Here is a 112,803-nt window from a genome sequence, read left to right as displayed (position 1 = left end):
CCGATCGCGATCGACCGCCGCTGCGTCGCGCACGACGACGCGCAGGCGCGTGGTCGCGATCGCGTCGAGCGATGCGACGTTGGTCGCGCCGCCGAACACCGCAAGCCAACGCAGCGGATCGGGATCGAGCGGACCGGCCGCAGCGCCCGTGACCGGCTGCGCGGGCGCGACCGCGGCCGCCGCCGCGGCACCGGCCGCACCGCTGCCGATCGCCGAACGCATCTCGTCGGCGATGATGTCCGCCTCCGGCCCGATGATCACCTGCACGCTGTTGCCGCCGCGCTTGAGCACGCCGCGCGCGCCGATCGACTTCAGTTCCGGCTCCGACACCTTCTCCGGATCGACGACGCTCAGGCGCAGGCGCGTCGTGCAGGCGTCGACGACCGTCAGGTTGCCCGCGCCGCCGAGCGCGGCGATGTAGCGCTGCGCACGCGGCGCTGCCGCCGCGGCACCGGCCGCCGGTGCGACGAAACCGCCCGACGCGAACGACTCGGTTGCCGAGTCGGCCGAGGCCGGCTCGCGACCGGGCGTCGCCATGTTGAACTTGCGGATGAAGAAACGGAACAGCCCGTAGTACGCGACGCCGTACGCAATGCCGAGCGGCACCGCGATCCAGCCCTTCGTCGACAGCCCGTAGTTCAGCACGTAGTCGATCGCGCCGGCCGAGAACGTGAAGCCGAGCTTCACGCCGAGGATCTGGCAGATCGCGAGCGACAGCCCGGTGAGTACCGCGTGGATCACGTACAGCACCGGCGCGAGGAACATGAAGCTGAATTCGATCGGCTCGGTCACGCCGGTCAGGAACGACGTGAGCGCCATCGAGAACAGCAAGCCGCCGACCATCGCGCGGCGCTCCTTCGGCGCTTCGTGCAGCATCGCGAGACACGCGGCCGGCAGGCCGAACATCATGATCGGGAAGAAGCCGGCCATGAAGGTGCCCGCGGTCGGATCGCCCGCGAAGAAGCGGTGCAGGTCGCCGTGCACGAGCTCGCCGCCGGCCGGCGGCGTGAAGTTGCCGAACACGAACCATGCGAGCGAGTTGATGATGTGGTGCAGGCCCGTGACGAGCAGCAGGCGGTTCAGGAAGCCGAACACGAACGCACCGATCGCGCCCGCCGTCGTCAGCCACTGGCCGGCCGCGTCGATCAGATGCTGGACCGGCTGCCACACGTATCCGAACACGATGCCGAGTACCACGCACACGAGCCCGGTGATGATCGGCACGAACCGCTTGCCGCCGAAGAACGCGAGGTAGTCGGGCAGCTTGATGTCCTTGTAGCGGTTGTACAGCAGGCCCGCAACGACACCCGCGATGATCCCGGACAGCACGCCCATGTTCAGCTTGGGATCGATGTCCTTCATGATCGCGGTTTCGATCAGGTAGCCGATCGCGCCCGCGAGTGCCGCCACGCCGTTGTTGTCCTTCGCGAAACCGACCGCCACGCCGATCGCGAACAGGAGCGGCAGGTTGTCGAAGATCGCGCCGCCGGCGTCGGCGATCATCTTGATGTTGAACACGTCCGGCTGCCCGAGCCGCAGCAGGATGCCGGCGACCGGCAACACCGCGATCGGCAGCATCAGCGCCCGGCCCAGGCCCTGTATCTTCAGAAACGGATTCCCGTCCATTCAATCCTCCAATCCATGTCTCGTCATTAAGCGTCGTTGACCTAATTGCTTGCGTAGTGAAACGGGTCGCGCGCCCGCCGTCGACGTTCAGTCGAGCGGCCAGACCTCGCGGCTTGCTGCCCTTACCGCCTGTGCCGAGTCGAGTGCGAGCAGATCCTGCGCACGCTGGCGACACAGCTGGTAATCGAGACGGCGCACGCGCGCCTTGATGCCCGGCACCGACACCGGGTCGACCGACAGTTCGGTCACGCCGAGGCCGACGAGGATCGGCACCGCGAGCGGATCGCCGCCCAGCGCGCCGCACACGCCGACCCACTTGCCGTGCTTCGCGGCGCCGCGCACCGCGATGTCGATCAGGCGCAGCACGGCCGGATGCAGGCCGTCGGACTGCGCGGCCAGATCGGCCTGGCAGCGGTCCATCGCGAGCGTGTACTGCGTCAGGTCGTTGGTGCCGATCGACAGGAAATCCGCGTGCTGCGCGAGCTGGTCGGCGAGCAGCGCCGCCGACGGCACCTCGATCATCACGCCGACCTCGATCGGCTCGGTGCGGCCCTGCGCCCGCGCGAATTCGTCGATGCGCTGGCGCAGCCGCACGAGTTCCCCGGCATCCGTCACCATCGGCAGCAGGATGCGCACCGCGCCGAACGGCTTCACCGCGAGCAGGCCCTGCAGCTGATCGTCGAGCAGATCGGGGCGCACCTGCGCGAGGCGGATGCCGCGCAGGCCGAGCGCCGGGTTCGGCTCGGGCGGCAGCGTCAGGTAGTCGACTTCCTTGTCGGCGCCGACGTCGAGCGTACGGATGATCGCCGTGCGGCCCTGCAGCGCATCGACGATCGACTGGTAGCTCTGCTGGTGCTCGACGACGCTCGGCGCGGCCTGGCGATGGATGAACATCAGCTCGGTGCGCAGCAGGCCGACCGCGTCCGCACCGTTGTCGACCGCGGTGTTCGCGTCGTCGAGCGTCGCGATGTTCGCGGCGACCTCGATTGCGCGGCCGTCGACCGTCGCGGCGGCGGCGCCGGCCAGCTGCCGGTTCGCCTCGCGCACGCCGTCCAGGCGCTGGCGCTCGTGGCGCGCGCGTTCGACGTCGAGTGCGGTCGGTGCATGTTCGAGACGGCCCGCGCTCGCATCGACGACGACCTGCGTGCCGTCCGGAATCGCATACAGCGCGTCGCCGACCGCGACGAGCGCCGGAATGCCGAGCTGGCGCGCGATGATCGCCGCATGCGACGTCGCGCCGCCGCGCGCCATCACGAGCGCGGTCACGCGCTGGCGATCGAGCGACGACAGGTCCGACGGCGTGAATTCCTCGGCGGCGAGCACGGCCTCGGCGGGCAGCGTGCGGGTCGCGCCGCTCGTGTGGCCGAGCGCGCGCAGCACGCGCTTCTCGATGTCGCGCAGGTCGGCCGCGCGCTCGGCGAGCAGCGCATCGTCGAGCTTCGACAGCGTGTCGATCTGCGCGCGGATCGTCGCGCGCCACGCGAAGCCCGCGCTCTTGCCGAGGCTGATCTGGTCGCGCGCCGCGTCGACCAGCGTCGGGTCTTCGAGCAGCACGCGATGCACCGCGAAGATCCCCGCCTCGCCGACCGCGCCGCGCGCCGATGCGTTGCGCACCGTTTCGTCGAGTTCGGCGTCGACCGCCGTCAGCGCCTGGTCGAGCCGGCGGCTTTCCGACGCGGGCGTGCCGCTCGCCTGTTCGGGCGGCACGATCTCCGCATCGTCGAGACGCACCAGCGTGCCGACCGCGATGCCGGGCGCCGCGCACACGCCCGCGAGCGTGTTCGGATCGAGTGTCGCGCCGGTGTCGTGCACGATCGGCTGCGGTGCGGGCGAACGCAGCCGCGCCGGCTTCTCCTCGACTTCGCCGTGCGCTTCGCGCAGCAGCTCGCGCTCGACCGCGTCGACGGCCTGCTGCGCGTGCGCGCCGCGGCCGATCAGCTCGATCGTCGCACCTTCGCCGGCACCAAGGGCGAGCAGGCCCACGACGCTCGCGATCGACGCCTTGCGGCCGTCGAACTGCACGTCGACCGTCGCGTCGAAGCCGCGCACGGATTCGCGTGCGCGTGCGGCCGGGCGGGCATGCAGGCCGCCCGGCTGCGTCAGCACGAGTTCGCGACGCACTTCGTTCATCGCCGCGGCGCCGGCCTGCGCCGCCTGCGCGGCCGCTTCGCCCTTGCCGCGCAGCGTCAGGATCGGCGTCTCGCCGGCCGTCGCGAAACCGCTCGCGCGCTCGACGACGTCGAACGCGTCGGAGTTCGCGATCGCGATCACCGAAACCAGCGAATGCGCGCTGCGCGCGACCGCGTCCTGGTCGAACTCGATCAGCAGGTCGCCCGCCGCGACACGCGCGCCGGCCTCGACGTGCGCGGTGAAGCCCTGCCCGTTCAGCTCGACGGTGTCGATGCCGATATGCAGCAGCACTTCCGCGCCTTGCGGCGTCGTGATCGTCACCGCATGCCCGGTGCGCGCGAGATGCGACACGACGCCGGCGCACGGCGCGACGAGCTGGCCCGCGAGCGGGTCGATGCCGATGCCGTCGCCGAACATCCCGCCGGAGAACACCGGATCGGGCACATCGGCCAGCGCGACGATCGGCCCGGTCAGGGGGCTGAGCAGGACGATCTGATCATGGGTGGAACTCTTCAACTGGGACTCCTCGGCGCGTCTCATCGGCTGTCTCGGCTATCAGTGCGTTTCGGTGACTTTGTTCAGGTGGCGCGGCGTGTCGGGATTGCGGCCGCGCGCGACGGCGAGATCCGCCGCCATCACGTAGAACGAAAGAATGGCGGCGATCGGGTCGAGCGCCGAATGGGCGGACTGCGCGAGCGGCAAGGTCGCGCCGGGCGTGCCGGCGGGCGCCGCGAGCAGCACGGCCGCGCCGCGTGCGCGCATGTCCTGCGCGAGCTGCAGCAGCCCGGCCTGCTCGGGCCCCGGCGGCGCGAACACGAGCAGCGGATAGTCGCGGTCGATCAGCTCCATCGGGCCGTGACGGACTTCGGCGCTCGAGAATGCCTCGGCCTGGATGCCGGAGGTTTCCTTCAGCTTCAGCGCGGCTTCCTGCGCGATCGCAAGCCCGAGGCCGCGGCCGATCACGATCATCCGCTCGACGCCCGCGAGCGCGGCGACGGCCGGCGACCAGTCGAGGCGGCCGGCCTGCGCGAGCACGTCGGGCAGGCCGCGCAATGCCGTCATCAGCGCGGCGTCGCGCTGCCAGTACGCGACGATCTGCGCGGACAGCGACAGCATCGCGATGTAGCTCTTGGTCGCGGCGACCGACAGCTCGGGGCCGGCCAGGAGCGGCAGCTGGTGCTCGCACGCGTCGGCGAGCGGCGACGGCAGCACGTTGACGGCGGCGACGGTGCGCGCGCCGGCTTCGCGCAGCGCGGCCATCGTGTTGACGAGATCGGGGCTCTTGCCCGACTGGGAGAATGCGAGCGCGAGCTGGTCCTGCACCTTCAGCGGCGCCTGCTGCAGCGTCGCGACCGACATCGGCAGCGACGCGACGGGCACGCCGAGGCGGCTCATCGTCAGGCTCGCGAAATAGCTGGCGGCGTGATCCGAGCTGCCGCGCGCGACCGTCAGCGCGACGGCCGGCGGGTGATCGAGCAGTTGCGCGGCGAGCGTTTCGACGCGCGTCGTGTCGGCGAGTTGCGCGGCGACGACCTGGGCGGACTCGCGCGCTTCCTTAAGCATATTCGACAATCGATTCTCCTTCGACGTAGGTCGCGGTGAGGTTCAGGTCGCGATCGAACACGACGAGGTCGGCCCATGCGCCGCGCTCGAGGCGGCCGCGATCGGTGACGCCGAGGTAGTCGGCCGCATAGCGCGACATCCGGTTCGACACGTCGGCGATCGGCAGGCCGAGCGACACGAGGTTGCGCAGCGCCTGGTCCATCGTCAGTGTGGAGCCGGCGAGCGTGCCGTCGGCGAGCCGCACGCCGCCGAGGCACTTCGTCACGTGCTGGCTGCCGAGCCGGTATTCGCCGTCGGGCATGCCGGTGGCGGACGTGCTGTCGGTCACGACGTACAGGCGCGGAATCGCGCGCAGCGCGGCACGAATCGCGCCCGGATGCACGTGCAGCAGGTCGGGGATGATTTCCGCGTACTCGGCATGCGCGAGCGCGGCGCCGACGAGGCCCGGGTTGCGGTGATGCAGCGGCGACATCGCGTTGAACAGGTGCGTGAAACCACACGCGCCGTGCTTGAGCGCGGCGACGGCGTCGTCGTAGGTCGCGAGCGAGTGGCCGAGCTGCACGCGCACGCCGCGCGCGGCCATCTCGCCGATGATCTCGATGTGGCCGGCGATTTCCGGCGCGAGCGTGACGACGCGGATCGGCGCGATCGACAGGTACGTCAGCACTTCGTCGAGCACGGCCGACACGGCCGCGTCCGGCTGCGCGCCGAGCTTGCCGGGGTTGATGTACGGCCCTTCGAGGTGCACGCCGAGCACGCGCGCGCCACCCTGCGTGCGGGTGCGGGCGACGGTGCCGAGGTTCGCGACGACCTGCATCAGTTCGTCGCGCGGCGCGGTCATCGTCGTCGCGAGCAGGCTCGTCGTGCCGAACTGCGCGTGCGTGCGCGCGATCGTCTCGATCGCGTCGCCGCCTTCCATCACGTCGGCGCCGCCGCCGCCGTGCACGTGCAGGTCGATGAAGCCGGGCAGGATGTACGGCGCGTCGTTCTTCGCGGGATCGGCGGGCGTGCCGTCGAGCGTGGTGATGCGGCCGTTCTCGCTGTCGAGCGAGCCGTGAATCCAGCCGTCGGGGGTGAGGATGTTTCCAGTCAGCATGACGTTTCTCTTGATGATCTGGTGACGCGGACATCCGCGTCGCGATTTGCAAATGCGTTGTGCTTCGTTGCACGTGGCGCGCGGGCAGTCTCGCGCGTCAGCGTTTCAGTTCGGCGACGAAGTCGTAATAGTCGTCGCGGCAATACGTTTCGGTCACTTCGATCGCGCGCTGGTCGACGCCGTAGCCGATGCGCGTGATCACGAGCAGGGCCGAGCCCGGCTTCACCGCCATCCACTTCGCGATGTCGTGCGTCGCGTTCGACGCGCGAAAGTGCTGCAGCGCGCGCACGACGGTCATCCCGCGGGCGTCGAGGTATTCGTACAGCGACGCGCCGAGCGCCTGCGGATCCGGCACCGCCGCGGCCGGCAGCGTCGAATGCTCGACGGCCATCACGATGCCGTCCGCGCGGCGCAACCGCTCCAGCCGCGCGACCGTCGCGCCCGGCGCGAGGCCGAGACGCGTGATCTCGTCGCGGCGCGCGGCGCGCAGCGTGCGCGACAGCCACACCGAATCGGGCACGAAACCGCGCTGCTGCATCTTCGCGGTGAAGCCGACGAGACGCGACAGCGGATCGGCGACGCGCGGCGTGATGAAGCTGCCCGCCCCGCGCACCCGCTTGATCAGCCCCTGCTCCACCAGCAGCGCGAGCGCACGGCGGGCCGTGATCCGCGACACGCCGACCGACCCCGACAGCAGCCGCTCCGACGGCAGCGCCTCGCCGGCGCGCCACGCGCCGGCGTGAATCGCGCGCGCCAGGTTGCGGGCGAGCTGCAGATACAGCGGCGTGTCGTCGAGGGGATCGGGCGCCAGTTCGGACCAGCCGGTTTCCATGTGCCTCCGGGTGTCGGACGACGATCTCGGACCGTCGAAAGTGAACGCATTATATAACCACCATAATACCAGTCAACGAACTGGTATTAGAGAGGTGAAAATCGCCGGAAGCCTTGCCAGGCAAGCGGTTTAGTAGTGGGAAATCCTTTGTTTACAACATGATGCAGAATAGGGATTTACCCGGATTGGTATGCAAGGGGACAGTTCCGGTGCCGGATTTGACGGGTTTTGGGCGCTGAAATCGATACCTGAATAGAACCAGTTAGGTCGACTGGTATGCATCCGGCGGCGTGCCGGCGGCCGCGTCAGTGGAACTCGCGGCTCGACGTGCGCAGGCCGCCGAGCAGCGGCGTCAGGTCCTCGAAATGCTGCGCGACGAGGTGCCGCACGTCGCTGACGACCTGCCACACGCCCGACGCCGCGAGCAGCCGCGAATCGAGCGTTTCGCGGCGCTGCCGCGCGAGCAGTTCGGGCCGCACGATCACGTTCACGCAGCCCGTCTCGTCCTCGAGCGTCATGAACATCACGCCCTTCGCGGTGCCCGGCATCTGCCGCGCGATCACGAGCCCGCACGCGCGCGCGAGCCGGCCGTCGGGACGGTCGCGCAACTCGGCCGCGGACGACAGCCGCTGCGCGCGCAACGCGGGCCGCAGCAGCGCGACCGGGTGGCGGTTCAGCGTGAGGCCGGTGGTGTGATAGTCGGCGAGGATGTCGTCGGCTTCCGACGGCGCGCCGAGCACGGGCTGCTCCGTTTCGTCGATCGGCGCGGCGGCGAGCAGGTCGCGTTCGGGGGCTGCGGCGACGGCTTGCCATAATGCATCGCGGCGATGGCCGGCGAGCGTCGCGAGCGCGTTCGCGGCGGCGAGCGCTTCGAGATCGCGCCGTTCGAGCTGCGCGCGGCCCGCGAGCGCGTCGACGTTCTCGAACGGGCCGGCCGCGCGCGCGGCCTCGATGCGCCGCGCGGCGGCCTCGCCGAGACCGCGCACCAGCGACAGGCCGAGCCGCACCGCGGGCTGGCCGTGCGGCGGCGGCTGGCCGGGCAGCGCTTCGAGCGACGCTTCCCAGCCGCTTCGCGTGACGTCGGCCGGAAACACCTTCACGCCGTGGCGCTTCGCGTCCTGCACGAGCTGCGCGGGCGCGTAGAACCCCATCGGCTGGCTGTTCAGCAGCGACGCGACGAAGATCGCGGGTTCGTGGCATTTGAGCCAGCTGCTCGCGTACGCGAGTTTCGCGAAGCTGGCCGCGTGGCTCTCGGGGAAGCCGTATTCGCCGAAGCCCTTGATCTGCTCGAAGATCTGCTCGGCGAATTCGCGCGTGTAGCCGCGTTCGAGCATTCCGTCGACGATCTTGTCGTGATACGGGCCGAGATCGCCCCTGCGCTTCCACGCCGCCATCGCGCGACGCAACTGGTCGGCCTCGCCTGGCGTGAATCCGGCCGCGACCATCGCGATCTGCATCACCTGCTCCTGGAAGATCGGCACGCCGAGCGTGCGAACGAGCACTTCCTTGAGCGCCTCGCTCGGATACGTGACTTCCCCCTCCTCTTCGCCGGCCACGATCCTGCGCCGCTTCAGATACGGATGCACGGCGCCGCCCTGGATCGGCCCCGGCCGCACGATCGACACCTGCACGACGAGGTCGTAGTAGTTGCGCGGCTTCAGCCGCGGCAGCATCGACATCTGCGCACGCGATTCGATCTGGAACACGCCGACCGTATCGGCACGGCAGATCATGTCGTAGGTTGCTTCGTCATCCTGCGGAATATGCTTCAGCGTGAATGGCTCACCGTCCTGCTCTGGCCCGCGCCATGCGGTGCGCATGTCGAACGCGCGATGCAGCGCCGACAGCATGCCGAGCGCGAGCACGTCGACCTTCATCAGCTTGAGCGATTCGAGATCATCCTTGTCCCACTGAATGACGCGCCGCCCGTCCATCGCCGCGTTTTCTACCGGCACGAGCCGCGTGAGCTTGCCGCGGCTGATCACGAAGCCGCCCGAATGCTGCGACAGGTGGCGCGGAAAGTTGAGCAAGCGCCCCGCGAGTTCGGCCCATGCGCGAATGATCGGCGTGGCCGGATCGAGCCCGGTCGACGCGAATTGCTGCAGTAGGTCGCGGCTGCCGTCGAACCAGCGATGCCCCTTCGCGACGCGATCGACCAGCATCGGATCGACGCCGAGCGCCTTGCCGATTTCCCGCAGCACGCCGCGCGGGCGATACGTCGAAACGGCCGCCGCGAGTGCGGCGCGATGCTTGCCGTATTTTTCGTAGATATGCTGAATGACTTCTTCCCGGCGCTGATGCTCGAAGTCGACGTCGATATCGGGCGGCTCGCCACGTTTCTCGCTGATGAAGCGCTCGAACAGCATCGTGCTCTGGTCGGGATCGACTTCGGTGATGCCGAGGCAATAGCAGACGACCGAGTTCGCCGCAGAGCCGCGCCCCTGGCACAGGATGTTCTGGCTACGTGCGAACTTGACGATGTCGTACACCGTCAGGAAGAACGGTTCGTAGCTCAGCTTCGCGATCAGCGTCAACTCGTAGCCGATCCGCTCCATGACATGAGCCGGCGGCTCCCCGGCATAGCGACGGCGCGCGCCCGCCAGGGTTTCCTGTTCCAGATAGCTCGTCGGCGTATGACCTTCAGGCACGATCTCGTCCGGATACTCGTAGCGCAGCGAGTCGAGTTCGAAATCGCACGCATCGAGAATCGCGCAGGTCTCCGCGATCTCGTCCGGCGCAAACAGTTTCGCAATCCGCCCGCGCGCACGCAGATGCTGCTCCGCATTCGGCGCGAGCGCATAGCCGCATTCCGACACCGGCATCCCGACGCGGATCGCCGTCATCACGTCCTGCAGCGGCTTGCATGAGCGCCGATGCATCGTCACGTCGCCGAGCGCGACGACAGGTACGCCGCGCCGCTCGCCTGCGTCCCGAATCTCGTCGCGCTGCGGGCCGTCCAGCGCGCGCTGCAACTGCACGAGCCCGAGCCGCGCACGCTCGCCGAAGGTCGCGCGAAACCATGCGACCTGCGCATCGAGTACCTCCGCACGCACCGGATACGCGGGCACGAGAATCGCGAAACAGTCGGGCATGCCGCGCAGATGAGCGAAAGCCTCCGGCGGCCTCGACAACATCCTCGACGTCAGCCGGTAGGTTCCCTTCGGCGCCTCCATCCGCCGCCATGAAATCAGCTCGGACAGGTTGCCGTAGCCCTCGCGGTTCTGCGCCAGCAACACGAGTCCGAACGCACCGGGGCCCGGATCGTGACCCGGGGCGACTTCATCCGGCGTGACGTCGAAATACGAACCGATGACGAGCGGCAGCCCTTGCGCTTTTGCCGCGACATGCATGCGCGGCGCGCCGGCGAGCGAGCATTCGTCGGTGATCGCGATCCCTCGATAGCCGAGTTCCACCGCGCGCTCGACCAGTTCCTCCGCATGCGACGCGCCATGCAGAAACGAGAAGTTCGAGCGGCAGAACAACTCCGCGTAATCGGGCAACAAACCGAATTCCGCAACCATCGCCGCTCACCCGAACAGGCCGTGCAGGAACCAGTGCGGTTCGGCCTCGCTCCCCGTCCGCTCCCTGAACACCCAATAGCACGCGCCCTCTTCGTCCTGCGCGACGCAATAATCGCGCGCCACGTGCTGACCGTCGAACCACCCTGCCTCGATCCGTTCGGGTGACGACATCATTCTCAGTGGCGTATGAAATACCGGCCGTTCCCCGCGCATCAGCAGCGGCAGCGGCTCGGCCAGCAGCCACGCGGGACGCGGCGGCGCAGCCGGCAGTCCGTCAGCCGGCTTGCCCGCCGGTGCATCGAGCGGCAGCCAGCGGTTCGCGGCCTCGGGCCGATAGTCGGCCACCGGCGCCGCGCGCAGCACGTTATCCGCGCCGAGCCGCGCGACCAGCAGTTCGAACAGCCGCGCGCGCGTCTCGCGCGTGCCGCCCGGCTCGGGGAAGAGATCGTCGGCCGGCGGTGCGACCGATTCGACGCGCGTGGCCTTCAGCCGCACCGCGATCACCGCGGCCGGCAACTCGACGCGTGCGAGCCGCTCGCCGAGCAGCCGCATGAAGTGCGTCTCGTCGCGCACGGGCGCGGCGAACGCGAGTTCGAGCGGCGTCGGCGGCACCGCCTGGCGGCCGCGCTCGTGCTCGAGATCGAGCGTCATCGCGGCCAGCGACAGCTGCCGCGCGGCCAGCCACCCGCAGAGCTGCACGACGAGCCGCCGCGCGGCGAACAGCACGGCTTCCGCGTATTCGACGCGCTCCGGCAATTCGAGCCGCACGTCGAACACGGGCGGCACCGCCATCCACGCGAGCGGCTCGACCGCATCGCCGTACGCACGATCGAGCGCGGCCAGCAGCGCGGGACCGCAGCGCCGCTGCAGCCCCGCGCGCGGCAGGCGGCGCAGATCGGCGAGCGTGCGGCAGCCGAGGCCGTCGAACCAGCCCGCATACGGGCGCGCGTCGGGCAGCAGCACGCACGGCAAGCGATCGAGCGTACGAACGAGCGAAGCCGGCCCGGCCACGCGGCGCCGGCTGCGCGCACGCGCCGACGTGCGCGCGAGCAGCCACGCGCCGCGCCCGGTCGGCGCGGCGGACAGGCGCGCCGCATAGCCGAGCGCCGCGAGCGTCGCGCGCACCTGGCGGCACAGCGACGGCAGGCCGCCGAACAGGCGCAGGCTCGGGCCGACGTCGACGATCAGCGTCGCTTCGTCGTCGAGCGCGACGCACGGCGAGAAGCGCAGCAACGCGAGCGCGACCGCGCGCAGCGCATCGGCCTCGCGGGCGGGATCGCGTTCGACGAGCCGCGTGTCGGGCGAAAGCGTCAGCACGCCGCCGCGCTTCATGCCCGCGCGCACGCCCTGCCGGCGCGCGGGCGGGTCGGCAATCAGCACGACACCCTGCTCGAGCACCGCGCAGCCTGCGTCGTCTGCGCCGTCCGCCGCGCCGTCAGACGGCGGCGGGGCGCACACGTCGAGCGGCAGGCGCGGCAGATGGATGCCGAGCAAGACGCGCATAGCGGCTCTCCACGATGGGCGACGGCAAATCGAGCGCGAGCGGCTCGCCGCGCGCGGGCCCGCGACGCTTGACGATGTCGAGCGACACGCCGCCCGGCACCGGATGCAGCGCGACGCGCAGCACGGCCGGCGACGGCTGTTTGGCCGCCGACAGCGGGCGCAGCATCACGAACAGCGTGTCGCCGGTGCGCGCGGCCGCGAGATGCAGGCGGCGCAGCGCATCGGGCCGCGCGTCCTGCCAGAGCAGCAGCGCACCGCAGCAGCCGGTCCTGAGCGCCTGCTCGGCGGCCCACAACGCATCGGTACGGCTGCCGGCGCGCAGCCACAGCAGCGCGTCGGCCGGCACGCCGAGCGCGGCCAGCGCGGTCGCATGCGGCGACTGCGGCGGCGCGACGAGCGCGAGCGGCCGCCGCGCGCTGACGGTGCGCGCGAGCGCCGGCGCGAGCAGCCGCATCTCGCCGCAGCCCGGCTGGGCGGCCAGCAGTTCGACGAGCCCGCCGACCGGCCAGCCGCCGCCCGGCAGCTCGGCGGACAGCGACGCGAAACCCGTGTCGATCGTGCGCGCACCGCCGCGCGCGAGCTGCGAGCCGCGCCAGAGCGATGGATGAAGGGATTCGGGAGAAATGGAGGATGCGAGCATGACGCCACCCACAACTGTATGGATATACAGTATATGGCAATGCGCTCGCGTCGCACAGTACTGGTACGAAACCGGCCTTTTCGTCCGAGAAAAGCGCGGGAAAAGCCGGCGCCCCCGTCATGTGACGGCGCGCCGTCCCGGGCGCGGCTGGCTCGTGTCGGCGGAACGACCGCCGCCGCAATCCTCCGGCTCCGAAGCGACGCCGGCGCACCGCCCCGGCGCAACGCGTCAGCCGCTCTTGCCGCTTTACGTTATGCTGTCCGCCGACCCGATCCACACCATCGGAGGGCCTATGAAACGGGGGATCCGTGCGATCGCATGCGCGGCCGTCGCGCTGGCGCTGCCGGGTGCGGCATTCGCGCTGACCGACGGCTACGCGCAATACGACGACTGCATGCTGGGCGCGCTGCGCGAGAGTCGCAACGGCGTGGCCGCGCAGCTGATCCAGCGCTCGTGCGACGCGCTGTACCGCAACAACGCGATGCTGCTGCCGCGCGAGCGGCGCTTCCACGAGTGCGTCGTGCAGTCGCTGCCGGGCGTGCGCGACAACTACGCGATCCAGCAGATCATGGCGATCTGCTCGCGGCGCGGCGAGATGTGAGGGGGTAGCGCGTGTCAGCCGACGCTGGACCTGCCGCGCCTCTAAAGGAGTCGGCACGATGCCGCCGCCCGGACACAGACAAATGCAAAGCGGTGAGCAGTCAGCTGTAGAGCCAGTGCCCAGCCTTGGCCGATGCAATCAACATTCGGACGTTCAGGTCCGGAACATGATGAACGACTCTTTTCTTGAACGGATTGATCAAGCCAAGAAATGAAGAGTCCTCTTCGGGGTAATATTTTTTAATGTCGAATCCACTCATATCGACACCAAACTCCTCCGAATACTCCTTCATCATTTCTCCGACTTCAGCAGCATCAAAGCCCAGGTCAACATCCAGATCGGTATTTTCGGTTATATCCACATTCCTCGACAACATGGAGAAGCCAATCCTCTTCTTCACGAAGTCAACTACTTCATCCTCAATGTCTACCATAACCTGTCACCCTCCCTCGCGACCCTATTGTAATGATTAGCTGCCTTATGAGCGATAATACAAATGTCACTCGCGAGAATTCCCCAGCCTGCGACGGGTATCGTTCTCCCCACAAAAGTGCCGATGTTCCTCACCATCCTGACTTTCAGATCCTTCACCGGCCCGCCCACCAGGGTGGGCAACTTAAGACCAAACGGAAACTACACCTTCTGAAAAACCCTTCTCGAAAACTGGCTTGCACGCGAGGTCCCTTTTATTGCTCCGCCGGGTTTCACACGGGTCGATAAATTGTTTTTACCAAGCAGAATCATGCCAACCGACACCGCATCGTCGACACCCAACTGATTCATGGATTCGTCGACCATTATCCAGAAGAACAATTCCCCGGCAGTCAGATTATCCATTCCATAATAATAGTAAACGCCGCCCAACTTTTCGGCCGCCCCCATTCAATATCCTCGCGTGTAATTTCCAGAACTGTTTTTCAGTTCTAACGAAGACATATGGCTACCGCGCGGACAAATTCCTGCCGATCTTCCGGCCGCTCTCTATGCAACGACGGTGGAATATCCCGCGAAACTTTTGTCATGCGGCTCGACGTGAGCAATGACGGGGCACAGCGGGATACCGGCTCGAGAAAAGGCATACCGGTTCCGCACTCGAGCAACGACGCACCGGCTCGATGGCAACGTAACAGGCCGTTACCAGACGGCGCTTACCAGCGAGTACGCAGCAATTGCGTTGTGTGATCTTCCCTGCGCTGGCGAATCTCGGGCATGTTAAAGCCAGCGAGGCGGCGCCTGCGCAGCGTCAATAGAACATCCCTCACCGCACAAACAAAAAAGGCCTGCGCACATGCAGGCCTTCGTTCGGTCAATCGATCGCGTTCAGAACGACGCGACCATCGAGCCCTTGAACTGCTTCTTGATGAACTCCCGCACTTCCGCCGACTGGTACGCCTTGACCAGCTTCTTCACCCACGGCTGATCCTTGTCCTTCGCGCGCACGGCGATCAGGTTCGCATACGGGCTCGTCAGCGATTCGAGCGCGATCGCGTCCTTGGTCGGCTGCAGGTTCGCGGCGAGCGCGTAGTTCGTGTTGATCACGGCGGCGTCGACGTCCGACAGCACGCGCGGCAGTTGCGCGGCGTCGAGCTCGGAAATCTTCAGCTTCTTCGGGTTCTCGGCGATGTCGAGCACCGTTGCGTTGTTGCCGCCCGTGCCGGCGCCCGTCTTCAGCTTGATCACGCCTTGCGTCTGCAGCAGCAGCAGCGCGCGGTTCTCGTTCGACGGATCGTTCGGCACCGCGAGCTTCGCGCCTTGCGGCAGGTCCTTCAGCGCCTTGAACTTCTTCGAGTACACGCCGATCGGCGAGATGTAGGTCAGGCCCGCGCTGACGATCTTGTAGCCGCGCTGCTTCACCTGGCTGTCGAGGTAGGGCTGGTGCTGGAAGCTGTTCGCGTCGAGGTCGCCCGAGTCGAGCGCCGCGTTCGGCTGCACGTAGTCGTTGAACTCGATGACCTTCACGTTCAGGCCTTCCTTCTCCTTCGCGACCTTCTGCACGACCTGCCACACTTCCGCATCCGGGCCGGCCACCGTGCCGACCTTGATGACCTTGTCCTCGGCGTGCGCGCCCGCCGACAGCGTCAGCGCGGCACCGGTGGCCAGCACGGAAAATACCTTCAGGAGACTGCGACGCTTCATCTGTTTCTCGCTTTCTTGCTAACTGAAATGGGGCGCGATACGGGTATCCCCGGACTCGCAGGAAGGGGCAAATGGTGTCACAGGATCGGCCGGAAGTGAAATACATCCCGCTCATATGGGTATGCACCGCGGCGGTGCTGGTGGACGATGCGCGACGACGGCCGGCACGACAGGGAACGGCCGCTGTGCTAAAAAGACCGGCCGACCGGCACACCACGCGCCGGCGACAATTCCAGGGCCATCCATGTACGTCATCGACATCCATTACAACGCATCGCTCGAGCGCATCGACGATGCACTCGAACGCCACCGCGCGTATCTTCAGCCGCTGTTCGAGCGCGGCATCTTCATCGCGGCGGGGCCGAAGGTACCGCGCGAAGGCGGCGTGATCCTCGCTGCCCGCATCGACCGCGACGAACTGGACGCGATCCTCGAGACCGATCCGTTCGTGACCGAAGGGCTCGCGACGTATCGCGTGACGGAATTCCGGATCACGCGTGCCGCGCAAGGCTTCAACGTGCCGGCGCTGCCGTAACGCGCGCAAGCGCATCAGCGCCCGAATGTTCATACGCAGCCGCCCCGCGAGGCGGCGCATGCAGATCGAGGGGGAGAAGGAGGAATGCGTGACGGCGCGTCGCGGCCGTCACGCGTAGCGCCAGGCGAGCGCCCGGGCGAACCTGCGGCGTACGCCGTTCAGTCGACCAGCAGCTTCAGGTCGTGGACCCACGGGCCGGGGCCCTGGCCGTCGCGCACGAACAGGCGCAGCTTGCCGTCGCGATCGAACACGTAGCTCGCGGCGGTGTGATCCATCGTGTAGCTGCCGGGCGTCTTGCCGGGCACCTTCGCGTAGTACACGCGGAAATCCTTTGTAACCTTCTTGAGCTGCGCCTCGTCGGCCGGCCGCAGGCCGATGAACGACGGATCGAACGCAGGCACGTACTGGCCGAGCAGCGCGGGCGTGTCACGCTCCGGATCGATGGTGACGAACAGCACCTGCACACGCTTCGCGGCATCGGGGCCGAGCTGCTTCAGCGCTTCGGACAGTTCGGCCATCGTCGTCGGACATACGTCCGGGCAGTGCGTATAGCCGAAGAACACCACGACCGCCCGGCCCTTGAAGTCGCCGAGCGTGCGCACCTTGCCCGCCGTATCCGGCAGCGAGAAATCGCTGCCGAACTGCGTGTTGCCGGTGATGTCGAGATTCTGGAATTTCGGCGCGTTGTCGCAGCCGGCGAGCAGCGTGGCTGCCGCGAATGCGCACGCGAGCATCCAGCCTTGGCGCGCGCGGCGCCCGAACCATGAATGGAGCATTGCGTTCAAACCGTGCGGTTACACGCCGAGCAGCGGGCGCGCATAGTGATCGACGAGCAGCGCGGCGAACAGCAGCGACAGGTAGACGATCGAGTAACGGAAAGCCTTGCGGGCGAGTTCGTCCGAATAGTCGCGATGGATCTTCCACGCATACGCGAGGAACACCGCGCCGAGCAGCACCGCGCTCGTCAGGTAGACGGCGCCGCTCATCCCGGAGATGAACGGCATCAGCGTGACCGCGAACAGGATCACCGTGTACAGCAGGATGTGCAGCCGCGTGAACTTCTCGCCGTGCGTGACGGGCAGCATCGGCAGGCCCGCGTTTTCGTAGTCCTTGCGGCGATAGAGCGCCAGCACCCAGAAATGCGGCGGCGTCCACACGAAGATGATCAGCACGAGGATCCACGCGTCGCCGGGCACCGCGCCGGTGACCGCGGCCCAGCCGAGCGCCGGCGGCATCGCGCCCGATGCGCCGCCGATCACGATGTTCTGCGGCGTCATCGGCTTGAGCAGCAGCGTGTAGATCACCGCGTAGCCGACGAACGTCGCGATCGTCAGCCACATCGTCAGCGGGTTCGTGAAGGTATAGAGCGTCCATGCGCCGACGCTGCCCAGCACGGCCGAGAACAGCAGGATCTGCGGAGTCGTGATCTCGCCGCGCGCGGACGGACGCCACGCGGTACGGCGCATCATCGCGTCGATCTTCTGCTCGACGAGGCAGTTGATCGCGAACGCGGCGCCGGCCAGCAGCCAGATGCCGACCGTGCCGCCGATCAGCACATGCCACGGCACCATGCCCGGCGTCGCGAGAAACATGCCGATCACCGCGCAGAACACCGCGAGCTGCGTGACACGCGGCTTCGTCAGCGCCATGTACTGCGAGAACCGGCTACCGGGCGATTGGGAAAGGGTGCTTTGCATGGGGACGGTCACGCCGGGGCGGCGTCGCGCGCGGGCTGCACGACACGGCCGGGGCGGCTTGAAAGGATGCGAAAGTTTAACATGACGACGAGCAGCAGCAGGATCGCGGCACCGCCGTTGTGCGCGACGGCGACCGGCAGCGGCCACTGCAGCACGATGTTGGTCAGGCCCGTCAGGAACTGCAGCAGAACCACCAGCAGCACGCCGTTCGCGGGCCGGCGCAGCGACTCGAAGCGGCGCATCCTCAGCGCGAACGCGACCAGGTATGCGACGACGACGAACGCGAACGTGCGGTGGGTCCAGTGGATCGCGACCAGCGCGTCCTGCGTGATCGCGTCGCCGTCCTTCGTCATGCCGAGCGCGCGCCACAGATGGAAGCCCTGGCCGAAGTTCATCGGCGGAATCCACTGGCCGTTGCAGGTCGGGAAGTCGGTACACGCGAGCACCGCGTAGTTGGTGCTCACCCAGCCGCCGAGCGCGATCTGCACGACCAGCAGCACCAGCGCCGCGAGCGCGGCCGCGCGGTAGCGGCCGGCCTCCGGGTCATGCGACGGCAGCGGCGTCTGCCGCGCCGCGAGCCAGCCGAGCGTGCCGAGCAGCATGAGGCCGAGCAGCAGGTGGGTCGTGACGATCACCGGCTGCAGCTTCATCGTGACCGTCCACGCGCCGAACACGCCCTGCACGACGATCAGCAGCAAGAGGCTCGTCGGCCACCACGGCGACACGTGCAGCGGGCGGCGGCGCAGCCGCGCGGACCAGGCGATCACGACCTGCGCGATGATCAGCACGCCGATCGCCATCGCGAAATAGCGGTGGATCATCTCGATCCATGCCTTCGTCATGCTGACGGGGCCGGTCGGCATCGCCTGGTGCGCGGCCGTGATCGCGGCGTGCGCGATGAACGGCGACGACGTGCCGTAGCAGCCGGGCCAGTCGGGGCAGCCGAGGCCCGAATCGGTCAGCCGCGTGAAGCCGCCGAACATCACCAGGTCGAGGGTCAGGAACGTGGTGATCCACACCAGCTTGCGGAACTTGTCGTCGTCGGCCTTCACCCACACGTACGACAGCGGCAGCAGCGCGATGCAGAGGCCGATCAGGCCGAGTTGCAGTAGATACGACATCGAATGGTTGCCTCGTCGTCTCGCCTTAGCCGATGCTCGACCACTTCAGCAGCTTGGTCACGTCCGACTTGATCTTGCTGGGATTCGGGTCCTTCGGGAAACGCATCATCAGGTTGCCGTTCGGATCGACCATGTAGAGGTGGTCGCTGTCCTTCGTGCCGGCGTCGGCCGGCAGCCATGCAGCCACCGCGGCCGGATCGGCGACCAGCCGGCGCGTGTCCGGATAGGCTTCCAGAACCTTCTGCGGAATCGCGCCCGCATCGCTGCGCAGCCACACCATCGTGATCCGGTGCCGCTCGCCCGCCTGCGTGACGCGGATCTGGCGCATGAAGTAGAGCTTTTGCGCGCATGCATCGTCGCACGCGCTGCGGTCGGTCATCACGAACAGCCACACGCCGCGCAGCGACGACAGCGGCACCGTCTTGCCGGTTTCGTCGGTGACCTGCAGGTCGGCCGGGATCGGCCGCTGCGGCTCGATCAGCGTGCCGTAGTTGGTCGAGCCGCCCTTCGGCTTGATCACGTAATAGGTGAAGTACGACGCGATGATCGGCGCCGCGCACACGAGACCCAGCAGCACGAGCATCCAGCGGCCGCGCTTGCGGGCGGCGGGCGAGATCGGCGCGGCGGCCGGACCCTGACGGGAAGATTGCATGGACAAATCAGACCTCTCGAAACGAACCCGCGGCGCGTGCGCCGCGTCCTGCCATGGCGCTCACGCGCCGGCCGACTTCTTCGCCGCACGCCGCGCGGCGTACAGGCCGAAGCCGAGCGCGACCGCCGCCATGGCCCACCACTGAAACATGTAACCGTAATTGCGCTCGACGCCGGTCGTCGCCGCCGGCCAGTCGCGCACGAGCTTGTCGCCGTCGTCGCTCGTCTGCTGGATCACGAACGGCTGCAGCGGCAGCCCCGTTTCCTTCGCATACGCGGCGACGTCCAGGTTCTGCCGGATCTTCTGGTGCGCGGCCGAGCCGCCTTCGCCGAGCTCGAACGCGCGCGACGCGTCGGCGCGCGCGATGCCTTCGATCTCGATCTCTCCGTCGGGCGTCGGGAACGGCTCGATCGCCGTGCGATCGGCGATGTTGCGCGGCAGCCAGCCGCGGTTCACCAGCACGACGCCGCCGCCCGTGAGTTTAAACGGCATCACGACGTAAAAACCCGGCTGGTCGTTATACGGCCGATTGTCGAGGAACACCGCCTGCTCCGGCAGGAAGCGGCCCTTCGCCCGCACGCGGTGGAACTCGATCGACGCGAGCGGAATCGGCTGCGCACCGACGTCGACGGGCACCGCGTGCTCGTAACGCACGACGTTCGCCTGCAGCGCTTCCTTCTGGTGCGCGCGGTCGCGCTGCCAGAACCCGAGGCGAATCGTGACCGCGACGACGACGAGAATCAGCAGCGCAGGCAGCCAGCGGATCTTCATCGGGCCACCCGCGAGGCGCATTCGCGAAAGCGAAGTGCGATAATTATCCTCTTCCTTTCGAATTGCCGTCGTCCGGTTCGTGTCATGCACATCCTCGTTCCCATCGCCTTCGTCCTCATCGTCGCCAGCATGGGCTCGGCGCTCTACTTCATGATGCAAGACCGCGGCCATACGAAACGCATGGTGTGGTCGCTTGCCACCCGTGTCGGGCTGTCGATCTCGCTGTTCCTGTTCATCCTGTTCGCGAACTGGATGGGCTGGATCCATTCGACCGGCCTGCCGATCGGGCGTTGATGCCTTCACCGCGCCGGCCTCTGTAATCGCTGTGACATTTCGCCGCACAGCGGAGCTACCAAGCAAAAGCGCCGCCTGACTGAGTCGCGGCGGCGCCGGATTGGCGTTGAGCGCAAGCAGCCGGCCGCTGCCCCGTCCCCGCCAATGAAAACGGCCCGCGCATCGCTGCGCGGGCCGTTGTTGCATTTACAGCCAGTAGACGACGACGTACAGGCCGAGCCAGACGACGTCGACGAAGTGCCAGTACCACGCGGCGCCTTCGAATGCGAAGTGGTGATCAGGCTTGAAGTGGCCGCGGATCATCCGCACCAGCACCACCGCGAGCATCGTGCCGCCGAGGAACACGTGGAAGCCGTGGAAGCCCGTCAGCAGGAAGAACGTCGAGCCGTACACGCCCGAGTTCAGCGTCAGGTTCAGTTCGTTGTACGCGTGGTAGTACTCGAAGCCCTGCGTGAACAGGAAGCAGACGCCGAGCACGAGCGTCGCGGCCAGCCACGCGATCGCCTTGTTGCGATGATTGTCGCGCAGCGCGTGGTGCGACACCGTCAGCGTCGCGCCCGACGACAGCAGCAGCGCCGTGTTCAGCGTCGGGATCGGCCACGGGCCCATCGTCTTGAAGTGACCGGCGAGCGCGGCCGGGCCTTCGTTCGGCCACACGGCGGAGAAATCCGGCCAGATCAGCTTGTAGTCGAGGCTGCCGAGCTGGTGCAGCGCGATTTCACGCGCGTAGAACAGCGCGCCGAAGAATGCGCCGAAGAACATGACTTCGGAGAAGATGAACCAGCTCATGCTCCAGCGGTACGACTTGTCGACGTTCTTGCCGTAATGACCGCCTTCCGACTCGGCGATCGAATCGCCGAACCAGTGGTACAGCGTGAAGAGCAACCACAGCAGGCCAAGCAGCGCCGTGTACGGAGCCCAGTCGTGACCGTTGATCCACAGCGCCACCGACGCGAGCATGACCAGCAGGCCGCAGGCCGCGCTGATCGGATGCTGCGACGGATGCGGCACGAAATAGTACGGGGTCTGGTTTTGACCGCTCATGCTTGATTCTCCACTTCAGTCCAATTTGTGTACCGGAAACCGCTCCGGCTTTATTTCTTGCACGGCACGACCGCCGCCGCTCTTTCCCGCACGCAGCGCCCGGGCGCTACGCACTGCATTCTTTCGTGGCCGCGAGCCTCAGCCCACGACCGCACGCACGATCAGGATCAGCACGCCGATGAACACACCGGCCGCGATCAACGCGACGATCAGCACGTGCAGCGGATTGAGCTGCGTCGCGTCGGCCTCCAGGTCGCGCCGCTTGCGCACCCCGAAGAACGACCACAACACCGCTCGCAACGCCTGGCCGAACGACCCGCTCCGCTTGGTCTCTGTCACTGCCCCGTCTCCGTCGTCATGCGTCCGGCTTCGCGTCGCCCTGCGCCGCCGTCTTGCGCGGTGCCGGCGCCGGCGCGGCCGGCGTGTTCAGCTCGAAGAACGTGTACGACAGCGTGATCGTCTTCACGTCCTTCGGCAGCTTCGGATCGATCACGAACACCACCTGCATCTTGCGCGACTCGTTCGCAGCCAGCGTCTGCTGCGTGAAGCAAAAACACTCGATCTTCTTGAAGAACTCCGTCGCCTGCTTCGGCGCGTAGCTCGGAATCGCCTGCGCCACCACCGGCCGGCCCTGCCCGTTGGTCACGTCGTATACGATCGTCGTCAGCTCGCCCGGATGCACGTCGAGGCTGTTGCGCTCCGGCTTGAAACCGAGCGGGCCGCGCGCATTCGCATCGAACTCGACCGACACCGTGCGGCTCATGTCGACCTGCGAGTTCTTCACCTCGCGTTCGCTGACATCGCGCTGCACCAGGTTGTTGATGCCGGTGATCTGGCAGATCGCGCGATACATCGGAATCAGCGCGAAGCCGAAGCCGAACATCAGTCCGGCCACGACGAAGAGCTTCACCAGCATCGAACGATTGAATGCGCGATCGACGGCGCCCTCTTCCGGCTTCGACATACGACGACTTCCTCGCTACTGCGTCAGTTACTGCATATCAGTGAGTGGACAGCCACCACTGCTTGATCACGACACCCACAAAAAAAACGGCGGCGATGACGAGCAGGATGAGGCCGAGCCGCTTGTTGCCCGCGCGAATCTGCTCGGGCGTTCGTCTTTGTTGTGGATTCCGGTTCATCTGAAACTTCGCTGAAACTTCGCTGAAACATCGATTCGGCGCCCGCCGCGCCTGCCTGCGCGGCAGGCAGCGGCGGAACGCCGGGTGAAACTTATTCGACGTGCGGCGGTTGCTCGAACGTGTGGAAGGGAGCCGGGCTCGGCACCGTCCACTCGAGGCCCGTCGCGCCATCCCACGGCTTGTCCGACGCCTTTTCCAGGTCGCCGCCGCCACGGTAGGCCGGCAGCGCGACCGCGAACAGGAAGTACACCTGCGCGAGGCCGAAGCCGAATGCGCCGATCGTCGCCACCTGGTTGAAGTCCGTGAACTGCGCCGGGTAGTCCGCATAACGACGCGGCATGCCCGCGAGACCGACGAAGTGCATCGGGAAGAACGTCAGGTTGAAGAAGATCATCGACGACCAGAAGTGGATCTTGCCGCGCGTCTCGTTGTACATCCAGCCCGTCCACTTCGGCGCCCAGTAGTACCAGCCCGAGAACAGCGCGAACAGGGAGCCTGCCACCAGCACGTAGTGGAAGTGCGCCACCACGAAGTAGGTGCCGTGGTACTGGATGTCGAGCGGCGCCATCGCCAGCATCAGGCCCGTCAGGCCGCCGAACGTGAACACGAACAGGAAGCCGATCGCGAACAGCATCGGGGTCTCGAACGTCATCGAGCCGCGCCACATCGTCGCGAGCCAGTTGAACACCTTCACGCCCGTCGGCACCGCGATCAGCATCGTCGCGTACATGAAGAACAGCTGACCGGTGACCGGCATGCCCGTCGCGAACATGTGGTGCGCCCAGACCATGAACGACAGGATCGCGATCGACGCCGTCGCGTACACCATCGAGCTATAGCCGAACAGCGTCTTGCGTGCGAACGCCGGGATCACCTGCGACACGATCCCGAACGCCGGCAGAATCATGATGTACACCTCGGGGTGGCCGAAGAACCAGAAGATGTGCTGGTACATCACCGGGTCGCCGCCGCCTGCCGCGTTGAAGAACGACGTGCCGAAGTGGCGGTCGAACAGCACCATCGTGATCGCGCCTGCCAGAACCGGCATCACGGCGATCAGCAGGTACGCGGTGATCAGCCAGGTCCATGCGAACATCGGCATCTTCATCAGCGTCATGCCCGGTGCGCGCATGTTCAGGATCGTCACGACGATGTTGATCCCGCCCATGATCGACGACGCGCCCATGATGTGGACCGCGAAGATCGCGAAGTCCATGCCCGGGCCCATCTGCGTCGACAGCGGTGCGTACAGCGTCCAGCCGGCGGCCGTCGCGCCGCCCGGCGCGAAGAACGAACCGACCAGCAGCACGGCCGCGACCGGCAGCAGCCAGAAGCTGAAGTTGTTCATCCGCGCGAACGCCATGTCGGACGCGCCGATCTGCAGCGGAATCATCCAGTTCGCGAAGCCGACGAACGCCGGCATGATCGCGCCGAACACCATGATCAGGCCGTGCATCGTCGTGAGTTCGTTGAAGAACTCCGGACGCATGATCTGCAGGCCCGGCTCGAACAGCTCGGCACGGATGCCGAGTGCCATCACGCCGCCCGACAGGAACATGATGAACGAGAACAGCAGGTACAGCGTACCGATGTCCTTGTGGTTGGTGGCGAACAGCCAGCGCCGCCAGCCGTGCGGCATTTCGTGCGCGTGGTCGTCGTGCGCGTGGTCCGCGGCTACGTCGTGCCCGATGCTAGACATGAGAATCTCCTAATGCGAATACGTCGACTAACTCAGCGACACGTCAAGCCGCCGGCCCGATCTCGACCCGCCGGGCTTCCTTCGCGTCAGCCCCGCCCGTGATCGTTTCCGGCTTTTTGAGAATAATGTGGTCTTCCGCCACGCCTGCTGCCTTCAGCGCGTCGCGCACGGCCTGTGCACGATGCTTGGCCAGTTCGGCGTTCGCGTCGGCCGAGCCCGTCTTGTCGGTGAAACCCGACAGCGCGAGCTTCGCGTCCGGATGTGCCTTCGCATAGTCGGCCGCTGCGGCGATCGCCGCCTTCGCGTCGGCCGGCAGCACGCTCTTGCCCGTTTCGAAGTAGATCGTCGACACAGCCGCCGATGCCGACGCTGCCGCCGGTTGCTCGGCCGCACCCGACGCGGCTTGCGCCGGTGCCGAGGCCGCTTCGGCCGGCGCCGCGGCGCCCGCCACGTCTTCCGGCATCTTGCCGTTGCGCGCGTCGGTCACTTGCTTCGGCTGCAGCAGGTCGTTCTTGTGGTTGCCCCACGAGTTGCGCTCGTACGTGATGACCGATGCGATGTCGAGGTCCGACAGCGACGCCCACGACGGCATCGCACCCTTGCCGTGCAGCACGCGCTCGACGTGGCCGGCGATCGGGCCGTTCACGATCGGGCTGCCGTCCATCGCCGGGAAGGCGCCGAGGCCCTTGCCGTTCACCTGGTGGCAGGCCGCGCAGTTCGCCTTGTAGACTTCCTCGCCGTGCGCGACGAGTTCGGCCATCGTGTAAACCTTGTTCGGATCGACCGACGCGCTGGCCAGCTTGGCCTTCTGCGCGCTCACCCACTTCGCGTAGTCGTCGTCCGACAGCACCACGACCACGACCGGCATGAACGCGTGTTCCTTGCCGCACAGTTCGGTACAGAAGCCGCGGAACGTGCCGACCTTGTCGGCCTTGAACCACGTATCGCGCACGAAGCCGGGGATCGCATCCTGCTTCACGCCGAACGCCGGCACGTACCACGAGTGAACGACGTCGTTCGCGGTCGTGATGATGCGGATCTTCTTGTTGACCGGCACGACGAGCGGGTTGTCGACTTCCTGCAGGTAGGTCTCGGTGATCGGCTTCTTGCCCATCACTTCGTCACGCGGGGTGCTGAGCGTCGACAGGAAGCTGATGCCCTCGCCCGGACCCTTCACGTAGTCGTAGCCCCACTTCCACTGGTAGCCGGTGACCTTGATCGTGAGATCGGCGTTGGTCGTGTCCTTCATCGCGACGACGGCCTTCGTGGCCGGCAGCGCCATCAGCACGACGATGATGAACGGCACGATCGTCCAGATGATTTCGACGGTCGTGCTTTCATGGAAATTGGCGGCCTTGTGGCCTTTGGATTTGCGGTGCGCGAAGATCGAATAGAACATCACGCCGAACACGCCGACGAAGATCACCGTACACAGGATCAGCATCATCGTGTGGAGATCGTAGAGCTCCTCGGCGATCTTCGTGACAGGCGGCTGAAAGTTGATCTCGTTGACGCGGGGGCCGCCCGGGCTATCACCGACCGCCAGAGCCGCGCCGGCAAAGAGCAATCCGCTGCATGCCAGCACGCCCGTGAGGGCTCGCTTGATTGTTTTCATAGCATCCTTACCCAAAATTTCCATTCAAACCCTCCCCCGTCGCAAGGCGCCGGCCTGTTCCGGCCGGTGCCCGCGCCTCGTCAGCCGCAGCGCCTGAGCGACACGCGCAGTTCGTCGGCGAACTGCGCACGCTTGTGCTGCGCGAGATGCTGCCCGATTACGACGGTCTGCCCGCGCGATACCAGTCGAATCGGATCGCGTGGCGTCGCACCCGGCTCGACCCGCACCCAGCGCGGATTGAATTCGATCTGCGTGAGCCGCTCCGCATCCATCCGCTCGATCACGAGCCGGTGCGGAAACAGCCTGATGCGCTCGTAATCGACCGCATGACGGGCATGGATCGCAAACGCGACGCCGACCGCCAGCAATTCGATTCCCGTGAAGGGCATGACGAGCCAGGCCCCCCGCCACATCAGCACTGCCGCGATCACCAGCGAGAAGCCCGCGAGCGACGCGTAAAACAGCACGAACTGGCGCGGCGACACCGAACAGTTGCGTTTCATGAGCCAGTCTTCGAGGACCGGTTCATCGTTCGTCTCCGCCGACACCCTTGCTGCTTCCATCGCCGCCTCACGCGAATGGCATGCGATGCATGCCTGCATCGGACTCGTCGGCCCGTATTGCGGGGACCCCGGGACGACAAGCTGACGCATTATAGGCGGGTTCAATGGCATCCACAAGCAAGCGGCTATCGGCCCGCGAGCCAAGCGCCACAAGCTTCCCGGCCGTTTTTGGCGTCTATTCGACCCCGCTTTGCGCCGCTAATTTCAGACATAACAAAACCCCTCTTTACCGCTTTACCGATTCTTCGGACGCCCCTTGCCGATATCTTCGATGCGCACGATGCCGTGCCCCTCGGGGGTCGTGCGCGGCACGGCCTTCCATGCGTGGCCGTAGATCACCTCGAACGTCAGGGCAATCGTGCCGTCCGCGCGCCGGCGCGCTTCCAGCGCGTCGCCGAGCGCCGCGCGAAAGCGCCGCGCCGCATGCTGCGGCACCGCGCGGTCGAACGGATAGGCGCCCCAGCGGCGCACGTCGGCCAGCAGGGAATCGGGGGTCTTGTACGTGACGGTCAGCACTTCCTGGTCCATCACCGGAATCTCGAAGCCGCTCTCGACGAGCATGTCGCCGAGGTCGTGCATGTCGACGAAATCGACGACGCGCGCGGCCGGCGGCGCGATGGCGAGCGCCGCTTCGGCGTCCGCGCAGGCCGCGCGCAGCTCGCGCAGCGTGTCGGGGCCGAGCGTGCTGAACATCAGCAGGCCGTTCACGCGCAGCACGCGCTGCCATTCAGGGAACACCGTATCGGGACGCGAATGCCAGTGCAGCGCGAGATTCGACCAGATCAGGTCGAACGCGCCGGCCGCGAACGGCAGCACCGAGAAGTCGGCCTGCGCGACGCGCGGGCCGCGCTGGCCCAGCGCCCGGCCGAGCGACGCAGGCAGCCAGCGGCGCCAGCTCGCCTGCTCGACCTCGCGCTGGCCCGCCCGTGCGAGCATCGCGCCGGACAGGTCGACGCCGAACACCGGGGCTTCGGGAAAGCGCGCGCGCAGCGCCGGCAGGTCGTCGCCCGGGCCGCAGCCTGCGTCGAGCACGGCCGCGGGGCTCACCTTGATGTATTCGAGGCGCTCGTTCATCCGCTGCGCGATCTCGCGCGGCAGGAACGCGACCGCGTCGAACGTGGCGGCGCGGCGATCGAAGATCCGCCGCAGACGCCGGGCGTCATTGGCCGGACGGCCGGTTGAAGTCGAAGCTGGGGACATGTCGGGCACACTGGCGAAGAGCCCGAAGTATACTCGCTCGCCTCGCAGCCTTCATCGAGGCGGGGCCGCCAGGAGTGTTCGCGATGGATCGCAGTTCCGCCCCGCGCCCGATGCGCGTCGTTTTGTCGCAGGTTCGCGCGCTGGCCGTGCGCGTCGTCGCACTCGCCTTGCCGAATCGGTGCGCGCTGTGCGGCAATTTGTCACATCCGGTGATTTGCAGCGCCTGCGACGCCGCGTACTGGAACGAAGCGCGGCTGCGCTGCGACGTCTGCGCGGTGCCGCTGGGCGTCGGGCGGCCGCGGCCGCGCGCAGCCCGCGGCGGGCACGGCGGCGCCGGTTCCGCGTCCGCGTACCGGTGCGAAGCATGCCGCGCGACGCCGCCGCCGTTCGATGCGACGCTCGCGCTCGCCGATTACCGCGCCCCGCTCGACGGGCTCGCGCGCGGCCTGAAGTTTCATGCGCGGCTCGCGCTCGGCGCGGAATTCGCGGCCCGGCTCGCACAGCGGATCGACGACACGGACGCGCTGCGCGCCACCGGCGGCTTCGACGTGATCGCACCGGTGCCGTTGTCGCACGGTCGGCTCGTCGCGCGCGGCTACAACCAGGCGTGGGCGATCGCGCGGCCGCTCGCGCGCCGGCTCGGCGTGCGCGCCGACGCGGCGCTGCTGGCACGCGTGGCCGAAACCGCGCCGCAGTCGCGGCTCGACCGGCGCGCGCGGCGCGACAACGTGCGCGCGGCGTTCGCGGTGGCGGGCGACCTCACCGGCCGCCACGTGGCACTCGTCGACGACGTGATGACGTCCGGCGCGACGCTCGCGGCGGCCGCGCAGGCATTGAAGGCGGCGGGCGCCGCACGCGTGACGAATCTGGTTGCGCTGCGCACCGCCAGGGATTAATTAGATAGAGAGGCCGGCCGCCCGCGCGCGGCGCCTGCCGTCACGAACCGGCCGGCCGGGACGAGTGCACGTCGCTCCGTCCCGGCCGGCCCAGCCAGACCCAACCATGTTCAACGTCGTCCTCGTCGCCCCCGAAATTCCGCCGAACACCGGCAACGTGATCCGCCTGTGTGCCAATACCGGCGCGCGCCTGCATTTGATCGAGCCGCTCGGCTTTCCGCTCGACGACGCGAAGATGCGCCGCGCGGGCCTCGACTATCACGAGTACGCGGAAATGCGCGTGCATCGCGACTGGGACGCGTTCGTCGCGACCGAAGCACCCGATCCCGCGCGGATGTTCGCGTTCACGACCCGTGGCTCGGGCCGCTTCCATGACCATGCATTCGTGCCGGGCGACTGGTTCGTGTTCGGCTCGGAAACACGCGGCCTGCCGACCGAGGTGCTCGAACGCTTCGCGAACGAACAGCGCGTACGCCTGCCGATGCGGCCGGGCAACCGCAGCCTGAACCTGTCGAACACGGTGGCGGTGGTCGTGTTCGAGGCGTGGCGCCAGGCCGGCTTCGAAGGCGGCGCCTGACGCGCCCGCGGGCCACGCCGCGCGGCCGGATCCGCTCACGCGCTAGATACGCGCGAGCCGCGCGCGATACAGGTCGTAGATGTCGGATGAAAAGCACGCGAACACCACGCGTGCGAGGTTCGGCGCCTGCGGCAGCATTTCGGCGACCGTGCCGACCGCGATGTCGACGGCCTCCTCGGCCGGATAGCGGTACACGCCGCAGCTGATCGCCGGGAATGCGATCGAGGTCGCCGCAACCTCCTCGGCCAGCTCGATCGCACGCCGGTAGCATGCCGCGAGCAGCTCGGGCTCGCCGCGCCCGCCGCCGTGCCACACCGGGCCGACCGCGTGAATCACGTACCGGGCCGGCAGCCCGTGGCCGCGCGTGAGCTTCGCGTCGCCGGTCTCGCAGCCGCCGAGCGTGCGGCACTCGGCGAGCAGGCCCGGGCCGGCCGCGCGATGGATCGCGCCGTCGACCCCGCCGCCGCCGAGCAGTGAACCGTTCGCAGCATTGACGATCACGTCGACGTCGAGCGTCGTGATGTCGACGCGTTGCGCGTCGAGCGTGGTGGAACCGATCTGCAGCATGACACCCTCCCGAAACGCCGGAGACGGTTCAAGCGTAGTGCGCTTTGGCGCCGCCCGCTTTGCGCGAGCGCGCCCGACCGCAAAAAATCGGTGTGATTCGTCGGCGTTATTCGGCGCGCGCGTCGCGCCGCAGCAGGCCGCTGACCGCATCGCGCGGTGCGACGCCGTCGAACAGCACACCGCACACGGCTTCGGTGATCGGCATTTCGATCGCCTGTGCGCGCGCGAGCGCGAGCACGGCCTGTGCGCAGCGCACGCCTTCGGCCACATGGCCGAGCGCGCCGAGGATGTCGTTCAGCGAGCGGCCGGCCGCCAGTTGCAGGCCGACCGTGCGATTGCGCGACAGGTCGCCCGTCGCGGTGAGGATCAGGTCGCCGAGGCCCGTGAGGCCCGTGAAGGTCTCCGCGCGGCCGCCGAGCGCGACGCCGAGCCGCGACATTTCGGCGAGACCGCGCGTGACCAGCGCGGCGCGCGCGTTCAGCCCGAGCCCGAGGCCGTCGGCGATGCCGGTCGCGATCGCCAGCACGTTCTTCACCGCGCCGCCGACCTCGACGCCGACCACGTCGTCACCCGTATAGATCCGCATCGCGCCGTGATGGAACGCGGCGAGCGTGCGCTCGCGGCATTCGGCGGACGTGCTCGCGACCGTCAGCGCGACGGGCAGCGCGAGCCCGACCTCGCGGGCGAAGCTCGGCCCCGACAGCACGCCGTTGCTGTGCTGCCCCGGCAGCTCGGCCGCGATCACCTGGTGCGGCAGCAGATGCGTGTCGGCCTCGAAGCCCTTGCAGACCCACACGACATGCGCGGGCACGCAGCCCGCGTCGCGCATCGCGCCGAACAGCGTGCGCAGCCCGGCCACGGGTGCTGCGATCACGCACAGTGCGTCGTCCGCGGCGCCGTGCGCGAGCGCCGCGCCGAGATCGGCGTCGTAGCGCAGCGCATCGGGCAGCGCGATGCCGTCCAGATAGCGGGAATTTTCGTGCCGGGCCTGCAGCCCGGCGATCAGCGCGGCGTCGCGCGCCCAGAGAAGCGTATCGTGCCGCGCGGCCAGATGGCCCGCGAGCGCGGTGCCCCAGGCACCGGCGCCGAGAACGGCTACTTTCATACCCAGCACCGGTCCGGAGTGAAACGTCAGTTCAGCGTCGTGCCGTTCGGCGCGCCTGCCGCACCGGCCTGCTGCTGCTGAAGCTGCGCGAGACGCTGCTCGTACAGCGCCTGGAAGTTGATTTCCGCCAGGTGGATCGGCGGGAAGCCCGCACGCGTGATCGCGTCGGCGATGTTCGAGCGCAGGTACGGGAACAGGATCGTCGGGCAGGCGATGCCGACGAGCGGGTCGAGCTGTTCGTCGGGAATGTTGCGAATGTCGAAAATGCCGGCCTGCTTCGCTTCGATCAGGAACGCGACCTTGTCCTTCACCTTCGCGGTGACGGTGCCCGACACGACGACTTCGAAGACGCTTTCCGCGAGACGTTCGGCCTTGACGTCGACTTCGACTTCAACCGACGGCATGTCCTGCTCGAGGAAGATCGCCGGCGAATTCGGCTGCTCGAGCGACATATCCTTCAGGTAGACGCGCTGGATGTTGAAGAACGGTTGGTTTTCGACGTCGGACATGGTGTTTCCCTAAAAGTGGTGACGCGGCGGCCCGGCTTCACGCCGGCCGCCTCGGTTGAATCCTGCGCGCTCATGCCGCGGCGCGGCCGGCGGCCATTCTGCCCTAATCAGGCCGCTTGCAGAAGCGGCACGAGCCCGCCTTCGCGGTCGAGCTTCGACAGATCGTCGTAGCCGCCGACGTGCGTGTCGCCTATGTAGATTTGCGGGACCGTGCGACGGCCGGTGCGCGTCATCATTTCCTCACGGCGGGCCGGATCGCGGTCGATCAGCACCTTTTCGATCTGCTCCACGCCGCGCAGCTTCAGCAGGCGCTCGGCCTGAATGCAATACGGACACACCTGCGTGCTGTACATCAAAACCTTGCTCACTTCGCCACTCCTTGTTTGACGACCGGCATCCCGGCCTGCTGCCAGGCGGCAACGCCGCCCTCGAGCACGTGTACCTCGGCATAGCCTGCCGCCTCGACCTCGCGCGCCGCCTTCTGCGACTGCTGGCCGTTCTGGCAGACGAGCAGCACGGGGGTGCTCTTGTTTTTCGCGACCTGCGCAATTTTCGCGCCGATCTCGCCGGCGGCGACCTGGCGCGCCGACGGCAGGTGGCCGGCGGCGAAGTCGGACGCGGTACGCAGGTCGATCACGACCGCGTTGCGGCGATTGATGAGCTGCGTCGCCTCCGCGGCCGACAGGCCGCCGCGGCCGCGGCGCAGGGCCGGCCATGCGAGCAGGCCGCCGGAAACCAGAAGGATCGCGATAAGGGCCAGGTTCGTGTAATTGGTAAAGAACGTCACGGAATGCCGCCGGAAAAAGAGAAATCGGATGAGGACAATCGCGCCATTATAAAATAACCGCCTTGCGCGATGGCGGACCCGGGCCGGGTACCGCGCGACGCGCCCCGCTTCCCTATCACTACCGACCGCAAGATCCATGTACAAACTCGTTCTCATCCGCCACGGCGAATCGACGTGGAACAAGGAAAACCGCTTCACCGGCTGGGTCGACGTCGACCTGACCGAACAGGGTCGCAACGAGGCCTACCAGGCCGGCGAATTGCTCAAGGAGGCCGGCTACACGTTCGACATCGCCTACACGTCGGTGCTCAAGCGCGCGATCCGCACGCTGTGGCACGTGCAGGACAAGATGGACCTGATGTACCTGCCGGTCGTCCACTCGTGGCGCCTGAACGAGCGCCACTACGGCGCGCTGTCGGGCCTGAACAAGGCGGAAACGGCCGCCAAGTTCGGCGACGAGCAGGTGCTCATGTGGCGCCGCAGCTACGACACGCCGCCGCCGGCGCTCGAGCCGACCGACGCGCGCGCGCCGTTCGACGACCCGCGCTACGCGAAGGTGCCGCGCGAGCAGCTGCCGCTCACCGAATGCCTGAAGGACACGGTCGCGCGCGTGCTGCCGCTGTGGAACGAGTCGATCGCGCCGGCCGTCCGTGCGGGCAAGCAGGTGCTGATCGCCGCGCACGGCAACTCGCTGCGCGCGCTGATCAAGTACCTCGACGGCATCTCGGACAGCGACATCGTCGGCCTGAACATCCCGAACGGCGTGCCGCTCGTGTATGAGCTCGACGAGAACCTGAAGCCGATCACGCACTACTACCTGGGCGACCAGGACGCGATCGCGAAGGCGCAGGCCGCCGTCGCGAAGCAGGGCAAGGCGGGCTGATACCCGTCGTGCCGGGCGGGCCGCCTCGCGCGCGGCCTGCCCGGCCGCTCCGGCGCGCGGGCGCGAACCTTCGCGGCCCCGGTGCTGTCGAACCCGCTTTCGAATCCGCTGCGCATCCGGCGCCCCCGCCGGGACCGGGCTCCCGGACCATTTCGCACCGGTCCACTGAGCAATCGGGCGAACAGTTATACTTGTCCGCTACATCCCCGCTACCGCCACGCGCTTCCCGACCGCACCAGACTCTCTATGCGAATGAAATTGAAGAACATCGGCCTGATTGCCGCGGGCCTCGCCACGGGCGTATTCGCCACGCTGCAGGTTTCGGCATCGGCCGAGCAGACCGCCACGGCACCGCTTCCCCTCGACCAGCTCCGCCTGTTCGCGGAAGTGTTCGGCCAGATCAAGCGCGAGTACGTCGAGCCGGTCGACGACAAGAAGCTGCTGACGGCGGCGATCAAGGGCATGGTGTCGAGCCTCGACCCGCACTCGTCGTTCCTCGACAAGACCGACTACGACGAGCTGCAGGAGCAGACCAAGGGCCGCTTCGCGGGTCTCGGCATCGAGATCTCGCAGGAAGACGGCCTCGTCAAGGTGATCTCGCCGATCGAAGATACGCCCGCGTTCCGCGCCGGCATCCGTCCGGGCGACCTGATCACGCGCATCAACGACAAGCCGGTGCGCGGCATGACGCTCGACAAGGCCGTCAAGCAGATGCGCGGCGAGCCGGGCACCAAGGTCACGCTGACGATCTTCCGCAAGAGCGACGACCGCACGTTCCCGATCACGGTCACGCGCGCGATCATCAGGGTTCAGAGCGTGAAGATGAAGCTGCTCGACCCGGGCTACGCGTATATCCGGATCACGAGCTTCCAGGAGCGCACGACGCCCGATCTCGCCGCGAAGCTGCAGGACATCGCGCGCCAGCAGCCGAACCTGAAGGGCCTGATCGTCGACCTGCGCAACAACGGCGGCGGCCTGCTGCAGAGCGCGGTCGGCGTCGCCGGCGCGTTCCTGCCGCCCGACTCCGTCGTCGTGTCGACCAACGGCCAGATCCCGGATTCGAAGCAGGTCTACCGCGACACCTACGACAACTACCGCCTGCCGTCCTTCGACGGCGATCCGCTGAAGAGCCTGCCGCCGATCTTCAAGACCGTGCCGATGGTCGTGCTGACGAACGCTTACTCGGCGTCCGCGTCGGAGATCGTCGCCGGCGCGCTGCAGGATTCGAAGCGCGCGCAGATCATGGGCAAGACGACGTTCGGCAAGGGCTCGGTGCAGACGGTCCGTCCGATGACGGCCGACACCGCGCTGCGCCTGACGACCGCCTACTACTACACGCCGAGCGGCCGTTCGATCCAGAACAAGGGCATCACGCCCGACGTGCCGGTCGATCAGTATGCGGACGGCGATCCGGACGACGTGCTCGTGACGCGCGAGGTCGACTACACGAACCACCTCGCGAACACGCAGGATCCGAATGAGAAGAAGGAACAGGAAGAGCGCGAGCAGCGCCGGATGGATCAGCTGCGCGTCCTCGAGGAGCAGAACGACAAGAAGACGCCGGAGCAACGCCAGAAGGACCGCGATCGCAAGCCGATCGAGTTCGGCAGCGCCGACGACTTCATGATGCAGCAGGCGCTCAACAAGCTCGAGGGCAAGGCGGTGCAGGAATCGAAGTCGCTGCTCGCCGAGAGCACGACGAAGAGCCCTGCGACCAAGGCCGCGTCCCCCGCGAAGGCGTCGGGCACGAAGGCCGCCGCACCGAAGCCCGCGTCGGCGCCGCAGTAAGCGCCGGCCGGCATCCGACGGGCCATCGCGGGAAGACCGCGATGGCCCGTTTTTCATGTGCGCCTAGAATACGCAGATGGACGCAGAGGCGTCCGCGCCGCCGCCGGCGGCATGCCTCACCCGACCTCTCCCATGAACGACGATCAACTCCTCCGCTACTCCCGCCACATCCTCGTCGACGAAATCGGCATCGAGGCGCAGCAGCGCTTCCTCGACGCGCATGCGATCGTCGTCGGTGCCGGCGGTCTCGGCTCGCCGGCCGCGATGTATCTCGCGGCGTCCGGGGTCGGCACGATCACGCTCGTCGACGCCGACACGGTCGACCTCACGAACCTGCAGCGACAGATCCTGCACGTGACGGCCTCGGTCGGCCGCAGCAAGGTCGAATCGGGGCGCGACACGCTCGGGCAGCTGAACCCGGAAGTGACCGTGCATGCGGTCGCGGCGCGCGTCGACGATGCATGGCTCGACGCGCACGTGCCGCAGGCGACCGTCGTGCTCGACTGCACCGACAACTTCGCGACGCGGCATGCGATCAACCGCGCGTGCGTCGCGCACGGCGTGCCGCTCGTGTCGGGCGCCGCGCTGCGCTTCGACGGCCAGATCAGCACCTTCGACTTCCGCGACCCGGCCGCGCCCTGTTACGCGTGCGTGTTTCCGGAGGACCAGCCGTTCGAGGAAGTCGCGTGCGCGACGATGGGCGTGTTCGCGCCGACGGTCGGGATCATCGGCGCGATGCAGGCCGCCGAAGCGCTGCGCGTGATCGGCGCGATCGGCACGACGCTCAACGGGCGGCTGATGATGCTCGATTCGCTGCGGATGGAATGGACGACGATGAAGATCGCGCGCCAGGCCGACTGCCCCGTGTGCCAGGGCCGGCACTGACGCGCGCGGGATGCATAAACGCATGCGCCGGGCGGCGCATGCGCGACGTTTCGCTACCTTCGCGACGCGCGCGACGGTTTCGCCGCGCAGTCCGCGCCGCCTAGGCGGCCGCGTCCGCGCGCGGTTCCGCGACCGACAGGCGCTTGAGCGCCGCCTGCACTTCCTCCGGCTCGAACGCGGCCAGCACGTCGGCCGTCGGCTTCTCGAGCGCCTTCAGGTGCGCGCGCAGGATCTCCTGCTTCACGACCAGCAACTGGCTCGGGTGCATCGAGAACTCGGTGAGCCCCATCCCGAGCAGCAGGCGCGTGAGCGCCGGATCGCCCGCCATCTCCCCGCACACCGACACCGACACGCCTGCACGCTTCGCTTCGCGCAGCGTATAGGCGATCAGGTGCAGCACCGCCGGATGCAGCGGGTCGTACAGGTGGGCGACCGCGTTGTCCGCGCGGTCGATCGCGAGCGTGTACTGGATCAGGTCGTTCGTGCCGATCGACAGGAAATCGAAGCGCTTCAGGAACAGCGGCAGCGCGATCGCCGCGGCCGGGATCTCGATCATCGCGCCGACGCGCACGTTCGGATCGTATGCGAGCCCCGCGTCGTCGAGCTGGCGCTTCGCCTCGCGGATCAGGTCGAGCGTCTGGTCGATCTCCTGCGCGTGCGCGAGCATCGGGATCAGTATCTTCACCTGCCCGAACGCGGACGCGCGCAGGATCGCGCGCAGCTGCGTGAGGAACATCTGCGGCTCGGACAGGCTCCAGCGGATCGCACGCAGGCCGAGCGCCGGGTTCGGCGCCGTCTCGTAGCCTTCGTCGAGCGCCTCGAGCGGCTTGTCCGCGCCGACGTCGATCGTGCGGATCGTCACCGGCATGCCCTTCATCCACTCGACCGCGCGCTTGTACGCGGCGAACTGCTCCTCCTCCTCGGGCATCTCCTTCTGATGCATGAACAGGAACTCGGAGCGGAACAGCCCGACGCCGACCGCGCCGGCCTCGACCGCCGCCTTCGCGTCGTCGGGCAGCTCGATGTTCGCGTAGAGGTCGATCTTCGTGCCGCACAGGGTTTGCGTCGGCGAGAACTTCAGGCGCTGCAGCTTGCGCTGTTCGAGCAGCTTCTCGGACTGGCGGTACGAATATTCCTCGAGGACGATCGGCGCGGGATCGACGATCACGATCCCCTGGTCGCCGTCGACGATGATCAGGTCGTCCTGGCGGATCAGCGAACTCGCATGCTGGACGCCGACCGCGGCCGGAATGCCGAGGCTGCGCGCGACGATCGCCGTGTGCGACGTGCGGCCGCCGAGGTCGGTGACGAACGCCTGGAACGACTGCGTCTTGAACTGCATCATGTCGGCCGGCGCGATGTCGTGCGCGACGACGATCATCTCGTTCGTACCGTTCTTGGCCGCGCGATCGAGCGCCTGCGACGCCGACGGCGCACCGGCGAGCGCCTTCAGCACGCGCTCGACCACCTGCTCGATGTCGGCCTTGCGCTCGCGCAGGTATTCATCCTCGATATCGTCGAAGTGGCGCGTGAGCAGCTCGAGCTGCTCCGTCAGCGCCCATTCGACGTTGTAGCGTCGCGTGCGGACCAGGTCGATGGTTTCCTGCACGAGCATCGCGTCGCTCAGGATCATCGCGTGGACGTCGATGAACGCACCCACTTCGGTCGGGGTGTCGTCGGTCAGGTCGGCGCGCAGCGCCTCGAGTTCGCGATGCACGACCTCGCGCGCCGTGCTGAAACGCTCGACCTCGGCGTCGATCTGGTTCGCCTCGACCAGGTAATGGGCGACGTCGAGCGCCGCCGGCGCGATCAGATACGCTCGCCCGATCGCGATACCACGTGAGACGGGAATGCCATGCAGCGTGAAGGACACGCGCACCTCCTCTGTACATGTAAAGCCGCGGCACACTGCTGCGATGCGCTTATGACCCCGGTTAGCGATTATAAATTCCGCACCTCCGTGCTGGCTGCATGCAGCGCAGCATTGCGATTTCCGCATCAATGCTACGGACGAAAAAAATGCCGCGACATACGCGGCATTCTGCTTCGAAACGGCAACGATCGCGGGGCAGGCCCCGGATCACTGACCTTCGCCGAACTTGTCCGCGATCAGCTTGAGCAATGCGTCCATCGCCTCGCGCTCGTCCGGACCTTCGGTCTCGATCGTCACGCTGCTGCCGATGCCCGCCGCGAGCATCATCACGCCCATGATGCTTTTCGCGTTGATCTTGCGTCCGTTGCGCGTCATCCAGACTTCCGACTGGAAGTTGCCGGCCAGTTGCGTAAGCTTGGCCGATGCGCGCGCATGGAGCCCCAATTTGTTGACGATGGTGGTTTCTTGTTGAAGCATGATTCTCGGTCGGGTCGGTCGAGGCCGCCGGCGACGTGCGTCGGCGGGTCGGTCTAAAACGGAAAACGGGACGGTCAGTGCGATTCGGTGCGCGGTTGCGGCTCGGGCGGAATCGGCGCGCACTGGCCGCAGCCGGTTTCCGAAGGCGGCGGCGGCGTGCCGGCAGACACCTCGTGGACACCCTTCGCGCCGCCGGACAGCGCCTTGTCGACGAGCTTGTCGAGCGGCACGGTACGGTAGCAGACGGCGCGCACCAGCATCGGCAGGTTCACGCCCGCCAGCACGCGCACGTTGTCGAGCTTCGCGAGCTGGCCCGCGATGTTCGCGGGCGTCGCGCCGTACATGTCGGTCAGCACGACGACGCCGTTCTCTTCCCTGAGCCGCGCGAGCTCCGCGTGCGCGAACGCCATCACCTGGGTCGGGTCGCTGTCCGCCAGCACGTCGATACAGCCGATGCGCGCGGGCACGCCGCCGTAGATGTGCGCGATGCAGTCCCGCAGCGCGGTGGCGAGCGGCGCGTGCGCGATGATCAGAATCCCGGCCATGTCAGACTGCCCCCGGCCGCCCTTGGCGGGCCGACGCCCCGCAGCGGGGCAACGAGCATAGCGAGTATGGGAAACGTTTCATGTTCAGCCTTGCAACGGTTTCGGCCCGACCGCCGGGCCTTCGGCGCGCTGGTCGCGGCACCGGGCAAGCGGGCATTGTAGCAGGCCGGTCGAACCGCTCCGGCGACGGGGGGCCTGCGCGGCCGCCGCCGGGCTTGCGCGGAAAGCGGGCTACGCGGCCGCCCGCTCCAGCGCGTCGATGAACATCGCGGCGACGTCGAAACCCGTCTGCTCCATGATTTCGCGGAAGCACGTCGGGCTCGTCACGTTCACCTCGGTCAGCCAGTCGCCGATCGCGTCGAGCCCGACCAGCAGCAGCCCGCGCGCGGCGAGCACCGGCCCGAGCGTCGCGGCGATCTCGCGGTCGCGCGGCGTCAGCGGCTGCGCGACGCCGAGCCCGCCCGCGGCGAGATTGCCGCGCACCTCGCTGCCCTGCGGAATCCGCGCGAGCGAATACGGCACCGGCTCGCCGGCGATCAGCAGAATGCGCTTGTCGCCCGCCGTGATCTCGGGAATGAACTTCTGGATCATCAGCGAGCGCGTGCCGTCCTGGCCGAGCATCTCGATGATCGCGCCGAGATTCATCCCGTCGGCCTTCACGCGGAACACGCCCATCCCGCCCATGCCGTCGAGCGGCTTCACGATCACGTCGCCATGCTCGGCATGGAACGCACGCAAGCGCGCGGCGTCGCGCGTGACGAGCGTCGGCGCGACGAACTGCGGAAACTCGCCGATCGCGAGCTTCTCCGAGTGATCGCGGATCGACTGGGGCTTGTTGAACACGCGCGCGCCCGCCCGTTCGGCAAGCTCGAGCATCCAGGTGGCCGTCACGTATTCCATGTCGAACGGCGGATCCTTGCGCATCAGCACCGCGCCGAACGACGTCAGCTGACGCGATTCGTGCGCGGCCGCCTCGAACCACGGATGGCGATGCAGGTCGGCCGTGTCGCCGACGATCGTCACGCGCTGCACGTCAGCCTCGACGCCCGAGCCCGTCCATGCGAGCTGGTGCGGCTGGCACGCGTACACCGCATGCCCGCGCCGCGCGGCCTCCGCCATCATCGCGTAGGTCGAATCCTTGTAGATCTTGAAGCGCTCGAGCGGGTCGGCGATAAAGAGAATGTCCATGCGGGTCCTGTACGTAGCGAAGCCGTTACACCTGGATGGCTTCGGGATCGGTCTTTTCCAGTTCGATCGACGACGCGATCAGCGACAGGCGCGCGACGACGCCGTACATGTAGAAACGGTTCGGCGGCGCGGCGCCCGGCTTCGCGCCGGCATCCGGCAGCGCGGTGTGCTCGAAGCCGAGCGGCACGTAGTGCATGCCGGGCGCGTTCAGGTTCTGGTCGCGCTCGCGGCCGCCGTGCGTGCGGTAGAAACCGCCGACCACGTAGCGGTCGATCATGTACACGACCGGCTCGGCCACTTCGTCGCCGACGCGCTCGAACGTGTACACGCCTTCCTGGACGATCACGTCGCGCACCGCGAGCCCGGCCTTCGACTCGGCCATCTGCGCGCGCTCGGCCTTCGACATGCGGCCGATCTCGGCCGCGTCGTGCACGGTCATCACGCCGCGCCCGGCGGTGCCCGCGTCGGCCTTCACGACGACGTACGGCTTTTCGCTGATGCCGTATTCGCGATACTTGCGCGCGATCTTCTTCAGCACGCCGTCGATCGCGTCGGCGAGCGCCTGCTCGCCTTCATGCGCCTGCCAGTCGACGCCTTCGACGTGCGCGAAATACGGATTCACCATCCACGGATCGACGCCGACCATCTTCGCGAACTTCTTCGCGACGTCGTCGTAGCACGAGAAGTGCGTCGACTTGCGGCGCACGGCCCAGCCCGCGTGCAGCGGCGGCAGCAGGTACTGCTCGTGCAGGTTCTCCAGCACGGCGGGAATCCCGGCCGACAGGTCGTTGTTCAGCAGGATCGAGCACGGATCGAAATTCTTCAGGCCGAGGCGGCGCTGCGAACGCTCGAGCGGTTCGAGCACGATCTTCTGGCCGTCGGCCAGCGTGATCGGCGTCATGTCGGTGATGCTCGGGTCGAGCGAGCCGAAGCGCACGTTCAGGCCGGCCTGGCGCATGATCGTCGCGAGCCGCGCGACGTTTTCCAGGTAGAACGCGTTGCGGGTCGGCAGCTCGGGAATCACGAGCAGGTTCTTCGCGTCCGGGCAGATCTTCTCGATCGCGGCCATCGCGGCCTGGACGGCGAGCGGCAGCACTTCGGACGGCAGATTATTGAACGCGCCGGGGAACAGGTTCGCGTCGACGGGCGCCAGCTTGAAACCGGCGTTGCGCAGGTCCACCGAACAATAGAACGGCGGGGTGTGTTCCTGCCATTCGAGCCTGAACCAGCGTTCGATCGCAGGCGTCGCGTCGAGGATCTTCTGCTCGAGCTCGAGCAGCGGACCGTTCAACGCGGTAACGAGGTGGGGAACCATGAATCACTCGCGAGCGGGAGAATGAAGATTGTAGAGCAATTGCCTTGCCCATTTGGGGATTGTTCCCGGCTTCACAAGGATATGGAGGAAGTTTTCGGCTATTGACCCGATAGCCTGAAGGGTTATGCGCTACGGCAGCACGCGGCAGGAGAAAAAAAGCCCGCCGGGTGGCGGGCCGAAGTCGCTGCGCTCATTCGTGGCGGGCGCCGTCTGCGCGGCGGCCCGCCGTCATCCTTGTGACTTATTCGACATGTTCGCCGTGCAGGATCACGTCGAGGCCCTCGCGCTCTTCCTCTTCGGACACGCGCAGGCCAATCGTCAGGTCGATCAGCTTCAGCAGCACGAAGCTCAGCACGCCGCTGTAGACCAGCGTGATCAGCACGCCCTTCGCCTGCAGCAGCAGGCTGCCGTCGGCGCCGCCGATGTCCTTGACCGCGAACACGCCCGTCAGCAGCGCGCCGAGAATCCCGCCAATGCCGTGCACGCCGAACGCGTCGAGCGAATCGTCGTAGCCGAGCTTCGACTTGAGCCACGTGGCCGACCAGAAGCAGATCACGCCCGCCGCGATGCCGATCACGAGCGCACCGGCGACGCCGACGAAGCCGGCAGCCGGCGTGATCGCCACGAGACCCGCGACCGCGCCCGACACGATGCCGAGCACCGACGGCTTGCCCTTCGCGACCCATTCCGCAAACATCCAGCCGAGCGCCGCGCAGGCGGTCGCCACTTGCGTGGTCAGCATCGCGAAGCCGGCACGGCCGTCGGCCGCGACCGCGGAGCCCGCGTTGAAGCCGAACCAGCCGACCCACAGCATCGAGCCGCCGATCATCGTCAGCACCAGGTTGTGCGGCGCCATCGATTCGCGGCCGTAGCCGACGCGCTTGCCGAGCACGAGGCACGACACGAGGCCCGCGATACCGGCGTTGATGTGCACCACCGTGCCGCCCGCGAAGTCGAGCACGCCGTCGGCCGACAGCCAGCCGGTCGGCTCCCACACCATGTGCGCGATCGGCACATAGACGATCAGCGACCAGAGCGTCATGAACACGAGCATCGCCGAGAACTTCATGCGATCGGCGAACGCGCCGCAGATCAGCGCCGGCGTGATGATCGCGAACGTCATCTGGTAGACGAAGTAGACCGATTCCGGAATCGTCGTCGCGAGATGGCTGACGGTCAGCGTGGTCGCCTTGTCGCCCTTGATGTAGTTCATGCCGTGCAGGAACACGCGCGACAGGCCGCCGATGAAGCCGTTGCCCGGCGTGAACGCGAGGCTGTAGCCCACCACCGTCCACAGCACCGTGATCGCGGCGGTGATCGCGAAGCTCTGCATCACGGTCGCGAGCACGTTCTTCTTGCGGACCATGCCCGCGTAGAACAGTGCGAGGCCGGGGATCGTCATGAACAGCACGAGCGCGGTGGACGTCAGCATCCACGCGGTGTCGCCGGCACTGATCTTCGACGAATCGACGGAGAAAGGCTCGGTCGGCGCGGCAGGTGCGGCCGGCGCGGACGCGGCGGCGGCGGCCGATGCGTCGGAGGCGGCGCCCGAAGCGGGTGCGGCGGCAGCGGCAGGTGCCGATGCGTCGGTGGCGGCCGGCGCCGAAGCGGCGGGAGCCGCGGCTGCCGATGCATCGGACGCCGTGGCGGCGGGCGCGGACGCTGCCGCGGCGGAGGCCGCGTCGTCGGCGAGCGCGGGACCGACGCCAGCCGCGATCAGCGAGCCAGCCATCAGCAGGGACATCAGAAGTTTGCGCATCTCGGGTTTCCTCTTGTCGCTTGTCTTGGTCTGTTACAGCGCGTCTGCGCCGGTCTCCCCGGTCCGGATCCGGATCACTTGCTCGATCGGCGTGACGAAGATCTTTCCGTCGCCGATCTTGCCGGTGCGGGCTGCACGCTCGATCGCCTCGACCGCCTGGTCGACGAGATCGTCGGACACGGCCGCCTCGATCTTCATCTTCGGCAGGAAATCGACCACGTATTCGGCGCCCCGGTACAGCTCGGTGTGCCCCTTCTGGCGCCCGAACCCTTTCACCTCAGTGACCGTGATGCCCGAGACGCCGAGCGCGGAGAGCGCTTCGCGCGTCTCATCGAGCTTGAACGGCTTGATGATTGCGGTAATCAGTTTCATGGAGTCCTCTCGCAGGTTGATCCCGTCGAATTGGTTGGAATGGTGTGACCGTCTCTCCTCAGCAACTCGCATGCCATGTTCGCGCGAGCACCGCCTCGAATGGCTCCGAAACGGGGTTGCATCGGGTGCTGAAAGGTACGGAAAGATGCGGAAGCCCGGCCGAATGGCCAACGTGGCCCAGGTTTGCTGGCGCGCCGAAAGGATCATTGCTAGAGTGCACGCACGTCCCGGATCTCCGGGCCATTCACCCATGCGGGCGCCATGCCCGGAATTCGCGCCACGCGCGCACCATTTCCGGTCATGCGTGCATCATGGGCACGTACGCAACTGAAGATGCACACTTTTTGTGCAAGGAAGGAAATCTCATGAAGCAACCCAGCGATGTTTTCAACGACCTGCAGTCGCGCGTCAGCGACCTGCTGAAAAACTCGCCGGCCAAGGATGTCGAGCGCAACGTGAAGGCCATGCTGTCGCAAGGCTTCTCGAAGCTCGATCTCGTCACGCGCGAGGAGTTCGACACGCAGGCACAGGTGCTCGCCCGCACCCGCGTGCGTCTCGAGGAACTCGAGAAGCGCGTCGCGGAACTCGAGCAGAAGCTCGCAGCGTCCCAGGCCTGACGCCCAACCCGACCGACAGGTCCGGGCGCGGGCCGCCTCGTGCGGCCCGTGCCTGACATCCGAAGTCGGCCGGTCAGCCGTTCCGTCGTTCCTCGCAATTCCCCGCTCTTCGCTGTTCCTCGCTCTTCGCTGTTCCTCGCTCTTCGCTCTTCGCTCTTCGCTCTTCGCTCTTCGCTCTTCGCTCTTCGCTGTTTGTAGCGCTTCGCTGTTCGTCGTTCCTCGTTCTTTTCCGCGCCACGCCGGCAAGCGCGCACCGATTCCTCCGATTCCCGCGGCATGCGGCCCGAATGGCCGTTGCCCGTCCGATTCATTTAAAGGAGCCTCGCCATGTCGCTCGCCGTGGTGCGCAGTCGCGCGCCGGCGGCCGGCCGCGCGCCGGACGTCACCGTCGAAGTCCATCTTGCCAACGGATTGCCGTCGTTCTCGATCGTCGGCCTGCCCGATCTCGAAGTCCGCGAAAGCCGCGAGCGCGTGCGCGCCGCGCTGCAGAACTGCGGATTCGACTTCCCCGTCAGGCGCATCACCGTCAATCTCGCGCCGGCCGACCTGCCGAAGGAGTCCGGCCGCTTCGACCTGCCGATCGCGCTCGGCATCCTCGCCGCGAACGGCCAGCTCCCGGCCGACGCGCTGGCCGGCCGCGAATTCGCGGGCGAACTGTCGCTGACCGGCGCGCTGCGGCCGATGCGGGGCGCGTTCGCGATGGCGTGCGGCGCGGCACGGGACTGGCGCGCCGCGGCGACTGGAGCGGGCTTCGGGTCCTGCGCCACGGAGACCGGATCCGGCTTCGGGCCCGCCGCCGCTGGGACCGGCGCGGGCTTCGGGTCTCGCGCCGCGGCCGTCGCGCCGTGCGGGCCGGCGGCCGCAGCCCGTCCGCCCGAGCTGTACCTGCCGCTCGACAGCGCGGCCGAGGCCGCGCTGGTGCCGGGTGTCACCGTGTTCGGCGCGCCCGACCTGCCCGCGCTGTGCGCGCATCTGGCCGGTGCGCCGGATGCCCGTCTCGCGCCGGTCGAGGCGCCCGGCCTCGAAGGCGTGCCGGCGCCGGCCGCCCCCGATCTCGCGGACGTCGTCGGCCAGCGCGGCGCCCGGCGCGCGCTCGAAGTCGCCGCCGCGGGCGGGCACCACATGCTGATGATCGGGCCGCCCGGCGCCGGCAAGTCGATGCTCGCCGCGCGCCTGCCCGGCCTCCTGCCGCCGCTGACCGACGACGAGGCGCTGGCGTCGGCCGCGCTCCTTTCCGCGAGCCGCATCGGCTTCTCGCCCGCGCACTGGCGGCGGCGCCCGTTCCGCGCGCCGCACCACTCGTCGAGCGCCGCCGCGCTGGTCGGCGGCCGCAACCCGCCGCAGCCGGGCGAGATCACGCTCGCGCACCTCGGCGTACTGTTTCTCGACGAGCTGCCCGAATTCGACCGGCACGTGCTGGAGATGCTGCGCGAGCCGCTGGAAGTCGGCCGCATCACGATCTCGCGCGCGGCGCAGCAGGCCGACTTCCCCGCCGCGTGCCAGCTGATCGCCGCGATGAATCCGTGCCCGTGCGGCTGGCATGGCGATCCGTCCGGGCGCTGCCGCTGCACCCCGGAGCTCGCCACGCGCTATCTGCGCAAGCTGTCGGGGCCGTTGCTCGACCGCATCGACATCCAGATCGACCTGCCCGCGCTATCGCCGGCCGAACTCGCGTCGCGCGCGACGGCGCCCGGCGAGCCGAGCACCGCAGTCGCCGCGCGGGTCGCCCGGGCGCGTGCGCTGCAGCTCGACCGGCAGGGCAAGACCAATCACATGCTGAGCGGGCGCGAGACCGACGACCTGTGCCGGCCGACCGACGACGGTGAGCGGCTGCTGCGCGAGGCCGGCGAGCGCTTCGGCTGGTCGGCACGCGCGTATTTCCGCGTGTTGAAGGTCGCACGGACGATCGCCGACCTGGCCGGTGACCCGTTGCCGACGGCCGCGCAGATCGCCGAGGCGATCCGCTACCGGCGTGCGCTCACGGCGCTGTGAATGCTCGCGGAGGACAAAATATGACTGTCAAGACTTGACTTATGCACAATTTCACGAATCCGGCCCCTGATCACCCGGCGCGGGCACCTCTTCGTCATGAGATTCGTATCCCTTTGTTTTTATTGATTTTTCCGAAATGGATGGCCAACCGTCAAATGCGCCGGAAGGCCGTCCGGCGCGGCTTTGCGGGCGATTCGGTCAACTTTTCAACAAAGTTATCCACATGCGCTGTGGATAGCCGAAAAATCCCCGCAAAATCCGGCGATTAGCGTCGAAAGCTGCGAATGAACTTTCAATTGTCATGAAGTGTCTGAGCGCCCTCGCCGGCCGCTGTTCAGTCGAGCTTGAACGAGCCGAAAAACTGGTCCAGCTGCTCCTGCGCGAGCGGCCCGTCGGCGATCGCGACGGCCTGGTACGCGTGCCGGCCGCGCGCCACGAGCCGCGCGACGATCGTCTTGCGCGAGCGGTCGCCGCCGCTCGCCGCGCCCGCGATGCGCAGCTCGAGCCCGTTCACCGCGCCGCCGGCCGCGAGCGGCACCGGCACCGAGGCCGTCTGCGGCACGCCTTCGAGATTGCGCGACAGCCCGGAACGCAGGAACTCGAGCGCCGCGCGGCGCGTGTCGTCGCGATCGTCGGGCAGCGTCAGCGTGCCGACCGCGAACACCGCGCCGTCGACGTGCGCGGCCTGCATCCGCATCGGCATCGACGCGCCGCCGACCGCCACCGGCTGGTTCTCGACGGTCGGCTTCGCCGGCAGGTCGATCGTGTAGCCGGCGTCGTTGTGCAGCGTACGCCAGTCATATGACGGCGAGCACGCGGCCAGCGCCGCGCTCACGCACGCGAGCGCGGCGAAGTGTCGCAGCGGACGAAAAAGGGGGCGCAACGAATCGATGACTTCCTTCGGCATGGCAGTGATGGGGACAGGCAAAAGGCCCATTATCCGCCGAAGCCGACACCCGGGATGTGTGGCGGCCGCCGGTGCGTGCGCCGCATTCGCGCTAAAATAACCGCCGAATTTCGACGTCCTTTGCATCGATCCGCGTCATCGACCGACTCCGAGAGCACCGCAGATGAACACCACGCCTCCCGCCCAGCGCCGCACCGGCCCCGCCCGCTATATCGTCGCGGCCGTCGTCGTCGCGGCCATCGCCGTTGCCGGCTTCTTCGCGTTCAACGGCAAGTCCACCGTGCCGGACGCCACGTTCACGCTGCTGTCCGGTCAGAAGGTGTCGACGGCCGGCGACCTGAAGGGCAAGGTCTACCTCGTGAACTTCTGGGCGACGAGCTGCGCGACCTGCATGCAGGAAATGCCGCAGATGGTCGATACCTACAATCGCTTCAAGGGTCAGGGGCTGGAGTTCGTCGCGGTCGCGATGAACTACGATCCGCCGATGTACGTCGCGAACTATGCGCAGACGCGCCAGCTGCCGTTCAAGGTCGCGCTCGACGACGGCAGCGTCGCGAAGCAGTTCGGCAACGTGCAGCTTACGCCGACAACCTTCGTCGTCGACAAGGACGGCAAGATCCTGAAGCGCTACGTCGGCGCCCCGCAATTCGCGGAACTCGACGCGCTGCTCAAGAAGGCGCTCGACGGCAACGCGGCCTGAGCGCCGCCTCCGCACGACACGACGCGCAGGGCCGCCCGCCGCGCCCTGCTCCACATGACGGACCGCACGACCGGCCAGCCCGGTTCCGCGGTCCGTCTCTTTTTCAGCGCTCGGTTTCGCCTTTCGCCGACAGCCCGTAGCGCTTCATCTTCTCGTACAGCGTCGCCTTGCCGACATGCAGCCGGTCGGCCGTCGCGGCGACCGCGCCGCCCGTCTGGTTCAGCGCCTCGGCGATCACCGCGCGCTCGAACTGCTCGATGCGCTCCTTCAGCGTCTGGTCGCTCTCGGCATCGTCGCCGCTCGCACCGGCTTCCTGCGGCATGTCGGCGACGCCGAGCACGAAGCGGTCGGCCGCGTTGCGCAGCTCGCGCACGTTGCCGGGCCAGTCGCGCTGCATCAGGCTCGCGCGCTGCCGGTCGGTCAGCACGGGGGCCGGCCGCCCGTAGCGCACGGCCGCGTCGAGCATGAAGTGCTCGAACAGCGGCACGATGTCCTCGCGGCGCTCGGCGAGCGGCGGCAGCGCGATCGTCACGACGTTGAGCCGGTACAGCAGGTCGCGCCGGAACGTGCCGGCCGCGACGAGTTCGCTCATGTCGCCTTTCGCGGCCGCGACGACGCGGCAGTTCACGCGGATCGGCTGGTTCGAGCCGAGCCGCTCGAGCACGCCGTCCTGCAGCACGCGCAGGAGCTTCACCTGCAGCGCGAGCGGCATGCTTTCGATTTCGTCGAGGAACAGCGTGCCGCCGGACGCATATTCGAGCTTGCCGACGCGGCGCTTCGCGGCGCCGGTGAACGCGCCTGGCTCGTAGCCGAACATCTCCGACTCGAACATCGGCTCGGGCAGCGCGCCGCAGTTCACCGCGATGAACGGCTTGTCGCGGCGCGGCGACAGCTCGTGCAGGCTGCGCGCGATCAGTTCCTTGCCGGCGCCCGTGTCGCCGTTGATCAGCACCGATGCGTCGGTGGGCGCGACGTTCGCGATCAGCTTGCGCACCTGTTCGATCGCCGGACTGCGGCCGATGATGCGCGGCGCGACGATGTTCTGGCCGGCCAGCTCGCGCCGCAGCGCATGGTTCTCGAGCACGAGCTCGCGCCGCTCGAGCGCGCGGCGGACCGTCTCGATCAGCCGCTCGGCCGCGAACGGCTTTTCGATGAAGTCGTACGCGCCGTCGCGCATCGCCTGCACGGCCATCGAGATGTCGCCGTGGCCGGTGACGAGGATCACGGGCACGTCGGGCACGCGCTCGCGGCACTGCGCGAGCAGGTCGAGCCCGCTTGCGCCGGGCAGCCGGATGTCGCTGACGATCGCGCCCGCGGTTTCCGCGACGATCGCCTTGTCGGCCGCCTCGGCCGATTCGAACCCGACGACGTCGAACCCGGCGAGCTGGAGGCTCTGCACGCTCGCCCGGCGAACGAGCGCATCGTCTTCGATATAGATCACTTGCAGCCGGTTGGCCATCGTAGTCACTTGCTCCTGACAGACCGCGCGGCGGTGGTGCGCGCGGCTCTCGTTGATGCGGTCGTGCGGTGCCTAGCGCGAGCCCGCCGGCTCGGACACGGCGTCCGGATGATGCGTGCGCGCGCGCCGCAGCGTCAAGACGAACAGCGCGCCGCCGGACGGCGCATTGCGCGCGGTCAGCGCGCCGCCCGCGTCGCTCGCGATCGACGACGAGATCGCGAGCCCGAGCCCGAGCCCGCGCCCCATTTCCTTGGTCGTGAAGAACGGTTCGAACAGTCGCGGCAGCAGCTCGGGCGCGATGCCGGAGCCGTTGTCGCGCACCTCGACCGCGAGCGTCGCGACCGACACCGCGATCGTCACTTCGATCGCCGGCGCGGCGACGCCCGCGACCGCGTCGAGCGCGTTGCCGAGCAGGTTGATCAGCACCTGCTCGAGACGCAGGTCCTCGCAGCGGGCGACGAGTTCCGGATAGTCGCGCGCCAGGTCGAGCGGCGCATCCTGCGCGGGCGACACCGTCGCATCCTGCAGCGTCAGCGTGAGCGCGACGCCGCGCAGCCGGTCGCCGAGCAGCGACAGCACGCTGCGCAGCGCGCGCACGACGAGCGCCTGTTCGTTGCGCGGCTTCGCGCGGCCGACGAACAGCTTCAGCTGGTTGGTGATCTTGCCCATCCGCTCGGTCAGCGCGGCGATCGCCTCGAGGTTCTCGCGCGCGGCCGCCTGCTCGCCGCGATCGAGCAGCACGCGCGTGTTGTCCGAGAAGCTGCGCAACGCCGCGAGCGGCTGGTTCAGTTCATGCGTGATGCCGGCCGCCATCTGGCCGAGTGCGGCGAGCTTGCTCGCCTGGATCAGTTCGTCGTGCGCGGCGCGCAATTCCTGCTCCGCGCGGATCCGGTCGCCGACTTCCTTCTGCAATTGCTCGTTCGCTTCCGACAGGTCGGCCGTGCGTTCCTCGACGCGCCGGTTCAGCTCCGCATACGCCTGCTGCAGCAGCGCGCGGCCGCGGATCATCTCGCGCACGCGCGCGCGGCGCATGCGCCAGTAGAACGCGAGCAACGCGACCGACACGAAGCCGAAGCCCGTGACGATCGTCGCGTTGCGCGCGTCGGCGTCGATGGGCGCGATCGGCGCGAGCGTGACGAGCAGCCAGTCGGGCTCGCCGATCCGCCGCTTGCTGGCGAGGAAACGCGGCGCGCGCAGGCCAGGGCCTACGCCGGCCGCACCGAGGCGCACGATCTCCGCATCGGCGCCGAGCACCTGCTCGACGCGCAGCGGCAGCGGCGTGACGGGCTGCTGCGCGTACTGGCGCGTCTCGTAGATCGACGCGGCGACGGGCCCCGTCAGCGGATGCAGCGTGTGGTACTTCCAGGCGGGCACGGACGACAGGAACACGACGCCGTGATCGTCCGCGACGACGAGCGGCTCGGACGCGTCGGCGCCCTGGAACCATTCGAGATTGAGCTTCACGACGACGACGCCCGCGATCCTGCCGTCGCGCCACACCGGCTGCGAGATGTAGTAGCCGGGGTCGCGGGAGATCGTGCCGATCGCGAAGAAGCGGCCGACCCGGCCGTTCATCGCGTCGATGAAATATGGACGAAACTGGTATCCGGTCCCGACGAAGCTGTCCGGCGCGCGCCAGTTGCTGGCGGCGACGCACAGGCCGTCCGCGCCGATCACGTAGGTGACGGTCGCGTGCGCGTGTTCGTTGAGGTCTTCGAGATAGCGGTTCGCGCGCGCGGTGAAATCGGCGCGCTTCGGCTCGGCGAGCAGGTCCAGCACGTACGGATGGCTGCCGAGCAGATAAGGCAGCGATTCGTAGCGGTCGAGCGTGCTCTTGAGCGCGTTGGTGGTGCGGTCGACCCGCACCGCGGCGTTGCGCTGCAGCTCGGCGACGCCGCGCTGCCACGTGATGGTCCACGTCAGCGCGCACGCCGCCGCGAGCGCGGCGGCAAGCACGACGAGGATGAGCAGGCGGCGCTTCACGGACGTGACTTCCTGGCGATGCGGATCGCCTATTGTGTCATAGGGCGCCTCGTCGCTGCCCCGGCCGCCGCGCGGCGCACCGCCCGCGGGCGGTGCCGCCGCCTGCTCCTTCATGACGTCAGACGCCGGCCGTCTCGGTCGGCGTGACCTCGCCGCCGCCCTTCAGCGCCTGGCGCAGCTTGTTGCGGTCGAGTTCCTTCTCCCAGGCCGACACGACGACCGTCGCGACGCCGTTGCCGACGATGTTGGTCAGCGCGCGGCATTCGCTCATGAAGCGGTCGATGCCGAGGATCAGCACCATGCCCGACAGCGGGATCGTCGGCACGACCGCGAGCGTCGCGGCGAGCGTGATGAAGCCCGCGCCCGTGACGCCGCTCGCGCCCTTCGACGTCAGCATCGCGACCGCGAGCAGCGTGAGCTGCTGCATCCACGTGAGCTCGATGTTGGTCGCCTGCGCGATGAACAGCACGGCCATCGTCATGTAGATGTTGGTGCCGTCGAGGTTGAACGAATAGCCGGTCGGCACGACGAGGCCGACGACCGAACGCGAGCAGCCGGCCTTCTCGAGCTTTTCCATCAGTTGCGGCAGCGCGGCTTCCGACGAGCTCGTGCCGAGCACGATCAGCAGCTCTTCCTTGATGTACGACACGAAGCGGATGATCGAGAAGCCCGTGAAGCGCGCGATCGCGCCGAGCACGACCAGCACGAACACGACCGACGTCAGGTAGAACGTGCCGATCAGCTTGAGCAGCGGCACCAGCGAGCCGACGCCGTACTTGCCGATCGTGAACGCCATCGCGCCGAACGCGCCGATCGGCGCCAGCTTCGTGACGATGTGCACGATGCCGAACAGCACGCGCGTGAGGCCGTCGATGAAGTCGGTCACGACCTTGCCTCGTTCGCCGAGGTGCGCGAGCACGCTGCCGAACAGCAGCGCGATCAGCAGGATCTGCAGGATTTCACCCTGCGCGAACGCATCGACCATCGTGTTCGGGATGATGTGCATCAGGAAGTCGACCGTCGACTGTCCGTGCGCCTTCGCCGCGTACGATGCGACTTCCTTGCCGTTCAGCGTCGCCGGATCGATGTTGAAGCCGACGCCCGGACGCAGGATGTGCGTGGCCGCGAGGCCGAGCAGCAGCGCGAAGGTCGACACGATCTCGAAGTACAGCAGCGCCTTGCCGCCGACGCGGCCGACCTTCTTCATGTCCTCCATGCCGGCGATGCCGGTGACGACCGTACAGAAGATGATCGGTCCGATCACCATCTTGATCAGCTTGATGAAGCCGTCGCCGAGCGGTTTCATCTCGGTGGCGAGCGACGGATAGAAGTGGCCGAGGATCACGCCGACGATGATGGCGAAGATCACCTGCACATAGAGCACTTTGTAGAAGGGTTTCTTCTTCACGATGGTTCCTGCTGAAGTAGATGATGAGCCGGTGGAAACGGCGTCACGCGCGCAGGCGAATGTCTCAGGGGAGAAGGCATTCGCCCGCGCGGCTGCCGTGCCGCAACAAGCGATGCCTCAGGACATCCGGAGGGGGAGGAAGGCATTGGTCATCGGTTGTCTCCTTGCTTGCTGTAGTAGTTCGGCCGGGGGATGGCCGTGCGGTTTATATCGCAAGGTCGATGCCAGGTTTCCGGAGCCCCTCAAGCCGTTGTTTTCATTGTATTTCTCATAATGCGGCAGGCAAGGAAATCCGGGATTCCGGATTTCCGGAAAATATCCGTCCGGCGATCCGGACGGAGCGATCGTTTCATCAGACGAATCAATGCTGCACGGCTTCACCGGCCAGCACGCCCGTCTGCGCATAGAACTCCTGCTGCGCGAACGCGTCGCGCTCGCGACGCGCGCGCTCGCCGCGGTCCGCGAACGAGCCGACGACGATCCCGACGAACGCGAGCGGCACCGACACGAGCGCCGGGTTGTCGAGAAACACCGGCGCGTGCGCGTGGTGCAGCACGTCGACCCACACCGACTTCGACAGCACCGTCAGCGCCACCGCCGACGCGAGGCCGAGGCCGCCGCCGAGCACCGCGCCGCGCGTCGTCATCCCGCGCCAGAAGATCGACATCGCGAGCACCGGGAAATTGGCGCTGGCAGCCACCGCCGCGACGAGGCCGACCATGAACGCGACGTTGACGTGCTCGAACAGGATCGACAGCGCGATCGCGACCGCGGACAAGCCGATCGTCGCCGCGCGCGAGATGCGCATTTCCAGCCGCTCGTCGGGCTTGCCGCGCGCCCACATCTGCGCATACAGGTCGTGCGAGATCGTGGTCGCGCCGGCGAGCGTCAGCCCGGCGACCACCGCGAGGATCGTCGCGAACGTGACGGCCGCAATGAAGCCGTAGAACCAGTTGCCGCCGACCGCCTGCGCGAGCTTCACGGCGACCATGTTCGAGCCGCCGAGCAGGTCGTGCGTCAGGTTGAACGTGCCGTTCGCGCCGAGCCGGAAGAATTCCGGATGCTGCGCGAGCAGCACGATCGCCGAGAAGCCGATCACGAACGTCAGCAGATAGAAATAGCCGATGAAGCCGGTCGCGTAGAGCACCGACTTGCGCGCCTCCTTCGCGTTCGGCACCGTGAAGAAGCGCATCAGGATGTGCGGGAAGCCGGCCGTGCCGAACATCAGCGCGATGCCGAGCGACAGCGCGTTGGCCGGATCGCGGATCAGCTTGCCGGGCCCCATGATCGACAGCGCGCCCGGATGCACGGCCACCGCGCGACGGAACATCTCATCGACGCTGAAGCCGAATTCGGCGAGCGCGAGCAGGACGAGCAGCGTCGCGCCGCACAGCAGCAGCACGGCCTTGATCACCTGCACCCAGGTGGTCGCGGTCATCCCGCCGAAGAACACGTAGACGACCATCAGCACGCCGACGATCAGCTCGGCCGTGCCGTACGACAGCCCGAACAGCAGCTGGATCAGCTTGCCCGCGCCGACCATCTGCACGACCAGGTACAGCACGACGATCGTCAGCGCGTTCGCGGACGTCAGGAGCCGGATCGGCCGCTGCGCGAAGCGGTACGCGACCACGTCGACGAACGTGAACTTGCCGAGGTTGCGCAGCGGCTCGGCGATCAGGAACATCACGAACGGCCAGCCGACCAGGAAGCCGATCGAGTAGATCAGCCCGTCGAAGCCGAACATGAACACCATCCCGGAGAGCCCGAGGAACGACGCGGCCGACATGTAGTCGCCCGCGATCGCGAGCCCGTTCTGCAGCCCGGTGATACCGCCGCCGGCCGTGTAGAAGTCGCGCGTCGAACGCGTGCGGCGCGCGGCCCAGCGCGTGAGCGCGAGCGTCGCGAACACGAACGCGAAGAACATCGCGATCGCCACCGGGTTCAGCTCGACCTTGTCGGGCATCGGGCCCGCGATGCCGGTCGCGTGCGCGGTGGAGGAAACGAGAACGGCCAGCGCGCCGAGCGCGCTCGAAGTGCGTCGCATGTCGGCCTCCGTCACGAACGCTGCAGGATCGCGTCGACGCGGCGGTCGAACGCACGGTTCGCGCGCAGCACGTAGCACGCGGTCAGCCCGATCGCGACCAGGATGATCGCGACGCCCGCGGCGATCCCGACCGTGGTCGTCGCACCGCGGTACAGCGGCGCCGCAAGCACGTGCGGCGCGAGCGCGACGAGCAGGATGAAGCCGTAGTACGTGGCGATCATCAGTGCCGTGAGCGTGAAGCTGAAGCGGCGCCGTGCGCGCACGAGCTGCTGGTAGTCACGGCGCGCCGTGACCGATTCGATGACGGAAAGCTCCATGGTGTCTCCAATGTCTCCTCGTCGTTTCGCGAGAAGTGTCTTGTGGATGGCCGGCGCGCCCATCGATCCGCGCGCGCCGTGGCGGCACGTCAATGCGTTACACGACGCGATCCGCGCGCAGTCGCGCGACCTCGTCCGCCGACATCCCGAGCCAGCCGCCGAGCACGTCGTCCGTATCCGCGCCGAGCACCGGCGGCGCGCCGCGCACCGGCAGCCGCGCACCGTCGAAGCGATACGGCGGCGCCAGCACGTCGACGCCGCCCGCGACCGGGTGCGGCTGCCGCGTGACGAGCCCCGCCCGGGTCGCGCGCTCGGAGGTCAGCGCCTCGTGCAGCCCGAGCACTTCGCCGCACGGAATGCCGCCGGCGGCGAGCGCCGCGAGCAGCTTCGGCGCGGCCGCCGCGCAAGTTCGCCGCGAATCTCCGGCAGCAGCGCGGCGCGGTTCTCCGAGCGGCCGAGATTGGTCTTGTAGCGTTCGTCCGCGGCGAGGTCGGGCCGCTCGATCGCATCGCAGAAACGCGCGAACTGCGTGTTGTTGCCGACCGTGATCACGAGCGGGCCGTCGGCCGCGTCGAACACGCCATACGGCACGATCGACGGATGCGCATTGCCGTAGCGCGGCGGATCCTCGCCCATCAGCAGCGCATCGAGCCCGTAGTACGCGGTGATCATCAGCCCGCAGTCGAACAGCGCCATCTCGATGCGCCGCCCGCGCCCCGTCGCATGACGCTCGTACAGCGCGGCGAGGACCGCCTGCGCCGAATACATGCCGGTGAACAGGTCGACCGCCGCGACACCGAATTTCAGCGGCGGCTGGCCGGCCTCGCCGTTCAGCGCCATCAGCCCGGCCTCGCCCTGCACGACGAGGTCGTAGCCGGGCCGCGCGGCTTCCGGGCCCGAGCGGTCGTAGCCGGAAATCGCGCAATGCACGAGCCGCGGATTGAGCGCGGCCAGCGCGTCGTAGCCGAGCCCGAGTTTTTCCGCGCCGCCGAACTTGAAGTTGTGCAGCACCACGTCGGCCTGCGCGGCCAGCTCGCGCGCGAGCCGCCGCCCTTCGTCGGTCTGCAGGTCGAGACAGATCGAGCGCTTGCTTCGGTTCACGCTGTTGAAGTAGGTCGTTTCGGTGTCGCCGATCCGCAAGCCCCAGTCGCGCGTGTCGTCGCCGCGCGCCGGATGCTCGACCTTGATCACTTCCGCGCCGAAATCGGCAAGCACCATCGCGCACCACGGGCCTGCCAGCACGCGCGAGAAATCGAGCACCTTCACGCCGGCCAGCGGCAACGCGCGCGATTCGTTCGTCATCCTTGTCTCCTCCATTCGCGTCGTTCGTCTTTATTGTTTCGACAGCGCGATGTAGCGCGCGAGATGGTGATCCTCGTCGCCGAGCTGGTGATCGATCATCACGAGCCGCTTCGCGTAATGCGACAGCGGCAGCTCCCACGTCATCCCGATCCCGCCGTGCAACTGGATGCTCTCCTCGGCGACCAGCGTGCCGATCCGGCCGATGGTGTATTTCGCCGCCGCGAGCGCGCGTTCGCGCACCGCGCGCGGCGCATCGAGCTGCGCGGCCGCGTTGATCACCGCCGAGCGCGCCTGCTCGACTTCGAGCAGCAGGTCGGCCATCCGGTGCTGCAGCGCCTGGAAGCTGCCGATCGGCATGCCGAACTGCTTGCGCGTGCGCAGGTAGTCGAGCGTCGCTTCCTTCGCGACGTCCATCGCGCCGAGCGCCTCCGCCGACAGCGCGAGCAGCCCGTAGCCGAGCACGCGTTCGAGCAATGCGGCGCCTGCTTCGTCGTCTTGCGTTTCCGGCACGCCGAGCGCCGCATCGCCCGGCAGCACGACGCGCTCGAAGCGCACCTCGGCCGCGCGGCCGCCGTCGATCTTCTTGTAGTCCCGCAGCGACACGCCCGGCGCGTCGGCCGGCACGACGAACAGGCCGATGCCGGCCGCGTCGTCGTCCTGACCGGACACGCGCGCGCTGACGACGAAGAACGCCGCCTGCGCGGCCTGGTCGACGACGCCCTTCGCGCCCGTCAGCACCCAGCCGTCGCCGGCACGCTCGGCGCGCGTGCGCACGGTCGTCAGTTCGTAGTGCGAGCCTGGTTCGTCGTGCGCGAACGCGGCGCTTGCGCTGCCGTCGATCAGCGCGGCCAGCCGCGCGCGATGCGCGTCGCCGCCGGCCAGCGCCAGCGCGCGGCCCGCGAGCAGCGTGCCGAGGAACGGCTCGACCACGAGCCCGCGGCCGAGGCATTCGAACACCACGGCGATGTCGAAACCCGCGCCGCCGAAGCCGCCGTCGGCTTCGGAAAACAGCGCGCCGACCGCGCCGAGCTCGGCGAAGCGCCGCCACATCGCGCGATCGAAGCCTTCGGCCGACTGCGCGATGCGGTCGCGCACCGGGAACGCATACCGTTCGGCGATGAAGCGGTTCAACGTGTCCGCCAGCATCCGGCGGTCTTCTGTGTGCTGGAAATCCATCGTCGCGTCCCTCGTTACAGCCCGAGCATCATCTTCGCGATGATGTTCTTCTGGATCTCGTTCGAGCCGCCGAAGATCGACAGCTTGCGGTTGTTGAAGTACTGCTGCGCGGCGCTCGCGGCCTCGTCCGGGCCGACCGGCTCGCCGTCGTAATCGGCATCGAGTGCTGCGTCGACGAACGGCTGCGCGTACGGCCCCATCGCGCGGCGCATCAGCGCGGTGATCTCCTGGCGGATCTGCGTGCCGCGGATCTTCAGCATCGAGCTTTCCGCGCCCGGCACGCCGCCGCCCGCGACCGCGGCGAGCACGCGCAGGTTGGTCGTGCGCATGTTCTCGAGTTCGATCTCGACGCGCGCGATGCGCGCCGCGAAGAACGGATCGTCGGCGAGCGGCCGGCCGTTCTTCGTGACCTTCGCGGCCACCGCGCGCAGCCGCTCGAGCGCGGCCGTCGAGAAGCCGATCCCGGCGATGTTGGTGCGCTCGTACGTGAGCAGGTATTTCGCGCAGGTCCAGCCGCGGTTTTCTTCGCCGACGAGGTTCGCCACGGGCACGCGCACGTCGGTGAAGAACACTTCGTTCACTTCGTGCTCGCCGTCGAGCGTGATGATCGGGCGCACCTCGACGCCCGGCGTGTTCATGTCGATCAGCAGGAAGCTGATGCCCTCCTGCTTGCGCACGTCGGTCGCGGTGCGCACGAGGCAGAAGATCATGTTCGCGTAGTGGCCGAGCGTGGTCCAAGTCTTCTGGCCGTTCACGACGTAGTGATCGCCATCGCGCACCGCGCTCGTCTTCACCGATGCGAGGTCGGAACCGGCGCCCGGCTCCGAATAGCCCTGGCACCACCAGTCGGTGCCGTCGAGAATGCGCGGCAGCCAGTGGCGCTGCTGCGCTTCGCTGCCGTACTTGATCAGCACGGGCCCAAGCATGTTGACGCCAAACGGCACGATGCGCGGCGCACCGGCGAGCGCGCATTCGTTGTCGAACAGGAACTTCTGCGCGACGCTCCAGCCGGGGCCGCCGTATTCGCGCGGCCAGTGGCTCGCGAGCCAGCCGCGGGCGTTCAGGATTGCGTGCCATTCGCGCATGTCGTCGCGCGTCAGGTGCAGGCCGCCCTTCACCTTGCGCGCGGTGCGCGCGGGCAGTTCGGCGGCGAGGAAGCGCTGCACTTCGGTGCGGAACGCTTCCTCTTCGGGAGTGAAATTGAGGTCCATCGTGGGTCCGTTGCGAATGCGGTGGGCGTTCAGTCGATACGGTTCAGGCTCGCGAAATCCGCGCCGCGCCCGACCAGCTCGACGAGCAGCGGCGACGGTTTCCAGAACAGCGGATCCTCCTGCGCGAACGCGCGGATGTCGGCGAGCACGTTCGCGAGGCCGACCGTGTCCGCGTAGTGCATCGGGCCGCCGCGATGGCGCGGGAAGCCGTAGCCGTACAGGAACACCGCGTCGACGTCGAGCGGGCGCAGCGCGATCTTCTCGTGCACGACGTTCGCGCCTTCGTTGATCATCGCGGCAAGGTAGCGGCGCAGGATCTCGTCGCCGGTGAACGTGCGCGGTGCGATGCCCTTCTTCGCGCGTTCGTCGGCGACGATTGCCTCGACTTCCGGGTCCGGCGTGCCGACGCGCGCGCCGTCCGGATACAGGTAGTAGCCGCGCCCCGTCTTCTGGCCGAACCAGCCGCGCTCGCACAGCCGGTCGGAAATCTCCACGTAGCGCGCGCGCGGGTCGCGCGTGGCCGCGCGGCGCTTGCGGGTCGCCCAGCCGATGTCGCCGCCCGCGAGGTCGACGACCTGGAACGGCCCCATCGGGAAGCCGAATTCGCGCACTACGCGATCGATCTGGTACGGCGATGCGCCGTCCTCCATCAGGTAGTCGGCCGCGGTGCGATAGACGACGAGGATCCGGTTGCCGATGAAGCCGTCGCACACGCCGGCGCGCACCGGCGTCTTTTTCAGCTGTTTGGCCAGCGCGAACGCGGTCGCGACGACGTCATCGGCGACGCGCGCCGGCACGACGATCTCGAGCAGCTTCATCACGTTCGCCGGCGAGAAGAAATGCAGGCCGATCACGTCGGCCGGCCGGTCGATGCCGGCGGCGAGCTCGTCGATGTCGAGATACGACGTGTTGGTCGCGAGCACCGCGCCCGGCTTGCACGCGCGCGCGAGCTCGGCGAACACCGCCTTTTTCACGGCCATGTCCTCGAACACCGCCTCGATCACGACGTCGGCCTGCGCGAGCGCGTCGTACGACGTGCTGCCCTTGAAGCGCGCGAGCCGCGCCGCGTGCGCGGCCGGCGTCATCCGCCCCTTCGCGACGAGCCCGTCGTACACCTTCTCGACATGCGCGCGGCCGCGCGCGAGCGACGCTTCGTCGCGTTCGATCATCGTCACCGGCAACCCGGCGTCGAGTGCCGCGACCGCGATGCCCGCGCCCATCGTGCCGCCGCCGACCACGCCGATCCGCTCGACCGGGCGCGCGCTCGCGCGGCGCGCCTCGGGCGCCTTCGCGGCCTCGCGTTCCGCGAAGAACGCGTGCACGAGGCCCGCGCGCTGCGGGCTGTCGACGCACTGCAGGAACAGGCTGCGTTCGAGCTTCATCCCCGCGTCGAACGACAGCGTGAGCGCGGCCTCGACCGCGTCGACGATCTTCGCCGGCGAGAACAGGCCGCGCGACTTCTTCGGTAACTCGGCGCGCGCCGCGTCGATCGCGGCCTGCGCGGCCGCGCGGTCGGCGAGCCCCTGCGCGTCGCGCGTGCGCCGAGCCGGCGCGCCGAGCGACACGAGTTCCTGCGCATAGGCGAGGCCTTCGGCGAGCGTGTCGTCGCTGTGCGCGACGCGATCGACGAGGCCGAGCGCGAGCGCTTCGTCGGCGCTCGCGTGACGCCCCGTCATCATCAGGTCGAGCGCGGCCTGCGCGCCGATCAGGCGCGGCGCGCGCTGCGTGCCGCCCGCGCCGGGCAGCAGGCCGAGCGTGACTTCGGGCAACCCGAGCTTCGCGCCGGGCACCGCGAGCCGGTAATGCGCGGCGAGCGCGACTTCGAGGCCGCCGCCGAGCGTCGCGCCGTGCAGCGCCACCACGACCGGCTTCGCACTCGACTCGATCCGCTCGCAGACGTCGGGCAGCGACGGCGGCACGGGCGGCTTGCCGAATTCGCGGATGTCGGCGCCCGCGATGAAGTTGCGGCCGGCGCCGACGATCAGCACCGCGCGGATCGCGGCGTCGGCCTGCGCGGCGTCGAGCGCGTCGGCGAGGCCGCGCCGCACATCGGCGGACAGCGCGTTGACGGGCGGATGGTCGATCGTGACGACGAGCACCTTGTCGCGCCGTTCGCGCGCGACGGTGCCGGTCTGGGCGGGTTCGGGGGAAGCGGTTGAATTCATCGTGTCTCCATTGCGGTGCGCCATGCGGGCGGGACCGGTCGCCAGGCCGGCGAGCGGCGCCGCTTCCCGATCCCGCGCGGCGGGAAACGATCCGGCGCATGTGCCGGGCATGACTCGATTCTCGATTGATCGAGATTCATTGACAATTCCCGCCCGGCTTTACAAGCTGTCAAGTCTGGCTTGACATTGAATGCTTTCGGACCGCTTCGGGTCCTTAAGCGGGACGGATCAGGAGACACCGGGCATGGACCTGAACGCGCTGACGCTGCTCGTCGAGATCCTCGACGCGGGCAACCTGAGCAAGGCCGCGCAGCGGCTCAAGATGAGCCGCGCGAACGTCAGCTATCGGCTGAACCAGCTCGAGCGCTCGATCGGCCAGCAGCTCGTGCGCCGCACGACGCGCCGCATCGAGCCGACCGAAATCGGGCTGAAGCTGTACGAGCACGGCCGGCGCATCCGCAACGAGCTGCTCGCCGCGCAGGAATCGGTGACGACGCTCGGCCAGGACCTGCAGGGCCGCGTGCGGCTGTCGGTGCCGAGCGGCTATGGGCAGATGGTGATGTCCGACTGGCTGCTCGCGTTCAAGCGGCTGCATCCGGGCATCGTGCTCGACGTGGTGTTCGAGAATCGCGTGGAGGACCTGATGCGCGACGAAGTCGACATCGCGATCCGCGTGATGTCCGAGCCGCCGCAGAACCTCGTCGCGCGCGACATGGGCGCGGTGCGCTACGTCGCGTGCGCGTCGCCCGCGTTCGCGGCCGCGCACGGCATGCCCGCGAGCCTCGGCGCGCTGGCCGCCGCGCCGGTCGTCACCGCGACGGTGCTGGGGCGGCAGCTGCGGATCGCCGCGTACCTCGGCGACGAGCGCCACGAGGTGCTGCTCGAGCCCACGCTGATTTCGGAGAACTTCCTGTTCCTGCGCCAGGCGATCCTCGCCGGAATCGGCGTCGGCATCGTGCCCGACTACGTGATGCAGGACGACATGCGGCGCGGCACGGTCGTCACGTCGCTCGACGCGTATCGTCTCAGCATCTTCGGCACGCACATGTACATGCTCTACATGCCGAACCGGCACCACACGCGTGCGACCGCGACGTTCATAGAGTTCATCCTCGAACAGGCCGGAAAGGCCGGCCGGGGCGGGCCCGGCGGGATGCGTCAGGGTTTCCTGTCGGATGACAATCCGCCGGCCGCACGGCGACAATAGCGCGCCGTCCGTGCGGAGCGCGTGCCGCGCACACGCCGCCTCCTTCGAATTCACTGTTGCCGAGGGTTTCAATGTTCGACCGGATCCGTCCGCATTTGCGTCCCCGGACGCTCGTCGCCACGCTCGCGCTCGTCGCGCTCGTCACGTTCGTCACGTTCGGCGCCGGCTGCACATCGCCGTCCGCGCCGTCGGGCGCCGTCGTCCCGGTCGCTGCCGCATCGGGCGCCGCGGTGCCGCTGCCCGGCGTTCACGCGCCCGAACTGGCGTCCGGCTGGACCGACAAGCCGGGCTGGACCTCGCAGCGCTTCATGATCGCGGCCGCGAACCCGCTCGCCACGCAGGCCGGCTACGAGATGCTGAAGGCCGGCGGCACCGCGATCGACGCGGCGATCGCCACGCAGATGGTGCTCGCGCTCGTCGAGCCGCAATCGTCGGGGCTCGGTGGCGGCGCGTTCATGCTGTACTTCGACGGCCGTGCGACGCAGGCGTACGACGGCCGCGAGACCGCGCCGGCCGCCGCGACCGACCGGCTGTTCTACGGCCCGACCGGCCAGCCGATGGGCTTCTACGAAGGTGTCGTGGGCGGCCGTTCGGTCGGCACGCCGGGCGTGCTGCGGATGCTCGACGCCGCGCACCGCGCGCACGGCAAGCTGCCGTGGCGCCGGCTGTTCCAGCCCGCGATCCGGCTCGCCGAGCACGGCTTCACGATCAGCCCGCGCCTCGCGATGCTGATCGCGAACGACAAGTACCTGATGAACGACCCGGCCGCGCGTGCGTACTTCTACAACAAGGACGGCACGCCGAAGGCGGCCGGCACGGTGCTGAAAAACCCCGCGCTCGCGACCGTGCTGCGCCAGGTTGCCGATCGCGGCGCGAATGCGTTCTACACCGGTGCGATCGCGCGCGACATCGTCACGAAGGTGCGCAAGCACCCGACCAATCCGGGCCTGCTGTCGCTGCAGGATCTCGCGCGCTACAAGGCGAAGGTGCGGGCGCCGCTGTGCACCGACTACCGGCGCTCGGTGGTGTGCGGGATGCCGCCGCCGTCGTCGGGCGGCCTCGCGATCGCGCAGATGCTCGGCATCCTCGAGGCGATGCCCGACTGGCAGCAGATCGGCGCGCAGAAGCCGGTGCGCAACGAAGTCGGCTACGAGCCGACGCCGTTCGCCGCGCACCTGTTCAGCGAAGCGGGACGCCTCGCGTATGCGGACCGGGCGCGCTACGTCGCCGATCCGGATTTCGCGCCGCTGCCGGGCGGCAGCTGGGCGAGCCTCGTCGACCGGACCTATCTCGCGCAGCGCGCGCGCCTGATCGGCGACACCAGCATGGGCGTCGCGCAGGCCGGCACGCCGCAGGGCGCGACGCTCGCGCTGGCCGACGACCGCAGCCCCGAATTGCCGTCGACGTCCGACATCGCGATCGTCGACCGCTACGGCCAGGCGCTGTCGATGACGACCAGCGTCGAGGACGCGTTCGGTTCGCGGCTGATGGTGCGCGGGTTCATGTTGAACAACCAGTTGACCGATTTCTCGTTCGTGTCGAACGAGAACGGGCGGCCGGTCGCGAACCGCGTGCAGCCAGGCAAGCGGCCGCGCTCGTCGATGTCGCCCGAGCTCGTGTTCGACCAGAAGACGAAGCAGGTGACGATGATCGTCGGCTCGGCCGGCGGCCCCGCGATCATCAACCACGTCGCGAAGACGATGATCGGCGTGATGGACTGGGGGATGACGATGCAGCAGGCGATCGCGCTGCCGAACGTCGGGTCGATGAACGGGCCGACGCAGCTCGAACGCGGCCGCGTGTCGGACGCGCTCGTCGACGGGTTGAAAGGGCGCGGGCACGACGTGCGGGTCGTCGAGATGAATTCGGGACTGCAGGGGATCCAGCGGCTGAACGTGCAGGGGCAGACGGTGTGGTTCGGCGGGGCCGACCCGCGGCGGGAAGGCGTCGCGATGGGCGAATGACGCGACTGGCACGACCGGCACGGGCGGTGCGCATGCGCCGCCCGCAGGTCTCATCCGGGCATCACCCGCGTCCCTTCCACGGCACCACCCGCCGCTCGACCCACCGCATCGCGAGATCGAACAGCCATGCGATCGCGCCGATGATCAGGATCCCCATCACGACGAGATCGGTACGCAGGAAGCTCGACGCGTTGAGTACCATCTGCCCGAGCCCGGCCGTCGCGGCGACCATTTCGGCCGCGACCAGCGTCGTCCAGCCGAACCCGATCGCGATCCGCAAGCCGGTGAGGATTTCCGGCAGCGCGGCCGGCAGCACGACATGGCGCACGATCTGCGGGAAGCTGCCGCCGAGCGAATACGCGGCGTTGATCTGCTCGACGGTTGCCGCGCGCACGCCGGCACGGGCGGCCATCGCGATCGGCGCGAAGCATGCGAGGAAGATCACGACGAGCTTCGCCGTCTCGTCGATGCCGAACCAGATCACGACGAGCGGCAGATACGCAAGCGGCGGCAGCGGCCGGTAGAACTCCAGCAGCGGATCGAGCACGCCGCGCGCGATGCGGCTCACGCCCATCAGGATGCCGGCCGGCACGCCGATCGCAGTGGCGAACACGAAGGCGCCGAACACGCGCGCGGCGCTCCACAACAAATGCTCCGACAACGGCAGGCCGCCCTGGATGCGGCCATGCCACGCGTCGACGAACGCGGCCCACACCGCTTCCGGTGCGGGCAGGAACAACGGCGGCAGCCACTGCCGGTGCGTCGCGACCCACCACAGCACGGCCAGCGCCGCGACCGTCGCCGCGCTGAGCGCGGCCGTCCGCCCCTGCCCCGGCAACCGGTAGCGATGCGATGCGCGAGCCGGACGCACCGCGTGACGCTGTTGCGTCGCGCGTTGATCCTGCCCGAACTCCGAGGCTGCTCGATCGGCTGCCGACGATTCCTGCGTGCTCATGTCGACCTGCCTGTGCAAAGTACTGATCCGGCCGCGCCCGACGGACGCGCCCCGTCGCGCGAACTCATGCATCACGCGCGCTCCGCCACCGCCTCGTCGCGATGCAGATACGCGATCAGCCGCTCGCGCCACGCGATGAATTCCGGCGACGACTTCACCGCGCGCGCATCGCGCGATTCGACGTAGCGCCGCGCGAACGGCAGCTCGAACGTCTCCGCGATCCGGCCGGGGCCGGGCGTCATTACGACGAGACGCGTCGCGAGGAACAGCGCCTCCTCGACGTCGTGCGTGATGAAGAACACCGTCTTGCCGGTGCGTGCCCACACGTCGAGCACGAGCGCCTGCATCGTGCCGCGCGTCATCGCGTCGAGCGCGCCCATAGGCTCGTCCATCAGCAGCACGCGCGGATCGCTCGCAAGCGCACGCGCGATGCCGACGCGCTGCTGCATCCCGCCCGACAGCTCGTACACGCGCGCGTGCGCATGCTTGTCGAGCCCGACCAGCGCGAGCATCTCCCGCGCCCGCGCTTCGCGTTCGGCCTTCGACACGCGTGCGAAGCGCAGCCCGAGCGCGACGTTCTCGAGCACGTCGAGCCACGGCAGCAACGCGTATTTCTGGAACACGACGCCGCGATCGGCGCCGGGGCCCGTGACCGGCACGCCGTCGACGCGCACGTCGCCGGTCGTCGGCGCGACGAAGCCGGCCATGCAGTTCAGCAGCGTCGTCTTTCCGCACCCGGACGCGCCGAGCGCGACGACGAATTCACCGGCTTCGATGCGCAGGTCGACGCGCGCGAGCGCCTGCGTCGTCGGCCGGCCGCGTTCGCCGGGATAGTCGACCGATACCTGACGGACTTCCAGCGTGCTCATGATCGAAGGGCTCCGCGACGAGAGGGCTGAACGGCCGCGCTCAGCGCGCGGCCTTCTGCACGAACTGCGGATCGACGCCGGCCGAATAGTCGGACAGCACCGTCTGGATCGTGCCTTGCGATTTGAGGAACGTGGCCGTGGCCGCGAGCGACTTCGCGGCGCCCGATTGCGCGCCGCCGCCGAGCCACGTCGGCGAAGCCTGCTCGGCCGCCGTCGGGAACGCGTAGAGCGCGAGGCTGGCCGGCACGTCCTGCGCGTTCGCGCCGGACACCTTCGCGACCGCCGCGACCTGCGGCGAACCGACCTTCCACGCGGCAGCGTGCGCGCGGTAGTCGGCGTCTGCCGCCGCGAGCACCTTCACGAAGCGCGTGACGAACTCGGGGTTCTCGCGCGCGAACTTGCGGCTCACGACGAAGCCGTCGAAGGTCGACTTGCCGCTTTCCTTCGCAACCTGGCCCGACGTCGTGAGCACGGTGCCCGACTGCTTGACCTTCGCGAGCACCGGATCCCAGATGTAGGTCGCGTCGATGTCGCCGCGCGCCCACGCAGCCGCGACTTCGGGCGGACGCAGGTTGACGATCTTCACGTCGTTCGGATTGACGCCCGCGGCCTGCAGCGCGACGAGCGTATGGAAGTGCGACGTCGACACGAACGGCACGCCGATCTTCTTGCCCTTCAGCCCGGCGACGTTCGTGACGCCCGAGCCGTTGCGCGCGACGAGCGCCTCGGCGTCGTTGATGTTGTCGAGCACCCAGAACAGCGAGATGTCGAGCCCCTGCGACAGGCCGGCCGCGATCGGGCTGGAACCGGCCTCGCCGAGCTGCACGGAGCCCGACGCGAGCGCGCGGATCACGTCGGCGCCGCTGTCGAGCTTGCGGAACGTGACCTTGTAGCCGGTCGCCTTTTCGACTTCACCGCTCGCCTGCGCATAGCGCCACGGCACGACCATGTCCTGGTACGCGATCACGACCTCGCGCGATTCGGCGTGCGCCGCGCCCAGCGCGGCAAAGGCGGTCAGCGCGACGACGGCGCGGCGGACGAAGCTGAAACGGGACATGCGACTCTCCTTCGGAATGCGGGCATTGCTGCGGGAGAGCCGACTTTACGAGCTTTGCGCGCGGCGGGAGCGAACTTATCCTGCGAAGCTATCGATGCCGTTTCAGCTTTGCTTTCCATGCTCGACCGGATTGCGTGTCCGGTCGGGTGACGATTGTGGTGCGGGGACGGGCCGTTGCCGCGCGTCGGTCGATTCGAGATCGTAGCCAACTTGCGGGACGTCTCACGCTCCGCGGATCCAGGGATGAAAAATCGGTCAAAACCACGATACTTCAAAAAAATTCGGATTACAGGGTTTTTAGTACCCGTCTAATTGCTGCGCCCAATGCCACGATGATATTTCTTTGTCCGTTGCGAAAAACGGATAATGAGCATGAAACGGTACTTGCTTAAGGTAGGCGACAAGTCAACTACGGGTGGCATCGTCATCGAGGGGGTAGACAGTTGCACGCATCACGGTACAGCCCTGACTTTTGTTGGCGCTCAAGTCGTTTGTAATGCGTGCCAGTCCACGGGTGTCATCGCGGCTCAAGGTCCTCGTTGGCCCGATCATAAGATGGGCAAAGAACAGGCTCTTGATGGCGACTTGTGCCTTTGCAAATGCCATCCTCCTCCCGTGATGATTGCCTCCCAAACCGATAGCTTTCATAGCTTCGAGTCTCACAATCTCACCGAGATGGGGTACGGACCTTCCGGGCAATCTCTGACGGAAGAGTATCGAGGCAACTGCGATGAGCGCGTGCGCGTGCTCGACGGTAACAATCAACCTGTTTGCAGTTCCCCATATCACATTCGCACGTCAGCAGGGGCGGTCTATAAGGGACTGACGGATTCCCAAGGTTACTGTCCTCGTGTCTACACGAAGGATGTGTCAAAGCTGGACATTGCAGTAGGTCTGCAAGCTCTGGAGCGGTGGGAACAATGAGCAACTTCGTCTATCGAACAACGACAAACGCTACCGCTGACTCCAAGTATGACGTGCTCGGGCATCACATGCCTGCTCGCATTTTCTTCTTTGTTACTGTTGAAGAAGTCGGCAAGGATGGCATGCTGGTCCGTCACACGTACAGCACGATCGACAATCCATATCTGAAGCAACTTGAACTCTCGCCACTTGGCGAGATGCGCGAAGTCTATCCAGAAAAATATGGTCTGTGGAGCAAGGGCGGTCCCAAAGCTCCAGGCAGTGTCGTTGACCACGTGCTGGAATACGACAAGCTAACTTCCTATGCATCTACCAGTAGCATCTATCCTACAGGCACGGGGAGAATGGCGGGCAAGACCGTGTATGTCGACATCGCCAAAGCCAAGCGAGCAGGCGCGAAGCTCGTGACAACCGATGAGATCGTTCAAGCCATCGATAAGTATGCGGCCGAGGCTCGCTCAAAAGACAAGCGGTGGGCGGAGCATATCAAGCAAAAAGTCCTGGCCATGGACAAGGAGGTTCTGGTTCAGCCACGGCCCATGGTGCCCGGTGAAGGCGTGTTCTCGCAGCGTGGCTTGGCTATCAGCCTCGGCATCGTCAAATATGCTCGTGTTGTGCGGGTTGTCGGGCTCGCTTTTACAGGCTATGACCTCTCGGTTGCATCCAATGAATCGATTCGTCTAAAGTCCATTCGTCCTCTGGAAAAGGAAGTCATTCGCCAGGCTGGCGGGTGGGCAGGTAGTTGGGCCGGCGCCGTTGCTGGAGCCAGAGTCGGTGCTACAGCGGGCGCGCTGGTCGGTGTTGAACTCGGGCCTGGCGCCGTAATAACCGGTGCCATCGGTGGCATCCTCTTTGGTGCTGTCGGCTATTTCGGCGGCTCGATGATTGCCGATCAGATTCCAGATAAATGATGAGGAGGGGATGTGTCTTTCTTCAGGCGCAAGGTTGAAGAGTTGCAAACGAAGCGGGCAGAGCGTGAAAGTCTGAAGAGTCTGGAAGACGCCTTTGGAAAGCCACTCGGTGAATTGCAAGCCATTTTCGGTTCCGGCTCGCTCGACCCAAAAAAGCAGCAACTTCCTGCCTACCCCAAGCCGATATATCAAGGCGATGCGGGTATCAATGCTTTTGGGCTGGTTCATCACGTTCAGCCCAGTCAGTTTCCGACTTTGCTCAATCTGGTGCGGCAAGGCAGACAAGAGGTTGCGTATTTTCAGTTCATGCGCGAAGTCGACGGGCAGTCGCTGAGTACCATCATCTCCGCCACATGGAGGTTTTCAGGGCGCGACGTGCGCTTGCTCTCCAACGATGTTGAACTGATTGCCAAGCTCTCGGAGCAAGGCTTCCACCCCGCCGCTCCGTGGATCACGTTGTATGAGTTTGGACCGATTCTGCATATCAGTCAGGGTGATCCTCACTACTGGCTGAACCATGTATGGGACTCGTTCTGGGAAAGCCTGAGCCTGGATGAACAGACGAGCTTTCTGGAAGAGGGCAGGAAAGAGACCGGCGCTTATATCTCAGCCGAGGATTGGGAACTGTGGGTCGAGAGTATCAGAATGCGCGATGTCCGGTTTCGCAAGCTTGAGGACTAAAAGCCCGTGGAAGCGCTGACGAAATCGCTCTTGCGCCAGAAGCCGTTGCTTCACTTCGTCAGGATATCGAGACGAAGAACTGCATAAAAAAACCCGCGTAGCGGGTTCTTTTATGCATCGAGCGTCTGGAGCAATCAGACCACCCCGGCCCCATGCGCCTGCAGATCGGCGTGATAGCTCGAACGCACCATCGCGCCGACGGCCGCGTGCGTGAAGCCCATCTTGTACGCCTCTTCCTCGTACATCTTGAACGTATCCGGATGCACGTACGCACGCACCGGCAGGTGGTGCTCGGAAGGTTGCAGGTACTGGCCGATCGTCAGCATGTCGACGTCGTGCGCGCGCAGGTCGCGCATCACCTGCAGGATTTCCTCTTCGGTCTCGCCGAGGCCGACCATCAGGCCCGACTTCGTCGCGACGTCCGGATGCAGCGCCTTGAAGTCCTTCAGCAGCTTCAGCGAGTGCGCGTAGTCCGAACCCGGGCGCGCTTCCTTGTACAGGCGCGGCACCGTTTCGAGGTTGTGGTTCATCACGTCGGGCGGCGCGGCGTTCAGGATCGAGATCGCGCGGTCGAGACGGCCGCGGAAGTCCGGCGTCAGGATCTCGATGCGCGTGTCCGGCGACTGCTCGCGCACTTCACGGATGCACTCGACGAAGTGGGCGGCGCCACCGTCGCGCAGGTCGTCGCGGTCGACGCTCGTGATCACCACGTACTTGAGCTTGAGCGCCGCGATCGTGCGCGCGAGATTCTTCGGTTCGTCCGCGTCGAGCGGATCGGGACGGCCGTGGCCGACGTCGCAGAACGGGCAGCGGCGCGTGCACTTGTCGCCCATGATCATGAACGTCGCGGTGCCCTTGCCGAAGCATTCGCCGATGTTCGGGCAGCTCGCTTCCTCGCACACGGTATGCAGGTTGTGCTCGCGCAGGATCGTCTTGATCTCGTTGAAGCGCGAGCTGCCGGTGGCCGCCTTCACGCGGATCCACTCCGGCTTCTTCAGCTTCTCGATCGGAACGACCTTGATCGGGATGCGCGCCGTCTTCGCCTGCGCCTTCTGCTTGGCGGTGGGATCGTAGGCAGCGGTCGCGGCCGAGTCGGCCGGTGCGGGGGAAGCGGTAACGTCAGTCATTCGAATGTTCCAGTGCCTGCGGCTTGTCGGCGGCCGCGGATGCGCCATCGAGGTTGGCAATCAGACGACCCACCAGCGTGTGGGCGACGTCGTTCCAGTCGGCGGCAACCTCGAGGCTCGCCATGTCGACGGTTTCCAGTCCGGCATAGCCGCACGGGTTGATCGCGAGAAACGGGCGCAGATCCATCTTCACGTTCAGGCTCAGCCCGTGATAGCTGCAGCCGTTGCGGATCTTCAGGCCGAGGGCCGCGATCTTCGCGCCTTCGTGCACGCCGGATGCCACGTAGATGCCCGGCGCGCCCGCCTTGCGGACCGAAGCGAGATTATACGCCGCGAGGGTTTCGATCACGGCCTCCTCGATCTTCGTCACGAGCGTGCGCACCATCAGCTTGCGCCGGCGCAGGTCCAGCAGCAGGTAGGCGACGATCTGGCCGGGGCCGTGGTAGGTGATTTGCCCGCCGCGGTCGACCTTCACGAGCGGCACGCCGCTGTCGGCCACCAGCAGGTGGGCCGGGTCGCCGGCCTGGCCGAGCGTGTAGACGGGCGGATGCTCGACGACCCAGATTTCGTCGCCGGTGTCGGCCGTGCGCGTGTCGGTGAACGCGCGCATCGCGTCGAAGCTCGTCTCGTAGGCCTCGCTGCCCCGCCAACGCACGGTGACCGGCACGACGGGCCGGACCGGAGACCCGGCGGGCGATTCGGAAACAGCGACAGGCGTGGACACGATGGCAACCGGCGAGACGGACATGGGCGCTAGTTTACCGAAAACCCATGCGTCTCGCCGGCCCGGGAAGGGGACGGATCGCGAGCATCCGTCGGAGGAAAGGTCGGTCAGACGGTGCGCCAGCCGTCGTGGAACAGCGCGTTCACGCGGTTGCGCAGCCGCGCCAGCGCGCCGCGCGCGACTTCCCCGGCCGGCCGCGACACCGAGAACGCGACCTGCGCGCCCTGCCGGCCTTCCGCACTGAGCCACAGCCGCTCGCCGCGACGCAGCCGGAGCGTCTCGCCGTCGACCAGGAAGTAGTCTTCGACGTCGTTGCTGCGCGTCGCCCACACCGGCCCGCATTGCACCGTCAGACGCGTGCTGCGCTGCACCTTCATCGGCACGGTCTCGCCCGCGGGGATTTCGAACGTGATGCTTGAAGAAATTTCTTGCATGATCGACTCCGCCAATAAATGCTTCGATGGCTACAATCGTAGTCACTTCAAGGCACCCGACAAAACGACCAATTTTCACGTCGATGTGAGGAAAATTAGCAAATGGACCTCCGCCAGCTGCCTGCGCTGAACGCGATTCGCGCGTTCGAAGCCGCCGCCCGTCACGAGAATTTCTCCCGCGCCGCCGACGAGCTGTACGTCACCCACGGCGCGGTCAGCCACCAGGTTCGCGCGCTCGAGGAGGAGCTCGGCGTGCAACTGTTCACGCGCAACGGCAAGCGGCTGTGCCTGACCGACGCCGGCATGCGCTACGCGCAGCAGGTCCGCACCGCGCTGATGCAGATCGCCGATGCGACGCGCGAGGTGCGCGCGAGCGACCGCGGACGGCGGCTGGTGGTGTCGATGCTGTCGTCGTTCGCCGCGCGCTTCATCACGCCGCGCATCGGCACGTTCATCGAGCGGCATCCGGAAATCGACGTCGAGTTGCAGTCCACCAACTCGCTCACCGACTTCGCGCGCGACGACGTCGATCTCGCGATCCGCTTCGGCTCCGGCAGCTATCCGGGGCTGCACGTCGAGCCGCTGTTCGAGGAAGTGTTCTTTCCGGCGTGCTCGCCGACGCTGAACGGCGGCAAGCTGCCGCAGACGCCCGCCGATCTCGTGCACTACAACCTGCTGCGCTCGGACGACGAGCTGTGGCGGCCGTGGTTCGACGCGGCGGGGCTCGATACGCTCACCGAGCCGAAACGCGGGATTCTGTACCAGGATTCGTCGAACCTGCTGCTGGCCGCGATCGACGGCCAGGGCATCGCGCTGGTGCGCCGCTCGCTCGCGGTGCACGACCTGCTGGACGGGCGCCTCGTGCGCCTGTTCGACATCGACGGGCAGAGCCCGTGGCACTATTTTTTCGTGTGTCCGCCGCCGCTCGTGAACACGCCGCGCGTGCAGGCGTTCAGGACCTGGCTGCTTCAGGAAGTCGCGGAGTACCAGCAGCTGTGCGACGAGCTGGACGCGCGGCGCGCGGCGGGGAAAACCCCCGCCGAGTGCGCGCAGGAAGGAGGATGGAAAGCGGCGCTCAGAGCACGACCTTGACCATCGGATGGCCGGTCAGTGCGCGGTAGATGTCGTCGAGCTGTTGCTGGCTCGTGGCGCGCACGGTGATCGTGAGGCCGGTGTAGTTGCCGCCGCTCGAGGCACGCTCCTCGATCTTCTCGACGTCGATCTCGTTGTCGTGGACGGCCACGACCTTGAAGATCGTATCCTTGAACTCCGGGTGCGCCTTGCCCATGATCTTGATCGGGAAGTCGCACGGAAACTCCAGCAGCGACTCCTTCCGGGCATCGATCGCGCCGGTGACCTCGATGGTTTTGGTCGGTTCGCTCATCACTTTCTCCGGGTTAGGTCAAACTGTTCAAACTCGCGTGCCTTCGCACGCTGGTACGCGTCGTACAACGCCGCGAACACGGGGCCCGGCTTGCCGCCCTGCACGGGCAGGTCGTCGAGCGACGTGACGGGCAAAATCTCCTTCGTGGCCGACGTGATCATGATCTCGTCCGCCGAGCGCAGCTCGGCTTCGCTGATCTCTCGCGCGACGAACGGAATGCCGCATTCGTCGGCCAGCTGCTCGACCAGCGCGTAGCGGATCCCTTCGAGGATCCTGTTGCTGCGCGGCGGCGCGTACAGCTCGCCGTTCTTCACGACCCACACGTTCGACGACGAACCTTCGGTCACGTTGTCGTCGCGCAGCTGGATCGTCTCGAACGCGTCGCGTTCGGCCGCATGCTGCGCCATCAACACGTTGCCGAGCAGCGAGATCGACTTGATGTCGCAATGCAGCCAGCGGCGATCCTCGGCCGTCACGCAGCGCACGCCCTGCGCGCGCTCCTCGTCCGACGGCAGGCGCAGCGGGCTCGTCATCGCGAACACCGTCGGCACCGTATTCGCCGGGAACGCGTGGCCGCGCTTCGCGACACCGCGCGTCACCTGCAGGTAGACGAGCGCATGGCCGTCGCCGAGGCCTTCCGCATTCGCGGCGACCACGCGCTCGATCAGCGCGCGCCAGCCGGCCGCGTCATGCGGATTGTCGATGCCGATCTTCTTCAGGCTGCGCGCGAGCCGGTCCAGATGCTGTTCGATCCGGAACGGCACATGCGCGCCGTCATGCGCATAAACGGGGACGACTTCATACACGCCATCGCCGAAGATGAACCCGCGGTCGAGCACCGGCACGCGGGCTTCCGACAGCGGCACCAGTTCCTCGTGCGACGACACGCTGAGGTAGACGATCGGTTCGAATTCGGCTTGGCTCATGGCAATGACAGATGGGGATGAAGTCGTGAAAACAAAGGCCCGTCGCGCTTACTTCTTCTTGCTGAACATCAGCAGGATCGAGTCCCAGATACGGCCGAAGATACCCGCTTCCGGCACGGCCTGCAGCGCGACGACCGGGAACTCCGACAGCGTCTTGCCATCGGCGACGATCTTCACGGTACCGACCTGCTGGCCTTCCGCGAGCGGCGCGATCAGCGGCGCGTTGACCTCGACTTCCGGCTTGACCTTGTCGCCCAGGCCGCGCGGCACGGTCACCCACTGGTCGCCCTTCACGCCGACCTGCACGGTGTTTTCCTTGCCCTTGTAGATGCGCGGCGTCGACATCGCCTGGCCGCCCTTGAACAGGCGCACCGCGTCGAACGCGCTATAGCCGTAGTTCAGCATCTTCATGCTGTCCTGCGTGCGCTCGCCTTCCTTCTGCTCGCCCATCATCACCGACACGAGACGCCGCTGGCTGTCGACACCCGGGATCGCGCGCTTCGCCGACGCGATCAGGCAGTAGCCGGCCGCCTGCGTATGGCCCGTCTTCAGGCCGTCGACCGTCGGATCCAGCCACAGCAGGCGGTTGCGGTTGCCCTGGCGGATGTTGTTGTACTTGAATTCCTTCTCCGAGAAGATGCTGTAGTACTGCGGAAAATCGCGGATCAGGTGCGCGGACAGCTTCGCGAGGTCGCCGGCCGTCGTGTAGTGGTTCGGGTCGGGCATGCCGTTCACGTCGGCGAAGTGGGTGCCCTTCATGCCGAGGCGCGCCGCCTCGTCGTTCATCAGCGTGACGAACTGCCCTTCGCTGCCGCCGACGAGTTCGGCCAGCGCGATCGCGGCGTCGTTGCCCGACTGGATGATCATCCCGTACACGAGGTCGTGCACCGACACCGGCTTGTTCGCCTCGATGAACATGCGCGACTCGTCGGTGCCGACGCGGCGTACCGCGACGCTCGGCGTGACGATCTGCTCCATCGAGATCTTCTTCTTGTCGAGCGCCTCGAACACCAGGTAGGCCGTCATCAGCTTCGTCAGCGATGCGGGCTCGACGCGTTCGTCGGCGTTGCCCGAGGCGAGCACCGTGTTGCTCGTCGCATCGACGAGCACCCACGAGCGCGCGTTCACGCCCGGCGGCGGCACCGCGCCCGGCATGAAGGTCGCGGGCGCGCCGGTGAACTGCTCGGCGGCGGCGGCGGCCGGCGCGGCATGCGCGGCCTTGGCCTTGGCGGCCGGCTTCGCCTCGGCGACGACGATCGTCGACGCGAGCGCGACGGGCAGCATCACGCCGAGCGCGACGTTGCGCGCGGCGGTGCCGAAGGCGATGGAAGAAGCGAGGGACTTGAGGCCTTGGGGAGACAGACGCATGATCGATTCAGGCTGATGGCAGAAAGTGCGGCGCGAAACGCGCAAGGGTTGAACGGCAAGGCGGCGGGCGTTCCGGCGTTCGTCCGACTGCGTCGGACGGCGCGAAACGCGCCGGTTGGACTCGTGCGGACGCGTTCGGTTCGCGGCCGTCGCGAGCGGGCGGACAGGCGGCGAAACGAGCGCCGCATGGGCCCAGCCGGGCCGCGGGCGACGCGAATTGCGGCCATTATACGTGGCTGCGAACGGCGTTTTCGGGAACCGTGGCCCGGGCGGCCGCACGCCGACTTCGAGAGGATGGCGAGGCTTCGCTGCGAGAGAGGGTGATCGAAGCCGCGCGAAAGGCGTGCGCAGGCGCCGTGCAAGTCGGATTGCGCCGCGCCGCAGCGAGCATGTGCGACCGTGCCGTGACACGATGCGGCGCGATGTCGCGCGAGCGGCGACATCGCACGCGTGCGGCAGCGGCGCCGCACGCCGGGTTCAGCGCATCAACGCCACGCGTCGACGATGATGCGCTTCAGCACGTGCAGCTTGCGATGGAAGAAATGCTCGGCGCCGGGGATCACGACGACCGGCAGTTCCTGCGGCCGCGCCCAGTCGTACACCGACGCGATCGGCACCGTGTCGTCGGTTTCGCCGTGGATCACCAGCGTGTTCTCCGGCACCTCGGCGACCTGCCAGCGGCTCGCGGCCGTGCCGACGAACACCATCCGCTCGATCGTCTCGCCCGCGTCGCGCAGCCGCTTCGCGACATGCGACAGCACGAAGGTGCCGAACGAGAAGCCCGCGAGCACGAGCGGCAGGTCCGCACACGCGGGCTGCGCGCGCATGTGCGCGAGCACGGCAAGCAGGTCGTCGGCCTCACCGATGCCGTTGTCGTGCACGCCCTCGGTCGCGCCGACGCCGCGGAAGTTGGACCGGTACACCACGTAGCCGAGCTGGACCAGCGTGCGCGCAAGGGTTTGCGCGACCTTGTTGTCCATCGTGCCGCCGAACAGCGGATGCGGGTGCGCGACGAGCGCGATGCCGCGCGGCGCGGCGCTGCCGTCGCGCATGGCGTCCGGCAGGTCGACCGCGATTTCGATCTGCCCGACCGGGCCGGCGATCAGCGACTTCTGCGTATGAACGTTCATTCTGCCGGCCCGCTCAGATCTTCAGGCGCTCGACGACCTTGCCGTCGCGCAGGTGCGATTCGACGATCTCGTCGATGTCGGCCTGGTCGACGTACGTGTACCACGTGCCTTCCGGATACACGACCATCACGGGCCCTTCCTCGCAGCGGTCGAGGCAGCCGGCCTTGTTGATGCGGACCTTGCCGGGCCCCGCGAGGCCGAGTTCCTTCACGCGCTTTTTCGCGTATTCCTGCATGGTCTGCGCATCGCATTGCGCGCAGCTCGGACGCTCGGCGCCCGGGTCGCGCTGGTTCAGGCAGAAGAAGACGTGGTGCTGGTAGTAGGAATCCATGATGGTGACGAGCGGCCCGGCGCGGTGCCGGGCGGAAAGAGGGGCGATCGCCGTTGCGCGCGGCAACGGATGTGCGGACGATTATAACGAGCGGCGCGCGCCGCTGCCCGCGACCGAACCGTGGCCGCCCTGCCCGGCGTGCCGCGTCAGCGCCGCGGCGCGGCCGGCAGCCACGCGTGCTCGACGCGCTGGCCGAGCCAGATCAGCGCCGCGTAGGGCCAGATCCACGCGAGCCAGCGCGCGATGCTGTTGAAGTGCACGTAGCGGCCCTGCCGCCAGCCCGACAGCGTGAAGTCGAAGAACGGGTTGACAGGCAGCAGGTTGACGAGCGCCACGCCGGCCAGCAGCGCGAGCGCCGCGAGCAGCGCGCGCCACGCGGCCGGCACGCGCAATGCGAGCAGGGCCGCCGCGAAGCCGAGCTCGATGCCGAGCCGCGCACCGGGCGTCGCCCACACGACGACGAGGCCGGTGCTCGACTGCATGAAGGTCGCAGCCGCCTTCAGCGCGAGCGTCGCGACGACGAACCCGATCAGGAGCCGCACGCGCGGCGCGCGCTCGCGCATCGCGAGCGACGCGATCGCCAGCGCGGCGAACAGCATCAGGCCACCGAGCGCGGCTTCCCACGCGGAGTCGGACAGCCAGCCGTCGACACGCTCGGGCCATTCGCTCACGCGCCACGCGGCCGGCAGCCACGCGAGCAGCGCGTCCTGCATCGAGCCGTCGGCGCGTTCCCACAGCGCGGCCGGCCAGTCGCCGATGCCGAACAGGAACGGCGACGGAAACAGGATCGCGAACGGCCACAGTCCGGCGAGCAGCAGCGGCGTCGCGCCGTCGGGCTCGAACCACGCGAAGCGCAGCCGGCGCAGCGCGCCGCGCTCGAGCAGCGCGCCGGTGGCCGGTGCGGCGAGCGCCGCGCCGAGCAGCGCGCCGAGCGCGTTGGCCGCGAGGTCGAGATTCGACGCGACACGCGTCGGAAGGTAGGTCTGCAGCGCCTCCATCGACCCCGACAGCAGCACGCCGAGGCCGCCCACGATCAGCGTCGCGACCACGCCGCGCCAGCGCGGATGCAGCGCGAGCACGCCGAGCGCGCCGAACGGCAGGTAGCCGAGCACGTTGGTGACCACGTCGAACGCGGTCACATAGCGCTGCATCGGCGCGAACAGGTAGTCGAACGGCCCGATGCCGAGCGACACCCAGCCGTCGAACGGATACAGCGATGCATAGACGACGAGCGCCGCATACGCGGCGAACGCCTGCCGCGCCAGCGACGACGCGCGCGACGTGCCCGGCGCGCTCATCGCGGCTGCGCGTGGTGCGTCACGGGTTGCCCGCGTACGCCTGCACGCCGACCCACGCGGCGATCTGCGACACGAGCTCGTCGCTCGCGGCCGCGAGCGCACGCGCGCCGCCTTCCGCATCGGGCGTGCTCGACGGCGCGCGCGCGACGAAGGTGCGCTGGCCGAGCACCTTGCCGTCCTGCATCAGCGTCGCGCGCGCGGTGACCGCGCCGTGGCTCTGCGACTGCCCGTCGAACACCTGCTCGAATTCGTTCAGGTCGACCTTCAGCGTCGGCGCGCGCACGCCGTCGGTACCTTCGAGCACCGCGCCGCGCGACGACAGCGCGCCGCGCAGCCGCTGCGTGAGCAGTTGCGCGGGTGGCGCGGTCCAGCGGCTGTCGCGATAGACGGCCATGCGCTGCGCATCCGCATACGCGAGGCGGTAGACGAACTTGTCCGTGTCGAGCGCGTCGGGCGCGGCGACGTCGAGCACCTTCAGCGCGGGCCCGGTGCCGGCCGTGACGACCGATGCGGCCGGCCCGAGGTCGTAGCGGACGTTCGACAGCGCCGCGGCGTTGCCGGCGCAGCCGGCAGCGAACGCGAGCGTCAGCACCGCGAGCGCGGTCGCTGCCGGACGCAGCGCGCGGTCAAGGATTCGTGGCATGGCATGTTCCTGCATGATGTTTCCGGTTTTGATGGCGTGATGGCCCGGTCTCGCGCCGGGCCGGTCGAGCGGCGGGCTGGCGATGCGCTTCATTTCCGGGCCGCGGCCCCGGCCCCCGGCCAGACGAAGCCCGCCTCGCCGGGCCCGGGCGCGGAGCCGGGCGAGCCGAACAACAGACTGCGCGGGTTGCGGCCGAGTTCACCGGCGACGTCCTTCAATTGCCGCGACGCATCGCCGACGCTGCCGGCCAGCGCGTTGAAACGCGGCAGCGTGTCGTACTGGACCCGCGCGTTCAGGTCGTTCAGCGCGACGCCGACCTGCTCGGCAGCCGAGCCGGCCTTGTTCAGGTTCGACACGAGCGGCCCGTTCGGCTGCAGCAGCGTGTTCGCCGATGCCATCGCGCGATCGACCTGGTGCATCGTCTCCGGCAGCGCGGCCACCGCCGGCGCGAGCTGCTTCGACAGCGTCGCCGCGCCGTCCGCCGCGTGCTGCAGGCTTTCGGCCGTCGCGCGCAGCTGCTCGCGCATCTCCGGCGACATCAGCGCGTTCGCGCTTTTCGCCGCCAGCTCGAGCTGCCGCAGCAGCACGTCGCCGCGCTCCTGGATCTGGTCGAACAGGCTCGGCCGCATCGGGATCTGCGCGATCGCCTTCGGCGACGACGGCAGCGGCGCCAGGTCGCGCCCCGTATCCTCGAGCTGCACGAACGCGATGCCCGTCACGCCCTGGAAGCCGAGGCTGCCGTAGGTCGACTGCGTGATCGGCGCGTCGCGATCGACGAGGATCCGGATCCGAATCTGGCCCGGATGCGCGCGATCGAAGCCGATCGACTGCACCTTGCCGACGTCGAGGCCGCGAAAACGCACGGCCGCATCGGGGAACAGGCCCGTCACGTTGGTGCGCGCGAGCAGGTCGTACGGCACGCGCACGGTACGGTCGACGTTGAACCAGAACACGGTGCCCGCGATCGCGAGCGTCAGCGCGATCGTGAACAGGCCGGCCCAGAACGCATGTGATTTGTTTTCCATTCGCGGGTTCCTTGCTTCTTGCCTTGCTTACAGATCGACGCTCGACGGCGCCGGTTCGAGGGCCGCCTTCGGCAGCTTCGCGCGCCGCTCGGGCGGCAGCGCCTGCAGTGCGCGGCGCCCGCGCAGCCCCAGGAAATATTCGTGGATGAACGGATGGTCGACGTTCGCGGCCTCCTCGACGGGGGCCGCGACCAGCACCTTGCGGTCGGCCAGCACCGCGACGCGCGTCGACAGCGCGACCATCGTGTCGAGATCGTGCGTCACCATCACGACCGTCAGCCCGAGCGTGCGGTGCAGCGTCGCGATCAGCTCGACGAATTCGTCGGACGCCTGCGGGTCGAGGCCGGCGGTCGGCTCGTCGAGGAACAGCAGTTCCGGCTCGAGCGCGATCGCGCGCGCGATGCCGACCCGCTTCACCATCCCGCCCGACAGCGCGGCCGGCATCTTCGACGCGTGCTTGCACGGCAGCCCGACCATCTCGAGCTTCAGCATCACGATGTCGTGCAGCAGGTCGGGCGGCACGCGGCCGAGCTCGCGCAACGGCTGCGCGACGTTGTCGAACACCGTCATCGACGAAAACAGCGCGCCCTGCTGGAACAGCATCCCCGAGCGCGTGCGCATCATCCGCGCGGTCGCGTCGTCGATCTTCGACGTGTCCTCGCCGAACACCTTGATCGTGCCCGACGTCGGCCGCTCGAGGCCGAGGATCTGCCGCACCAGCGTCGTCTTGCCCGAGCCCGAGCCGCCGACGATCGCCACGATCTCGCCGCGCCGCACGTCGAAATCGAGCTTCTGGTGAATGATGTTGCGCCCGTAGCGCTTCGTCAGGTTGCGCACCTCGATCACGAGGTCGTCGCCGGGCACGGCGGCGCCCGGCGGCGTGCCGACCGAGCCTGCGCCGATTGCCGCGGCATGTGCGCTGGCGGCACCGGCCGCCGGTTCGTTCGACGCGTTCATCCGAGCCCCACGTTCTGGAACAGGATCGCGAACACCGCGTCGGCGAGGATCACGACCGTGATCGACGAGACGACCGAGGTCGTCGTCCCTTCGCCGAGGCTCTGCGAGTTCGCCTTGATCCGGAAACCGAAATGACAGGCGACCAGCGCGATCAGCATGCCGAACACGACACCCTTGCCGATGCCGATGTACAGGTTCGCGATCGGCACGACGCCCGGCAGCGAGCGCACGAAATAGTTGACGTCGATGCCGAGCACCAGCTTCGCGGCGAGCGCGCCGCCGGTGAGCGCGATGATGTTGGTCCACATCACGAGCAGCGGCATCGCGACGCCGAGCGCGAGCACGCGCGGCAGGATCAGCCGCAACCCGTGCGGGATGCCCATCACGCGCATCGCGTCGAGCTCCTCGGTCACGCGCATCACGCCGATCTGCGCGGTGATCGCCGAGCCCGAGCGGCCCGCGACGAGGATCGCCGACAGCACGGGCCCCAGCTCGCGGATCACCGACAGCCCGAGGATGTTCACGATGTAGCGGTTCGCGCCGAACATCTGCAGCTGCTGCGCGGACAGGTAGCTCAGCACGATGCCGATCAGGAACGCGACCAGCGCGGTGATCGGCAGCGCCTGGGCGCCGGCGCTGTAGATGTTCGCCGAGGTTTCCTTCCACGGCATCGTCTGTGGGCGGCGCAGCACCGACAGCGCATCGAGGATCACGAGGCCGAACATCGCGATGCCGCCCTGCAGGTGTTCGGCGAACGCGAAGATCGCCTGGCCGAGGCGCGTGACGGGATCGAACCGCACGACGCGCTCGGGCGCCTCGCGCTGGCTGTCGAGGCGTTCGATCCGCTCGAAGATCGTGCGCTGCGTGGCGGACAGCTCGACGCCGGCCGGCAGCTTGCGGCCCCACACGCGCCACAGCGCCTGGCCGCCGACGTGGTCGAGTCGCTCGATGCCGGACAGATCCCATTCGTTCACGCGCCCGGACGCGATGCCCGCGATGCGGCGCGCGACCGCGCCGCGGTTGCGCGCAAGCGCGAGTGCGGTCCATTGGCCGTACAGGCGCACCGTCTGACCCTGGCCGCCGGCGTCGACCGACAGGCCGGGAGGAGTCTCGAAGTCCAAGGGCGGATTGTTTGCAAAAGGATGACAGCGGCCATTGTAGCGAACCGCCCGGCGCCGCGACGTGAGGATTGCCGTCGGGGCGCGCGGCCGGGAGCGCGTGGCGGGGCACGCGTGGCCGGCGCGTCGGGCCGCGGGCATCCGGTTGCGGGTGCCCGGCCCGCCACGGCGCACCGTTCGCCGCCGGACCGGCATGCCGGGCGCGACCTTTCATTCTTCCGTCACGTTTCCTTTCGATACTCTCACGCGCCGCACATCAGGCCGTCGGCGCCCGCGCCGCCATCTCGCGGCGCGCCTCGCGATTCATAGAACAGAACACCGAACAGGACAATCGATGCGTCTCCCCCCGCTTTCCCGCCGCCGCGCGACCGCCGCCGCCGCGCTCGCCAGCCTCGCCTTCGCCCTCGCCGGTTGCGGCGGCGACGACGTCACCGCTCCGCCGTCATCGCAGACGCAGGCCCAGGCGCCCGCCGGCACGACCGCCACGCTCGCGCTGCTCGAAACGACCGACCTGCACACCAACGTGCTGTCGTACGACTATTTCAAGCTCGCCGCCGACAAGTCGCTCGGTTTCGAGCGCGTGTCGACGCTGATCGCGCAGGCGCGCGCGCAGTACCCGAACACGCTGCTGCTCGACAACGGCGACACGATCCAGGGCACCGCGCTGTCGGACTACCAGGCGCTCGTGAACCCGATCGGCTGCGACCAGACGCTCGCGATCTACAAGGTGATGAACGCCGCGAAGTTCGACGGCGGCGGGATCGGCAACCATGAGTTCAACTACGGGCTGCCGTACCTGTCGCAGGTGACCGGCAACACGTTCGACGTCGACGGGCTGCCGGCCCCCGCACAGCAGAAGAAGTGCGCGGGCCCGAACTTCCCGCAGGTGCTCGCGAACGTGATCAGCGCGAGGACCAACGCGCCGCTGTTCACGCCGTACACGATCCTCACCCGCACGGTGACGGCCGTCACGCCCGACGGCAAGACCGTCAGCGCGCCGGTGAAGATCGGCATCATCGGCTTCACGCCGCCCGCGATCATGAGCTGGGACAAGCGCTGGCTCGACGGCAAGGTCTACACGACCGGCCTGAAGGAAGCGGCCGAGAAGTACGTTCCGGAGATGCGCGCGAAGGGCGCCGACCTCGTCGTCGCGATCTCGCACGGCGGCCTCGACAACACCGCGTACTCGCCGACGATGGAGAACGGCAGCTGGTGGCTGTCGAAGGTGCCCGGCATCGACGCGATGCTGATCGGCCACTCGCACCAGGTGTTCCCGGACGCGAACAGCACCGTCGCGCAGTTCAACCTGCCGGGCGTCGACAAGGCGAAGGGCACCGTCAACGGCGTGCCGACCGTGATGGCCAACTACTGGGGCAAGCATCTCGGCGTGATCAAGCTCGGTCTTGAGTTCGACGGCAAGACGTGGACCGTCGACAAGTCGCAGACGACCGTCGAGGCGCGGCCGATCCAGAACGCGGACAAGAGCTACGTCGCCGCCGATCCGTCGGTGTCCGCCGCGATCGCCGCCGAGCACCAGGCGACGATCGACTACGTGAAGACGCCGATCGGCTCGACCGACTACCGGATGAACTCGTACTTCGCCGACGTCGGCGATCCGGGCGCGATCCAGATCGTCAACGAGGCACAGGCCGACTACGTGAAGACCTACGTGCAGGCGAACCTGCCGCAATACGCGTCGCTGCCGGTGCTGTCGGTCAGCGCGCCGTTCAAGAGCGGCTTCGGCGGCGGCAGCGACTACACCGACGTCGCGCCCGGCGCGCTCGCGATCAACAACGCGGCCGACCTGTACCTGTATCCGAACACCGTGTACGCGGTGAAGGTGAGCGGCAGCGACGTGAAGAACTGGCTCGAGACGGCCGCGAAACGCTTCAACACGATCGACCCGACCCAGGCGACCGTGCAGCCGCTCGTCAGCAGCTTCCCCGGCTACAACTTCGACATGTTCACGTCCGCCGATCTCGCGTACGAGATCGACGTCACGCAGCCGGTCGGCAGCCGCATCAGGAACCTGACGTACAAGGGCGCGCCGATCGACCCGAACGCGCAGTTCATCGTCGCGACCAACAACTACCGCGCGAGCGGCGGCGGCAACTTCCCGGGCCTCGACGGCAGCAAGACGATCTTCGCGTCGCCCGACGCGAACCGCGACGTGCTGATCGCATTCATCAAGAAACGCGGCGCGATCACGCGCGCGGCCGACGGCGCGCAGCGCAGCTGGCGCTTCACGAAGCTCGCGAGCTCGGTCGCGCACGTGCGGTTCACGTCCGCGCCGAACCGGCTCGGCGACGCGGCGGCTGCCGGCCTGAGCGGCCTCACGCAGGTCGCGGCCGACGACGGCTCGGGCAAGAACCTCGCCGTCTACGAGATCGACCTCACGCAATGACCATGAGACCCGCGATGCAACCGATCCGGACGATGCGGCCGGCCGAGGCCGGCTTCACCGCCGCCGCGCGGCGCGTGCTGCGCGCGAAACTCCCGCCGGCCGCGTTGCTCGCGGCGGCGGCCGTGACCGTCGCGGCCGTGGTCGCCGCGACCGGCTGGCGCGCCGCCGGCCCCTCGCCGAGCGCCGCGCAGCTCGACGAATGGCAGGCGATGGTCGCGCAGGCCGTCGAGCCGCATGCGCTCGCGCAGTTGCGCGCCCTCGCGCGCCGCGGTTCGGGCGACGCGCAGGCGGCGCTCGGCATCGCGCTCGTCGATGCGCGCGAGCCGGGGCTGCGCGACGAGGGGCGCGGCTGGCTGGAAACCGCCGCGCAGGCGGACGGCCGTGCCGACACGCCGGCCGCGCGGCGTGCGCAGCTGGCGCTCGGCAAGGCTCTGCTGCTCGGCAGCGGCGACATCCCGAAGGATTACGCACGCGCCCGCGCGCTGCTCGGCGAAGCGGCCGGACAGGGCGATCCGGCCGCCGCGTATTACCTCGGGCTGATCTATCGCAGCGGCTACGGCACCGCCGCGGACGCCGTGCAGGCCGCGCACTGGTTCGAGCTCGCGTCGCGCGCGGACCTCCCGGCCGCGGACTTCATGCTCGCGAACGCGTACCGCGAAGGCAGCGGCGTGCCGCGCGACGAAGCGCGCGCGCTCGCGCTGTATCGCCGGGCGGCGGAACACGAGTTGCCGGAAGCCGTGCAGACGCTCGCGATGGCGTATCGCAACGGCGAGCTGGGGCTCAAGCCCGACGCGGACGAATTCCACGCGCAGTGGATCGAAACCGCGCATGCGCTGAAGCACCCGGTCATCGCGCCGTGATGCGCGCGAGCCGCCTGGCCGGGTGCCGTCGCGGCATCCGGCGTCAGGCGGCGCCGCTGCGCGCGGGTCGTTCCAGACGCATGTACGAGTCGGACACGATCAGTCCGAAGACGATGTGATCGAGCGCGCTCACCCAGCCTCGCGCGTCGGCGAACCACGGGAACAACTGCGTCATGCCGTAGTAGTTGACGACGTACAGCAGCACGCCGAACACGGCCCCCGCCACGCTGGCCATCCCGATGCTCGAATCCAGGCTGAAACACGCAATGATCACGGCCAGGACCAGCGCAAATACGATCGACAACGCGAAGTGCACGCCCAGCGCGGCCAGCAGCGTCCCCACTTCGACCGTGGCCGACGGCGCGAGCGCGTCATCGCCGAAGTAGATGGCCGCGATCATGCGCAGCGGCGCCCACGCGTCGTGTCCGATGATTGCCGCCGCGACGACCTGGACGACGAGGAAAACCGCACCGGCCACGCACCCGCCGATCACGGCGGCTCGCCACACCGGAATGCGGCGCACGTAATGGTGCGAATGCATGTGGAGTTGCATGGCCATCTCCTTGAAAACGGTCGGCCGCCGCATCAGCGCCGGTGCGTACGCGACGTACCCGCTCGCACCGCCGACCATGCCGACTCGAGCGAGTCCATCAGCCGGCGACAGGCACACGTCGTCGGGAGCCCGGCGGCATCGGCGATCCGGCGCGTCTTGCGGTGAAGGCGCGCGAACAGGCTGGACGGGCTCGAACCCGAATGAAGCGGGTTCATCGCCATTTCCGTCGATGCGGCAACGACGAGGACGCGCCGGCGCGCGCCGATTCGTCTGCGTTACTGCCGGCAACACCGTCGAACGCGCCGCCAGAGCGGATACTTCGAACGTAGTCGTGCCGGTCTCCAAATTCAAGATGCCGGCCGGCGGCGGTACGCGACTGTGCCGGGTTCGGCAGGCGCAAGCGGCAACAGGCCCGCGGTCAAGCAGGACACAGACTGCGAGCATTCGCGCGCGCCCGTGCAAGCCGAGCCTGAAAAACAGGTAGCCGAGCCGGATGCGCGGCCATCATCGTGGATATTGCTGCCGGTGCTTCCACGCGCCCCTTGCGCCCCTGTCGCTACAATAGCCACCATGAACGCCCCCACCTCCTCCGACACGCCCGATTCCGGCGACGCGCACATCGCGCGCAACCGGCTCGAGGCGCACCTGGATGCCGCGCCGCGCGCGTGGCCGCTCGACATCGTTGCCGCCACCGGCTCGACCAACGCCGACGTCGCGACGCGCCTCAAGGCGCTGCCGCGCGCCGCAAACGCGCTGCCCGCGCCGCTCGTGCGCGTCGCGTTCGAGCAGACGGCCGGCCGCGGCCGGCAAGGCCGCCCGTGGTTCGCGCAGCCCGGCAACGCGCTGCTGTGCTCGGTCGGCTGCATCGTGCCGCGCCCCGTGGACGCGCTCGGCGGCCTCAGCATCGCGATCGGCGTCGCGCTCGCGGAAGGGCTCGCCGCGCTGCCGCTCGACGCCCGCACGCGCGTCGCGCTGAAATGGCCGAACGACCTGCTGCTGACGGTCATCGACGACGGCACGCCGCGCATCGTCGGCAAGCTCGCCGGGATCCTGATCGAAACCGTCTGGACCACCGCCGACGCGACCGCCGTCGTGATCGGCTTCGGCATCAACGTGCGCGGCGCGGAAGCCGTCGCCGCGCAGGTCGACGCGCTGCGCGCGCGCGAAGCGACGCTCGCGAGCGGGCTGCCGCCGGCCGCGCTGTCGGCCGCGTGCGCATCGGCCAACCTCACCGATACGCTCGCCGCGGCGCTGAACGCGCTCACCCCCGCCCTCGCGCAGTTCGGCACCGACGGGCTCGCGCCGTTCCTGCCGCGCTGGCACGCGCTGCACGCGTACGCGGGGCGCGAAGTCGTGCTGCTCGAACAGGGTGTCGAACGCGCGCGCGGCATCGCGACCGGCATCGACGCGACCGGCCAGTTGCTGCTCGACACGCCCGATGGCGTGCGGGCGATCGCGGCCGGCGACGTATCGCTGCGCGAAGCGCAATGAACGAACCGCATCTGCTGATCGACGCCGGCAACAGCCGGATCAAGTGGGCGCTCGCCGACGCGCAGCGCACGCTCGTCGACACCGGCGCGTTCGGCCATACGCGCGACGGCGGCGCCGATCCCGACTGGTCGGCCGTGCCGCGTCCGCGCGGCGCATGGATCTCGAACGTCGCGGGTGCCGACGTGGCCGCCCGGCTCGACGCGCTGCTCGACGCCCGTTGGCCCGGCCTGCCGCGCACGACGATCCGCTCGCGGCCCGCGCAATGCGGCGTGACGAACGGCTATACGACGCCCGAACAGCTCGGCAGCGATCGCTGGGCCGGTTTGATCGGCGCGCATGCGGCGTTTCCGGGCGAGCATCTGCTGATCGCGACGTTCGGCACGGCGACGACGCTCGAAGCGCTGCGGGCGGACGGTCGTTTCACCGGCGGGCTGATCGCGCCGGGCTGGGCGTTGATGATGCGCGCGCTCGGCACGCACACCGCGCAATTGCCGACGCTGACCACCGACATCGCGAGCGGGCTGCTCGCGGGTGCGCAGGCCGAGCCGTTCCAGGTCGATACGCCGCGCTCGCTGTCGGCCGGCTGCCTGTACGCGCAGGCGGGGCTGATCGAACGCGCGTGGCGCGATCTCGCCGATGCGTGGCAGGCCCCCGTGCGGCTCGTGCTGGCAGGCGGTGCGGCCGACGACGTCGCGCGTGCGCTGACGCTGCCGCATACGCGGCACGATGCGCTGATCCTGTCCGGGCTTGCGCTGATCGCCGTGGAAGCGGCGGCGCAGGATTGACGTAAAACCGGCCGGCATCGCGCCGGCCGCATCGACGGATGCCCGGCTGCGGGCTTCGTCGCGGTGACGATGGAAAAACGGGCGCCGGTGCCTGGCGCCCCTGCGGAGAGCCCGGCCGCATGCGGCCCCGGTCGACGCGAACGATCGCCGGCGACGACGACGCCCGCCGTGCGACCGTCCCGACTGAACGACTGAACGACTGAACAACGACGAGGAGTGTCGACGATGCTGCGCTGGCTGATCGCTGTTCTCTTTCTCGCGAACCTGCTCGCGTTCGTCGCCGTGCGCGGCGTGTTCGGGCCGCTGCCGGCGGCCGGTCCGCGCGAACCGGGCGTGCTGTCCCGGCAGGTGCGGCCCGAGGCGCTGCATGCGATGCCGCTCGCGCAGGCGGCCGATCAGCCGGTGATCGGCGGCCCGATCGGCGCGCCGGCCGTCCCGGCCGAGCCGTTCGCGGCATCCGCGCCCTGACGGCGCGGCACCCGCATCAGGACTGCTGCGCGCGCACCTTCTTCAGCAGCGCGGTGGTCGAGCGGTCGTGCTCGAACGGAATCGCGAGCGCCCGCCCGCCCCAGCCGCGCACGATCGCCGATTCCGGCAGCGCGTCCATGTCGTAGTCGCCGCCCTTCACGAGAATGTCCGGACGGACGGCCTCGATCAGCGACACCGGCGTCTTCTCCTCGAACTTCACGACCCAGTCGACGCTTTCCAGCGCCGCGAGCAGCGCCATGCGGTCGTCCTCGCGGTTAATCGGCCGGTCGTCGCCCTTGCCGAGCATGCGCACCGACGCATCGCTGTTCACGCCGACGATCAGGCATGCGCCGAGCGCCTTCGCATCGGCGAGATAGGTGACGTGGCCACGGTGCAGGATGTCGAACACGCCGTTCGTGAACACGACGGGCGAAGGCAGCGAAGCGCGCAGCGCAACCAGGGCGTCACGGGTGATCAGCTTGCGTTCGAAGGTAGCGGGCATGATGGATTTCGGATGGCGTGAGCGGCGCGCGGTGCACGTCGCGACGGAACACGGCGGCGCCAGATAAAAAGCCCGCCGGATCGCCGGGCGGGCTTCATGCGGGAATACGGGGCGGCGAGCGCGGCCGGCGGCGCTTCACGCCGGCTGCGACGCCGCGCGGCCTCAGGCCGGTTGCGCGGCCGACGACGGGCCGCTTTCGGACTGCAGGCGGCCGGTGACTTCCTTGCGATAGCGGTTCAGTTCCTGCGCGGTCGCGAAGGTGCGCTCGAACAGGATCGACAGGTTGTGCAGGATCCGCTCGACGACCTTCTTTTCCCACTCGCCGTCGAACCGGATCTGCTCGTCGAGCCAGCGCTCGAGCCATTCCGGATCGGGCAGGCGCGACTGCACGGTGTCGCGCGGGAACAGCGCCTGGTTCACGTGCAGGTTGGTCGGATGCAGCGGCTTCTCGGTGCGGCGCGCCGATGCCATCAGCACGCCGATCTTCGCGAACGCCGCGCGCGCGACGTCGCCGCAGTTGTTCAGCGCCTTCTTCATGTAGCGCAGGTAAGCGCCGCCGTGGCGCGCTTCATCGCGCGAGATCGTTTCGTAGATGTGCTTGATGACCGGCTCGGTGTGCCAGTCGGCCGCGCAGCGATACCAGTGGTTCAGGCGGATCTCGCCGCAGAAGTGCAGCATCAGCGTCTCGAGCGGCGGCGCCGGGTCGAACTCGAAGCGCACCGCGTGCAGTTCCTCTTCGGTCGGCACCATTTCCGGCCGGAAGCGGCGCAGGTATTCCATCAGCACGAGCGAATGCTTCTGCTCCTCGAAGAACCACACGCTCATGAACGCTGAGAAGTCGCTGTCGTGCTGGTTGTCGCGCAGGAACATTTCCGTCGCGGGCAGCGCCGACCATTCGGTGATCGCGTTCATCTTGATCGTCTTCGCCTGCTCGTCGGTGAGCAGCGAAGCGTCGAACTTGTCCCACGGAATGTCCTTCTCCATGTCCCAGCGGACAGCTTCGAGCGACCTGTAAAGTTCCGGATAAAGCATGGTGTTCATGATGGTCCCACCCCTGTTCTGCGCAATGCGACTTCTCTAAACGTGACTGTTGCCGCGCGGGCGCGCGAACGCGCTTTTTGCAGCCAAGACTCTAATTTTACGCGTGAATCCAGCCCCCGGACGCAGATTCCGCGTTCGGCAGCCGGGCGGCCGCGTAGCCGCCTTGAAGCACGCCGCGACCCCGCTCCGCTCGAACGGAACCGACCGCGCGTGCCTGATGTGGGGGCCGGCGCAGGCCGGCTCGGTGGCGAGCCCGCCCGGCGCCACGCGGTCCCCGGACGGGTTCCCGTGCGACCGCCGGACCGGCGGGCTGCTCGATATGGTGTATACGGCGGCGGCCATGATAGCACGCACACATGACGGTTCCGAGACGCGGAACCGGTCGCGGGCCGCCAACGGCGGTGCGGCGATCGGTCGCAGGCCCCGTCGCGAAAACGCAACCGAAATGTAAGCTGAGTCGCTTTCGGGCCTGCCCGGGCCTGTCGGTCAGACCCGTATTTCGCCTGTCGCGAGACCGCCTTCGGGCGGCGTGCCGGCCGCCGGCGCGCTGCCGCCGTCGGCCCGGGCGATCCAGTCCGCCAGCGTGTCGCGCTGCGCGCGTCCGTCGCGGTAGCCGAGTTCGATCAGTTCGCGCGTGAACGCCTCCTCGAACAACAGGTAGCTCGCGAACGACGCGCCGGCGGGCTGGCTGCCGCCGATCGCGCCGAGCAGCCCGCGCATCGTCGCCGGCATCTGCTTCAGGTGTTTCGCGGCGATCAGCTCGATGCGCTCGGACGGCGCGATCGCGAGCACGTCGACGTGCCGCCAGCCGCTGTCGACTTCGACCTGGTGCGGCAAATGCTCGATCATCCGGTTGATGTGCTCGATCCGCTCGATGTCCGAGCCGATCGAGTCGAGAAACACGCTCGCGAGCACCTGCTGGCCGATCTGCGCGGGCGTCGGGTAACCGCGCACCAGCCCCGAGCCGTTCGCGGCGGGAATTTCGGGCCGCGGATCGGCCGCGCCGACGACGACGATCCGGTCCGCGCCGAAGTGGATCGCCGGCGACAGCGGCGCGACCTGGCGGATCGACCCGTCGCCGAAGTATTCGATCTGGCCGTCGAGCACGAGCGGCACGGCCGGGAACACGAACGGAATGGCCGACGACGCGAGCAGGTGCGACGCCGACAGATCGACGAGCCGTGCGGTGCGCTGCGCGCGCCGCCATGCCTGGATCGGCTCGGCGGCCTGGTAGAAGGTCAGGTGCCGGCCGCTCGAATAGCTGAGCGCCGTCACCGACAGCGCATGCAGCAGGCGGGCCTCGAGCATCTGCTCGATCCGGTGGAAGCTCAGCTCGCGCTGCAGCAGGTGCGCGAGCGGCGCGTTGTCGAGCAGCCCGCGCGGCGAGCGGCGCGCCGCCCAGCCGAAGGTCATCGTCGCGAGCCAGCGTGCGCCCGCCGCGGCGATGCCGAGCCAGTCGGTGCGATACACGTAGTCCGCGCGCAGCGGCTCCCAGAATTCGAGCAGGCGCCGCACGCCGTGCGAAAAGTCGTCAGCATGGCTTGCGATCGACGTCGCATTGATCGCGCCGGCCGATGACCCGCAGACCACCGTGAACGGCACCGTATGCCGGTTCGAATCGGCCTCGCGCGCGATTTCGGCCAGCGCCTTCAGCACGCCGACCTGATAGGCGGCGCGTGCGCCGCCTCCCATCAGCACGAGCGCGAGCCGCATGATCGACCTGCTATCCGGTTCGCGTCACGTCGAGCGCTTCGGCGGACGCGTTTCGGGCGACGAAGCGGCTGCCGCGCGCGCCGCGGCCGAATCGGCCGGCTTCGCGCGCTTCGCGGCCGGCTTGCGCGGCGCGGCGGCCGCGGCCGGCGCGGGCTGTGCCGCCCGCGCGGCCGGTGCGGTCTGCTCGGGCGGTGCTGCGTCGTCCGGTGCCGTGGGCTGCGCCCCCGGCTGCGTCATCGCGAGGCTCGCGAGCTGGTTGAACTGCGCCTGCAGCAGATTCCACCAGCCGGCCGGATCGAACGCCTGTTGCGCGGCGTCGCCAGCCGGCGGCGCGTCCGCGGCGGCGGCGTCCGGCGCTTGCTGCGCGTCGGCGCGCGGCGCGGACGCCGCTTGCGCTGCCGCAACCGCGGCCTCCTCGGCCGCCGACATCGAGCTTTGCGCGAACGCGCCGAACGCGCGCAGCGTCGCGAGCGTCGCGCGCTGCACCTCGAGTGCCTGGATCGCGGACTGCAGCATCCCGAGATTGAGCTTGAGCCATTGCTCGACCGCACGCAGATCGGTGATCCGCTTGTCGAGTTCCTCGACGCTCGTGAGCGGCGCCATCATGTCGGACATGCTCGACAGCGAAGGCGGCAGCCCCGAGGCGGTGCCGGGAAACGACGCCATCCCGCCGAACGGCGTCATCCGCATCATGTCCCACATCCGGTCGAGCATGTCGGCAGGCTTGAAACCGGCAAAGCCGGCGAAAGGATTGGAGCCGGGGGCATCGGTCGTCATACGGGCGTCCTGGTTGACTGGGGGAGCGAAGCGGCCGGCACGGATCGAGCGGCCGCCTTTGGTTCGATCATAACGCGCGTCAGAACGGTGCGTCGCCGGGGAAGTCGGGCGGGCGCCGCTCGCGCAGCGAGCGGATGCCTTCCTGCACGTCGGGCCCGGAGAAGCCCATGAATTCGAGCGCGAGCGACGTATCGAACGTCGGCCCGGCGCTGCGCAGCCAGTTGTTCAGCGCGTACTTGGTCCAGCGGATCGCCGACTGCGATCCGTGCGCGAGCCGCTCGGCAACCTCGTACGCCTTCGGCAGCAGGTCGCCCGGCTCGACCGCGAGCGACACGAGGCCGATCCGCTCGGCCTCCTCGCCGCTCACCGGTTCGCACAGCAGCAGGTAGTACTTCGCCTTCGCCATCCCGCACAACAGCGGCCACACGATCGCCGCGTGATCGCCGGCCGCGACGCCGAGCCGCGTATGGCCGTCGATGATGCGCGCGTCCTTCGCGGCGATCGAGATGTCGGCGAGCAGCCCGGCGACGAGCCCCGCGCCGACGGCCGGGCCGTGCATCGCGGACACGATCGGCTTGCTGCAGTTGATCACGTTGTAGACGAGGTCGCGCGCCTCGCGCCACACGCGCGCGCGCACGTCGAAGTCGTTCGCCATCGCCTCGACGAGCGCGAGATCGCCGCCCGCCGAAAAGCCCTTGCCCTCGCCGCGGATCACCGCGACGCGCGTGTCGGGATCGCGGTCGACGTCGCGCCAGATGTCGGCGAGCTCGCGATGCATGCGCTCGTTCGCAGTCGCGAGGCCGCTGCGGTTCGCGCCCTCGCCGCTCATCACGATGTCGAGCACGCCGTGATCGCGGCGTGTCACCTTCAGTGCTTCGTAACCGCCGTATGCGGCGAGATCGGCCATGCGCAGCTCCCGGGTTCTCGAGACGCCTGAAGCGCCTGAATCGAGTGTAGCCAAGCCCGCGCGGGCAAACATCAGGCGAAACCCGGCGCGCGGGCCGGGGCCGGGTTTCGCGTCGACTGGCGCGTCTGCGTCAGGCCGCGCCGTCGGGCGGCGCGACCGCCTGCTCGATCGCGCCGAAGATCGACTTGCCGGCCGCGTCGAACATCTCGATGCGCACGGTGTCGCCGTAGCGCATGAATTCGGTCTGCGGCGCGCCGTGCTCGATCGTCTCGAGGCAGCGCTTCTCGGCGATGCAGCAGTAGCCGCGCTTCGCGTCCTTGTTCGACACCGTGCCCGAGCCGACGATCGAGCCGGCACGCAGGTTACGCGTCTTCGCCGCGTGCGCGATCAACTGGCCGAAGTGGAACACCATGTCGGTGCCCGCGTCGGGCTGGCCAACCTTCCTGCCGTTCCAGTGGACGATCATCGGCCGGTGCACGCGGCCTTCGCGCCATTCGTCGCCGAGCTCGTCGAGCGTCACCGCGACCGGTGCGAACGCGGTGGCCGGCTTGCTCTGGAAGAAGCCGAAGCCCTTCGCGAGCTCGGCCGGAATCAGGTTGCGCAGCGACACGTCGTTCACGAGCGTGACGAGCCGCACGGCCTTCAGCGCGTCGTCCGGCGACGCGCTCATCGGCACGTCGCCGGTGATCACCGCGACTTCGGCCTCGAAGTCGATGCCCCATTCCTCGGACGGACACACGATGTCGTCGCGCGCGCCGAGGAAATCGTCGCTGCCGCCCTGGTACATCAGCGGATCGGTCCAGAACTCCGGCGGCATCTCGGCGCCGCGCGCGCGACGCACGAGCTCGACGTGGTTCACGTACGCGGAGCCGTCGGCCCACTGGAACGCGCGCGGCAGCGGCGCCATGCAGTTCGCCGGATCGAACGCGAACGCGTTGCGTGCGCGGCCGTGGTTCAGCGCGTCGTAAAGGTCGCGCAGTTGCGGCGCGTAGAACGCCCAGTCGTCGAGGACGCGCTGCAGCGTCGGTGCGATCGCATCGGCGATCGCCGCGGTGTGCAGGTCGCGCGACACGACGATCAGCTGGCCGTCGCGCGTGCCGTCCTTCAGCGATGCAAGTTTCATGGGGTATCTGCCGTTTTAGTGACGATGGAGGGAATCTATTTTACGATGGTGAATCCGTGCGGCGCGCCACGATCGTGCGCGCCGTTTTCGTCCCGACCCTTGCCGCCTTGTCGCGCCCCCGTTGCCCATGCCTGCCAGCCCGCTTCCCGACGACGATCCCGCCGATTCCGACACCGACGACACCGGCGCCGGCGAACACGGTGAAGGCGGCGAGAAGCTCCGTTCCGGCATCCAGTCGATCGAGGTCGGCTTCCGCCTGCTCGATGTGCTCACGAGCGAGCCGCGCGCGATGATGCTGCGCGACCTCGCGCAGCGCGCGGGCATGAGCCCGGCGAAGGCGCACCGCTACCTGGTCAGCTTCTCGCGGCTCGGCGTCGTGTCGCAGGATCCCGTGTCGGGCCGCTACGAGCTCGGCGGCTTCGCGCTGCAAATGGGGCTCGCGCGGCTCGCGCGCGTCGACGGCGTGAAGCTCGCGCGGATCGCGCTGACGGAGCTGCGCGACCGCGTCGACCAGACGGTCGGCATCGCGGTGTGGGGCAACCAGGGGCCGACGATCGTGCACTGGATGGAATCGAGCCATCCCGCGAAGGCGTCGCTGAAGCTCGGCGACGTGATGCCGCTGCTCGGCTCCGCGACGGGCCTGCTGTTCGCCGCGTACCTGCCGCGCAGCAAGACCGCGGCGATGCTCGAACGCGAGCTCGCCGACACGCGCCGCTCGCCGCATCACGGCGGCCCGCGCACGCTCGACGAGGTCGAGGCGGTGCTCGCCGACGTGCGTGCGCATCAGGCCGCGCGCGTCGAAGGGATGCTGCTGCCGACGATCCATGCGTTCTGCATGCCGGTGTTCGACGCGGTCGGCGAACTCGCGCTCGCGATCGTCGCGCTCGGCCAGGAAGGCATGTTCGACATCGCGTGGGGCGGCGAAATCGACACCGCGCTGCGTGCCTGCGCGCAGAAACTGTCCTACGAACTCGGCTATAGTCCGGACGCGCGCGACGCCTGACACGCCTGACACGCCTGACACGCCGGACACGCCGGGCGCGCTACACACGTGCGACACCCGCGCGATGTACCGCGAACGCGCGGCGCATCCGGCGGTCCGACGGCTGTGACGCGCGCTGCGCGCCGCGACCGCCCCAACCCTGTACCGTTTCGCCGATGCCGCCTGCCGACACCCGTCCTCGTCACGCCCCGCCCCGCCGCTGGCTGCGCGTGGGCATCGCGCTCGTGGTCGTGCTGGTGCTGCACGCGCTTGCGGCCTTGTGGCTGACGCGCAGCCGCGACGCGTTCACGCCGCCCGCGCCCGCCGCGATACCGGTGCAGATCGAATTGCTGAAGCCGCAACCGATCGAGCGCCAGCCTGCGCCCAAGCCGGCCGAACATCCGATAGAACATCCGGCCGAGCAGGCGCCGGCGAAACCGGCTCCCGCCACGCCGAAGCCTGCACCGAAGCCCGCGCCGTCGCCCGAGCCGGTCCTCACGTCGACGCAGACGGCCGAGCACGGCGAGCCGCCGCCGGCCGCCGCCTCCGCCGCGAGCGGCACGACAGGCGCATCCGGCGCGCACGCGGCATCGTCCGGCGATGCCGCCAGTGGCGCCAGTGCCGCGACGCCGGGCTCCGCGACGAGCGGCGTGAAGTTCGCGGCGCCGCCGCCCGGCGACCTGCAGTACGACACGTTCTACAACGGGATGCAGAACATGATCGGCACGATCCACTGGCGCACCGACGGGCGCACCTACGATCTGTCGGTGTCGATGCCGGTGCCGTTCGTCGGCCCATTCTCCTACCGCAGCGAAGGCCGCATCGACGCATTCGGCGTCGCGCCCGACCGCTATGTCGAGAAGCGCGGCAAGCGGCCCGAGGACATCGCGATCTTCAACCGCGAGATCCGCCAGGTGGTCTTCACGCGCACGCCGAACAACGCGCCGCTGCCCGACGGCGTGCAGGATCGCTTCAGCATGCTGATGCAGCTGTCGGGGCTCGTGCGCGGCAATCCGGCCATGTACAAGCCGGGCGTCACGCAACAGTTCTTCGTGATCGACAACAACAGCGGCGAGACCTGGCCGATCACGGTGATCGGCGACGAGGACGTGCAGACGCAGGCCGGCATCATCCGGGCACGCCATTTCATGCGGCTGCCACGCCGCGACGGCGACACGCGCCGCATCGACATGTGGCTCGCGCCGTCGCTCGACTGGCTGCCCGCGAGGCTCGTACAATCGGAACCGAACGGTTCGCAGATCGAGCTGCTGTGGCACGGCCGGCTCGCCCCGCCGGATGCACCGACCGCCGGCGCGACGCAAGGCGCAACGAAGGAAGGCGCAACCAACGCGCCTGCCAGCACACCGGCCGCGGAGCCGGCACAACCCGCGCCGCCGCCCGCCGTGCAACCGCCCGCGCCAGCGTCTGCACTGCCGGCCTCGGCGCCGTCCGCGCCGTGACGGTCGACCAATCGGCAATTTCGACCGATTAAAGGACTCGCCGAAATGGCCGATGACACTCTTTAACAACTATTTCAGTCCACCGGATCACAATAAGAAACGTTTGATAGACATTGGTTTCTAACCGATACACCCCACGCAAACGGGAGAACGGGGTGTGCAGCGCAAGCCCCTTGAAACCGGCACAGCCCGCCCCACCTACGGGACAACAAGGCCAGATGCCACTGCGAAGAGGAGTGCCGCCATGCAAATGATCTACAACAGCCCCAACTACTGCGTCGTCGAATTTGCGCCGCAGGCCGGCCACCATCTGATGAATGCCGGCGGATACGAAATCGTCGACAAGAACGCCCAGCGCGAGATCTTCATCGACGGCGAGCTCGCCGAACGATTCCGCGCACACGTGAAGCAGCTGATCGAGGATGAACCGTCGCTCGACGAAGTGGACGAATTCCTCGGACAGTTCGACAGCCTGATGATGATGCCCGTCGTCCTGCACTGACGACCCGCGGCCCGGCGCATCGCCGGGCCATTCGCCGCACTGAAGCGGCGCCGCGAGCACTCCGATCCAAGCCCCCGTCCGGTTCGCCGGGCGGGGGTTTTCGTTTGATGCGGCCGGTGCGCGACCCGCATACGGGTACGCACGTTCATTGCGCGCAGACCGCACGCACGCAGGCATCGGGCCCGCACCGTTGCCTGCACCACGACCGTGCGCGCCACCCGCATGCCGCGCCGGCCGGCTGCGCGCCGCGCGAGGCCGGGCGGCGCCCCGGCGCACCGGCTACAATGACGGTTTTCCCGTCTTCGCCGGTCTCTCGCCCATGTCTGCGACTCCTCTCGCCGCTTCCACCCCGCTCGACGCGCCCTACACGCGTGGCGCCGCACTGCCCGCGCTGCTGAAATCGCGCATCCTGATCCTCGACGGCGCGATGGGCACGATGATCCAGCGCTACAAGCTCGACGAGGCCGCGTATCGCGGCGAGCGCTTCAAGGATTTCCCGCGCGACATCAAGGGCAACAACGAACTGCTGTCGCTCACGCAGCCGCAGATCATCAGCGAGATCCACGACCAGTACTTCGCGGCCGGCGCGGACATCGTCGAAACCAACACCTTCGGCGCGACGACGGTCGCTCAGGCCGACTACGGGATGGAAGACCTCGTCGTCGAGATGAACGTCGAATCGGCGCGGCTCGCGCGCGAATCGGCGGCCCGCTACGCGACGCCCGACAAACCGCGCTTCGTCGCGGGCGCGATCGGGCCGACGCCGAAGACGGCGAGCATCTCGCCGGACGTCAACGACCCGGGCGCGCGCAACGTCACGTTCGACGAGCTGCGCGACGCGTATTACCAGCAGGCGAAGGCGCTGCTCGACGGCGGCGTCGACCTGTTCCTCGTCGAGACGATCTTCGACACGCTGAACGCGAAGGCCGCCCTCTTCGCGCTCGACGAACTGTTCGAGGACACCGGCGAGCGCCTGCCGATCATGATCTCGGGCACCGTGACCGACGCATCTGGCCGCATCCTGTCGGGCCAGACGGTCGAGGCGTTCTGGAATTCGCTGCGCCACGCGAAGCCGCTCACGTTCGGCCTGAACTGCGCGCTCGGCGCGGCGCTGATGCGTCCGTACATCGCCGAGCTCGCGAAGCTGTGCGACACCTACGTGTCGTGCTACCCGAACGCGGGCCTGCCGAACCCGATGAGCGACACCGGCTTCGACGAGACGCCGGACGTCACGTCGGGCCTCCTGAAGGAATTCGCGCAGGCCGGGCTCGTGAACCTCGCCGGCGGCTGCTGCGGCACGACGCCCGAGCACATCGCCGAGATCGCGAAGGCGCTCGCCGACGTGAAACCGCGCCGCTGGCCGAGCCAGTACAGCGACGCCGCCTGACCGACCGCATCAACGCCCGCCCTACCTCATACGAATTCGCACCGCCATGACCGATCACATGATGCGCCTTGCCGGCCTCGAGCCGTTCAACGTCACGTCCGGAACGCTCTTCATCAACGTCGGTGAACGCACCAACGTCACCGGCTCGAAGGCATTCGCGCGGATGATCCTCAACGGCCAGTTCGACGAGGCGCTCGCGGTCGCGCGCCAGCAGGTCGAGAACGGCGCGCAGGTGATCGACATCAACATGGACGAGGCGATGCTCGATTCGAAGGCGGCGATGGTGCGCTTCCTGAACCTGATCGCGTCCGAGCCGGACATCGCGCGCGTGCCGATCATGATCGACTCGTCGAAGTGGGAAGTCATCGAAGCCGGCCTCAAGTGCGTGCAGGGCAAGGCGATCGTGAACTCGATCTCGCTGAAGGAAGGCGAGGACGCGTTCCGCCGCCACGCGAACCTGATCCGCCGCTACGGCGCGGCCGCGGTCGTGATGGCATTCGACGAGACGGGCCAGGCCGATACCTACGCACGCAAGACCGAGATCTGCAAGCGCTCGTACGACTTCCTCGTGAACGAAGTCGGCTTCCCGCCGGAAGACATCATCTTCGACCCGAACATCTTCGCGGTCGCGACCGGCATCGAGGAGCACAACAACTACGCGGTCGACTTCATCGAGGCGACCCGCTGGATCAAGCAGAACCTGCCGTACGCGAAGGTGAGCGGCGGCGTGTCGAACGTGTCGTTCTCGTTCCGCGGCAACGACCCGGTGCGCGAGGCGATCCACACCGTGTTCCTGTATCACGCGATCCAGGCGGGCATGGACATGGGTATCGTGAACGCAGGCCAGCTCGGCGTGTACGCCGATCTCGATCCGGAGCTGCGCGAGCGCGTCGAGGACGTGATCCTGAACCGCCGCGACGATTCGACCGACCGACTGCTCGAGATCGCCGACAAGTTCAAGGCGGGCGGCGCGAAGAAGGAAGAGAACCTCGAGTGGCGCAACCAGCCGGTCGAGAAGCGGCTTTCGCATGCGCTCGTGCACGGCATCACGAACTTCATCGTCGAGGATACCGAGGAAGTCCGCGCGAAGATCGCCGCGGCCGGCGGACGCCCGATCAACGTGATCGAAGGCCCGCTGATGGACGGGATGAACATCGTCGGCGACCTGTTCGGCCAGGGCAAGATGTTCCTGCCGCAGGTCGTGAAGTCGGCGCGTGTGATGAAGCAGGCCGTCGCGCACCTGATCCCGTTCATCGAGGAAGAAAAGCGGCTGCTCGCGGAAGCGGGCGGCGACGTGCGCGCGAAGGGCAAGATCGTCATCGCGACCGTGAAGGGCGACGTGCACGACATCGGCAAGAACATCGTGTCGGTCGTGCTCCAGTGCAACAACTTCGAAGTGGTCAACATGGGCGTGATGGTCCCGTGCAACGAGATCCTCGCGAAGGCGAAGGTCGAGGGCGCGGACATCATCGGGCTGTCGGGCCTCATCACGCCGAGCCTCGAGGAAATGGCGTACGTCGCGTCCGAAATGCAGCGCGACGACTACTTCCGCGTGAAGAAGATCCCGCTGCTGATCGGCGGCGCGACGACCTCGCGCGTGCACACGGCCGTGAAGATCGCGCCGCACTACGAAGGCCCGGTCGTGTACGTGCCGGACGCGTCGCGCTCGGTGTCGGTCGCGTCGAACCTGCTGTCGGACGAAGGCGCGGCGAAGTACCTCGACGAGCTGAAGTCCGATTACGAACGGATCCGCGACCAGCACGCAAACCGCAAGGCGCAGCCGATGGTCACGCTCGAGCAGGCGCGCGCGAACAAGACGAAGATCGACTGGGCGGGCTACCAGCCCGTGAAGCCGAAGTTCATCGGCCGCCGCGTGTTCAAGAATTACGACCTGAACGAACTCGCGAACTACATCGACTGGGGCCCGTTCTTCCAGACCTGGGATCTCGCGGGCCCGTACCCGGCGATCCTGAACGACGAGATCGTCGGCGAATCGGCGCGGCGCGTGTTCTCCGACGCGAAGTCGATGCTTGCGCGCCTGATCCAGGGCCGCTGGCTGACCGCGAACGGCGTGATCTCGCTGCTGCCGGCGAACACGGTCAACGACGACGACATCGAGATCTACACCGACGAGTCGCGCTCCGAAGTGCTGATGACGTGGCGCAACCTGCGCCAGCAGAGCGTGCGTCCGGTGGTCGACGGCGTGATGCGCCCGAACCGCTCGCTTGCCGACTTCATCGCGCCGAAGGAATCGGGCGTCGCCGACTACATCGGCATGTTCGCGGTGACGGCCGGCCTCGGCGTCGACGTGAAGGAAAAGCAGTTCGAAGCCGACCACGACGACTACAGCGCAATCATGCTGAAGGCGCTCGCCGACCGCTTCGCGGAAGCGTTCGCCGAAGCGATGCACGCGCGCGTGCGCCGCGAGCTGTGGGGCTATGCGAGCGGCGAGACGCTCGACAACGACGCGCTGATCGCCGAAAAGTACGCGGGCATCCGCCCGGCGCCCGGCTACCCGGCCTGCCCCGACCACCTCGTGAAACGCGACATGTTCGCCGCGCTGCACGCGGACGAAATCGGGATGAGCGTGACCGATTCGCTGGCGATGCTGCCGGCGGCCAGTGTGTCGGGCTTCTATCTCGCGCATCCGGACAGCCGCTACTTCTCGGTCGGCAAAATCGGGCAGGATCAGCTCGACGACTACGCGCAACGAATGCAGCTGTCGCTCGACGACGCGCGCCGCGCGCTCGCGCCGCAACTTTGATCCGGGCACGACCGGGGCGGTTCGCCGCCCTTTTGATCAGACGAAATCAAAAAGCCCGCATCGAGCGGGCTTTTTCATGCGCCTTTGCGATCTCGCGATCGGGTCAGGCGGGCAACGCGGCTCAGAAGCCCCAGTGCACGTCGGCCTGACCGGCCTTCGCTTCGCGCAGCATCGTCAGGAACGGTGCGACGCGCTGCGCCAGGCTCGGCGGCACTTCGTGGTGCGCGTGGTCGTCTTCGTCCTCGTGGAAATGGCCGGCGTGCTCGGCACGCTCCTGCTTCGCCTGCGCGACCGCGCCTTCCAGCTTCGCGATCGCGTGGTCCAGTTCGTCGTGCGTAATGACACCGCGTTCGCCCAATTGCTTGCCGACGAGGCCCAGCACGTATACGGCGAAATCCTTCAGCACGTCGAGATCCTGTGCCGCCTTGCTCTTGAACGTAATCATGACTATTCCCTTTTCATCTTGTTGTGCCTGCGCGGCGCGGTTGGGGGACGCCGGCAGGCCGGCGTCCGGCCTCGCGGACGCGGGGCGCCTGAGCGGCATATTAGCACCTGTTAAAATTCTGCGATCCCTGAAACGCGCGCTTAAAAAGCGCGCCGGCCGGCCGGCGTTTCCGGCCGCCACCAACGAAGCCTTCTACCAGCATGCTGCCAGCTCACAAACAGACCCTCGAAGCCCTGCTCGCGGATAGCGTCACGCAGGTCGCACACGCGCTGAAAGGCGCCGACGCAGCGTTCGTCGCCCCGGCCATCACGCTCGAGCGCCCGAAGGTCGCCGCGCACGGCGACGTCGCGTGCAACGTCGCGATGCAGCTCGCCAAGCCGCTCGGCACGAACCCGCGCCAGCTCGCCGAGCAGATCGTCGCCGCGCTCACGGCCCAGCCGGCCGCGCAAGGGCTCGTCGACGCGGCCGAAATCGCCGGCCCCGGCTTCATCAACCTGCGCCTGACGGCCGCCGCGAAGCAGGCGGTGATCGCCGCCGTGTTCGACCAGGGCCGCGCGTTCGGCACGTCGGATCGCGAAAAGGGCAAGCAGGTGCTGCTCGAATTCGTGTCGGCCAACCCGACAGGGCCGCTGCACGTCGGCCACGGCCGCCAGGCGGCGCTCGGGGACGTGCTCGCGAACGTGATCGCGAGCCAGGGCTACGCGGTGCACCGCGAGTTCTACTACAACGACGCCGGCGTGCAGATCGGCAACCTCGCGATCTCGACGCAGGCGCGCGCGCGCGGCCTGAAGCCGGGCGACGCGGGCTGGCCGGAAGCCGCGTACAACGGCGAATACATCGCCGACATCGCACGCGACTACCTGAACCGCGAGACGGTTGCCGCGAAGGACGGCGAGCCGGTCACCGGCGCGGGCGACATCGACGATCTCGACGCGATCCGCAAGTTCGCGGTCGCGTACCTGCGTCACGAGCAGGACATGGACCTGCAGGCGTTCGGCGTGAAATTCGACCAGTACTACCTCGAGTCGTCGCTGTACAGCGAAGGCCGGGTCGAGAAGACGGTCGACGCGCTGATCAAGGCCGGCATGACCTACGAGCAGGACGGCGCGCTGTGGCTGCGCACGACCGACGAGGGCGACGACAAGGATCGCGTGATGCGCAAGACGGACGGCACGTACACGTACTTCGTGCCGGACGTCGCGTACCACGTGACGAAGTGGGAGCGCGGCTTCTCGAAGGTGATCAACATCCAGGGTTCGGACCACCATGGCACGATCGCGCGCGTGCGCGCGGGCCTGCAGGGCCTGCACATCGGCATCCCGAAGGGCTATCCCGACTACGTGCTGCACAAGATGGTCACCGTGATGCGCGACGGCCAGGAAGTGAAGCTGTCGAAGCGCGCGGGCAGCTACGTGACGGTGCGCGACCTGATCGAATGGTCGGGCGGCGCGACGCCGGGCCAGGAAGCGGCCCCCGACCTGATCGACGAGGCGACCATCACGCGCGGCCGCGACGCGGTCCGTTTCTTCCTGATCTCCCGCAAGGCCGACACCGAATTCGTGTTCGACATCGACCTCGCGCTGAAACAGAACGACGAGAACCCGGTCTATTACGTCCAGTACGCGCATGCGCGGATCTGCTCGGTGCTCAACGAACTGAAGTCCCGCTACAACGTCGAAGCGGCGCAGTTGCCGGGTGCCGACCTGTCGCAGCTCACGAGCCCGCAGGCCGTGTCGCTGATGCAGAAGCTCGCCGAGTATCCGGACATGCTCACGCACGCGGCGAACGAACTGGCGCCGCACGCGGTCGCGTTCTACCTGCGCGATCTCGCTGGTGAATTCCACTCGTTCTACAATGCGGAGCGCGTGCTGGTCGACGACGAAGCGCCGCGCAACGCGCGCGCCGCGCTCCTCGCCGCGACCCGGCAAGTGCTCGAGAACGGCCTGGCGGTGCTCGGCGTGTCCGCGCCCGCCAAGATGTAAGCGGCCCGGACCGGGCAGCGAATGGCTGCGGCAGGCGCGCCTGCGACGGGAGCACCCGCCGCCGGATGCCCGTCGCAGCCTTTTCACGATTCTTTTTGCAGGTGACTCAAGCAATGGCACAACCACGCCGAACTTCGAAGCAATCGAAACAAGCCGGAGGGACATTTCTTGGAATCGTGCTGGGCCTGATCGTCGGCCTCGCGATCGCGGTGGTGGTGGCGCTCTACATCACGCGGTCGCCGTCGCCGTTCGTGTCGAAGGTCGCGCCGCCGCCGGCCGACAACGCCGCGAGCCAGCCGCAGCAGTTCGACCCGAACCGCGCGCTGCAAGGCAAGACGCCCGGCCAGCCGGTGCCGCAGGCCGCGCAATCCGCGCCGCCCAACACCGCGCCGGGCCAGGCCGCGAACCAGACCCAGGGCGGCCTGCTGCCCGAACCGCAGATCGTCGAAGTGCCGCCGTCGGGCAACACGAACGGCTCCGGCAACGCCAGCGGCTCGGGCAACACCACCGCATCGAACAACGCGTCGTCGGGCAATGGCGTCGCCGTCGCGCCGAAGCCGGCCGACAACCCGCCGCCGCCGAAGAAGACGCAACAGGCGCAGCAGCAGCAACAGCAGCAGCAAGGCGGCGAGGACGACCTCGCGCGCTTCGCCGCGCAGAAGCAGGCGCAGCAGGCTGCCGCGCAGAAACAGCAGCAACAGCAACTGGCCGCGAACACGCCGAAGCCGGCGCCGTCCGCGACGTCCGCCGCGGCAGCGAAGCCGCCGACCGCAAGCGACGCGAACACCGGCTACTTCCTGCAGGTCGGTGCGTACAAGACGGAAGGCGACGCCGAGCAGCAGCGCGCGCGGCTGGGCTTCCAGGGCTTCGAGTCGAAGGTGTCGAAGCGCGATGTCAGCGGCGTGACCTATTTCCGCGTGCGCGTCGGCCCGTTCTCGAAATTCGAGGATATGAACTCGGCCCGCCAGCGCCTGTCCGATGCAGGTGTCGACACGGCGGTGATCCGTTTCACGAAGCAGTAAGCAACCGGCCGCGCCCACGCAGAACCCGTTACGTTTCGTAACCCGAGCAACTGATTCGACGTCCACAACATGAAAAAACTGCTTAGCACGCTCCTTCTGTCCCTCGGCCTGGCCGCAGCCGGCTTCGCCCAGGCTTCGCCCGCGGCACCGGTGTCCGGCAAGGACTTCGAGGTGATGAAGTCGCCGCAGCCGGTGTCCGCGCCGGCCGGCAAGGTCGAAGTCATCGAGTTCTTCTGGTACGGCTGCCCGCACTGCTACGAATTCGAGCCGACGGTCGAGGCCTGGGTGAAGAAGCAGGGCAACAACATCGACTTCAAGCGCGTGCCGGTCGCCTTCCGCGACGATTTCCTCCCGCACTCGAAGCTGTTCTACGCGGTGTCGGCGCTCGGCATTTCGGAGAAGGTCACGCCGGCGATCTTCAACGCGATCCACAAGCAGAAGAACTACCTGCTGACGCCGCAGGCGCAGGCCGACTTCCTGGCGACGCAGGGCGTCGACAAGAAGCAGTTCATGGACGCGTACAACTCGTTCAGCGTGCAGGGCCAGGTGAAGCAGTCGGCCGAGCTGCTGAAGAACTACGCGATCGACGGCGTGCCGACGATCGTGGTCCAGGGCAAGTACAAGACGGGCCCGGCTTACACGAACAGCATCCCGGGTACCGCGCAGGTGCTCGACTACCTCGTGAAGCAGGTTCAGGACAAGAAGCTCTGATCCCCGCCCGCGCGCCGGCATGACTACTCCGCTGAAGGTCTTCATCACCGGCGCGTCGAGCGGGCTCGGCCTCGCGATGGCCGAGGAATACGCCCGCCAGGGCGCCACGCTCGCCCTCGTCGCGCGCCGCACCGATGCCCTCGATGCGTTCGCGCGACGCTTTCCCAAGCTGTCCGTCTCCGTCTATTCCGCCGACGTGCGCGACGCCGACGCGCTCGCGACGGCCGCCGCGTCGTTCATCGCCGCGCACGGCTGCCCCGACGTCGTGATCGCGAACGCTGGCATCAGCCAGGGCGCCGTCACGGGCCAGGGCGATCTCGCCACGTTCCGCAACGTGATGGACATCAACTACTACGGGATGGTCGCGACGTTCGAGCCGTTCGTCGGCCCGATGACGGCCGCGCGCCACGGCACGCTGGTCGGCGTCGCGAGCGTCGCCGGCGTGCGCGGCCTGCCCGGGTCCGGCGCGTACAGCGCGTCCAAATCGGCCGCGATCAAGTATCTCGAGGCGCTGCGCGTCGAACTGCGCCCGGCCGGTGTCGGCGTCGTGACGATCGCGCCCGGCTACATCCGCACGCCGATGACCGCGCACAACCCGTACCGGATGCCGTTCCTGATGGACGCCGACCGCTTCGCGGCCCGCGCCGCGCGCGCGATCGCGCGGCAGCACGCGTTCCGCGTGATTCCGTGGCAGATGGGCGTCGTCGCGAAGGTGCTGCACGTGCTGCCGCGCTGGCTCTATGACCGCCTGTTCGAGAAGGCGCCGCGCAAGCCGAAGGCCGGCGCGCATTGAGTGCGGCGCCAACGTCGCACGCATCGCTCCTCCTTCCACACGACTCGCCGCAGCTGGCGCGGCGATTCTGCCGATTCTGGTGATTCGGTGATTCGGCGATTCGCGTCGATCAGCACCGATCCTCGCCGATCCGCTTTGGCCTGCGCTCTCCCCGCCCCCCATCTCGGCCGCCGGTCGTTCGCCGTCGCGCCTGTCTCATCTCCCCGCCGCTGCGCCGCCCCAGCACGCATTCCGTCGCGAACGCAGCCGTTTCTCGCTCAATTCGCTGCGTTCCGGCGCCTTTTTTCACGCACTGCGCGCTTTGACGGTATGCTATCCGCCAGCCGCGCCGGCCCCGCCTGTAACCGGGCCACGCCCGCATTCCGACACCCAGCAAAAATCACAAGCAACGTGGGAGAACCTATGCACGTCAAGCTGTTCGCCGCGGCCGCCGCCGCCGCCGCCCTCGCCGCCCCCAGCCTCGCCGCCGCCAAGCCGCTCACCGTCTGCACGGAATCGAGCCCGGACGGCTTCGACGTCGTGCAGTACAACTCGCTCGTCACGACCAACGCATCGGCCGACGTGATCTTCAATACGCTCGTGTCGTACGACGAAGCGGCGAAGAAGGTCGTGCCCGCGCTCGCCGACAAATGGGAAGCGAGCGCCGACGGCCTCACGTACACGTTCCATCTGCGCCCGAACGTCGCGTTCCAGACCACCGACTACTTCAAGCCGGGCCGCCCGCTGAACGCGGACGACGTCGTGTTCACGTTCTCGCGGATGCTCGACGATGCGAACCCGTGGCACAAGGTGGCCGGCGCGAGCGGCTTCCCGCACGCGCAGTCGATGGGCCTCGTGAAACTCGTGAAGTCGGTCACGAAGGTCGACGACAACACGGTGAAGTTCGTGCTGAACGAGCCGAACGCGACGTTCGTGCCGATCCTGACGATGGGCTTCGCGTCGATCTACTCGGCCGAATACGCGGACCAGCTGCTGAAGGCCGGCAAGCAGGCCGACCTGAACGCGAAGCCGGTCGGCACCGGCCCGTTCGTGCTGAAGAGCTACACGAAGGACGCGCTGATCCGCTACGACGTGAACCCGGCCTACTGGGGCGCGAAGCCGAAGGTCGACCGGCTGATCTACGCGATCACGCCCGACCCGTCGGTGCGCATGCAAAAGGTGAAGGCCGGCGAATGCCAGATCGCGCTGTCGCCGAAACCGCAGGACGTGCTCGCCGCGAAGGGCGAAGGCGCGCTGAAGGTCGTGCAGACGCCCGCGTTCATGACCGCGTTCGTCGCGCTGAACACGCAGAAGAAGCCGCTCGACAACGACAAGGTGCGCGAGGCGCTGAACCTCGCGTTCGATCGCGCGACCTACCTGAAGGTGGTGTTCGACAACACGGCGACGGCCGCGAACAACCCGTATCCGCCGAACACGTGGAGCTACGCGAAGGACGTCGCGCCGTATACGTACGATCCCGCGAAGGCGAAGCAGCTGCTCGCGTCGGCCGGTTTCCCGAACGGCTTCTCGACGACGATCTGGACGCGCCCGACCGGCAGCGTGCTGAACCCGAACCCGAAGGCCGGCGCGGAACTGCTGCAGGCCGACCTCGCGAAGATCGGTGTGAAGGCCGAGGTGAAGGTGATCGAGTGGGGCGAGCTGATCAAGCAGGCGAAGCTCGGCCAGCATGACATGCTGTTCATGGGCTGGGCCGGCGACAACGGCGATCCGGACAACTACCTGTCGCCGCTGTTCAGCTGCAACGCGGTGAAGTCGGGCATCAACTTCGCGCGCTTCTGCGACGCGCAGCTCGACAAGCTGATCGCCGACGGCAAGTCGACCGCCGACCAGAGCAAGCGCGCGAAGCTGTACGAATCGGCGCAGAAGATCATCCATGACGAGGCGCTGTGGATTCCGCTCGGCTACCCGACCGCGGCCGCGCTCACGCGTGCGAACGTGAGCGGCTATCACGTCAGCCCGTTCGGCCGGCAGAACTTCGCGGCAGTCGCCGTGCAGTAACCGCGCGTGGCGCGCAAGCGACGGCGCCCCGGCCCGTCGCTTGCGGCCCGCGCGCCGCGCTTGCTACACTGCGCGCTCATTCCTCATACCGGACGCCAGCCGAAGTGAACAACTAAGCCTTCCCAAAAATGTTTTCGCCGCCGTGCCTCGCACGCCGCGCGCGAAGGGTTTCACGCATTTTCGGAGGTGCTTATGGCTGCTGCCACGCCGACCGGCGCGCTCGTCGCGCTTCATCACGTTTCCTTCCGCTTCGACGACGGCGTCACGCTGTTCGATTCGCTCGACCTTTCCATCGACCGCACGCCGACGGGCATCGTCGGCCGCAACGGCGCCGGCAAGAGCCTGCTCGCGCAACTGATCGCCGGCCGGCGCACGCCGAGCGCGGGCGCGATCGACCGGCAGACGTCGGTCGTCTACGTCGCGCAGCAGCACGACGACGCACCGGACACCACGCGGACCGTCGCGGAATTCGCCGCGCTCGATGCGCCGCTCGCGGCCCTCGCACGCCTCGCGGACGGCCGCGCGAGCGCACACGACTTCGACCTGATCGGCGATCGCTGGGACCTCGCCGAGCGGCTGCGCGCGGCGCTCGACGCGGCCGGCCTGCACGACGTGCGCGCCGATACACCGGCACATGCGTTGAGCGGCGGCCAGAGGGCGCGCGTCGCGCTGATCGGCGCGTTGCTCTCGGAGGCCGGGCTGCTGGTGCTCGACGAACCGACCAACCACCTCGACGCGCCGGGCCGCGCGTGGCTGCGCACGGCGCTCGACGGCTGGCGCGGCGGCGTCGTGATCGTCAGCCATGACCGCGCGCTGCTCGCGCACGTGCAGCGCATCGTCGAGCTGACGCCGCACGGCGTGCGTACTTACGGCGGCAACTACGCGCTGTATCGCGCGCAACGCGACGCGGAACAGGATGCCGCGCAGGCCGCGCTCGAGCATGCGCGCACCGAGCGCGGGCGCGCCAGGCGCCGGCTCGAACAGGAACACGACACGATCCAGCGCCACGCGGCCGGCTCGCTGCGCGATGCGAAGACGGCCAACCTGTCGTCGGGCGCGAAGCAGCGGCGCAAGGGCGCCGCGCGCAACATCATGGGGCAGGTGCGCCGCGACCAGAGCGCGTTCAAGGCGACGCTCGACGAACGCGTGCAGGACGCAGCCGCGCGCGTCGAAGCCGACGCGCCGGTGCTCGTGTCGCTGCCGGGCACCGAGGTCAGCGCGCGCCGCCAGCTGTTCACGCTCGAGCGCGCCCGACTGCCGTGGCGCACCGCCGGGCGCGCGGACGCGATCACGTGGTCGGCCAGCGGCCCGGTGCGCATCGCGCTGACGGGCCCGAACGGCTGCGGAAAATCGACGTTGCTGCGCATGCTCGCCGGCGAACTCGCGCCGCGCGCGGGCACGTGCGCGACGCACGTGAGCGCCGCGTATCTCGACCAGCGGCTCGCGCTGCTCGATCGCGAGCGCTCGATCGTCGACCAGTTGGGCAGCCTCGCTACGCCGCTCGCCGAAGGCGACCTGCGCAGCCGGCTCGCGCTGCTGCAGCTCGATGCCGCGCGCGCGACGCAGCCGGTGCAGCGCCTGAGCGGCGGCGAGCGGTTGAAGGCCGCGCTTGCGTGCGCGTTGTGGCGCGGCACGCCCGCGCAGCTGCTGCTGCTCGACGAGCCGACCAATCACCTCGATCTCGAATCGGTGCGCGCGATCGAAGCCGCGCTGGCCGGCTTCCCCGGTGCGCTCGTGGTTGCGTCGCACGACGCCGCGTTTCTCGCGGCGCTCGCGCCGACGCACACGATGCAATGGCAGCGCGACGGGTGGCGTTACGAACCCGTCGCGTGATTGACGCTCACGGTCGTTCGTCGTTTCGCGTGATGTCCGATTCGACGAACCGCTGCCTGACGAGCCGCTCCGATTCGAGCAGGCCTTTGCCGATAGGGACGACGGATTTCGCGTTGTTGGAACGGCACGGACCGGGTTGAACGCTGAAAACGAGGGAACGTCGGGCCGGCAGCGCTCAGGCCCGCGCGAAGCGAATCACGCCGTCGTCGCCCTGCTCGCGCACGAGTTCGCCCGCAAGCCACAGCAGGTTCAGGTGCGCGAGCGCCTCGCCGAGCGCGAACGTCATCTGATGGATGTCGAGCTCGCGGCGGCGGAACATGATCGGCACGATGTCGGCGGCGCTCGCCGGCTTCTCCGCGCAGGCGACGCGCACTTCGTCGAGCCGCGCGTCGTGGTGCGCGCGCAGTTGCGCGATGCGGGTGCGCACGCCGCGGAACGGCTTGCCGTGCGACGGCAGCACGAGCGTGTCGGGCGCCATCGTCTCGTAGCGGCCGAGCGATTCGAGGTACAGCGCGAGCGGGTTCGCTTCCGGTTCGAGATCGAACACGGACACGTTGGTCGAGATGCGCGGCAGCACCATGTCGCCGGAGATCAGCACGCCGTCCGCTTCGCTGTAGAGCGCGCAATGTTCAGGCGAATGGCCGTAGCCGGTGACGACGCGCCACGTGCGCGCGCCGATCGTCACCGGGTCGCCTTCGCGCAGGCGCCGGTAGCGCGGCGGCACGGCCGGCACGAGGTCCGAGTAATAGCTGCGACGGTTGCGCAGCTTGTCGAGCGCGGCCGGATCGGTCAGCCCGTGACGCGCGAAGTGATCGGCGGCGGCCGCGCCGCCGGCGTTCGAGCCGTTGCCGGCCGCCATCAGGCAGCCGAACATGTATTCGCCGAGCGTCATCCACAGCCGCACGTTCCAGCGGCGCCGGTCGCCGCCTTCGCAGATCCAGTTCGCCAGGCCGAAGTGATCGGGATGGCAATGCGTGACGAGCACGCGCAGCACCGGCAGCCCGTCGAGATGCGTGTCGAAGATCTGTTCCCAGTGCGTACGGATCGCATCCGACGAGATACCGCAGTCGACGATCGTCCAGCCGGCCTGTCCGTCGATCTCGTCGCGCAGCAGCCAGAGATTGATGTGATCGAGCGAAAACGGCAGCGGCATGCGCAGCCAGCGCACGCCGGGCGCGACCTCGAACGTGTCGCCCGCGGCGGGTAGCGTGTCGGCGAAGGGATAGTCGAGTTGGTGTTCCAGTGCGTTCATCGGTGGGGTGTCTCGTCGTTATCGGTGCGAATGCGAATGCGGGCGCGGGTGCGAATGCAAGTGCAGGAGCGCGCGGCATGCCGCGGCGGGCATCGCGTCGATTCTATCGCCGTCGCGCGAAACGCGTGCCGGCGCGCGCCGGACGGCCAAAAAAAGTTCGTGTCAGAATCGGTTCCGTACCCGTATCTTTACGCGAAGATGCACCGAACGGCGTGCAACGGCGAGCAACCCGCCCATTGACGGCGCTTGGGCGCCGGACCCCGAAAGTCCTTGAAACGCCGACTTGGGCGCTAAAATGGCGAGTGCTTACAGCCCCTCTTCAACGAGCCTGCACGCGATGAATCACTTCCCCAAACTGCTGTCGTCGCAAATCGGCTTCGACGTCGCGCAGACGATGCTCGAATACTTCGACCGCCACTACCGGATCTTCCGGGAAGCCGCCGTCGAGGCGAAGACGCTATTCGAGCGCGCCGACTGGCACGGTCTGCAGCGGCTCGCGCGCGAGCGGATCACGTCGTACGACGATCGCGTGCAGGAGTGCGTCGAGCTGCTGGAGGACGAATACGACGCGGAGAACATCGACGACGAGGTGTGGCAGCAGATCAAGCTGCACTACATCGGCCTGCTCACGTCGCACCGCCAGCCCGAGTGCGCGGAAACGTTCTTCAATTCGGTGTGCTGCAAGATCCTGCACCGCTCCTATTTCAGCAACGATTTCATCTTCGTGCGGCCCGCGATCTCTACCGAATACCTCGAGAACGACGAGCCGGCCGCAAAGCCGACCTATCGCGCGTACTACCCGGGCACCGACGGGCTCGCGGCCACGCTCGAGCGCATCGTCACGAACTTCCAGCTCGAGCCGCCGTTCGAGGATCTCACGCGCGACATCGGCTGCGTGATGCAGGCGATCAGCGACGAATTCGGCCAGTTCGACGCCGCGCCGAATTTCCAGATCCACGTGCTGTCGTCGCTGTTCTTCCGCAACAAGAGCGCGTACATCGTCGGCCGCATCATCAACGCCGATCGCATGCTGCCGTTCGCGGTGCCGATCCGCCACGTGCGCCCGGGCCTGCTCGCGCTCGACACCGTGCTGCTGCGCCGCGACCTGCTGCAGATCATCTTCAGCTTCTCGCACTCGTATTTCCTCGTCGACATGGGCGTGCCCTCCGCGTACGTGGATTTTCTCTGCACGATCATGCCGGGCAAGCCGAAGGCCGAGATCTA

At 68.0% G+C, this 112,803-nt stretch carries 104 protein-coding genes and 1 pseudogene (1 of these 105 only partly in view); 34 read left to right on the top strand and 71 right to left on the bottom strand.

What is annotated here, in order from left to right:
* The 8 genes from nagE to imuA all read right to left on the bottom strand — a co-directional run.
* Nucleotides 1–1,626, bottom strand: the 5' portion of a protein-coding gene (gene nagE / locus DIE02_RS21915) for an N-acetylglucosamine-specific PTS transporter subunit IIBC (RefSeq protein WP_124486520.1). It extends 138 nt beyond the left edge of the window; the window shows 1,626 of its 1,764 coding nt (coding positions 1–1,626); it begins with the start codon at nt 1,624–1,626; its stop codon lies off the left edge, out of view.
* Nucleotides 1,627–1,713: 87 nt separating this feature from the next.
* On the bottom strand, nt 1,714–4,296 hold the full coding sequence (gene ptsP / locus DIE02_RS21910) for a phosphoenolpyruvate--protein phosphotransferase (RefSeq protein WP_124486521.1): 2,583 nt from the start codon (nt 4,294–4,296) through the stop codon (nt 1,714–1,716).
* 15 nt (nt 4,297–4,311) lie between these two features.
* Nucleotides 4,312–5,319, bottom strand: coding sequence for an SIS domain-containing protein (locus tag DIE02_RS21905; protein ID WP_124486632.1), 1,008 nt, complete (start codon nt 5,317–5,319; stop codon nt 4,312–4,314).
* Nucleotides 5,312–6,415, bottom strand: a complete 1,104-nt coding sequence (gene nagA / locus DIE02_RS21900; protein ID WP_124486522.1) for an N-acetylglucosamine-6-phosphate deacetylase — start codon at nt 6,413–6,415, stop codon at nt 5,312–5,314. Before nagA ends, DIE02_RS21905 begins: the two co-directional genes overlap by 8 nt.
* A 97-nt stretch (nt 6,416–6,512) precedes the next feature.
* Complete coding sequence (locus tag DIE02_RS21895) at nt 6,513–7,247, bottom strand: GntR family transcriptional regulator (RefSeq protein WP_124486523.1); 735 nt, start codon at nt 7,245–7,247, stop codon at nt 6,513–6,515.
* A gap of 305 nt (nt 7,248–7,552) precedes the next feature.
* On the bottom strand, nt 7,553–10,768 hold the full coding sequence (locus tag DIE02_RS21890; protein WP_124486524.1) for an error-prone DNA polymerase: 3,216 nt from the start codon (nt 10,766–10,768) through the stop codon (nt 7,553–7,555).
* Between the two features lie 6 nt (nt 10,769–10,774).
* The gene (locus DIE02_RS21885) at nt 10,775–12,271 is read right to left on the bottom strand and encodes a DNA polymerase Y family protein (RefSeq protein WP_124486525.1); all 1,497 of its coding nucleotides are present in this window, start codon (nt 12,269–12,271) and stop codon (nt 10,775–10,777) included.
* Entirely contained in the window at nt 12,204–12,911 is a 708-nt protein-coding gene (gene imuA / locus DIE02_RS21880) for a translesion DNA synthesis-associated protein ImuA (RefSeq protein WP_124486526.1), read from the bottom strand. Before imuA ends, DIE02_RS21885 begins: the two co-directional genes overlap by 68 nt.
* A 292-nt stretch (nt 12,912–13,203) precedes the next feature.
* On the opposite strand from imuA, the gene DIE02_RS21875 reads away from it, so the two are divergent.
* Entirely contained in the window at nt 13,204–13,512 is a 309-nt protein-coding gene (locus tag DIE02_RS21875) for a VF_A0006 family four-cysteine protein (protein ID WP_044848207.1), read from the top strand.
* 100 nt (nt 13,513–13,612) lie between these two features.
* Here the strand turns inward: DIE02_RS21875 and DIE02_RS21870 are convergent, their stop codons facing one another.
* From DIE02_RS21870 to DIE02_RS21860, 3 genes are all read right to left on the bottom strand, one after another.
* Complete coding sequence (locus DIE02_RS21870; RefSeq protein ID WP_124486527.1) at nt 13,613–13,945, bottom strand: DUF1493 family protein; 333 nt, start codon at nt 13,943–13,945, stop codon at nt 13,613–13,615.
* Nucleotides 13,946–14,145: 200 nt separating this feature from the next.
* A complete protein-coding gene (locus DIE02_RS35805) occupies nt 14,146–14,394 on the bottom strand; it encodes a hypothetical protein (RefSeq protein ID WP_221622562.1) in 249 nt (82 codons plus the stop codon).
* 438 nt (nt 14,395–14,832) lie between these two features.
* Nucleotides 14,833–15,648: a MetQ/NlpA family ABC transporter substrate-binding protein gene (locus tag DIE02_RS21860; RefSeq protein WP_044848208.1), complete on the bottom strand. Its 816-nt coding sequence runs from the start codon at nt 15,646–15,648 to the stop codon at nt 14,833–14,835.
* A 244-nt stretch (nt 15,649–15,892) separates the two neighbouring features.
* Between DIE02_RS21860 and DIE02_RS21855 the strand changes: the two genes are divergently transcribed.
* Nucleotides 15,893–16,183 (top strand): YciI family protein, encoded by a 291-nt coding sequence (locus DIE02_RS21855; RefSeq protein ID WP_044848209.1) that lies wholly within the window; start codon nt 15,893–15,895, stop codon nt 16,181–16,183.
* Nucleotides 16,184–16,341: 158 nt separating this feature from the next.
* Here the strand turns inward: DIE02_RS21855 and DIE02_RS21850 are convergent, their stop codons facing one another.
* Genes DIE02_RS21850 through DIE02_RS21830 form a run of 5 tightly spaced genes read right to left on the bottom strand, consistent with a single transcriptional unit; the run spans nt 16,342 to nt 20,424 of the window.
* Nucleotides 16,342–16,959 (bottom strand): SCO family protein, encoded by a 618-nt coding sequence (locus DIE02_RS21850; protein ID WP_124486528.1) that lies wholly within the window; start codon nt 16,957–16,959, stop codon nt 16,342–16,344.
* Nucleotides 16,960–16,977: 18 nt separating this feature from the next.
* Nucleotides 16,978–17,880, bottom strand: coding sequence for a heme o synthase (gene cyoE / locus DIE02_RS21845; protein ID WP_006477738.1), 903 nt, complete (start codon nt 17,878–17,880; stop codon nt 16,978–16,980).
* A gap of 8 nt (nt 17,881–17,888) precedes the next feature.
* Nucleotides 17,889–19,001, bottom strand: coding sequence for a heme A synthase (locus DIE02_RS21840; protein ID WP_124486529.1), 1,113 nt, complete (start codon nt 18,999–19,001; stop codon nt 17,889–17,891).
* A 25-nt stretch (nt 19,002–19,026) separates the two neighbouring features.
* Complete coding sequence (locus tag DIE02_RS21835; RefSeq protein ID WP_124486530.1) at nt 19,027–19,653, bottom strand: cytochrome C oxidase subunit I; 627 nt, start codon at nt 19,651–19,653, stop codon at nt 19,027–19,029.
* Between the two features lie 60 nt (nt 19,654–19,713).
* A complete protein-coding gene (locus DIE02_RS21830; RefSeq protein WP_260427273.1) occupies nt 19,714–20,424 on the bottom strand; it encodes an SURF1 family protein in 711 nt (236 codons plus the stop codon).
* A gap of 84 nt (nt 20,425–20,508) precedes the next feature.
* Between DIE02_RS21830 and DIE02_RS21825 the strand changes: the two genes are divergently transcribed.
* Nucleotides 20,509–20,718 (top strand): twin transmembrane helix small protein, encoded by a 210-nt coding sequence (locus DIE02_RS21825; RefSeq protein WP_044848213.1) that lies wholly within the window; start codon nt 20,509–20,511, stop codon nt 20,716–20,718.
* A 186-nt stretch (nt 20,719–20,904) separates the two neighbouring features.
* Here the strand turns inward: DIE02_RS21825 and DIE02_RS21820 are convergent, their stop codons facing one another.
* The 8 genes from DIE02_RS21820 to DIE02_RS21790 form a co-directional block, all read right to left on the bottom strand.
* A complete protein-coding gene (locus tag DIE02_RS21820; RefSeq protein WP_044848214.1) occupies nt 20,905–21,762 on the bottom strand; it encodes a cytochrome c oxidase subunit 3 in 858 nt (285 codons plus the stop codon).
* A gap of 138 nt (nt 21,763–21,900) precedes the next feature.
* A complete protein-coding gene (locus DIE02_RS21815) occupies nt 21,901–22,101 on the bottom strand; it encodes a DUF2970 domain-containing protein (protein ID WP_006760730.1) in 201 nt (66 codons plus the stop codon).
* 16 nt (nt 22,102–22,117) lie between these two features.
* Nucleotides 22,118–22,726 carry a cytochrome c oxidase assembly protein gene (locus tag DIE02_RS21810; RefSeq protein ID WP_044848216.1) on the bottom strand — a complete coding sequence of 203 codons (609 nt, stop codon included), beginning with the start codon at nt 22,724–22,726 and terminating at the stop codon, nt 22,118–22,120.
* Nucleotides 22,727–22,763: 37 nt separating this feature from the next.
* Nucleotides 22,764–22,904 carry a cytochrome oxidase small assembly protein gene (locus tag DIE02_RS35595; protein ID WP_027789063.1) on the bottom strand — a complete coding sequence of 47 codons (141 nt, stop codon included), beginning with the start codon at nt 22,902–22,904 and terminating at the stop codon, nt 22,764–22,766.
* A gap of 91 nt (nt 22,905–22,995) precedes the next feature.
* A complete protein-coding gene (gene ctaD / locus DIE02_RS21805) occupies nt 22,996–24,603 on the bottom strand; it encodes a cytochrome c oxidase subunit I (RefSeq protein ID WP_044848217.1) in 1,608 nt (535 codons plus the stop codon).
* Between the two features lie 43 nt (nt 24,604–24,646).
* A complete protein-coding gene (gene coxB, locus DIE02_RS21800; protein ID WP_124486532.1) occupies nt 24,647–26,242 on the bottom strand; it encodes a cytochrome c oxidase subunit II in 1,596 nt (531 codons plus the stop codon).
* Between the two features lie 56 nt (nt 26,243–26,298).
* Nucleotides 26,299–26,820: a DUF2244 domain-containing protein gene (locus DIE02_RS21795; RefSeq protein ID WP_044848219.1), complete on the bottom strand. Its 522-nt coding sequence runs from the start codon at nt 26,818–26,820 to the stop codon at nt 26,299–26,301.
* Nucleotides 26,821–27,015: 195 nt separating this feature from the next.
* Nucleotides 27,016–27,981 carry a methyltransferase domain-containing protein gene (locus DIE02_RS21790; protein ID WP_124486533.1) on the bottom strand — a complete coding sequence of 322 codons (966 nt, stop codon included), beginning with the start codon at nt 27,979–27,981 and terminating at the stop codon, nt 27,016–27,018.
* An 83-nt stretch (nt 27,982–28,064) separates the two neighbouring features.
* Between DIE02_RS21790 and DIE02_RS21785 the strand changes: the two genes are divergently transcribed.
* Both DIE02_RS21785 and trmL read left to right on the top strand, forming a co-directional pair.
* Nucleotides 28,065–28,877 carry a ComF family protein gene (locus DIE02_RS21785; RefSeq protein WP_124486534.1) on the top strand — a complete coding sequence of 271 codons (813 nt, stop codon included), beginning with the start codon at nt 28,065–28,067 and terminating at the stop codon, nt 28,875–28,877.
* Nucleotides 28,878–28,983: 106 nt separating this feature from the next.
* Nucleotides 28,984–29,454 (top strand): tRNA (uridine(34)/cytosine(34)/5-carboxymethylaminomethyluridine(34)-2'-O)-methyltransferase TrmL, encoded by a 471-nt coding sequence (gene trmL / locus DIE02_RS21780; protein ID WP_124486535.1) that lies wholly within the window; start codon nt 28,984–28,986, stop codon nt 29,452–29,454.
* A 42-nt stretch (nt 29,455–29,496) separates the two neighbouring features.
* Here trmL and DIE02_RS21775 read toward each other — a convergent pair whose 3' ends face one another.
* From DIE02_RS21775 to DIE02_RS21755, 5 genes are all read right to left on the bottom strand, one after another.
* Nucleotides 29,497–30,021, bottom strand: coding sequence for an O-acetyl-ADP-ribose deacetylase (locus DIE02_RS21775; RefSeq protein ID WP_124486536.1), 525 nt, complete (start codon nt 30,019–30,021; stop codon nt 29,497–29,499).
* A gap of 106 nt (nt 30,022–30,127) precedes the next feature.
* Nucleotides 30,128–31,126, bottom strand: coding sequence for an NAD(P)H-dependent glycerol-3-phosphate dehydrogenase (locus tag DIE02_RS21770; protein ID WP_044848223.1), 999 nt, complete (start codon nt 31,124–31,126; stop codon nt 30,128–30,130).
* A gap of 26 nt (nt 31,127–31,152) precedes the next feature.
* Nucleotides 31,153–31,635 (bottom strand): protein-export chaperone SecB, encoded by a 483-nt coding sequence (gene secB / locus DIE02_RS21765; protein ID WP_014895954.1) that lies wholly within the window; start codon nt 31,633–31,635, stop codon nt 31,153–31,155.
* A gap of 107 nt (nt 31,636–31,742) precedes the next feature.
* Nucleotides 31,743–32,003, bottom strand: coding sequence for a glutaredoxin 3 (gene grxC, locus DIE02_RS21760; RefSeq protein WP_044848224.1), 261 nt, complete (start codon nt 32,001–32,003; stop codon nt 31,743–31,745).
* Nucleotides 32,000–32,422: a rhodanese-like domain-containing protein gene (locus DIE02_RS21755; protein ID WP_050014781.1), complete on the bottom strand. Its 423-nt coding sequence runs from the start codon at nt 32,420–32,422 to the stop codon at nt 32,000–32,002. The genes grxC and DIE02_RS21755 overlap by 4 nt, the downstream gene beginning before the upstream one ends.
* A 136-nt stretch (nt 32,423–32,558) precedes the next feature.
* On the opposite strand from DIE02_RS21755, the gene gpmA reads away from it, so the two are divergent.
* The 3 genes from gpmA to DIE02_RS21740 all read left to right on the top strand — a co-directional run bounded on the left by gpmA (nt 32,559) and on the right by DIE02_RS21740 (nt 35,978).
* Nucleotides 32,559–33,305 carry a 2,3-diphosphoglycerate-dependent phosphoglycerate mutase gene (gene gpmA, locus DIE02_RS21750; protein WP_124486537.1) on the top strand — a complete coding sequence of 249 codons (747 nt, stop codon included), beginning with the start codon at nt 32,559–32,561 and terminating at the stop codon, nt 33,303–33,305.
* A 246-nt stretch (nt 33,306–33,551) separates the two neighbouring features.
* On the top strand, nt 33,552–35,093 hold the full coding sequence (locus DIE02_RS21745) for a S41 family peptidase (RefSeq protein WP_124486538.1): 1,542 nt from the start codon (nt 33,552–33,554) through the stop codon (nt 35,091–35,093).
* A 132-nt stretch (nt 35,094–35,225) separates the two neighbouring features.
* Complete coding sequence (locus DIE02_RS21740; RefSeq protein ID WP_124486539.1) at nt 35,226–35,978, top strand: HesA/MoeB/ThiF family protein; 753 nt, start codon at nt 35,226–35,228, stop codon at nt 35,976–35,978.
* 100 nt (nt 35,979–36,078) lie between these two features.
* Here DIE02_RS21740 and ptsP (DIE02_RS21735) read toward each other — a convergent pair whose 3' ends face one another.
* The 7 genes from ptsP (DIE02_RS21735) to DIE02_RS21705 all read right to left on the bottom strand — a co-directional run bounded on the left by ptsP (DIE02_RS21735) (nt 36,079) and on the right by DIE02_RS21705 (nt 43,507).
* The gene (ptsP, locus tag DIE02_RS21735; RefSeq protein ID WP_044848237.1) at nt 36,079–37,851 is read right to left on the bottom strand and encodes a phosphoenolpyruvate--protein phosphotransferase; all 1,773 of its coding nucleotides are present in this window, start codon (nt 37,849–37,851) and stop codon (nt 36,079–36,081) included.
* Nucleotides 37,852–38,058: 207 nt separating this feature from the next.
* On the bottom strand, nt 38,059–38,328 hold the full coding sequence (locus DIE02_RS21730; protein ID WP_006752075.1) for an HPr family phosphocarrier protein: 270 nt from the start codon (nt 38,326–38,328) through the stop codon (nt 38,059–38,061).
* Between the two features lie 74 nt (nt 38,329–38,402).
* On the bottom strand, nt 38,403–38,873 hold the full coding sequence (locus tag DIE02_RS21725; protein ID WP_044848229.1) for a PTS sugar transporter subunit IIA: 471 nt from the start codon (nt 38,871–38,873) through the stop codon (nt 38,403–38,405).
* A gap of 231 nt (nt 38,874–39,104) precedes the next feature.
* The gene (gene gshB, locus DIE02_RS21720; RefSeq protein WP_124486540.1) at nt 39,105–40,061 is read right to left on the bottom strand and encodes a glutathione synthase; all 957 of its coding nucleotides are present in this window, start codon (nt 40,059–40,061) and stop codon (nt 39,105–39,107) included.
* Between the two features lie 25 nt (nt 40,062–40,086).
* On the bottom strand, nt 40,087–41,376 hold the full coding sequence (gshA, locus tag DIE02_RS21715; RefSeq protein WP_044848231.1) for a glutamate--cysteine ligase: 1,290 nt from the start codon (nt 41,374–41,376) through the stop codon (nt 40,087–40,089).
* 241 nt (nt 41,377–41,617) lie between these two features.
* A complete protein-coding gene (locus DIE02_RS21710) occupies nt 41,618–43,135 on the bottom strand; it encodes an ammonium transporter (protein WP_124486541.1) in 1,518 nt (505 codons plus the stop codon).
* A gap of 33 nt (nt 43,136–43,168) precedes the next feature.
* The gene (locus DIE02_RS21705) at nt 43,169–43,507 is read right to left on the bottom strand and encodes a P-II family nitrogen regulator (protein WP_006398175.1); all 339 of its coding nucleotides are present in this window, start codon (nt 43,505–43,507) and stop codon (nt 43,169–43,171) included.
* 365 nt (nt 43,508–43,872) lie between these two features.
* On the opposite strand from DIE02_RS21705, the gene DIE02_RS21700 reads away from it, so the two are divergent.
* Both DIE02_RS21700 and DIE02_RS21695 read left to right on the top strand, forming a co-directional pair.
* A complete protein-coding gene (locus DIE02_RS21700) occupies nt 43,873–44,124 on the top strand; it encodes an accessory factor UbiK family protein (RefSeq protein ID WP_006398174.1) in 252 nt (83 codons plus the stop codon).
* A gap of 327 nt (nt 44,125–44,451) precedes the next feature.
* Nucleotides 44,452–46,116 (top strand): YifB family Mg chelatase-like AAA ATPase, encoded by a 1,665-nt coding sequence (locus DIE02_RS21695; RefSeq protein WP_124486542.1) that lies wholly within the window; start codon nt 44,452–44,454, stop codon nt 46,114–46,116.
* Nucleotides 46,117–46,450: 334 nt separating this feature from the next.
* Here the strand turns inward: DIE02_RS21695 and DIE02_RS21690 are convergent, their stop codons facing one another.
* A complete protein-coding gene (locus DIE02_RS21690; protein WP_044846738.1) occupies nt 46,451–47,023 on the bottom strand; it encodes a hypothetical protein in 573 nt (190 codons plus the stop codon).
* A 163-nt stretch (nt 47,024–47,186) separates the two neighbouring features.
* Between DIE02_RS21690 and DIE02_RS21685 the strand changes: the two genes are divergently transcribed.
* Entirely contained in the window at nt 47,187–47,723 is a 537-nt protein-coding gene (locus DIE02_RS21685) for a peroxiredoxin (RefSeq protein ID WP_044846739.1), read from the top strand.
* A gap of 103 nt (nt 47,724–47,826) precedes the next feature.
* Here DIE02_RS21685 and DIE02_RS21680 read toward each other — a convergent pair whose 3' ends face one another.
* The 9 genes and pseudogenes from DIE02_RS21680 to DIE02_RS21640 all read right to left on the bottom strand — a co-directional run bounded on the left by DIE02_RS21680 (nt 47,827) and on the right by DIE02_RS21640 (nt 60,791).
* Nucleotides 47,827–49,182, bottom strand: a complete 1,356-nt coding sequence (locus DIE02_RS21680) for a sigma-54 dependent transcriptional regulator (RefSeq protein ID WP_044846740.1) — start codon at nt 49,180–49,182, stop codon at nt 47,827–47,829.
* Nucleotides 49,183–49,254: 72 nt separating this feature from the next.
* Nucleotides 49,255–51,279, bottom strand: coding sequence for an ATP-binding protein (locus tag DIE02_RS21675; protein WP_124486543.1), 2,025 nt, complete (start codon nt 51,277–51,279; stop codon nt 49,255–49,257).
* A 4-nt stretch (nt 51,280–51,283) separates the two neighbouring features.
* Nucleotides 51,284–52,573, bottom strand: coding sequence for a dicarboxylate/amino acid:cation symporter (locus tag DIE02_RS21670; RefSeq protein WP_044846742.1), 1,290 nt, complete (start codon nt 52,571–52,573; stop codon nt 51,284–51,286).
* Nucleotides 52,574–52,934: 361 nt separating this feature from the next.
* The gene (locus DIE02_RS21665) at nt 52,935–54,620 is read right to left on the bottom strand and encodes a cation acetate symporter (protein WP_124486544.1); all 1,686 of its coding nucleotides are present in this window, start codon (nt 54,618–54,620) and stop codon (nt 52,935–52,937) included.
* An 11-nt stretch (nt 54,621–54,631) separates the two neighbouring features.
* Entirely contained in the window at nt 54,632–54,937 is a 306-nt protein-coding gene (locus DIE02_RS21660; RefSeq protein ID WP_014895931.1) for a DUF485 domain-containing protein, read from the bottom strand.
* Nucleotides 54,938–55,034: 97 nt separating this feature from the next.
* A pseudogene (locus tag DIE02_RS21655) lies at nt 55,035–56,239 on the bottom strand (CaiB/BaiF CoA transferase family protein).
* A gap of 30 nt (nt 56,240–56,269) precedes the next feature.
* Nucleotides 56,270–57,415: an acyl-CoA dehydrogenase family protein gene (locus tag DIE02_RS21650; RefSeq protein WP_124486545.1), complete on the bottom strand. Its 1,146-nt coding sequence runs from the start codon at nt 57,413–57,415 to the stop codon at nt 56,270–56,272.
* 14 nt (nt 57,416–57,429) lie between these two features.
* A complete protein-coding gene (locus DIE02_RS21645; protein ID WP_044846745.1) occupies nt 57,430–58,626 on the bottom strand; it encodes an acyl-CoA dehydrogenase family protein in 1,197 nt (398 codons plus the stop codon).
* A 29-nt stretch (nt 58,627–58,655) separates the two neighbouring features.
* Nucleotides 58,656–60,791, bottom strand: coding sequence for a 3-hydroxyacyl-CoA dehydrogenase NAD-binding domain-containing protein (locus DIE02_RS21640; RefSeq protein WP_124486546.1), 2,136 nt, complete (start codon nt 60,789–60,791; stop codon nt 58,656–58,658).
* A gap of 244 nt (nt 60,792–61,035) precedes the next feature.
* On the opposite strand from DIE02_RS21640, the gene DIE02_RS21635 reads away from it, so the two are divergent.
* Nucleotides 61,036–61,998 (top strand): LysR family transcriptional regulator, encoded by a 963-nt coding sequence (locus DIE02_RS21635; RefSeq protein ID WP_124486547.1) that lies wholly within the window; start codon nt 61,036–61,038, stop codon nt 61,996–61,998.
* Between the two features lie 71 nt (nt 61,999–62,069).
* Nucleotides 62,070–63,962, top strand: coding sequence for a gamma-glutamyltransferase (gene ggt / locus DIE02_RS21630; protein ID WP_124486548.1), 1,893 nt, complete (start codon nt 62,070–62,072; stop codon nt 63,960–63,962).
* A gap of 61 nt (nt 63,963–64,023) precedes the next feature.
* On the opposite strand, the gene DIE02_RS21625 is transcribed toward ggt, so the two are convergent.
* Genes DIE02_RS21625 through tauA form a run of 3 tightly spaced genes read right to left on the bottom strand, consistent with a single transcriptional unit; the run spans nt 64,024 to nt 66,843 of the window.
* Nucleotides 64,024–64,989, bottom strand: coding sequence for an ABC transporter permease (locus tag DIE02_RS21625; protein WP_124486549.1), 966 nt, complete (start codon nt 64,987–64,989; stop codon nt 64,024–64,026).
* Nucleotides 64,989–65,786, bottom strand: coding sequence for a taurine ABC transporter ATP-binding protein (locus DIE02_RS21620; protein ID WP_044846750.1), 798 nt, complete (start codon nt 65,784–65,786; stop codon nt 64,989–64,991). Before DIE02_RS21620 ends, DIE02_RS21625 begins: the two co-directional genes overlap by 1 nt.
* A 40-nt stretch (nt 65,787–65,826) precedes the next feature.
* Nucleotides 65,827–66,843: a taurine ABC transporter substrate-binding protein gene (gene tauA / locus DIE02_RS21615; RefSeq protein WP_124486550.1), complete on the bottom strand. Its 1,017-nt coding sequence runs from the start codon at nt 66,841–66,843 to the stop codon at nt 65,827–65,829.
* Nucleotides 66,844–67,215: 372 nt separating this feature from the next.
* On the opposite strand from tauA, the gene DIE02_RS21610 reads away from it, so the two are divergent.
* The 3 genes from DIE02_RS21610 to DIE02_RS21600 are packed head-to-tail and all read left to right on the top strand — an operon-like array spanning nt 67,216 to nt 69,359.
* Nucleotides 67,216–67,767, top strand: a complete 552-nt coding sequence (locus DIE02_RS21610) for a PAAR domain-containing protein (RefSeq protein ID WP_124486551.1) — start codon at nt 67,216–67,218, stop codon at nt 67,765–67,767.
* On the top strand, nt 67,764–68,678 hold the full coding sequence (locus tag DIE02_RS21605; protein WP_124486552.1) for a glycine zipper family protein: 915 nt from the start codon (nt 67,764–67,766) through the stop codon (nt 68,676–68,678). The genes DIE02_RS21610 and DIE02_RS21605 overlap by 4 nt, the downstream gene beginning before the upstream one ends.
* A gap of 12 nt (nt 68,679–68,690) precedes the next feature.
* A complete protein-coding gene (locus DIE02_RS21600) occupies nt 68,691–69,359 on the top strand; it encodes a hypothetical protein (RefSeq protein ID WP_124486553.1) in 669 nt (222 codons plus the stop codon).
* Nucleotides 69,360–69,493: 134 nt separating this feature from the next.
* Here DIE02_RS21600 and lipA read toward each other — a convergent pair whose 3' ends face one another.
* The 3 genes from lipA to DIE02_RS21585 form a co-directional block, all read right to left on the bottom strand.
* Nucleotides 69,494–70,486 (bottom strand): lipoyl synthase, encoded by a 993-nt coding sequence (lipA, locus tag DIE02_RS21595; RefSeq protein ID WP_124486554.1) that lies wholly within the window; start codon nt 70,484–70,486, stop codon nt 69,494–69,496.
* Nucleotides 70,479–71,234 carry a lipoyl(octanoyl) transferase LipB gene (gene lipB, locus DIE02_RS21590; protein ID WP_044846753.1) on the bottom strand — a complete coding sequence of 252 codons (756 nt, stop codon included), beginning with the start codon at nt 71,232–71,234 and terminating at the stop codon, nt 70,479–70,481. Before lipB ends, lipA begins: the two co-directional genes overlap by 8 nt.
* Nucleotides 71,235–71,317: 83 nt before the next feature.
* Complete coding sequence (locus tag DIE02_RS21585) at nt 71,318–71,644, bottom strand: DUF2917 domain-containing protein (protein ID WP_044846777.1); 327 nt, start codon at nt 71,642–71,644, stop codon at nt 71,318–71,320.
* 102 nt (nt 71,645–71,746) lie between these two features.
* Here DIE02_RS21585 and DIE02_RS21580 point away from each other — a divergent pair, with 102 nt between their 5' ends.
* On the top strand, nt 71,747–72,736 hold the full coding sequence (locus DIE02_RS21580) for a transcriptional regulator GcvA (protein WP_044846754.1): 990 nt from the start codon (nt 71,747–71,749) through the stop codon (nt 72,734–72,736).
* Here DIE02_RS21580 and DIE02_RS21575 read toward each other — a convergent pair.
* The 10 genes from DIE02_RS21575 to DIE02_RS21530 form a co-directional block, all read right to left on the bottom strand.
* Nucleotides 72,720–73,028 carry a YbeD family protein gene (locus tag DIE02_RS21575; RefSeq protein WP_044846755.1) on the bottom strand — a complete coding sequence of 103 codons (309 nt, stop codon included), beginning with the start codon at nt 73,026–73,028 and terminating at the stop codon, nt 72,720–72,722. The genes DIE02_RS21580 and DIE02_RS21575 overlap by 17 nt on opposite strands.
* On the bottom strand, nt 73,028–73,954 hold the full coding sequence (locus DIE02_RS21570) for a D-amino acid aminotransferase (RefSeq protein WP_124486555.1): 927 nt from the start codon (nt 73,952–73,954) through the stop codon (nt 73,028–73,030). Before DIE02_RS21570 ends, DIE02_RS21575 begins: the two co-directional genes overlap by 1 nt.
* Before the next feature lie 48 nt (nt 73,955–74,002).
* The gene (locus DIE02_RS21565) at nt 74,003–75,322 is read right to left on the bottom strand and encodes a D-alanyl-D-alanine carboxypeptidase family protein (protein WP_124486556.1); all 1,320 of its coding nucleotides are present in this window, start codon (nt 75,320–75,322) and stop codon (nt 74,003–74,005) included.
* Between the two features lie 485 nt (nt 75,323–75,807).
* Nucleotides 75,808–76,452 carry an alpha/beta hydrolase gene (locus DIE02_RS21560; protein ID WP_124486557.1) on the bottom strand — a complete coding sequence of 215 codons (645 nt, stop codon included), beginning with the start codon at nt 76,450–76,452 and terminating at the stop codon, nt 75,808–75,810.
* A gap of 13 nt (nt 76,453–76,465) precedes the next feature.
* The gene (locus DIE02_RS21555; protein ID WP_044846759.1) at nt 76,466–76,783 is read right to left on the bottom strand and encodes a ferredoxin; all 318 of its coding nucleotides are present in this window, start codon (nt 76,781–76,783) and stop codon (nt 76,466–76,468) included.
* Between the two features lie 146 nt (nt 76,784–76,929).
* Entirely contained in the window at nt 76,930–78,081 is a 1,152-nt protein-coding gene (locus DIE02_RS21550; protein ID WP_124486558.1) for a VanZ family protein, read from the bottom strand.
* A gap of 19 nt (nt 78,082–78,100) precedes the next feature.
* Nucleotides 78,101–78,724 (bottom strand): ABC-type transport auxiliary lipoprotein family protein, encoded by a 624-nt coding sequence (locus DIE02_RS21545; RefSeq protein ID WP_044846778.1) that lies wholly within the window; start codon nt 78,722–78,724, stop codon nt 78,101–78,103.
* 89 nt (nt 78,725–78,813) lie between these two features.
* A complete protein-coding gene (locus DIE02_RS21540; RefSeq protein WP_124486559.1) occupies nt 78,814–79,749 on the bottom strand; it encodes an MlaD family protein in 936 nt (311 codons plus the stop codon).
* 27 nt (nt 79,750–79,776) lie between these two features.
* A complete protein-coding gene (locus DIE02_RS21535; protein WP_124486560.1) occupies nt 79,777–80,706 on the bottom strand; it encodes an ABC transporter ATP-binding protein in 930 nt (309 codons plus the stop codon).
* Nucleotides 80,703–81,827, bottom strand: coding sequence for an ABC transporter permease (locus DIE02_RS21530; protein ID WP_044846763.1), 1,125 nt, complete (start codon nt 81,825–81,827; stop codon nt 80,703–80,705). Before DIE02_RS21530 ends, DIE02_RS21535 begins: the two co-directional genes overlap by 4 nt.
* A 331-nt stretch (nt 81,828–82,158) precedes the next feature.
* Here DIE02_RS21530 and DIE02_RS21525 point away from each other — a divergent pair, with 331 nt between their 5' ends.
* Nucleotides 82,159–84,228: a bifunctional 2',3'-cyclic-nucleotide 2'-phosphodiesterase/3'-nucleotidase gene (locus DIE02_RS21525; protein ID WP_124486561.1), complete on the top strand. Its 2,070-nt coding sequence runs from the start codon at nt 82,159–82,161 to the stop codon at nt 84,226–84,228.
* A gap of 14 nt (nt 84,229–84,242) precedes the next feature.
* Nucleotides 84,243–85,088 carry a tetratricopeptide repeat protein gene (locus DIE02_RS21520; protein ID WP_124486562.1) on the top strand — a complete coding sequence of 282 codons (846 nt, stop codon included), beginning with the start codon at nt 84,243–84,245 and terminating at the stop codon, nt 85,086–85,088.
* 43 nt (nt 85,089–85,131) lie between these two features.
* Here DIE02_RS21520 and DIE02_RS36350 read toward each other — a convergent pair whose 3' ends face one another.
* The gene (locus tag DIE02_RS36350; protein ID WP_311766854.1) at nt 85,132–85,986 is read right to left on the bottom strand and encodes a hypothetical protein; all 855 of its coding nucleotides are present in this window, start codon (nt 85,984–85,986) and stop codon (nt 85,132–85,134) included.
* Nucleotides 85,987–86,211: 225 nt separating this feature from the next.
* On the opposite strand from DIE02_RS36350, the gene DIE02_RS21510 reads away from it, so the two are divergent.
* From DIE02_RS21510 to DIE02_RS21500, 3 genes are all read left to right on the top strand, one after another.
* Nucleotides 86,212–87,132: a biotin--[acetyl-CoA-carboxylase] ligase gene (locus DIE02_RS21510; RefSeq protein ID WP_124486563.1), complete on the top strand. Its 921-nt coding sequence runs from the start codon at nt 86,212–86,214 to the stop codon at nt 87,130–87,132.
* Nucleotides 87,129–87,917 (top strand): type III pantothenate kinase, encoded by a 789-nt coding sequence (locus DIE02_RS21505; RefSeq protein WP_124486564.1) that lies wholly within the window; start codon nt 87,129–87,131, stop codon nt 87,915–87,917. The genes DIE02_RS21510 and DIE02_RS21505 overlap by 4 nt, the downstream gene beginning before the upstream one ends.
* Nucleotides 87,918–88,142: 225 nt before the next feature.
* Nucleotides 88,143–88,385, top strand: a complete 243-nt coding sequence (locus DIE02_RS21500) for a hypothetical protein (RefSeq protein WP_044846779.1) — start codon at nt 88,143–88,145, stop codon at nt 88,383–88,385.
* Nucleotides 88,386–88,401: 16 nt separating this feature from the next.
* Here the strand turns inward: DIE02_RS21500 and rfaE2 are convergent, their stop codons facing one another.
* The 6 genes from rfaE2 to DIE02_RS21465 all read right to left on the bottom strand — a co-directional run bounded on the left by rfaE2 (nt 88,402) and on the right by DIE02_RS21465 (nt 94,448).
* Complete coding sequence (rfaE2, locus tag DIE02_RS21495; RefSeq protein ID WP_124486565.1) at nt 88,402–88,887, bottom strand: D-glycero-beta-D-manno-heptose 1-phosphate adenylyltransferase; 486 nt, start codon at nt 88,885–88,887, stop codon at nt 88,402–88,404.
* 162 nt (nt 88,888–89,049) lie between these two features.
* Complete coding sequence (locus DIE02_RS21490) at nt 89,050–89,928, bottom strand: ferritin (protein WP_059451551.1); 879 nt, start codon at nt 89,926–89,928, stop codon at nt 89,050–89,052.
* Between the two features lie 486 nt (nt 89,929–90,414).
* Complete coding sequence (locus DIE02_RS21480; RefSeq protein WP_124486567.1) at nt 90,415–91,641, bottom strand: patatin-like phospholipase family protein; 1,227 nt, start codon at nt 91,639–91,641, stop codon at nt 90,415–90,417.
* A gap of 24 nt (nt 91,642–91,665) precedes the next feature.
* Nucleotides 91,666–92,418, bottom strand: coding sequence for a PhaM family polyhydroxyalkanoate granule multifunctional regulatory protein (locus DIE02_RS21475; protein WP_124486568.1), 753 nt, complete (start codon nt 92,416–92,418; stop codon nt 91,666–91,668).
* Between the two features lie 79 nt (nt 92,419–92,497).
* A complete protein-coding gene (locus DIE02_RS21470; RefSeq protein ID WP_124486569.1) occupies nt 92,498–93,325 on the bottom strand; it encodes an enoyl-CoA hydratase/isomerase family protein in 828 nt (275 codons plus the stop codon).
* A gap of 130 nt (nt 93,326–93,455) precedes the next feature.
* The gene (locus tag DIE02_RS21465; RefSeq protein ID WP_059465886.1) at nt 93,456–94,448 is read right to left on the bottom strand and encodes a fumarylacetoacetate hydrolase family protein; all 993 of its coding nucleotides are present in this window, start codon (nt 94,446–94,448) and stop codon (nt 93,456–93,458) included.
* Between the two features lie 127 nt (nt 94,449–94,575).
* Between DIE02_RS21465 and DIE02_RS21460 the strand changes: the two genes are divergently transcribed.
* From DIE02_RS21460 to metH, 5 genes are all read left to right on the top strand, one after another.
* Nucleotides 94,576–95,451, top strand: coding sequence for an IclR family transcriptional regulator (locus DIE02_RS21460; RefSeq protein ID WP_044846196.1), 876 nt, complete (start codon nt 94,576–94,578; stop codon nt 95,449–95,451).
* A gap of 155 nt (nt 95,452–95,606) precedes the next feature.
* Nucleotides 95,607–96,890, top strand: coding sequence for a DUF3108 domain-containing protein (locus DIE02_RS21455; RefSeq protein ID WP_124486570.1), 1,284 nt, complete (start codon nt 95,607–95,609; stop codon nt 96,888–96,890).
* Nucleotides 96,891–97,134: 244 nt separating this feature from the next.
* Nucleotides 97,135–97,392: a DUF3567 domain-containing protein gene (locus DIE02_RS21445; protein ID WP_006477667.1), complete on the top strand. Its 258-nt coding sequence runs from the start codon at nt 97,135–97,137 to the stop codon at nt 97,390–97,392.
* A gap of 319 nt (nt 97,393–97,711) precedes the next feature.
* Entirely contained in the window at nt 97,712–98,779 is a 1,068-nt protein-coding gene (locus DIE02_RS21440; protein ID WP_124486572.1) for a homocysteine S-methyltransferase family protein, read from the top strand.
* A 46-nt stretch (nt 98,780–98,825) separates the two neighbouring features.
* On the top strand, nt 98,826–101,543 hold the full coding sequence (metH, locus tag DIE02_RS21435; protein WP_185702645.1) for a methionine synthase: 2,718 nt from the start codon (nt 98,826–98,828) through the stop codon (nt 101,541–101,543).
* Between the two features lie 121 nt (nt 101,544–101,664).
* Here metH and DIE02_RS21430 read toward each other — a convergent pair whose 3' ends face one another.
* Entirely contained in the window at nt 101,665–101,988 is a 324-nt protein-coding gene (locus tag DIE02_RS21430; protein ID WP_044846191.1) for a DUF1840 domain-containing protein, read from the bottom strand.
* Between the two features lie 200 nt (nt 101,989–102,188).
* On the opposite strand from DIE02_RS21430, the gene argS reads away from it, so the two are divergent.
* From argS to DIE02_RS21400, 6 genes are all read left to right on the top strand, one after another.
* Nucleotides 102,189–103,970, top strand: coding sequence for an arginine--tRNA ligase (gene argS / locus DIE02_RS21425; RefSeq protein ID WP_124520661.1), 1,782 nt, complete (start codon nt 102,189–102,191; stop codon nt 103,968–103,970).
* Nucleotides 103,971–104,083: 113 nt separating this feature from the next.
* Nucleotides 104,084–104,992: an SPOR domain-containing protein gene (locus DIE02_RS21420; protein ID WP_124486574.1), complete on the top strand. Its 909-nt coding sequence runs from the start codon at nt 104,084–104,086 to the stop codon at nt 104,990–104,992.
* Nucleotides 104,993–105,061: 69 nt separating this feature from the next.
* Nucleotides 105,062–105,703: a thiol:disulfide interchange protein DsbA/DsbL gene (locus DIE02_RS21415; RefSeq protein ID WP_044846188.1), complete on the top strand. Its 642-nt coding sequence runs from the start codon at nt 105,062–105,064 to the stop codon at nt 105,701–105,703.
* 19 nt (nt 105,704–105,722) lie between these two features.
* Entirely contained in the window at nt 105,723–106,496 is a 774-nt protein-coding gene (locus tag DIE02_RS21410) for an SDR family oxidoreductase (RefSeq protein ID WP_044846187.1), read from the top strand.
* Between the two features lie 402 nt (nt 106,497–106,898).
* The gene (locus tag DIE02_RS21405; RefSeq protein ID WP_124486575.1) at nt 106,899–108,494 is read left to right on the top strand and encodes an ABC transporter substrate-binding protein; all 1,596 of its coding nucleotides are present in this window, start codon (nt 106,899–106,901) and stop codon (nt 108,492–108,494) included.
* Between the two features lie 192 nt (nt 108,495–108,686).
* The gene (locus DIE02_RS21400) at nt 108,687–110,327 is read left to right on the top strand and encodes an ABC-F family ATP-binding cassette domain-containing protein (RefSeq protein ID WP_124486576.1); all 1,641 of its coding nucleotides are present in this window, start codon (nt 108,687–108,689) and stop codon (nt 110,325–110,327) included.
* Nucleotides 110,328–110,502: 175 nt separating this feature from the next.
* Here DIE02_RS21400 and DIE02_RS21395 read toward each other — a convergent pair whose 3' ends face one another.
* A complete protein-coding gene (locus tag DIE02_RS21395) occupies nt 110,503–111,579 on the bottom strand; it encodes an MBL fold metallo-hydrolase (protein WP_044846184.1) in 1,077 nt (358 codons plus the stop codon).
* 337 nt (nt 111,580–111,916) lie between these two features.
* Here DIE02_RS21395 and DIE02_RS21385 point away from each other — a divergent pair.
* The coding region (locus tag DIE02_RS21385) for an isocitrate dehydrogenase kinase/phosphatase AceK regulatory subunit (protein WP_185702644.1) at nt 111,917–112,803 on the top strand (887 nt) is incomplete at its 3' end.

The organism is Burkholderia sp. Bp8991, from assembly GCF_003853795.1.
In the GTDB taxonomy this organism is placed as follows: domain Bacteria; phylum Pseudomonadota; class Gammaproteobacteria; order Burkholderiales; family Burkholderiaceae; genus Burkholderia.
This window is presented reverse-complemented; position numbering and strand designations above follow the sequence as displayed.

Bases quoted from the DNA above. Each gene is read 5' to 3' on its own strand.
- DIE02_RS21680 (WP_044846740.1), bottom strand. From the start codon at position 49,182: ATGGCCAACCGGCTGCAAGTGATCTATATCGAAGACGATGCGCTCGTT.
- DIE02_RS35595 (WP_027789063.1), bottom strand. From the start codon at position 22,904: ATGAACCGGAATCCACAACAAAGACGAACGCCCGAGCAGATTCGCGCG.
- DIE02_RS21405 (WP_124486575.1), top strand. From the start codon at position 106,899: ATGCACGTCAAGCTGTTCGCCGCGGCCGCCGCCGCCGCCGCCCTCGCC.
- DIE02_RS21605 (WP_124486552.1), top strand. From the start codon at position 67,764: ATGAGCAACTTCGTCTATCGAACAACGACAAACGCTACCGCTGACTCC.
- DIE02_RS21825 (WP_044848213.1), top strand. From the start codon at position 20,509: ATGCACATCCTCGTTCCCATCGCCTTCGTCCTCATCGTCGCCAGCATG.
- DIE02_RS21440 (WP_124486572.1), top strand. From the start codon at position 97,712: ATGTCTGCGACTCCTCTCGCCGCTTCCACCCCGCTCGACGCGCCCTAC.
- gpmA (WP_124486537.1), top strand. From the start codon at position 32,559: ATGTACAAACTCGTTCTCATCCGCCACGGCGAATCGACGTGGAACAAG.
- DIE02_RS21635 (WP_124486547.1), top strand. From the start codon at position 61,036: ATGGACCTGAACGCGCTGACGCTGCTCGTCGAGATCCTCGACGCGGGC.
- DIE02_RS21820 (WP_044848214.1), bottom strand. From the start codon at position 21,762: ATGAGCGGTCAAAACCAGACCCCGTACTATTTCGTGCCGCATCCGTCG.
- DIE02_RS21745 (WP_124486538.1), top strand. From the start codon at position 33,552: ATGCGAATGAAATTGAAGAACATCGGCCTGATTGCCGCGGGCCTCGCC.
- DIE02_RS21650 (WP_124486545.1), bottom strand. From the start codon at position 57,415: ATGGATTTCCAGCACACAGAAGACCGCCGGATGCTGGCGGACACGTTG.
- DIE02_RS21475 (WP_124486568.1), bottom strand. From the start codon at position 92,418: ATGACGACCGATGCCCCCGGCTCCAATCCTTTCGCCGGCTTTGCCGGT.
- ggt (WP_124486548.1), top strand. From the start codon at position 62,070: ATGTTCGACCGGATCCGTCCGCATTTGCGTCCCCGGACGCTCGTCGCC.
- DIE02_RS21520 (WP_124486562.1), top strand. From the start codon at position 84,243: ATGCAACCGATCCGGACGATGCGGCCGGCCGAGGCCGGCTTCACCGCC.
- DIE02_RS21455 (WP_124486570.1), top strand. From the start codon at position 95,607: ATGCCGCCTGCCGACACCCGTCCTCGTCACGCCCCGCCCCGCCGCTGG.
- DIE02_RS21645 (WP_044846745.1), bottom strand. From the start codon at position 58,626: ATGGACCTCAATTTCACTCCCGAAGAGGAAGCGTTCCGCACCGAAGTG.
- DIE02_RS21555 (WP_044846759.1), bottom strand. From the start codon at position 76,783: ATGGATTCCTACTACCAGCACCACGTCTTCTTCTGCCTGAACCAGCGC.
- DIE02_RS21685 (WP_044846739.1), top strand. From the start codon at position 47,187: ATGAACACCACGCCTCCCGCCCAGCGCCGCACCGGCCCCGCCCGCTAT.
- DIE02_RS21875 (WP_044848207.1), top strand. From the start codon at position 13,204: ATGAAACGGGGGATCCGTGCGATCGCATGCGCGGCCGTCGCGCTGGCG.
- DIE02_RS21420 (WP_124486574.1), top strand. From the start codon at position 104,084: ATGGCACAACCACGCCGAACTTCGAAGCAATCGAAACAAGCCGGAGGG.
- DIE02_RS21870 (WP_124486527.1), bottom strand. From the start codon at position 13,945: ATGGTAGACATTGAGGATGAAGTAGTTGACTTCGTGAAGAAGAGGATT.
- DIE02_RS21740 (WP_124486539.1), top strand. From the start codon at position 35,226: ATGAACGACGATCAACTCCTCCGCTACTCCCGCCACATCCTCGTCGAC.
- DIE02_RS21835 (WP_124486530.1), bottom strand. From the start codon at position 19,653: ATGCAATCTTCCCGTCAGGGTCCGGCCGCCGCGCCGATCTCGCCCGCC.
- DIE02_RS21770 (WP_044848223.1), bottom strand. From the start codon at position 31,126: ATGAAAGTAGCCGTTCTCGGCGCCGGTGCCTGGGGCACCGCGCTCGCG.
- DIE02_RS21730 (WP_006752075.1), bottom strand. From the start codon at position 38,328: ATGCTTCAACAAGAAACCACCATCGTCAACAAATTGGGGCTCCATGCG.
- DIE02_RS21480 (WP_124486567.1), bottom strand. From the start codon at position 91,641: ATGCGGCTCGCGCTCGTGCTGATGGGAGGCGGCGCACGCGCCGCCTAT.
- lipA (WP_124486554.1), bottom strand. From the start codon at position 70,486: ATGACTGACGTTACCGCTTCCCCCGCACCGGCCGACTCGGCCGCGACC.
- rfaE2 (WP_124486565.1), bottom strand. From the start codon at position 88,887: ATGCCCGCTACCTTCGAACGCAAGCTGATCACCCGTGACGCCCTGGTT.
- DIE02_RS21850 (WP_124486528.1), bottom strand. From the start codon at position 16,959: ATGCTCCATTCATGGTTCGGGCGCCGCGCGCGCCAAGGCTGGATGCTC.
- DIE02_RS21505 (WP_124486564.1), top strand. From the start codon at position 87,129: ATGAACGAACCGCATCTGCTGATCGACGCCGGCAACAGCCGGATCAAG.
- gshA (WP_044848231.1), bottom strand. From the start codon at position 41,376: ATGGTTCCCCACCTCGTTACCGCGTTGAACGGTCCGCTGCTCGAGCTC.
- DIE02_RS21660 (WP_014895931.1), bottom strand. From the start codon at position 54,937: ATGGAGCTTTCCGTCATCGAATCGGTCACGGCGCGCCGTGACTACCAG.
- DIE02_RS21565 (WP_124486556.1), bottom strand. From the start codon at position 75,322: ATGCGTCTGTCTCCCCAAGGCCTCAAGTCCCTCGCTTCTTCCATCGCC.
- DIE02_RS21510 (WP_124486563.1), top strand. From the start codon at position 86,212: ATGAACGCCCCCACCTCCTCCGACACGCCCGATTCCGGCGACGCGCAC.
- DIE02_RS21395 (WP_044846184.1), bottom strand. From the start codon at position 111,579: ATGAACGCACTGGAACACCAACTCGACTATCCCTTCGCCGACACGCTA.
- DIE02_RS21535 (WP_124486560.1), bottom strand. From the start codon at position 80,706: ATGAACGCGTCGAACGAACCGGCGGCCGGTGCCGCCAGCGCACATGCC.
- DIE02_RS21690 (WP_044846738.1), bottom strand. From the start codon at position 47,023: ATGCCGAAGGAAGTCATCGATTCGTTGCGCCCCCTTTTTCGTCCGCTG.
- trmL (WP_124486535.1), top strand. From the start codon at position 28,984: ATGTTCAACGTCGTCCTCGTCGCCCCCGAAATTCCGCCGAACACCGGC.
- ctaD (WP_044848217.1), bottom strand. From the start codon at position 24,603: ATGTCTAGCATCGGGCACGACGTAGCCGCGGACCACGCGCACGACGAC.
- DIE02_RS21895 (WP_124486523.1), bottom strand. From the start codon at position 7,247: ATGGAAACCGGCTGGTCCGAACTGGCGCCCGATCCCCTCGACGACACG.
- DIE02_RS21665 (WP_124486544.1), bottom strand. From the start codon at position 54,620: ATGCGACGCACTTCGAGCGCGCTCGGCGCGCTGGCCGTTCTCGTTTCC.
- DIE02_RS21430 (WP_044846191.1), bottom strand. From the start codon at position 101,988: ATGATTACGTTCAAGAGCAAGGCGGCACAGGATCTCGACGTGCTGAAG.
- argS (WP_124520661.1), top strand. From the start codon at position 102,189: ATGCTGCCAGCTCACAAACAGACCCTCGAAGCCCTGCTCGCGGATAGC.
- cyoE (WP_006477738.1), bottom strand. From the start codon at position 17,880: ATGCAAAGCACCCTTTCCCAATCGCCCGGTAGCCGGTTCTCGCAGTAC.
- DIE02_RS21785 (WP_124486534.1), top strand. From the start codon at position 28,065: ATGGATCGCAGTTCCGCCCCGCGCCCGATGCGCGTCGTTTTGTCGCAG.
- DIE02_RS21810 (WP_044848216.1), bottom strand. From the start codon at position 22,726: ATGTCGAAGCCGGAAGAGGGCGCCGTCGATCGCGCATTCAATCGTTCG.
- imuA (WP_124486526.1), bottom strand. From the start codon at position 12,911: ATGCTCGCATCCTCCATTTCTCCCGAATCCCTTCATCCATCGCTCTGG.
- gshB (WP_124486540.1), bottom strand. From the start codon at position 40,061: ATGGACATTCTCTTTATCGCCGACCCGCTCGAGCGCTTCAAGATCTAC.
- DIE02_RS21415 (WP_044846188.1), top strand. From the start codon at position 105,062: ATGAAAAAACTGCTTAGCACGCTCCTTCTGTCCCTCGGCCTGGCCGCA.
- DIE02_RS21410 (WP_044846187.1), top strand. From the start codon at position 105,723: ATGACTACTCCGCTGAAGGTCTTCATCACCGGCGCGTCGAGCGGGCTC.
- coxB (WP_124486532.1), bottom strand. From the start codon at position 26,242: ATGGAAATTTTGGGTAAGGATGCTATGAAAACAATCAAGCGAGCCCTC.
- DIE02_RS21700 (WP_006398174.1), top strand. From the start codon at position 43,873: ATGAAGCAACCCAGCGATGTTTTCAACGACCTGCAGTCGCGCGTCAGC.
- DIE02_RS21580 (WP_044846754.1), top strand. From the start codon at position 71,747: ATGGACCTCCGCCAGCTGCCTGCGCTGAACGCGATTCGCGCGTTCGAA.
- DIE02_RS21540 (WP_124486559.1), bottom strand. From the start codon at position 79,749: ATGGAAAACAAATCACATGCGTTCTGGGCCGGCCTGTTCACGATCGCG.
- DIE02_RS21620 (WP_044846750.1), bottom strand. From the start codon at position 65,786: ATGAGCACGCTGGAAGTCCGTCAGGTATCGGTCGACTATCCCGGCGAA.
- DIE02_RS21465 (WP_059465886.1), bottom strand. From the start codon at position 94,448: ATGAAACTTGCATCGCTGAAGGACGGCACGCGCGACGGCCAGCTGATC.
- DIE02_RS21840 (WP_124486529.1), bottom strand. From the start codon at position 19,001: ATGTCGTATCTACTGCAACTCGGCCTGATCGGCCTCTGCATCGCGCTG.
- DIE02_RS21610 (WP_124486551.1), top strand. From the start codon at position 67,216: ATGAAACGGTACTTGCTTAAGGTAGGCGACAAGTCAACTACGGGTGGC.
- DIE02_RS21550 (WP_124486558.1), bottom strand. From the start codon at position 78,081: ATGAGCGCGCCGGGCACGTCGCGCGCGTCGTCGCTGGCGCGGCAGGCG.
- DIE02_RS21890 (WP_124486524.1), bottom strand. From the start codon at position 10,768: ATGGTTGCGGAATTCGGTTTGTTGCCCGATTACGCGGAGTTGTTCTGC.
- DIE02_RS21525 (WP_124486561.1), top strand. From the start codon at position 82,159: ATGCGTCTCCCCCCGCTTTCCCGCCGCCGCGCGACCGCCGCCGCCGCG.
- DIE02_RS21885 (WP_124486525.1), bottom strand. From the start codon at position 12,271: ATGCGCGTCTTGCTCGGCATCCATCTGCCGCGCCTGCCGCTCGACGTG.
- secB (WP_014895954.1), bottom strand. From the start codon at position 31,635: ATGTCCGACGTCGAAAACCAACCGTTCTTCAACATCCAGCGCGTCTAC.
- DIE02_RS21860 (WP_044848208.1), bottom strand. From the start codon at position 15,648: ATGAAGCGTCGCAGTCTCCTGAAGGTATTTTCCGTGCTGGCCACCGGT.
- DIE02_RS21575 (WP_044846755.1), bottom strand. From the start codon at position 73,028: ATGAGCGAACCGACCAAAACCATCGAGGTCACCGGCGCGATCGATGCC.
- DIE02_RS21545 (WP_044846778.1), bottom strand. From the start codon at position 78,724: ATGCCACGAATCCTTGACCGCGCGCTGCGTCCGGCAGCGACCGCGCTC.
- DIE02_RS21695 (WP_124486542.1), top strand. From the start codon at position 44,452: ATGTCGCTCGCCGTGGTGCGCAGTCGCGCGCCGGCGGCCGGCCGCGCG.
- DIE02_RS21445 (WP_006477667.1), top strand. From the start codon at position 97,135: ATGCAAATGATCTACAACAGCCCCAACTACTGCGTCGTCGAATTTGCG.
- DIE02_RS21905 (WP_124486632.1), bottom strand. From the start codon at position 5,319: ATGCTTAAGGAAGCGCGCGAGTCCGCCCAGGTCGTCGCCGCGCAACTC.
- DIE02_RS21790 (WP_124486533.1), bottom strand. From the start codon at position 27,981: ATGTCCCCAGCTTCGACTTCAACCGGCCGTCCGGCCAATGACGCCCGG.
- DIE02_RS21460 (WP_044846196.1), top strand. From the start codon at position 94,576: ATGCCTGCCAGCCCGCTTCCCGACGACGATCCCGCCGATTCCGACACC.
- DIE02_RS21570 (WP_124486555.1), bottom strand. From the start codon at position 73,954: ATGAGCCAAGCCGAATTCGAACCGATCGTCTACCTCAGCGTGTCGTCG.
- DIE02_RS21705 (WP_006398175.1), bottom strand. From the start codon at position 43,507: ATGAAACTGATTACCGCAATCATCAAGCCGTTCAAGCTCGATGAGACG.
- lipB (WP_044846753.1), bottom strand. From the start codon at position 71,234: ATGTCCGTCTCGCCGGTTGCCATCGTGTCCACGCCTGTCGCTGTTTCC.
- ptsP (WP_124486521.1), bottom strand. From the start codon at position 4,296: ATGAGACGCGCCGAGGAGTCCCAGTTGAAGAGTTCCACCCATGATCAG.
- DIE02_RS21725 (WP_044848229.1), bottom strand. From the start codon at position 38,873: ATGGCCGGGATTCTGATCATCGCGCACGCGCCGCTCGCCACCGCGCTG.
- DIE02_RS21775 (WP_124486536.1), bottom strand. From the start codon at position 30,021: ATGCTGCAGATCGGTTCCACCACGCTCGACGCGCAACGCGTCGACATC.
- DIE02_RS21400 (WP_124486576.1), top strand. From the start codon at position 108,687: ATGGCTGCTGCCACGCCGACCGGCGCGCTCGTCGCGCTTCATCACGTT.
- DIE02_RS21625 (WP_124486549.1), bottom strand. From the start codon at position 64,989: ATGCATGAGTTCGCGCGACGGGGCGCGTCCGTCGGGCGCGGCCGGATC.
- DIE02_RS21640 (WP_124486546.1), bottom strand. From the start codon at position 60,791: ATGAATTCAACCGCTTCCCCCGAACCCGCCCAGACCGGCACCGTCGCG.
- DIE02_RS21675 (WP_124486543.1), bottom strand. From the start codon at position 51,279: ATGAAGGAGCAGGCGGCGGCACCGCCCGCGGGCGGTGCGCCGCGCGGC.
- DIE02_RS21490 (WP_059451551.1), bottom strand. From the start codon at position 89,928: ATGAACACCATGCTTTATCCGGAACTTTACAGGTCGCTCGAAGCTGTC.
- DIE02_RS35805 (WP_221622562.1), bottom strand. From the start codon at position 14,394: ATGGGGGCGGCCGAAAAGTTGGGCGGCGTTTACTATTATTATGGAATG.
- DIE02_RS21855 (WP_044848209.1), top strand. From the start codon at position 15,893: ATGTACGTCATCGACATCCATTACAACGCATCGCTCGAGCGCATCGAC.
- DIE02_RS21710 (WP_124486541.1), bottom strand. From the start codon at position 43,135: ATGCGCAAACTTCTGATGTCCCTGCTGATGGCTGGCTCGCTGATCGCG.
- DIE02_RS21500 (WP_044846779.1), top strand. From the start codon at position 88,143: ATGCTGCGCTGGCTGATCGCTGTTCTCTTTCTCGCGAACCTGCTCGCG.
- DIE02_RS21830 (WP_260427273.1), bottom strand. From the start codon at position 20,424: ATGAAGATCCGCTGGCTGCCTGCGCTGCTGATTCTCGTCGTCGTCGCG.
- DIE02_RS21470 (WP_124486569.1), bottom strand. From the start codon at position 93,325: ATGGCCGATCTCGCCGCATACGGCGGTTACGAAGCACTGAAGGTGACA.
- nagA (WP_124486522.1), bottom strand. From the start codon at position 6,415: ATGCTGACTGGAAACATCCTCACCCCCGACGGCTGGATTCACGGCTCG.
- DIE02_RS21795 (WP_044848219.1), bottom strand. From the start codon at position 26,820: ATGCAGGCATGCATCGCATGCCATTCGCGTGAGGCGGCGATGGAAGCA.
- tauA (WP_124486550.1), bottom strand. From the start codon at position 66,843: ATGTCCCGTTTCAGCTTCGTCCGCCGCGCCGTCGTCGCGCTGACCGCC.
- DIE02_RS21560 (WP_124486557.1), bottom strand. From the start codon at position 76,452: ATGAACGTTCATACGCAGAAGTCGCTGATCGCCGGCCCGGTCGGGCAG.
- metH (WP_185702645.1), top strand. From the start codon at position 98,826: ATGACCGATCACATGATGCGCCTTGCCGGCCTCGAGCCGTTCAACGTC.
- DIE02_RS21585 (WP_044846777.1), bottom strand. From the start codon at position 71,644: ATGCAAGAAATTTCTTCAAGCATCACGTTCGAAATCCCCGCGGGCGAG.